This window comes from Hwangdonia seohaensis (assembly GCF_031932625.1).
GTDB lineage: Bacteria > Bacteroidota > Bacteroidia > Flavobacteriales > Flavobacteriaceae > Hwangdonia > Hwangdonia seohaensis.
On record NZ_JAVSCK010000003.1, the window covers coordinates 706,007 to 821,349 of the forward strand.

A 115,343-nucleotide genomic window follows, 5' to 3' on the forward strand; every position below is an offset into this window, starting at 1 on the left:
TTATTTGTTACTGGTATTAGTGTTTGCTACATGTAATATGTATGCAAATATTAATTTGTTGCCCGCTTTAGGAGATGGCGTTTCTGAAAATGTTTTTCAGGAGGTTATTATTACGGGTACAATTACCGACAAGAACGGAGCGCCACTACCAGGTGCTAACGTATTAGCCAAAGGAACTTCGGTTGGTGTGGTGTCCAATTTTGATGGAGACTACACAATAAAGGTGCCCGACGGTGTAACAGCCTTGGTAGTTTCTTTTATTGGTTTTGCGGAACAAGAAATAAACATTGATGGAAGAACAGAAATCAATATAACATTATTGGAATCTGCTGAAGGATTAAATGAAGTTGTCGTAACCGCTTTAGGGATTAAAAGGTCTAAAAGATCTTTGGCCTATTCCATTACAAAAATTGATGGTGATGATTTTACCGAAAATAGAGAAACCAACGTTGCTTATGGTTTAGCCGGTAAGGTAGCTGGTGTAAATGTAACAAAACCGGCATCGGGACCTGGTGGAACTGCACGTGTTTTAATTCGTGGTAACTCCTCATTAACAGGTAATAACCAACCATTATATGTTATTGATGGGATTCCTATTGATAATACCAATAGAGGTTCTGCCGGCGAATGGGGCGGATCTGATGGTGGTGATGGTATTGGTAATATCAATCCGGATGATATCGAAACCATGTCTGTGTTAAAAGGTAATTCTGCAGCAGCACTTTATGGATCTCAAGCATCCAATGGTGTTATTTTGATAACAACTAAAAAAGGTAAAACCAATCAGGGGCTTCAAGTAGAGGTTAATTCGAACTATGTTTTTGAAGAAGCGATTAATCATTTAGACCCTCAAACGGAATATGGCTCTGGGCTTTTAGGCCAGAAACCAGCAACACAGGCGGAGGCTTGGGATGCCGGCGAATTTTCGTGGGGAGCCAAATTAGATGGATCGAGTGTAATTCAATTTGATGGGGTAAGCAGACCGTATTCCTATTCAGGAAACAATTTTGATAAATTCTACAAAACCGGAAGCACATTTACAAATACCATTGCATTAAGTGGTGGTTCAGATAATATAGGTTATAGATTTTCTGCTTCTAATATGGAAAACGAAAGTATTATGCCCAATTCCGGGTTGAAAAGACAAACCTTAAGTGTTAATATGCATGGTAAAGCATTGAATGATAAATTATCATTTCAAACCAGTGCACAATACATTTTACAGGATGTAAGAAACAGACCTCAGTTAGCGGATTCCCCATGGAATGCGCACTATACCGTTTGGCAATTACCAGTTACAACAAACATTCTTGATTTAAGAGGAGATCCTAACAGGTTGGGAGCCAATGCCGAAGATGCAACTCATTTATATGGTTCTACCATGGGACAAAAAGGCTATGAGTTGTTGCCAACTAGCTCCATTTGGATGCAAAATCCTTATTGGGCAGCATATCAACAAACAAATAATATTTCCAAGAATCGTTTAATTGCAAGTTCTTCTTTTCAGTATGAAGTTAATGAGTGGGTGTATGTTAAAGCTAGAGGAGGAATTGATCAATCTGATCGTTTAACTGAAGATGTTTTTCCAACGGGAACCGGACATAATTTAAATGGCGGAATGAATCAAGGTCAATACAAATACAAACAAACAAATTTTGACATCATGGTAGGTTCAAATCATGAATTCGATAATGGTATTGCCTATGATTTCTTAGCAGGTGCTAATAAAATGAGATTGCAAGAAGATGGAACTTACGCTTACGGTAATAACTTTGCCTTACCATTTTTCTACTCTATAGCAAATGGAATTAATAACGGAGGTAGTAGCTCTTTTGCAAAATTAGGATCACATTCTGTTTACGGTCAAGCCGAAATTTCATATAATAATTGGCTGTTTTTAACAGGTTCAGCTAGAAATGATTGGTTCTCTGTATTGGATGGGAGAGATATTTTTTACCCATCGGTTGGATTAAGTGCTGTTTTATCAGATGTTCTTAATCTACCTGAAATATTCGATTATGCCAAAGTGAGAACTTCTTGGGCTCAAGTAGGTGGGGTAGGAGACATTAGTGCATATTCTTTAAATCAGAACTATGGTTTAGGAAGAGCACAATTGGGTATTCCTCGTGGCGCTTTAAGTGGTAGCTCTGTAAGAAATGCAAACCTTAACCCGCTACTTGTAACAGAGTTGGAATTAGGTTTTAACGTTCAGCTTTTAAACAATAGGTTAGGGGTAGATTTTTCATACTACGACAAAAAAACCGAGGACGATATTCTAAATGCTGGAATTTCTTATACTTCTGGATATAATTCAACGGTAGTAAATATTGGTGAACTTTCTAATAAAGGAGTTGAGCTTTTACTAACAGGAACACCTGTTGTAACAGAAAACTTTAAGTGGGATGTTTCATTTAACATGAGCTATAATAAAAGTAAAGTGATTAGTTTGGTTGACCCTGAAAATGACGATGAGCGATTTAATATAGGGTTAAGTAGAGCCAGACATGCTTGGGTAACACATATTGAAGGCAAGCCTTTCGGGCAAATTACGGGAAGCCAATACCTCAGGGATTCTAATGGCGAAATAGCATTGGATGCCAACGGATTGCCGCAAGTAGATACTGATGCCGGTACGGTTGCTTTTGGTACGGGTGTACATCCATTTAATGCCGGTTTACAAAACAGTTTTAAATATAAAGATTGGCGTTTAAGTTTCTTAATCGATATGCGAGATGGAGCAGTAGGGCATAGTGGAACCAATCAGCAATTATACCGAAGAGGGGTACATAAAAACACCTTGGTTGGTCGTGAAACAGGCCTTGGCGGAAACCCAGCAAGTGAAATTAGAAATTATTACACTAAAATTTTCAACGATATTGCAGAAGAATTTATTTACGATGCAGGATTTGTAAAATTAAGAGAACTATCGATTGGCTATAATGTGCCTTCAAAATTCTTGGATAAAACCTTTATACGTAAGGCAAGTATTTCGGCAGTAGGACGAAACCTTTGGTTAATTCACTCAAACGTTGATAATATTGACCCGGAATCCAGCTATAACGCCAGCAATGCACAAGGATTGGATTTCTTCGCGATGCCACAGTCAACCACGTTTGGATTTAATGTGAATCTTACTTTTTAGTAATAAAAAAAATAAATATATAGTATTATGAAAATAAATAAAATTAGCATAAAAATTGCATATTTTTTCGTGGCAATTATGGCTTTTTCTATCACATCATGTGCAGACGAATTAGCGGAATTGAATGAAAATCCTAATGCAATTGAAGACCTGCCATATGGACTTCAACTCACAGAAGTACAATTAGATGCTCCCGGTGGGCGATACGAAATGCGTAGAGTCGCTCTAGGTTGGGGGTTATCATCCATTCAGCAACTAGCCGATGTTAACATCGCTACAAGTTTATTGCCAGGAGATAAATACATAGACTTTATTGATTATAGCTATGCTTTGTACGATAGATATTTTTTACAGGAATGTAAAGAAGTTGTCGATTTTGTAGCGCGTACAGCCGAAGATCCGGAAGCTGTAAACTACAACGCTATGGGACGTATTTTAAAGGTAATGTCTTTTCATAAGGTAACAGATATGTATGGCGACATTCCGTATTCTGAAGCAGGCCAAGGCTTTTTAAGCAATAATTGGTTTCCAGCTTACGATAGACAACAAGACATTTACCTAGACATGCTTAGTGAATTGGAGGCTGCTGCGGCACAATTAAGTGGTTCAGCCGAAAATCCGGGTTCACAAGATGTTATGTATGGTGGTGATATTACGCAATGGAGAAAATTAGCCTATTCAATGATGTTAAGATTAGGGCTTAGGTTATCAAAAGTAGACCCAGCCGCTTCGGAAGCATGGGTTAAAAAAGCGATTACAGGTGGTGTTATGACTAGCGTAAATGATGTGGCCAAAGTAGAGCACGAAATAGGAGGAGTTACAAGTCCTATTGGAGACTCGTTTGAAGCCGATAAATTTATGAGATTGAGCGATACCTTTGTCAGCTGGATGGAAGACCGTAACGATCCTAGATTGGATATACTATCTTGGGTAGAATCTGGCGGACCGCACCAAGGTTTACCAAACGGATTAGATCCTACCACACTGGCATCATCTGGACCAGCGGGAGGAGATCTTTTGGATTATTCGCAAGTCAATCCAGCGTTAGTGCTACAGGATTCACCTTCAATGTTTATAACCTATGCCGAAGTAGAATTTATGCTAGCCGAGGCGGCTGTTCGCGGATGGCACACAGGAGATGCCGAGACCCATTATAACAACGGTGTTCGCGCCGCTATGGCAAACTGGGGCTTTTATGGTGTAGCAGCACCTAGCACTGGTGATGTAGATGCGTATTTAGCAGCCAATCCATATGATGCAGGAAATGCTTTGGAAGTGATAGGTGAACAGTTTTGGGCTGCAACATTCTTAAATCCATGGGAAGGCTTTTCAAACTGGAGACGTACTGGATATCCTGTATTAACGCCAGTAAACTATCCTGGAAATGCTACAGGTGGAACTATTGCTAGACGAATGAAATATCCTATTGTTGAGTTTAGTGTAAATGGAGATAATGTAAATGCAGCCATTGCAAATCAAGGTCCAAATGAATATACTACCAGAATTTGGTGGGATAAAAATTAAATAATTTGGACCATAAAAATAAATCGCCTTTTTTCATACTTAAAGACCGATTTAGTTAGTTTTTTAGAGTTAGTTTAAAAAAGGTAGACCTTACCAATAGATCTGCCTTTTTTTTTAGAATTTTTTATGCTGAACAAATTAATTATTTACTAACTAGCTTTTTGAATAAATTGCCTTATGTTGTAGATTTATCAAACCGTATAAAATAATTATAGCTTGTATAAATGAATGTTATATTTAAAAATAAAACAGCCTATTTGATCGCGCTAATTGCGTTTACCAATACTATTTTAAATTCTCAGAATTTTAATGGTGATATTAAAAATAATACGCTTTTTGAATTAAAGGAATCATCGAGTACAGGGATATCTTTTAATAATGTAATTGAAGATACTCCAGAGGCAAATGTGTTGATCTATGAAGCCTTTTATAACGGTGGCGGTGTTGCTATTGGCGATTTTAATAATGATGGGTTACCAGATATTTATTTTGCCGGAAATCAGGTTGAAGATAAGCTTTATTTAAACCTAGGCGATTTTAAGTTTAAAGACATTACCCAATCCGCAGGAATTTTAAATCGAGGCGGATGGTCAACAGGCGTAAGTATTGTTGATATTAATGGCGATGGCTTCAAAGATATTTATCTATGTAAAAGTTTATACGACGACAAACCGCATTTAAGAATAAACGAATTGTACATTAATAACGGCGATTTAACTTTTACCGAATCGGCCGCAACTTATCGCGTAAATGATCCTTGGAGAAGCATGCACGCCAATTTTTTTGATTATGACAAAGATGGCGATTTCGACTTGTTTTTAATCAACCAAGCTCCAAACCCTTCCATGTTATCCAATTTAAAAGGAAAAAACTGGTTAGACCCAAAATTGACTTATCGGTTTTTAAAGAACAACAATGGGGTTTTTGAAGAGGTTACCAAAAGCGCCGGATTGGAAAATGTGGGATATGGCCTTAGTGCCGTTACCGCAGATTTTAATAATGATGGTTGGCCAGATTTATATGTAGCTAATGATTATGAAGCCCCTGACTTTTTATACATTAATAATCAAGACGGTACTTTTACCAATAAAATTAACGAGTATTTAAGTCATATTTCGTTTTTTAGTATGGGCTCCGATGTTGGCGATATTAATAACGATGGGCTTTTAGACCTCGCTGTTGTTGATATGGTTGCAGAAGACAATTTTAGGATAAAATCAAATATGTCGGGAATGAATCCCCAAGAATTTTTGAATATCGTTAATTTAAACGGCCACTATCAATATATGTACAACACCATACAATTAAACAGAGGCTTAACCAAAACCAACGATTTGCTATTTAGCGATGTGGGTCAAATTATGGGCGCTTCAAGTACCGATTGGAGTTGGTCGCCAATATTTGCCGATTTTGATAACAATGGTTTTAAAGACCTTTTTGTTACAAACGGAATAAAACGCGATGTTAGAAATACCGATGCTTTAAAAAAGATAGATGAGTATTTAAATGAACTATCAGAAAAACATCCATCAAAAAACCTTGTAAATAATGTGCCGGAATTAAAAAAGGTAGTTTCAATTGAAAAAATGCTAGGGTTTTTCCCGGTACAAAAACTACCAAACTACACCTTTAAAAATAACGGTGATTTAAAATTTGAAAAAGCGGGGGAAACATGGGGTTTAAATCAAAACTCTTTTTCATCTGGTGCCGCTTATGGCGATTTGGATAACGATGGCGATTTAGATTTGGTGGTTAATAATGTAGATGATATGGCGTTTGTTTATGAAAATAATTCAAATAAAATATCAAATAACAATTACCTCAATATAAAATTTAAGGAGGACAATAAACACAAAAGTTTCTTTGGCACTCGGGCAACCGTTTATTACAATGGCAACCAACAAGTAAGCGAATTAACCAGCGCCAGAGGGTTTTATTCCAGTAGCGAAGATATCATTCATTTTGGTTTAGGGGCTGTTAAAAAACTAGATAGTCTGGTTATACAATGGTACAATGGTGGTCGGTCGGTTATTAATAAAGTGAAAACCAACCAAACACTTGTTTTGGACAGATCGGACTTAAAATCGTTTCCCGATTTAACCGTAAAAGCGCCCTCAAACACGATTTTTGAAGATGTAACCGAAGCCTTGGATATGAATCACACACATAAAGAAAATATTTTTGATGATTATGAAAGGGAAGTGCTCATGCCGCACAAAATGTCGGTTCTCGGGCCTAGTTTAGCGGTTGGCGATATAAATAATGACGGAAGAGAAGACTTTTTCGTTGGCGGTTCTGTGGGAGAAAATGGCAGTTTTTTTATCCAGAATGAATCAGGGAAGTTTACGCAATTAAACGATGAGTTCTATAAAAGTTACGTGTACCACGAAGATATGGGCGCATGTTTGTTTGATGCCGATTTAGATGGCGATTTAGACTTGTATGTTTCAAGTGGAGGTAACGAATACGATGCAGGTAACGGTTTGTATCAAGATCGATTATACCTTAATGATGGCTCGGGAAAATTTACATTAGCTAAGAATACTTTGCCTGAATTAAGAGCTAGTGGCGGAAAAGTAATTCGAGCCGATTACGATGGCGATGGCGATATCGACCTCTTTGTTTGCGGCAGGCAAGTTCCCGGTAGATACCCCGAACCGGCAGATAGTTATTTGCTTAAAAATAATTTAAAAGAAACAGGAACCTTAACTTTTGAAAAAATAGTCAATGATGAATTTCAAAAATTAGGCATGGTAACAGATGCTAATTGGACAGATTATGACAACGACAATGATTTGGATTTGATTTTAGTTGGCGAATGGATGCCCGTTACAATTTTTGAAAACAACAAGGGGCATTTTAAAAATATCAATACCAATTCCAATCTTTCAAACACTACCGGATGGTGGTACAGTATAGCATCGGCGGATATAGATAACGATGGCGATGACGATTATATTATTGGAAACCTGGGCTTAAATTATAAGTATAAAGCGAGCACTGAAGAGCCCTTTACCGTTAACTATGGCGATTTTGACCAAAACGGTAAAAACGATATTGTTTTGGGCTATTATAATTATGGCGAACACTATCCGTTAAGAGGGCGCTCGTGCTCAACCCAACAAATACCTGAGTTAAAAAAGAAATTTAAAAGCTATAACGAATTTGCAGGAGCAAGTTTAATTGATGTTTATAGTTCCGATTTGTTAAATCAATCCTTAGAATACAAAGCCAGTACATTCAGCAGTATTTGCTTGGAAAATTTGGGCAATGGAAAATTTAAAATCCATGAATTACCAAGAATGGCTCAATTGTCATCTATAAACGGAATTATTATTGACGATGTTGACAACGATGGAAAAAAAGATGTTATCATAGCCGGTAACATGTACGGATCAGAAGTTGAAACCCCTCGAAACGATGCAAGCGTAGGCTTGTTTTTAAAAGGAAATGGAGACTGTACGTTTAGCGAGGTTGCCATGCAAGAGAGTGGATTAAGTTTGCCTTATGATGTTAAAAAACTAAAAACCATTCATATAAATGGAAAAAAACACATGGTTGTAGGAATTAATGATGGCCCAATAAAAATAATTAAGTACGAGTAAATCCTATAAAATGCATAAAAGTCGTTTAATCATATTAACTGTTTGTTTTTCAATATTGATTTTTGCCGGTTTTAAAGGCAATTCTCAAGAGAGCGAGCCACTGTTCACCCTACTTTCAAGTGAACACACCCATATTGATTTTAACAACACCATTGAAGATGAAATTGAGCACAATATCTTAATTTATTCCAACTATTACGGTGGTGCCGGCGTTGGGGTTGGCGATTTTAACAACGATGGTTTACAGGATGTTTTTTTCGCCGGAAACTTAGTTGGCGATCGTTTATATTTGAATAAAGGGGAATTTCGGTTTGAAGACATAACGCAATCTTCGGGCATTTTGGATAATGGTGGTTGGTCTTCCGGCGTTATTATTGGTGATATCAATAATGATGGTTGGCAGGATATTTACGTAACTAGGGAATTATACGATGGCAACCCAGAAATCCGAAGAAATAAATTATATATAAATACCTCTAAAGATAATCCAAATGGTAAAATTACTTTTAAGGAATTATCAAAAGCCTACGGTTTGGATAATTCTGAAAGAACAAGACACGCCACTTTTTTAGACTATAATAAAGATGGTTATTTGGATGTGTTTTTGCTAAATCAACCTCCAAATCCTGGGAATTATTCAAACATGTATTACGTTGATCGTAAACAAGAACGATTTGCTCCAAGGCTTTATAAAAATAATGGTAATGAAACGTTTTCAGATGTAACCTCAAAAGCAGGACTCTTAAAATTGGGCAATGCAAATAGCATTTCGGTTTTTGATGCCAATAATGATGGTTGGCAAGATATTTACATAGCACACGATTTTAAAGCACCAGATGCGCTTTATTTAAACAATACGGACGGCACGTTTAAAAATGTTGCCGATGAATCGCTGCGTCATATTTCCTATTTCAGTATGGGCGTTGATGCTGCAGATATCAATAACGATGGCAACCTCGATGTCATGGTTTTAGATATGGTCGCAGAAGACAATTACCGCATTAAATCGAATATGAGTGGCATGAATCCACAGTCGTTTTGGAATATTGTAAATAGCGGAGGCCATTACCAATACATGTTTAATACGTTACAGCTCAATCAAGGGGTTTTTTCAAACACACCACAGTTTAGTGATGTGGCACAACTGGCAGGTGTATCGAGTACAGACTGGAGTTGGTCCAATGTCATGGCCGATTTTGATAACGATGGCTTTAAGGATATTTACGTAACCAATGGGCTGTTTCGAGATATTAGAAATACAGATTCAGATAAAGAAGTTGGAAAATACATTACCAAAGTAGCCGACGATTTTGTGAAAAACAATCCAACAGCGGGCGATGTTACCCTTTGGGAAATTTTAGATTTAGATGAAGCCCTTAGTCTGGTGCCTTCAGTAAAAATTTCAAATTATGCCTTTAAAAATAAGGATGGACTAACTTTCGAAAAAGTTTCGGAAGCCTGGGGATTGGACCAAAAAACATTTTCGGCAGGTTGCGCTTATGCCGATTTTGATAATGATGGCGATTTAGATTTAGTGGTCAATAATGTAAATGATTTGGCCTCTATTTATAAAAACAACAGTAATGAAAATCCCAACAATCATTTTTTACGGGTGGTGCTTACAAATACCGAATCTAATCAATCATTGCTCGGATCAAGGGTTGAAATTACGCAAGGCAACACAACACAACTTTATGAATTTACAAGCGTACGGGGTATGTATTCCTCAAGTGAACAAGTTGCTCATTTTGGGTTAAAAGATAACAGTAATATTAGCACTATCTCCATTACTTGGCCAAACCAACAACAAAGCGTTTTAAGTAATATTAAACCAAATCAGCTGTTAACTGTCGATTTTGGTTCATCTAAAAAAGTCAACCCAACAATACCGCAACCCAAACAGACCTTATTTACCGAAACCCATAATTTTAATCACGTTCATAAAGAAAATATTTTTGACGACTTTGATAAACAGGTTTTATTGCCTCATAAACAATCTCAATTTGGTCCAGCATTGACAACAGGCGACATTAATGGCGATGGATTGGAAGACGTATTCGTTGGTGCTGCAACGGGTTTTCCCGCTGCGATATATGTTCAAAATAAAAAAGGCTTCTTTAAAAAAGCCGTTCAAAATTCATTTTTAGAGGATGCTAAATTTGAAGATATTGATGCATTGTTTTTAGACATGGATGGCGATGGTGATTTAGATTTATATGTGGTAAGCGGCGGCAACGCATGGGAAGCCAATTCTATACACTACCAAGATCGTATTTATGTAAATAACGGAAAAGGAAAATTCACCGTTTCAAAAAAGGCACTGCCAAAATTTACTGAAAGTGGTGCTTGTGTGCGTCCTTTTGATTATGATAACGACGGCGATTTGGATTTATTTATAGGTGGGCGCCATAACCCATGGGATTATCCCGCGCCAACAAATAGCCGCATTTTAAAAAACGAAAACGGCATTTTCAAAGATGTTACTAAATCAATCGCTAAAGACCTTTTAAAAATTGGATTGGTTACAGATGCGGTTTGGATGGATTATAACAACGACGGTCTTACAGATATAATTTTAACCGGCGAATGGATGCCCATTACATTTATTAAAAACACTGGTGAATCATTTGTAAAGGACGCTAGCAATAATGGTTTATCAAACTCTGAAGGCTGGTGGTATAGCATTGAGGCAAGCGATATGGATAACGATGGTGACCTCGATCTGGTTGCTGGAAACTTAGGGTTAAACTATAAATATCAAGCAGCAATTGAAGCACCTTTTGAAGTCCATTATGACGATTTTGATGACAACGGAAATAAAGATATTGTATTGAGTTACTATAATTTTGGCGAACAATTTCCGCTAAGGGGCAGGTCGTGTTCTTCACAACAGGTTCCCAAAATCGCCAAGGAAATTAAAACCTATAATTTATTTGCATCATTGAATCTTAAAGATGTGTATGGCGAATCTAATCTGGCAACGGCCTTACATTATCAGGCTAAAACCTTTGCTAGTGCGTACATTGAAAATCAAGGCGATGGTAGTTTTAAGTCCACACCACTTCCCAACGAAGCCCAATTTTCTAACATCGATGATTTTATTTTAGAAGATTTTGATGAAGATGGTCATAAAGATATTTTATTCGTGGGTAATATGTATCCTGTAGAAATTGAAACCACCAGAAACGATGCCGGTGTTGGCCTTTATTTAAAAGGGGACGGAAAGGGTAATTTTAAAGCAGTAAATTCAAGTGAAAGCGGCTTTTTTGTACCTGAGGATGCCCAAAGTATGGCAAAAATTAAAGTGAAGAATGGTGAATTAATAATCGTAGCTGTGAACAATGATGTATTAAAGAGTTTCAAATTAAAAGCAAATTAAAAAATGAAAATAATCTCAACAAACCCTTCTCGAAATTACGAGCCTATTGGAGAGGTGCAGATGACCTCAAATATAGAGATTGAAGCTTTGGTTAAAAGCGCCCATAGAGCTCAAAAAAAATGGGAAAAGGTTAGCTTGTCTAAACGAATTTCGTATTTGAATGAATTGCTAAATCGATTTAGTTTAGAGCGTGATAAGTTGTCCCAACTGTCCAGTAAAGAAATGGGAATGCCTATTTCCCAAGCAAGGGGAGATATGGAAAATGGGATAAACTATTTTTCATGGTATCTCGAAAATGCATCAAAATACTTGAGTCCCGAAATAACTTATCAAAAAAACGGGGAGATAAACGAGGTGCATTATATGCCAATAGGTGTTGTGGCTTCAGTTATTTCATGGAATTTTCCTTTTTCTATTTTTGTGTGGCAGGTCATCCAAAACTTGATTGTTGGTAATGTGGTAATTTTTAAACATTCAGAAGAAACGCCGTTATTTGGAAAAGAAATAGAAAGAATTTTTAAAGAATCCAATATCCCCGAAGGTGTTTTTACAGAAGTTTTTGGGGGAAAAGAAACGGGTGAGTTTTTAATGCAACAAGATGTTGACATGATTACGTTTACCGGAAGTTCAAAAGTCGGTAAAAAACTGTATCAAATTGGAGCAGAAAAATTCATTCCCGTATTGATGGAATTAGGAGGTTCTGCTCCGGGAATTGTTTTTGAAGATGCCGATTTAGATAATATAATAGAAAGTTTATACATTAAACGTTTTTTAAATTGTGGCCAATGTTGCGATGGATTAAAACGACTGATTGTACATGAAAGCAGATGGGATGAAACTATCGAAAAACTATCCGAAATAATAGGAAATAAAAAGTTCGGACTGTCTGAAGATGAAGCTACCCAAATAGGGCCGCTGACATCAAAAACACAAGTTGATACCATTGAGAAACAAGTTAATGATGCGATAAATAAAGGTGCTAAGGCAATTATTGGCGGGAAGCGACCCAAGCATTTAAAAGGGGCGTTTTTTGAGCCTACCATTTTGGTTAATGTAACAAAGGATATGGCCGTTTGGAACGAGGAAGTTTTCGGACCTGTATTACCCGTAGTGTCCTTTAAAAATTATGACGAGGCTATAGGCTTGGCGAATGATACAAAATATGGTTTGGGCGGATATGTTTTTACTGAAGATAAAGAGCTCTTTAATCAAACTGTTTTTGATGTTAAAACGGGAATGTTGGCCCATAACAGTACAAGTTATGTAAAACCTTGTAACCCCTTTGGAGGCATAAAAGACTCTGGTATGAGTAGGGAAAACGGAAAATTTGGATTTCACGATGTTTGTCAAATCAAAATAATTTAAAGAGATGAATAAAAACAATTTTCACTAAAAATTAAATTTATGGACAAATTTGTACTCTCTAACCTAGACCTAGGTATAATCATCGGGTATTTTATATTTATAATGATATTGGGTTTTTTCATTGGTAAAAAACTAAAATCCGCCGATGATTATTTCCTAGCCGGAAGATCCATGATTTGGCCATTTATAGGTGTTTCCTTATTCGCATCAAATATTTCAAATGCTAACCTACTGGGATTAGCAGGGGAAGCCTACGAATCTGGAATTGCTGTTTTTAATTATGATTGGATAGCGGTAGTTGTACTCGTACTGTTTGCAATCTTTATTTTACCGATATACTTAAAATCCAAAATGTTCACTTTACCTGAATATTTGGAAAAGCGGTTTGACCAGCGTTCGCGACTTTACTTTTCAGCCTTAACTTTAGTTGGTAACATTGTTATAGAAGCGGCTGCGGTTTTATTTGCCGGCGCTTTAGTCGTGCAATTAGTATTTCCAGACATTCCCGTTTGGCAAATTGTAACCGTATTAGCTGTGGTTGCCGGTGCTTATACAATATCAGGTGGTTTGAGTGCGGTAATTTATACCGATGCAATTCAAGCCTTGTTACTCGTTATGGGGTCTGTAATTATAACGGTTATCGCTTATAATTCTATTGGTGGTGTCGACGGTATTCGTGAAGTAGCAACCACGGGAACATTAAATCTTATAAAACCAGCGGATGACAAAGCGTTGCCGTGGCCTGCACTTATAGTGAGTTTGCCTTTGCTCGGTTTTTATTATTGGACAACAAATCAATTCATCACCCAAAGAATACTGAGCGCAAAAAGTATAGATCATGGTCGGTGGGGTGTTTTATTCGCAGGTTTTTTAAAACTGATAACCTTGTTCATTATGATATTACCAGGCGTTATGGCAAGAAAACTTTATCCCAATCTCGAAAACGCAGATTTGGTATTGCCTACCATGATATTCGATTTATTACCACAAGGTATTATAGGTTTAGTTGTGGCAGGCATAATAGCGGCATTAATGTCGAGTTTAGATTCTACTTTAAATTCTGCATCTACATTAGTCACAATGGATTTTGTACATAAATTTAAACCCAATCTCAACACAAAACAGTTAATGAATGTTGGCCGGATAACCACGGTTTTATTTATGGTTTTCGCAGTGCTTTGGGCACCTCAGATAGCAAAATTCGATTCATTATTTAGGTATTTGCAAACCATGTTATCTTATATAACCCCACCAATTGCAGCTGTGTTTTTATTCGGGTTATTTTGGAAAAAAACGACCTCTAATGCAGCATTCAACTCTTTATTGATAGGAATGGCAACAGGAATAATCATATTTTTAAATAATGTCATTTTCGAAAGTATTGATATCCATTTCTTATATGTGGTTCCGGTATTATTTACGGCAACGAGTCTCTCTTTGATAATAATTAGCCTGTACTCCAAGGAAACCAAAAAAGATGTAGAGGCATTCATGTGGAGTAGGGAGATTTTTAACCAAGAAACAATCGAATTAAAAAATAAAAAATGGTACTTGAATTATAGAATCTTATCCATTATTCTTTTAATAATAACCGCAATTTTAGTGTACATATTTAGATAAAAAAACATAATAAGATGATAGAAAGCAATAACAATAAAACCAAAAACAAATTGAATATTAATAGTCTTATCTCTAAAATGACACTGGCAGAAAAAGTGTCTATTATCCATGCATCGCAAAAATTTGAATCGGGAGGCGTAGAACGCCTAGGTATAGATAATTTGGTGGTTTCCGATGGACCTCATGGAATTCGTCCAGAATTAATTCCAGATATAGTCGCTTTTGTTCAGGCGGGAAGAGACGACGATTTTTCAGTTTATTTACCAACCGAATTGGCTTTAGCTTCAACATGGAATATTGATTTCGCTTACGAGTTTGGTAAAACTTTAGGTACAGAAGCTAGGTATAGAAAAAAAGAAGTCTTGTTGGGCCCAGGCATAAATATTATCAGAACACCTCTTAACGGGCGGAATTTCGAATACTTGAGCGAGGATCCGTATTTAACAAAAACATTTGCCGTAAAATACATTATCGGTGTTCAGGACCAAGGTGTGGCGGCGTGTGCCAAACATTTGGTGGCCAACAACCAAGAATGGGAAAGGTTTACCATAAGCTCGGAAATGGATGAAAGAACACTGCAGGAAATATATTTACCAGCTTTTAAAGCTGCGGTTTTAGAGGGCGATGTAAAATCCATTATGGGCGCTTACAATAAATTTAGAGGGCAATATTGCTGCCATAATGATTATATATTAAATCATATTTTAAAAGAAAAATGGGGGTTCGAAGGCTTGGTGATGTCCGATTGGAATGGCACCCACGATACCATTGAGGCCGGTAATAACGGGCTCGACCTCGAAATGGGAACCGAACAAGAATGGGACAATTACTATATGGCAAACCCGTTAATTGAAGCTGTTAACAACAACCAAGTGCCCATGTCTAAAATAGACGATAAGGTAAAACGGGTTCTTAAAGTAATGGCTTTTGTTAGGGATTTTGATACCAGTGGTTTGGAAGCTTTGGATACAGACAAGCACGACCATTTTGCGTTAAAAGTTGCCAGAGAGTCTATTGTTTTACTTAAAAACGAAAATCAACTTTTACCGCTAAATCCTTTGAGATTGAAAAAAGTATTAGTGGTTGGTTCAAATGCTACCAGAAAACACGCTATAGAAGGCGGAAGCTCACAAGTTAAAGCACGATATGAAGTAACGCCGTTAGAAGGGATTCAAAATCATTTTAAAGATGTAGAAATTACATATTGCCAAGGCTACTCAGAAGATGAGGATGCAAATGCTGATGCGTTAAGGGAAGAAGCTGTAAACGCAGCAAAAAACGCCGATGCTGTTATTGTTGTTGGTGGACTTAACCATACGGGACATGACAGGGAATATATTGACAGAGTGGACATGAATTTGCCTTATGGTCAAGACGATTTAATCGAGGCCTTGGTCGATGCAAATCCAAACACGATAGTCTCTTTGGTTGCAGGAACACCAAATAATATGAGCTGTTGGATTGATAAAACCCCTGCGGTAATTCAGGCTTGGTACAACGGTATGGAAGGCGGTAACGCTTTAGCGGAAGTGCTTATTGGAAAAACAAACCCATCTGGTAAACTTACCATTACTTTCCCTAAAAGACTCACCGATTCTCCGGCGCATTCAAGTCCAAAATCATATCCAGGAGTTGATGGGAAAGTGTTTTATGATGAAGGAATTATGGTGGGTTACAGACATTACGATACGCATAAAATAAAACCCCAATTTTGTTTTGGCCACGGGTTGTCGTACACTTCTTTTTCGTACAGTAACCTGAGTGTCTCAAATTCAAAGTTAACAGATGATAAAGAAACCATTCAAGTTAAATTTAACGTGGAAAATTCGGGGAGCTTAACGGGGTCAGAAATTAGTCAATTATACATTGCTCCAAAAAACAGTTTGGTAAAAAAGGCGGCAAAAGAATTAAAAGGATTTTCGAAAGTGAAATTGAATCCCAATGAAAATCAAAATATAGAACTGACTTTAACCAAAATCGAATTTCAACATTTTGATGAGAATACAAACGAATGGGCTGTCGAGGCTGGGAGTTACGATATTTTAATAGGAAGCTCTTCCGAAAATATACATCTCGCCACAACGATTGACGTCGAATAATAAATTGGACAAATAGCAAGCGGCATTAACAACTAAATTTTTTTTTTGAGCTTTTATGGAACAAATATTTCAGCATTTAAAAAGTAAAATTAAAGGCGAGGTTTTAACCGATGCTGCATCATTAGGGATGTATTCAACAGATGCTAGTATTTATCAAATTAAACCGATAGCCATTGTACTGCCAAAAGATGCTGATGATGTTGGTATCGCTATAAACACTGCTTTTGCCAATAATATTGCCATTTTACCTAGAGGTGCTGGTACAAGTTTAGCGGGACAAACCGTTGGGAAATCTATGATATTGGATTTTTCAAAATATATGAATGCCATCATTGAAATTAACGAAACCGAAAAATGGGTTCGTGTGCAACCGGGCATGGCAAGAGACGATTTAAACGCTGTTTTGGCGCCTTTAGGTTTGCATTTTGCACCCGATCCCGCAACCAGTAGTAGAGCCAATGTTGGTGGTATGGTGGGAAATAATTCATCGGGTACCAAAAGTGTTTTGTTCGGAAAAACGGTAGACCACGTCTTGGAAGCCCATGTTATTCTAGCCGAAGGAACACCCTTGCATTTAAAGAATTATTCACCGGAAGAATATCAAAAAAAAGCAGCACAAAACAATCGTGAAGGCGAAATTTATAAAACATTCAAAAATTTAGTACTTCAAAATCAAGAAGAAATAAAAGCCCGTTTTCCAAAGGTTATGCGGCGCGTTGGCGGTTATAATTTAGACGAGTTTGTCTATACTGATAATTGGAACTTAAGCAAACTTATTTGCGGCAGTGAAGGAACGCTTGCCACAACGGTGGAACTAAAATTGAATCTCGTTGATCTTCCCAAACATAAATCCGTTTGTGTGGTGCATTTTGCTGAATTGCTGGAAGCTATTTCCGCTGTCGAATCGATGTTGGAATTCAATCCTTCCGCAGTAGAAATTTTAGATAAAACGGTGGTTGGGTTGAGCAGAGAAAATTTATTGACAAAACACCACTGTCATTTTATCGAAGGTAATCCGGCTGCAATTCTTATAGTTGAATTTTATGGAGATACCAAAGCGGATGTGATGGACAGGCCTCAAAAAATGATAGCCTATTTAAAAGAGAATAACTTTGGATATGCCTATCCTTTATTCCCGGAAGGAAAATCCTATGATGATGTTTGGGTAGTGCGTAAAAAAGGATTGGGTTTGATGCTCGGTTTAAAAGGAAACAAAAAACCTTTACCGTTTATTGAAGATGCTGGGATACCCTCAGAATCATTACCCGAATACATAGACCAAGTATTAAAGGTTTGCGAAAAACACCAAACCAAGGCTGCAATGTACGCCCATGCAAGCGTTGGTGTTATTCATGTAAGACCTATTTTAGATTTAAGATTGGCAGAAGATATTGAACGACTAAAAAACATTACCGAGGATACTTTTGAGTTGGTCATGAAATACAAAGGGTCGTGGAGCGGAGAGCACGGAGATGGATTGGTAAGAAGCGCCTATAATAAACGGTTTTTTGGCGATACACTTTACAATGTCTTTATGGATATTAAAAAGCTAATGGATCCTAAAAACTTAATGAATCCGGGAAAAATCATTGAAGCTCAAACCATTGAGAAGAATTTAAGATATGGGGTTAACTATAAAGATGAAAAGGTAAAAACCGAATACAATTATAAAGCCGAAGAAGGATTTGAAGCCGCAGTACATATGTGTTCTGGTGTTGGTGAATGCCGAAAGGTTTTGGGCGGAACAATGTGCCCTAGTTTTAAGGCTACCAGAGATGAAGAACATTCTACACGCGGGCGAGCCAATGCGTTGCGCTTAGCCATGTCAAACCAATTGGGGGCAAATGCACTTTCCGGTAAAAGATTGCATGAGGTGATGGATTTATGTTTGTCCTGTAAAGCTTGCAAGTCCGAATGCCCAAGCAATGTGGATATGGCTAAAATGAAGGGTGACGTATTGCAAATGTATTACGACCAAAATAGGATATCTTTTAGGGATAAATTGATACGCGACTCTTCCAAGGTGGCAAATAAAATTTCTGGAGCCACGTCGGGCATTGTAAACGCCATTCAAAAATCGAGTATATTTAAGTATATTTTAGAAAAAGCTGCGGGTTTTGATAAACGTAGAACCCTACCGGATTTTGCGAAAGAACCTTTTTATAAATGGTTTGCTAAAAATGCGTTTAAAACAAACAAAGGGAGCAAAAAAGTTGTTTTGTTTGCTGATACCTATTTAAATTATCACGAGCCACAAGTTGGAATTTCAGCACTCGAATTATTGAATTCCTGTGGTTATGAAGTTGTTTTAGCAAATGTGGGCTGTTGCCAACGTCCAAAAATTTCCCATGGATTTTTAAGAGATGCGAAACGTGAAGGTGCAAAAACCATTGAGGGATTAAAACCTTTTTTGGACCAAGGATTAAAAATTGTGGTGTGCGAACCAAGTTGTGCTTCGGCATTAAACGATGATTTGCCGGATTTAATTAGCAACCAAGAAACAGCAGAACAATTAAAAAATGGTGTTATGATGATTGATGTTTTCCTATCGGATGAATATAATAACGGCAGGTTGGATGTGGATTTTGAACCCGTATCAGAACAAATTGTAATTCACGGACATTGCCATCAAAAGGCCCTTTACGGCACAAGTGCCATGAAATCATTGTTAAAAAATTCTAAGAAAGACGTGTCGGAGATTCCATCCGGTTGTTGCGGAATGGCAGGGTCTTTTGGTTATGAAAAAGAGCATTACGACTTGTCGAAAAAGATTGGTGAAGACATTTTATTTCCCGCGGTTAATAAACTAAAAAAAGATTCAGAATTGGTGGCTTGCGGATTTAGTTGTCGCCATCAAATCGAACATTTTACAGAAGCAAAACCAAAACATTTTGTTGAGGTTATTCGAGCTATAAAAAAATAAGATTTTTAAAATATAAATTATCATGAGACAGATAAACGAGCTAAACACGAGTAACAGAATTTTAATGGGACCAGGCCCAAGCGATGTGCACCCAAGGGTATTAAAGGCGATGTCTACCCCATTGGTCGGCCATTTGGATCCGGAGTTTTTAGAAGTCATGGACGATATTAAACAAATGACACAGCAAACCCTAAAAACCAAAAACCCATTAACGTTTGTGGTTTCTGCACCCGGAAGTGCCGGTATGGAAACCTGTTTGGTAAACCTGTTGGAACCGGGCGATGAAGCTGTAATTTGTATCCATGGAGTTTTTGGAACTAGACTAGTAGATATTGCTGAGCGTTGTGGTGCTAAAGTGATAAAAGTAGAATCAGAATGGGGCAAACCAATAAATCCAAACGAAGTTAAGAAAGCCTTAGCAAGGTGTAAACCTAAGTTGCTTGCCATAGTTCATGCGGAAACATCAACCGGTGTTTTGCAACCGTTGGAAGAAATTAGTAAACTCACAAAGGAGTCGGGTGCTTTATTGGTTGTAGATGCGGTTACCTCATATTGTGGTGTCGATTTAAGGGTTGATGAATGGGGCATTGATGCTTTGTATTCGGGAAGCCAAAAGTGCTTAAGTGCGCCTCCGGGATTATCGCCAGTTACTTTCAGTCAAGCTGCTATTGATGTTTTGGATCATAGAAAAACAAAGGTTCAAAGTTGGTTTTTAGACCTCACTATGGTCAAGAATTATTGGGAAGGCGCCAAAAGGGCTTATCATCACACAGCTCCTGTTTCCGCGATGTTTGCCATGAGGGAATCGCTCAGGTTGGTATTGGAAGAAGGATTGGAAAATCGGTTTAAAAGACATCAACAAAACCATGAATTGTTAAGAGATGGATTAGAAAATTTAGGATTTGAGTTTTTGGTAGAAAAAGAATATAGATTGCCCATGTTAAACGCCGTTAAAATCCCTAAAGGATTAGACGAACTCGCCATAAGAAAACAATTATTAAACGAATATAATATTGAAGTTGGAGGAGGCTTAGGGCCATTTGCCGGAATAATTTGGCGCGTTGGATTAATGGGCGAGAGTGCCACTATAAATCATGTAAATATGCTATTGGGAGCTTTAAAAACCATAATCAAATAGAAGATTTCAACATGAAATATGTACTGTTTAATCCTATAAATCAAACCAAAAATCATTTATACCACAATAACTTTTTAAGAATGAATTCATTGATGGCATGAAATGAATATTATTAAAATAAAACTTTGAATCATGGTTAGAAAACAAATAAACATTTTCATATTTTTTTTAATGCTTTTCCAATTTGTAGCAGCACAGGAAAAGTATGAACCTAATTGGGAATCAATTGATACAAGACCGGTAGCTCCTTGGTTTGAAGATGCTAAATTTGGTATTTTTATTCATTGGGGACCTTATTCCGTTCCGGCTTGGAGCCCTAAAGGAACCTATGCCGAATGGTATCAATATTGGATGCAAAACAAAACCCTTTCGGGCAATGGCAAATTTACGGGAAAGGAAGTTTACAATCACCATGTAGAAACCTACGGAGCGGATTTTAGTTATTACGACTTCGGAAAAATGTTTACCGCCAAAAGCTATAATGCCGATAAATGGGCGAAACTTTTTGAAGACGCCGGTGCAAAATACATGATTATTACCTCAAAACACCACGATGGTTTTACATTGTGGCCTAGCGAAACAGCAAATAAATCATGGGGTTTTAATTGGAATGCCAAGGACCTTGGTGCAAAAAGGGATTTATTAAAAGAACTAGAACTTGCGGTTAAGAAAACAGATGTAAAGTTTGGAACCTATTATTCTTTTTTGGAGTGGTTCAATCCAATTTATATCAAAGACAAAGAGAAGTTTGCCGTAGAACACGCGAAACCCCAATTTCAAGAACTTGTCGAAAATTATAAACCAGATTTAATATGGTCAGATGGTGATTGGGGCATGAGTCCTGAGCAATGGCGTTCTCCCCAATTGTTAACATGGCTGTTCAATGAATCTTCAATCGGTGACTCGGTAGTTATTAATGATAGATGGGGAGATGGCACAAGATTTAACCATGCCGGTTATTATACGAGCGAATACGGTTCGGAATTGGATGGAAGCAAGCCTTGGGAAGAATGTAGAGGTCTTGGTTTTTCTTTCGGATATAACAAAAATGAAGATGCTTGGGATTACGCTTCCGAAAGAACATTAATTTATTTATTGTTAAATGTGGTAAGCCACGGAGGAAATTTATTGTTGGATATAGGCCCTGATGCAGACGGTAATATCCCACCAATTATGCAAGATAGGTTATTGGCCATGGGAGAATGGTTGAATGTAAATGGCGATGCTATCTACGGAACAAGAAAGTGGAAGCATGCCAGCCAATGGTCAGAAAAAGGTATAAAAAACTGGAAACCGGAAGGTGTTCATTACATGCCCAATAACGTAATTATAAAACAAACCATCGACCCCGAACCAGGATATGCGGTACGTGAAATATTCTTCACAAAGAAAGGCGAAGATGTTTTTGCCATTGTGCCCAAGTGGCCAAAAGACACGTTAGAGATTCGCGATATAAAAGTTTCCAAAAACACTGAAATTACTTTGGTGGGTACCGATATTAAGATCGATTTCGAACAAAAAGGAAAAGATATCATTTTAAATATTCCTTGTTTGTCGCCAGAAGAACTGCCATGTAAATATGCTTATGCGTTTAAAATATCACAGTAGATAAAAAATCAAACACATCATTAAACGCGATAAGTTTTCGAAATTCAAAAAAATAAAAATATTAAGTATGAATAATAAGCAATTTGCAGTTCAACTATTCATTTTCATATTCAGTTTGAGTATGTTAGGGCAAAGTAATTCAGATTTCGAATCAAAATTTACCGTTGCGCATTTAAAATCGGCACCCGTTAAACTCATTCCCTTTCCGCAAGAGTATAAATGGCAAGATGGATATTTGAATTTATCAGAAGTTACCATTGATTCAAAAGAAATAAGCAATCAAAACACTGTTGTATTATCAGAATTAAAATCAATATTAAGTGCGAACAATATAAAAGTATTGGCAAACGCTTCCGCCTTCATAACTTTCAAAAAGGATAAAAAAATTAAAGATGAAGGGTATAAATTAAAAGTTGCAAAAAAAGGGATATCCATCGCTTCATCATCAGAAAGCGGTCGTTTTTATGCTTTGCAAACTTTACGACAATTAATCGATAATGCCCAAGTGCCTTTCGTGGATATTTCAGATTGGCCTCAACATGCTTTTCGGGGCTATATGATTGATGTTGGAAGAAATTACCAAAGTATGGAGAGCCTAAAAAAGCAGCTGGATATTATGGCAGCGTATAAGTTAAACAAGTTTCATTGGCATTTAACCGACAGGCCAGCTTGGAGAATAGAAAGCAAATTATATCCTGAACTTACATATAGCAACAACCATAGACAGACCAGAGACCCGGGAATCTATTATACCTATGATGAAATACGAGAAATTTTTAAATATGCCAAAGACAGACACATTCAAGTAATTCCTGAAATTGATATGCCGGGGCATAGCGATTCCTTTGTAACATCTACCGGAGTTAAGATGGAATCTGAAAAAGGCATGGAAATTTTAGAAGGTGTTTTAAATGAATTTTTCACTGAAATCCCTCAAGAAGACTGCCCCATAATCCATATTGGCTCTGATGAAGTAAAAATCCCCAACCCCAAAGGATTTATAGCCGCCATGGTAAAAATCTGTAAAGATGCCAACCGAGAAGTTGTCGTATGGCATCCCGGATTAGAGGTTGATGATGATGTTATTCACCAAACTTGGATTGCGGAAGATGTTAAACCCGGTAATTTTAGGGAAATAGATTCATGGCATAATTATGTGAACGGTGCAGAGCCCATGATGCAAATCCAAAGGCTGTTTTTCAGACCTATCGGGTTTCCTTCAGTGAATAACGTTATTGGCGGCACGCTCTGTTTTTGGCCCGATGTAAATTTAAAACACGAATCGGAGGCCTTTGAGCAAAACCCGGTTTATTCTTCCATGTTAACTTACGCTTGGACAACCTGGACAGCTGATTTAGCAAAAGGATACCCGGAATATTACACCAAAATGCCATCAAAAGACACAAAGGCATTAGATTATTACAGTGCTTTTGAAGATATTATATTGTATCATAAAGAGAAATACTTTTCAAATGAGCCGTTTCCGTATTTCCGACAAAATGATAAAGAATGGCAACTTATAGGGCCTTTTAATGGCGATGATGGCGATGTGATATTAAAGGAAATGAAAGAGACTTATAATTATGGCGATACGATTTTATCTTGGAAAAATGCCATTGGAAATACCATTGTAATGAAGGAGCGTTGGATGCTGACTGGACACTTTGAAGATGCTAAAGTAGTACAAACGGTTTATGCCATGACTTATATACATTCGGATGAAAACCGTGAAATTGAAGCTATGATTGGATTTGAAACCGCTTTAAGAGCAAATAAAATATATTTAGGAGTTCCTAAAATTGGTTCTTGGGATCCCGCAGGAGGAAATATTTGGGTAAACAACAATCCGGTTGCTCCACCTTTATGGGAAAATGCAGGTTGGAAACCCTCTAAGCAAACAGGTTGGGGCTCAAAAGTAGATCAAGAAATTCCTTGGGAAGAACAAGACTTCTATTGGACCAGAACACCGACTAAAATACAATTAAATAAAGGTTGGAATACCGTTTTTGTGAAAATTCCCCGTGCTACTACCTATCAAAATTGGATGTTTACTTTTATTCCAACAGATATGAGTGGGTTACGATTTAGCCCTGATAAAAACTAGGATGCAAAAGAATAGTTGGCAGCCTAAAAACTTGCAAACTTTTCTTTCATGTTCAGTTAATAGATTTGTAGAATTCGATAAGCTTGCTAAACTTTTTATAAAGCTTAAGTTTTTTGCTCTCGTTAGTAAGTCCAATTTTACAGTAAGTTTACATCTTTTAAAATATATTCTTTAAGCTTTGGATCGTCAGTATTAAGATCGGTAACCATGGTGCCAATATCTTTTAGGCTACAAACATCATAATTATGCCTTACGTTTAATTTATTTGAGGTAGCTAAATAAACAATCCTGTCAGAGGCATCAATCATGGCCTTTTTTATTATAGAAACCTCGTAGCCTTCATCTGTTATACCTTGCTCAATATCTACACCGCTTACACCTATAAAACAGATGTTTGCTCTTATGTTAGAGAGATATTGGATAACATCAATGCCTGTTGTAACCATTGAGTTTCTATGAATTTTACCTCCAATAAATATAGTTTCTATTAATGGATGTTCGGTTAATTGCATGGCTATAGGCAGGCTATAGGTGTAAATGGTTGCTTTTATGTTTTTTGGAAATAATTTAGCAAGCATTAGGTTTGTGGTGCCTCCGCTCATAATAATAACCAAACCATCTTCCAATAAAGTAATGGCTTTTTGAGCTATAAGAATTTTGCTTTCTCGATTGTATATAACATCTTCATTATAATGATAAAGTTTTTGGATAGTTGAGATGGCACCACCATGTATTTTAGTTAATAATCCGCGCTCATCCAATTGTTTAATATCTCTTCGTATGGTATCTTCAGAAACGTTTAGTTTTTCAGATAAACTAATAGAACTCACTTTTCTGCTAATATTTACTTCATCAATTATTTTTTGTTGACGTTCTTTTTTTTTCATTTAAATCTGTTTTAAATATAACAAAAATGCGAAATTGTGTATTAATATAAGTGTTTTTTTGCGTGTTTATGCTTGTAAACTTGCATGTTTGAAAAACAAATAATGGGTTTCGGCATCGCTATTGCTAACTTTTGCTAATGTATAAAATTATGGGTACTTCTAAAATAATAATTTTATTAAACGCTTAAATTAAAGGTAATTGTTTTTCGTGTTATGGAACAGGATTAATGATTAAATATAGCGTTTACAAGTCTTTTTTAACATGAATCGTGATAAATGTTATCCTTATAAATATTGTTTTTCTTATAAGCACAGAATTAGTTTTGTTATTAAAGCAGCGTTTAATTTATATCGGAGGTTTAAAAAAATACAATAATTAAGTATCGCTTCAACTAATAAATTTGCTTTTTTATGGTTAATCGCATTATCATTCTATTAAATTTTTGCTGTTTTTCTTTTTTTGTGATAAATAAGGTGTGATTTAATAGGATTATTGCATTAAAATAGTAGTTAATTACAGTTTATTTGTATTAAATACGCATATTTTTGCAAAAAAAGTGCTGTTTTGTAATTTGTTTTTATATTTTTACAGAAACTACAAATACTATAACTTATATGAAAAATTATTATTATCAAATGCTCACCTTGTTAATGGTGTTTTTTGTGCATAGTGCTTTTGCGCAATCTGCATCCATTTCTGGTGTTGTTACAGAAAAAGGAACAGGTATACCTTTAGTTGGCGTAAATGTTATTATTGATGGCACTTCAGAAGGAAGTGTTACGGATTTTGATGGTAAGTACGCTATTCAAGCAAACGATGTTGCAGGTAAATCGATTGTTTTTAGCTTTATCGGTTTTAAAACTGTTACTCAAGTTTTAACTGGCGAAAACCAAGTAATGAACATCGCGATGGAAGAAGATGCAACTAGCCTTGATCAGGTGGTTGTAACAGCTTTAGGGATTAAAAGAGAGGCAAAGGCCTTGGGTTACGCCCTGAGTAAGGTTGATGGCGATGAATTATCGCAAGTAAAAACCACAAGTGCTGTAAACTCATTGCAGGGTCGCGTTGCAGGGGTTAATATTTCAACTAGTAGCACTGGTGCTTCCGGTTCAAGTAGGGTAATTATCCGTGGTGCAAGTTCCTTAACAGGCAACAATCAACCATTGTATGTAGTTGATGGTATACCGGTTATAAACAACACAAATGGTTCGGTTGTAGGCCCTACGAATGATGGAACTGGTGATGGTGGCGACGATATATCATCACTTAATCCTGATGATATCGAATCTGTTTCCGTATTGAAAGGTAGTTCAGCTTCAGCACTTTACGGTTCGTTGGCCTCAAATGGTGTTATTATGATTACCACAAAATCAGGAAAAGGACAAAAGAACCTAGGTATAGAGTACTCTAGTTCGTATACGTTTGATAGGATAAATACAAGTCTTCAAGATATGCAAACCATATATGGGCAAGGAAACAATAGGCTGAAACCAGGATATGAATACGATGTAAATAATAATCCGGTAGAAATTTCAAATGTTGAAAATGCTATTGATGATTCTTTTGTAAGTTCATTACAATCTTGGGGTGCTATAATGGATGGTTCGCTGGTATATAATTGGGATGGCGTTAAAAGGCCGTACAGTTACAAAGGCAATAATTTAGATAAGTTTTATGATACGGGCACAACGGCAGTAAACACCTTGGCATTAACAAAAGGAGGTGATGGATACAACTACCGTTTTTCTTTTTCTAATTTAGAAAACAAAGATATTTTCCCAGGATCGACTTTAAACAGAAAATCATTATCGTTAAATGCATCGGCTGAGATTAATCCCAGATTAACTTCAATAATTAATGCTAAATATGTTATTGAAAAAGTACACAACCGTATTAATATTGGAGACACGCCAGGAAATGCAAATACAGTAGCGTTTGTGTTGCCTAGTAGTTTAGATATTTACGATTTAAAACCGGGGTCTAATACAGAAGGAACAGAGCTTCTATTTCAGCCAAGTCAATTTATTTCAAACCCATATTGGGCCGTCAATGATTTTAATAATGATGACAGGAAAAACAGACTAACCGCATCTACCAATTTACGTTACGATATAACAGATTGGTTGTATGCATCTGGTCGTGCTGGTATTGATACCTACGATTTGTCAAGAAGAAATGTAACACCTTACGGAACGGCTTATCGTCCTGCGGGTCAATTAGAGCAAAGAAAAGCTACGTATTCATCTTTTAATGCAGATGTTATGCTAGGGATAGATAAGGCTATTACTGGTAAAATATCAACTAATTCTATTATTGGTGCCAATACAAGAACGTCAACTTTTGACCAGTTAAGCGCGCTTGGGAGAGGTTTTATTGTAATTGGTTTAGAGGATTTAAACAATACAACTTTACCCGAACCAACCAATAGTTATTCTAAAACCAAAACCAATTCGTTGTACGGTTCTTTTGAATTTGATTACGATAAATTCTTTTACCTCACATTTACAGGAAGAAATGATTGGTTCTCAACCCTGTCTTTTCCTGGTAAACAAACTCCAAATAACGACTTTTACTGGTCTGTAAGTAGTAGTTTATTGTTAAACGAGGCTTTAAATCTGCCAGATGTTTTTACTTATACTAAGTTAAGGGCAAGTTATGCGCAAGTGGCCGGAGGTGCTAGAAATGCCTATGCCTTAAATTTAGACTACGCTATAACAGGGTCGTTCCAAGGACAATCATTTGGACAATTAAATGGAAACTCTATACCTAACCCTAATTTGGTGCCGTTTCAAAAAACAGAATACGAATTTGGTTTAGATGCGAGATTTTTTAATAATCGTTTAAATCTTGATGTCGCTTATTACCATAACCAAACCACTAATGACATTGTTAGGGCCGCGGCGTCGCAATCATCTGGTTTTACATCATCGATCCTAAATATTGGTGAATTGGAAAATAAAGGAGTTGAATTGTTAATTGGTGGTACGCCTATTAAAACCGAGAATTTTTCATGGAACACATCGTTTAACTTAGGTTTTAACGAAAGTAAAATTATTTCTACGGATGATGAAGATACACCCATAAATGTTGATGGCAGCCAAACCCGATCAAGAACAGCGATAATTTCCCATATCGTTGGCGAAAACTACGGTGTAATTTTTGGATCGTCTTATAAGAGAGATGAAGACGGAAACATTATGTACGATATTAGTGGTACAATTCCAAGACCCATTCAAGGAGAAAATAAAATATTAGGGCAAGGTGTTGCGCCTTATACATTAGGTTTTTCAAATACCTTTAGATACAAAAACGTATCATTAGGGTTTTTAATTGATGCCAAATTTGGTGGAAGCGTGCATTCAGGCACCAATAGAGAATTGATGTTAAGAGGATTACATAAAAAAACGCTCGAAGGTAGAGAAACAGGCTTAGTTGTTTCGGGAATCGACGATGCTACTGGTCAGCCATTTACAGCAACTGTAGCACCAGAAAATTTAAGAACGTATTATGGCCGAATTGGAGAAGAGAGCGCAGGTATATCTGAGGAGTTTGTTTACAGTACCGACTTCATTAAATTTAGAGAGCTAAGTTTGTCGTATAATTTGCCAAAAGATATTCTGAAAAATATTTTTATTAATGATTTAAGAGTTTCATTAATTGGTAGAAACCTTTTCTTTATTCATAAGGAAATTGACAATGTTGACCCGGAAGCAGCTTTAAACAACCTGAATTCCCAAGGCATTGAAAGATTCGGAATACCATCAACCAGAAGCTATGGTTTTTCTGTAAATGTTAAATTTTAAAAAGAAAAGAAAAATGAAAAAAATACTTATTTTACTAGCAATAGTTGTAACGTTTGGATCTTGCGATGAAGGCTTTGAGGAGCTTAACGTAAATCCTACAAAACCAACACAGCTCGACCCTTCAACAAAGTTAACCTATATTCAGTTACATACTGGAGGCAGTAACTACGTTGCTTATTTATTTTGGAACGTTATTCATTTAATGCAGAATGTTCAGCACCTAAACAACACCTCTTATGTTTCATTTTTATATAAAGAAGGAAATACACATTGGCTTTTTGAAGAGCAATTTAAAACTACGGTTAAAAATATAGTTGATCTAGAGGCTCAATTAGAAGCAAGTACAAGCCCTACAGCAACCACCGATTTGGCCATAGCGAAAGTGCAACGGGTTCTTATATTTAGTAGAATTACCGATGCTTACGGAGATATCCCTTATAGCGAAGCTGGTAGAGGCTTTTTAGAAGGTATTCGTTTTCCAAAGTACGATAAGCAAAGCGATATCTATGCCGATATGTTGGCAACGCTAGAAAGTGCTGCCGCTACATTAAGCTCTGGAGGCGATAGCTCTTTTGGATCTGCCGACTTGTTATTTGCCGGCGATACTGCAAAATGGCGAAAATTTGCAAATTCACTCATGTTGCGTTTAGCTATGCGCATGGTAAACGTCGATGAAGCTGGAGCTCAAGCTTGGGCTACCAAAGCCATTAACGGAGGTGTTATGACAAGCAATGATGATATTGCCTATACCCAATATGAAGACTCTGCTAATGATGGAGGTCCAAATGTTAACCCGCTTACAAAATGTTTTACGTCAAGAGGACCTACCCAAGTGAAAATCTCTAAGACCTTTATGGATTTTATGAAGGATAGAAACGATCCAAGAGTATCGGTATTATGCTCAACGGTTGATGGAAACACGGATTTTGCACTACAATTTGGTCAAGATATAAACGACCCAACTAGAGGCACAGCAAATTCGAAACCGAACATTAACATTTTTGGAGGCTCTGGAGTTATTGTTTATGATGCGCCTTTTTTCTTTCAAACTTATGCTGAAGTAGAATTTATGTTAGCTGAAGCAGCAGAACGTTGGGGATTAGCTGGAGGCGATGTTGAAGCGCATTACAACGCAGGTGTAACTGCCGCAATGAGTTATTTGTCTTTATATGGCAATGGTGTTAATATTACATCTACTCAAATTCACGATTATTTAGCAGCTAATCCATTTGTGCCTACGGATGCCTTAAAAATGATTAATGAGCAATATTGGGTAGCCACGTTTGGAAATGGCTTAGAAACCTTTTCAAATTGGAAAAGATCGGGGTATCCTGTTTTGGTTCCCGCAGATGTTGCAGACCTTGTTTCAGATGGCCAAATACCAAGAAGATTACCATATCCAGGTTCTGAAAAATTAAACAACCCAGAAAATGTTGCTGCCGCTATCGAGCAACAAGGTGGCGACTCCTTGTTAACCAGAATGTGGTGGGATGTAAATTAAATCAATAAAAAGAGATAGATTTAATATTTTGATGTAATTACAGTTTTAAGCCTCATTAATATAGTTAGTGTTTAGTTTTGAGTTAGTAATTGAGGTGAGGGAAATCAGTTTATTACTCTCACCTCTTTTTTTAATTGGTGTATTTAAGCTCAAAGAGTTTATTATGAAAAAAGTTAGAACAGGTCTTGATGTATTGATAAACAACGAAGGCTTGCAAAAAACTTTCAACGGGAATGTGGCATTGCTTTGCCATAACGCTTCTGTTGATGCTACCTGTGTGCACGCTGCATTTAGATTTAAAGAACTATTTGGGGCTAGGTTTGTAAAATTATTTGGACCACAGCATGGTTTTAATACCGATGCTCAAGATAATATGATTGAAACCGATCATTACATACATCCTTATTTCAATATACCTGTGTATTCGTTGTATTCTGAAACACTTATACCCACAGACGATATGCTAAAGGGTATCGATTATTTATTTGTTGATTTTCAAGATGTTGGGTGCTGCATGTACACATACATTTACACACTTACGCTTCTACTGGAAAAATGCAGTGATAAAGACATTCAAGTTGTTGTATTAGATCGCCCCAATCCAGTAAACGGAATAGACACGGAAGGCAATATTTTAGATTTAAAGTTCGAGTCTTTTATAGGAAGGCACCCTATACCTGTGCGCCACGGTATGACTATTGGCGAAGTGGCATTGATGCATCAAAAGTTTTGGACAAAAAAGAAAACCAACCTTAAAATAATAAAAATGCAATACTGGGAGCGTAATATGTATTTTGAAGATACTAAACTGCCATGGTTGTTGCCTTCTCCTAATATCCCGAGAATTGAAACTACATTCACCTTTCCGTCAACCGTTTTGTTTAAAGGTACCAACTTAAGCGAGGGACGCGGTACCACCCAATCTTTGGAAATAATGGGGCATCCAAAAATCAATTCATTTTCATTTTATAGCAATCATTTATCAAACAGGGTAAAACAGTCTAAACTAAAAGGGGTTGAACTTCGGCCTATAACATTTACACCTACTTTTGATAAAAAAGCGAATGAAGTTTGTGGTGGTTTTCAGGTTCATGTTTTAGATAGAACAACTTTTAGGCCTTGGCGTGTTGGTCAATTTATAATACGCGAATTATACCATTATTTAGGCAATGATTTTGAATGGAAAAACCCGCCTTTTGAATATAACTACAGGCAAATGCCCATAGATATTATTAACGGAACGGATAAATTACGGCATTGGGTAGAAAATAACGATTCTATGGATATGTTGGATGATTTTGAACATTTAAAAGATTACAGATTACAACTCAACGACATAAAAATTTATTAATAAAACAATATAAATGAACGCCACATTAATTCTAATAATTATTGCATCCTATTTTGGAGTGTTAATGTTAATATCGCATTTCGTTTCCAAAAAATCCAGTGACGAATCTTTTTATACGGGCGATAGGGAATCGCCGTGGCAGGTCGTTGCTTTTGGTATGATTGGTGCCGTATTATCGGGTGTTACATTCGTGTCAATTCCCGGTATGGTGGGCACCAATTACTTTTATTACTTACAGTTTGTTTTTGGTAACGTTGTGGGATATGTGTTTATAACCTACATCTTAATTCCTATTTATTACGATTTAAAATTGGTTTCAATATACACCTATTTAGAAACGCGATTCGGGATAAGAACCTATAAAACAGGCTCATTGTTTTTCTTGATATCACAATCTTTTGGAGCTGCTTTAAGATTGTTGCTTGCCGCAAAAATTTTACAATACGCGGTATTTGATGCCTTTAATATCCCATTTTATATAACCGTACTTTTAATACTGGTTTTAATATGGGTGTACACGCACAGATCGGGTATTAAAACCATTGTTTGGACAGATACGCTTCAAACATTTTTTTTGCTAATGGCAGCCATTGTAACTATTTATGTGACTAAAGATGCTTTAAACTTGAGTTTTTCAGAAACCATTTCAACAGTTACAAAACACGAGTATTTTAAGGTTTTCGATTGGGATTTCAATTCGGGAAACAACTTTTTTAAACAGTTTATTTCTGGGGTTTTAATTGCCATTGCCATGGTTGGTTTAGATCAAAATATGATGCAAAAAACATTAACCTGCAAAAACAAAAAAGAAGCCCAGCGTAACATTTTAACATTTAGTCTCATTTTAGCGGTTACCCAATTTTTGTTTTTGGGCTTGGGTGTGATGCTATATTTGTATGCTGAAAAGTTCGGTATTCAACTGGAAATTGAAAACGGAAAATTCATTAATACCGATGCTTTATTCCCGATGCTTTCATTAAATCATTTTGGAATCATAGCCAGTATCAGTTTTATTTTAGGAATTACCGCAGCGTCATTTTCAAGTGCAGATTCTGCGTTAACCGCTTTAACAACATCGTTTACCCACGATTTTTTAGATATTCAGCATAAAAGTTCCAAACAAAAAAAGCAGCTTAAAAATAGAGTGCTATTCGGTTTTTCAGCAATAATTTTTACCATTATAATGCTGTTTTCAGAAAGTAAAGGCGATGTTATTTCAACCATTTTTAAGGTCGCCGGTTACACGTATGGGCCATTATTGGGGCTTTATATGTTCGGGATTTTCACCAAAATAAAAATTAAAGATGCTGCGGTGCCTTTTATATGCATTGTAATGCCGTTGATAACCTACTTTTTAAACGATGTCTTTATTCGCTGGTATAATTTTGATTTTGGATTTATGAACGTTTTTGTAAATGCACTATTAACCGTTGTAGGTTTAATGATTATGAAAAGGAAGTAGTGAAACTTAAAATAATCAATATGAAAAATAAGCTTACCACAGAACAGGCTTCCGGTTATAACGATCTGGAAAAAATGAGTACCGTTGATTTGCTCTCAAACATGAATAAAGAAGACAAAACAGTGGCTTATACAGTTGAAAAAGTGCTTCCTTCAATTGAGAAATTGGTAGAGGATATTTACAGTAAAATGAAGTCTGGCGGCAGATTATTTTATATAGGCGCGGGAACAAGTGGTCGATTGGGTGTTCTCGATGCCTCTGAATGTCCACCAACGTATGGCGTACCAGATAATTTGGTAATCGGACTTATTGCAGGAGGCGATATGGCACTTAGAAAAGCGGTGGAAAACGCCGAAGACGATACCGAAATGGCATGGAAAGATTTACAAGAATACAACATTACAAAAAACGATGTGCTTATAGGAATCGCCGCATCGGGCACAACGCCCTATGTTATTGGCGGGGTTACAGCAGCAAAAAAACATGGCATCATCACGGGCTGTATTACCTGCAATAAAAACTCGCCGCTGTCTTTAGAAGTAGATCATCCAATCGAATTGGTTGTTGGCCCCGAGTTTGTTACGGGAAGCACCAGAATGAAAGCGGGAACGGCACAAAAACTGGTTTTAAACATGATCTCGACAACGGTTATGATTAAACTGGGAAGGGTAAGAGGCAACAAAATGGTAAACATGCAACTGTCAAACAAAAAACTTGTTAAAAGAGGGGTTGACATGATTATGAACGAACTTAAAGTTGACGAAGAAAAAGCAAACCAGCTATTATCTAAACACCAAAGCATTAGGGAAGCCATTGACACATTTAATTTAAATAACAAAAATGAATAAGTTTCTAGTTATATCCGTAATTTCTGTTTTTGGTTTTATCTCGTGTAATTCCAATAAAAAACAACCTAATAGCAACCCAACAAGTATCGATTTGAGCACGCAATGGGTAGATAGCTTGTATAATAACATGTCTCTTAAGGAAAAAGTAGGGCAATTATTTATGGTCGCTGCCTATTCAAATCGAGATAGTATCCATACGGGTTTTATCAAAAATCTTATTCAGGATTACCATATTGGAGGTCTAATATTTTTTCAAGGAAACCCCGTAAATCAAGCAAACCAAACCAACAAGTACCAAGCCATCTCTAAAGTGCCTTTGTTTATAGGTGTCGATGGCGAATGGGGTTTAAACATGAGGCTGGATAGCACCTCAAAATACCCATATAACATGACGCTTGGAGCTATAAAACAAAATCATGTTATTGAGCGTATTGGAAAACAAATAGGAAAGGACTGTAAAAGGTTAGGGATTCACATAAACTTTGCTCCCGTAGTCGATATCAATACAAACCCAAAAAATCCTATAATTGGTGTCCGTTCTTTTGGAGAGGATAAAATCAACGTAACAAAAAAAGCCATTGCGTTTACCGAGGGTTTACAAAGCGAAGGCGTATTGGCATGTGCGAAACATTTTCCTGGGCATGGCGATACTGATACAGACTCGCACAAAACATTGCCTACCGTTTCCTTTACAAAAGAACGGATTGATTCGGTTGAACTTTACCCGTACAAGCAATTGTTCAACAAAGGCATTGCGGGCGTTATGGTTGCCCATTTAAATGTGCCTGGTTTAGAGCAAGAAAACGGATTGCCTTCTTTTCTGTCGCATCAAATAGTTACAAATGTTTTAAAAGAAAGATTAGCATTTAAAGGACTCATTTTTACAGATGCCTTAAATATGAAGGGAGCCGCAAATTATAAAGAACCGGGAGATATAGATTTAGCGGCGTTTAAAGCAGGTAACGATGTATTGCTTTTTACTGAAGATGCTCCCAAAGCCATTTCTAAAATTATGGAGGCATACAATACCAACGAAATAACCGAGGAGCGCTTATCCCATTCCATAAAAAAGATTCTTACCGCTAAATTTAATGCAGACTTAAATCAATTTAAACCTATTGCGGTAAATAATCTTTTAAATGATTTGAATAAAGGTATCAATGATGCTTTGTATGAAGAGGCTATCAATAATGCGATTACGCTAATAAAAAATGACGATGCTGTTTTGCCATTACAAAAAAAATCAAATGAAAAAATAGCATTCTTAAAATTAGGAGATGGAGGAGACGAAACGTTTTTAAATGCCATAAAATTAAAAACCAATGTTACTGATGTTTCCAATTTATCACAAAAAAATCTATCAAACGAACTTAAAAAATACGATAAGATAATTGTTGGTTACCACCGTTTAAATAGTAGGATAACCAAAGCTATATCGAATAAAGATAGAATGTTAATTGAAAACCTGTCAAAAAACCATAAGGTAATTTTAACTGTATTTGCAAGCCAGTACAGTTTACAAAACCTGTCTCTTGAAAATGTTGAAGGTGTTATTGTTTCCTATGAAAATTCAGAATGGGCAAACAATATTTCTGCACAAATTATTTTTGGAGAAACCGAAGCCAAAGGAGAATTACCAGCCTCAATATCAAAAACTTTTCCTATGCATTATAGTATGTCAATGATACAAAACGATTAAACAAATTTTTGTTTAACTACAAACATATTAATAATCCTAAAACGTAGAAAAAATGAAAAAAAACTTACCACACAAATTATTATTTGTATTAATTTTTGCAATATTTCAAACGGTTTCAGCACAAGAGTTAATTACAAAAGGCGCGCACCAATTACAAAAAGAGGAATTTGGAAAAATAACCACAGATGTTAACAAATCTGATGTAAAAAATAAAACAGAGCCTATTATTGGTTTAAATCAATCAAAAGCAACCACCTTAAACAAAAAGGTATTTGGGTTTTTGCCTTATTGGGAACAGAGTGCTGGCGCGCACAGCAACATTCAATACGATTTATTAACCCATATTGCGTGTTTTGATTTTTTGGTGCAATTAGATGGGTCTATAAGCAAACCTGTTGGTTGGCCTTGGACTACCGAAATAAATGCTGCCCATGCGGCGGGCACCAAAGTAATTATGACCGTTGTTAACTTTGGTGGGGCAGACGGAGCTGATGCCGTTGCCTGGGAATTATTTACTAATACCGCTAAAAGAGATATTTTCTTTGCCAATGTTAAAAGTATAATTCAAACCTATAACTTAGATGGGGTTAATATAGATTTTGAAGGTATGACCTCAGCTCACAGAGGTGCAGAATTGAATACTTTTATGGCAGAATTAACGGCGTATATACATGCTGAATTACCGGGCAAAGAAGTGTCTTTTGATGGGCCTGCTGTAAATTGGGGAGGATGGATTATTGATGATTTGGTAAACAGTGTAGATTATTTGATTGTTATGGCATACGATTATACGGGATCTTTTAGCTCAAATTCCGGTCCGGTGGCACCATTAACACATCACACGTCTTGGAAACGCTTTGTTACAAGAACCATAGAAACGGGTACTTATGCGGTGCCAACCGCTAATAATCCAGAAAAGTTAATTTTGGCAGTGCCGTACTACGGCCAACATTGGAAAACGGCAACAAATGCTCCCGAGTCCACGGTAACCGACTATGTAGGTTCAACCAGATATAGAAATACTGTTACTGAGGCTGATAACTACGGTGGGTTTATTTGGAATTCGGATTTTCAATCGCCTTGGTACAGGTGGAACGACGGAACCGATTGGAATCAGGTTTGGGCAGATAATGAATTAAGCATTTCAAAAAAGTTCGATTTAGCTATTACTAATAATTTAGGAGGCGTAGGTATGTGGGCATTAAATTATGATGGCGGCCGACCAGAACTTTGGGATTTGATAAACACAAAATTTGGTGCAACAGCTTCATTAAGTGATGTTTATAGTGGGGAAATCAAAATTTATCCAAATCCAACCTCAGATTTTGTTCACATCTCAAATAATAAATCTATAATAGGTGTCAAAATGGAAATGTTTAGTATTTTAGGTGCATCTGTTTTAAAAGTATCCAAAGATTCTAAAACCATAAATATGAGTCATTTAGAAAACGGAATGTATTTTTTAAAGATTGAAGATGAAAACGGAAAGCAAGCAACTTTAAAAATTGTAAAATCAAATTAAAATTTAAGGCACACCTTAAAACCATAATTTAAAAACACACACATGTTATGAAATATATTGTATTACTCTTTTTAGCCTTAACAGCTTGTAATTCGACAACTAAAAAAAAGCAAGCTATAAATGACGCTGTCGTAAACCAACCCGTGGAAACTAAAGCAATTGTTACGGGAGCAAATCAAACCAGCAAATATTTGCATCTTTTACAAGGTAAAAACGTAGGCGTTGTGGCCAACCAAACCAGTGTTATTTTTAAGGACGAAAGCGGTGAGTCGCACACCCATATCGTCGATTCGCTTTTGGCGTTAAACGTAAATGTTACCAAGGTATTTGCACCAGAGCACGGTTTTAGAGGTGTTGCTGATGCTGGCGAATATATTGAGGATGGCGTAGATGAAAAAACGGGCTTACCTATTTTTTCACTTTATGGAAAAAACAGAAAACCACCTAAAGAATTTTTAGAAGGTATAGATGTTATGCTTTTTGATGTTCAGGATGTTGGGGTTCGGTTTTACACTTATATATCCACGCTTCATTACGTTATGGAAACTTCCGCAGAACTCAATATTCCGGTAATTGTGTTAGATCGTCCAAATCCTAACGGCCATTATATCGATGGGCCTATTTTAGAAGAAGACGTTACGAGTTTTGTGGGCATGCATCCCGTTCCCATTGTTTATGGGATGACCATTGGCGAGTACGGAAAGATGATAAATGGAGAAAAATGGTTGGATAACGAAATCCAATGCGACCTTACTGTCGTGCCATTACAACATTATACCCATGATTCGGAATATGATTTGCCCATAAAACCGTCGCCTAATCTGCCCAATGCGAAATCTATTAATTTATATCCGAGCGTGTGTTTTTTTGAAGGCACTACGGTGAGTTGCGGACGCGGAACCGAAATGCAATTCCAAATTTTCGGTGCACCTTTTTTACCTGAGGAGACATTTGATTTCAGTTTTACCCCTCAGCCAAATTTTGGGGCTAAAACACCCAAACACCAAGGAGAACTATGCTTCGGAAGGGATTTAAGAGATGTTGAACGACTGTCTGAGGTTAAACTCGATTGGTTAATTGAAGCTTATAAAGCCACAGCAGATAAAACCAAGTTTTTTAATAACTTCTTTCCTAAATTGGCAGGAACTCAAAAATTACGGGAACAAATAGAAAGTGGTCTTTCTGAAGAAGCGATTAAGGAAACATGGAAACCCGGATTGGAAGCATTTAGCAAAACCAGGGAAAAATACGTGTTGTATAAATAAAAGGATTGGATGAATATTGAAACCTCTACCGCAAAGGATTTTAATGCATTATCAACTATTTTGGAAGGCGAGTTGTTTACCGATGCACTCCACAAAACCATTTATGCCACCGATGCCTCTGTTTACAGAAAGTTGCCTTTAGGCGTTGCATATCCAAAAAGCAATCAGGATTTAAAAGCGCTGATTGAGTTTGCTACAATCAATAAAATCACGCTTATTCCAAGGGCTGCGGGTACCTCGTTAGCGGGTCAATGTGTGGGCGATGGTTTGGTGGTAGACCTATCAAAACACTTCACTAAAATTGTAAGTTTTGATGAGCAAAATAAAACCATAACCGTACAGCCAGGAGTAATACGGGATGAGCTTAATAATTTCCTAAAACCCTACGGACTTTTTTTTGGCCCCAATACATCCACAAGCAATCGGTGCATGATTGGTGGTATGGTAGGAAACAATTCTTCGGGGACAACCTCCATTAAATATGGCGTTACACGAGATAAAGTACTGCGGTTAAAAACCATTTTAAGTGATGGTTCCGAGGTGATTTTTGAGGATTTAAACACAGAAGAATTTCTTTTAAAAACGAAAGGGAAAAGTTTAGAGAGCAGCATTTATAAAACTTTACACCACGAGCTTTCCAATACCGATAACCAATTAGAGATAAAAAACGAATTTCCTAAGCCTTCCATCCATAGAAGAAATAATGGCTACGCCGTCGATGAGTTGTTAAAATCAAAAATATTTGGAGGCGATGAGTCTCAAATCAACCTGTCAAAATTAATGGCAGGTAGCGAGGGTACTTTGGCATTTACGACGGAAATCACCTTAAAATTAGACGACGTTCCACCATCCAAAAACATAATGGTGGCAGCGCATTTTCATTCCATTGAAGCCAGTATGAAAGCCGTGGTAATTGCCATGAAGCACAATTTATACACCTGCGAATTAATGGATAAAACCATTTTGGATTGTACCAAAAATAATAGGGAACAAATCAAAAACAGGTTTTTCGTTGAAGATGATCCGAAAGCAATTCTTATGTTGGAAATCTGTACCGATAACGATGCAGATTCCAATGCCTTGGCAGACGCTTTAATTTCTGATTTGCAAAAAAATAAATTAGGCTATGCTTTTCCAAAATTAATTGGGAATCAAATAAATCAAGCTTTAGAACTTAGAAAAGCCGGATTGGGTTTGCTCGGAAATATTATAGGCGACAATAAAGCCGTTGCCTGTATTGAAGATACCGCAGTCGATTTAAAGGATTTGCCAAATTATATTGCTGAGTTTTCAAAAATGATGGAAGATTTCGGACAAAATGCGGTGTACTATGCGCATGCTGGTGCTGGCGAATTGCACTTAAGGCCCATTCTTAATTTGAAAAAACAAGAAGATGTCGTGCTGTTCAGGGAAATAACGTCCAAAACCGCAGAATTGGTTAAAAAATATGGGGGCTCTTTTAGTGGCGAGCATGGAGATGGCATTGTGCGAGCAGAGTTTATACCTAAAATGATAGGCGAAAAAAACTATGCCCTTTTAAAACGAATCAAACAAACCTTCGACCCCAATAATGTATTCAACAAAGGAAAGATTATCGATGCCTTTTCAATGGACGAAAACCTGAGGTACGAGGTAGATCGGGTGGAGCCGGATATAAAAACCATTCAGGATTTTTCCGATAGTTTAGGCATTTTAAGAGCTGCCGAAAAATGTAATGGTTCTGGCGACTGCAGAAAGCTTCCGGATGCCGGTGGTACCATGTGCCCCAGTTACAGAGCAACAAAAAATGAAAAAGACACCACTCGGGCAAGGGCAAATGCATTACGGGAATTTTTAACGCATTCCGATAAAAAAAACAAGTTCAATCACAAAGAATTGTATGAGGTTTTCGATTTGTGTTTAAGCTGTAAAGCATGTGCCAGCGAGTGCCCGAGTAATGTGGATATAGCAACTTTAAAGGCAGAGTTTTTATATCAATATCACAAAGAAAACGGTCTGCCTTTAAGAAGTAAACTCTTTGGAAATAGCACGAACCTTAATAAGTTAGGCAGCATAACGCCACGGTTAACCAATTTTTTGTTGAATACCAAAATCACCAAAAACTTTTTGGGGATTGCATCACAACGAAGCATTCCAAAATTGGAAGCGATTACATTTTTCAATTGGTACAAAAAGAACAAAAAAAGGCTTGATACCGCGCCCTGCAAAAACGGTGAGGTTTATCTTTTTATAGATGAATTTGTGAATTATTACGATGTGCCTGTTGGTATTGACGCCATCGAACTTTTAACAACATTGGGTTACAAAGTAAATATCACTAATCATAAAGAAAGCGGTCGTGGTTTTATATCCAAAGGCATGTTGGGAAAAGCAAAAAAACTGGCTGATTTTAACGTTAGGTTTTTTAAGAATCGTATTTTTGAGGATGTTCCGTTAGTAGGTTTGGAACCTTCTGCAATTTTAACCTTTAGGGATGAATACGTAAGACTTGCAGACGATAAAGAAGCTGCAAAAAATATTGCCAAACACACCTTTACCGTTGAAGAGTTTATAACAGGTGAATTAAACGATGGACGAATAAATTCCAACCAGTTTACAGCAGAAAAACAGGTGGTTAAAATTCATGGGCATTGCCATCAAAAAGCTTTGAGTAGCATGGAATCAGCTTTTAAAATGCTTAGCATTCCTAAAAACTATACCGTTACAATCATTAATTCCGGTTGCTGCGGAATGGCAGGTTCCTTTGGTTATGAAAAAGAACATTATGCATTAAGTATGCAGGTGGGTGAGGACACCCTGTTTCCAAAAATAAGAAACATGGTCGACCAAACGATTATTGTCGCTTCGGGTACGAGTTGCCGCCATCAAATTAAAGACGGCACAGATAAAAACGCTAAACATGCCATAAGTGTGTTAAGGGCAGCACTTTTGCAACAAAATTGAGTGTTCGCTTTTAAAAAGAAAGAACGTTAAGTTTAATAATTTAAACCATAATATGGGTACAGCTATAACATATGTTGAAACCAAAAGAACGCAATCTATTGATGTTTTTAGGGCAGTAACCATGTTCTTGATGATTTTTGTAAACGATATTCCATCTTTAAAAGAAGTGCCAAATTGGTTAAAGCACACGGCGGCACAAGAAGATGGGATGGGGCTGTCGGATGTTGTATTTCCATTATTTTTATTTATCGTAGGCCTTTCAATTCCTCTGGCTATAAACACCAGAAGAAAAAAGGGATATAATGAAGTCTCCACAGCAATGCATATTGTTTCCAGGACCATTGCTTTATTGGTTATGGGCGTGTTAATGGTAAATATTGGTCGGATTAATCCCGATTTGATGCCTTTTGGAAAAAGTGTTTGGCAAATATTAATGACGGTGGGAATTATGCTAGTCTGGCTGTATTACAAACCTATTGCATACTTAACCAAAGCAGGGGTAATCGCGTTAAAATGTTTAGGCATAGGTATTTTATTGTATTTGGTTTTTGTGTTTAAAGGCGGAACAGCCGATAATCTCATAGGAATAAAGCCTTATTGGTGGGGGATTTTAGGATTGATTGGTTGGGCATACCTTTTAAATGCATTCTTTTTTATGTTTTTGGGCTCTAAAATAAGATATATCATTTTAGGGTGGTTGCTGTTGTTTTTGTTCAATATCCAAGAGTTTGGGTATTTCACAGACTTGCCATCTTTTAAAATTGTGGTTAGTGCTTCCAATCATTTATTGGTGATGCTAGGCGTGTTATGCACTGTTTTGCTGTTGCGTTATAAAGAGCAAAAAAATGAAAATAGATTTTTGTGGATTCTATTGGTTATTGGAGTAGCTCTAATTGCCCTTGGGTTTTTTATCAGACCATCATTTATAATTTCAAAAATATTGGCTACACCTTCATGGACCATTATTTGTGGCGGCATATCATTTTTGTTATTTGGCCTATTTTATATTGTTGTTGATAAATGGGGGCAATCTGCATGGGCCAACATTATAAAACCGGCGGGAACCAGCACCCTTACTTGTTATTTATTGCCATTTTTAATATATCCCTTAATGTCTTTATTGAATTTTAGATGGCCTGAATTTGCAACACATGGTTGGGCAGGTATTATAAAATCATTGCTTTTTGCCCTGGTTGTTATAATAATAACGGGAGGTTTAGAGAGAATAAAAATTAAACTGAAAGTGTAAACTTAATGCTTAATAAAGGTCGATTGATTTTAAGTTACATTCCGAAGGAATAAAGTCAATTTATAATTATTATTAATCCAGCATCGTGTTTAAAGACACAAATTGATATCCCTTATGCTTTAATGTTTTAATGAGGTTTTCCAATTCCAAATAAAATTTATCCGTACGATCGGGGTGTGTACCAATGTGGCTTAAAAGTAAAAAACCGTGGAGTGATTCCTCAGATTCATAATCTAAAATAGACTTGTAAATAGTTTTGGTACTTTTATAGTTTTTGTCTTTGGGCGTAGTGTAATCGGCATGTGAAAGTGTTCCTTTTGTAAAGTTAATAAGCGACAGGTTGTTCTTCTTGGTCCACGAGGTAATGGTGCTATCGTTCCATTCGTAAGGTGGCAAATAGTAGTTGGCATCGGTTTTGTTGATGCCGAATTTTTTCATTTCAGAATAATTCAATTTTAAATCTTCGTTAAACTCGCTTTCGGTTACCAACAGTTTTTTGTCTGCTGTCCAATCATTATACAACAAATGTTTGTTGGAATGCGCTCCCAAATAATGGCCATCTTTTTTTAAATCTGAAATAAGTGCGTGAAATTCTTTATTTCAATAAAAATCACCTGTAAAAAAGAATGAAGCTTTAATGTTTTCCTGCTTCAAAACTTGTAAAATATGAGTGCCACCGTCGGCATATTCGTGACCGGAAAACATCAAATGAATGTTCTTCTCTTTGAGGTTTCCCCGTACAATAGCACCCGTTAAATCTAATTCACGGTTTTCTTTTTTTACTTTTTTTTTACATCGGCTTCCAAAGAAGCTAAATAAAACACCAAACAAGCGGTACCGTCCATGGTGGGTTCGTTTGTAGAATAATCGCCAACATCGTCATGATAGACCACAAAATCCGATTGAAAATCGGCATAAGGGTCGGCGTTAAGTAGCTGTAACCCTTTAAGATTATTGTAAATAGACCCATAAACAGGACCATCGACCAATCCGCCATCGGTTTGGTAACCGTGTAAATGATTTAGTGAGGAATGCGGATAAATAGGGGAGTCGCCGTAACCTTCTGGCAGTCCAACTATCATGCTGGTTCCCCACGGGTTGCATCCAAACAGCCAATCCCTTAAGGCAGCTTCCATTTCCAAATAGGTGTCATCTCCTGTTAATTCTCTGTAAGCTTTGGCTTGAGTTAAAGTAGCTGTAACCAAATTATTGGAGCACCAAATAAATGGCACGCCGATAAGGAATGGATTGTCTTTACCACGTTGCGCAACAGCTTCTAAACCAAATTTATAATAGTCTGTTACGGTTTTTTTATCATCTGTATTAGCAATAAGAGCCAACTCGTTATGCCCCGCGTTGTAGAACGGATAATATTGATAGTGCTTTGCTGTGTCTTGTCCCATCCAAGGCGTTACTTTTTCAGAAGACGCATAATTTAAAGCTTCACTGTAATAGGTTTTGTCGTTTGTGAGTTTGTAAAGCGTGGCAGCGGCCAATTCCATGTCGTCGTACCAATTATCTTCCTCGTAAAAATACGGCGATGTGGCTGGAGCTGTTTGCATGGTACCTGGTTTCGTTTTTCCAAAGGCATAAGCGTCTTTGGCTTTTTGGGTTAACTTTTCGGTATACTCAGGAAAAAAAGGCGCTAATACCTCTGCACCAATTCCAAAGGAAGACGCAAATTTCCCGGCAGTCGATGATACACCGGTGGTTCGGTTTTTGTTTTTAAACAAACCTTGAATTTCTCCATTAACAAAATAAACCGGTCTGCCTTTAAATTCTGGGTGATAAACAACACTATCTTTGTTTGGTAATCTGTATCCGGCATGATCTCTGTCATCGGCAATTTGGTTGTAATATTCTGTTGACGACGGATTCATTTTAATAAGCCAATCCATGCCAAATTTAGCTTCGTCAATAACATCAGGAATACCGTTGGAACCTTCTAATCCATATGCTTGGTGAGTATCTCCAAAAGCTTCGGGATTTTCTCTGTAAGCGTATAGCAATTGATAAATAGCATTGGCAGAAGTTGCGGTATATTGGAGGTAATCTGTAGCATCATGCCAACCTCCTGCAACATCAATATAAGAGCCGTCGGGTTTTTCGGGATGGTAAATAATAAAACCATCATCTACGTGACAGGAGTCTTTAAGATACGGATTGAACCCACAACGTTGCTGTCTCATGTATTTTAAGAGAAAATCGGCAGTGCCATCATACACATTATCGTCAATTCTAAAAACAGGCGATTTGGTGTTTTTGGCCATGATGTAATAACTGCCAACTTCGTTGAAATCTGAAAAATCCAAGCGGTAAGATGTTTCAAACGGTCCAAACCAGCCTTTAGCTTCAACGCTGTTAAAAGACGCCACAATGGCATCGGTCTTTGAGTTGTGCAGGGTAAATTCCTTAACCGTTATATTATCTTTTGATCCGATAACAGCCACTTTAATGGTATTGGGTTGATATCCCATTTGGTTGATTCTAATCCAGGATTGATGTTCTTCTTCAGAACATCCCAAATTCAAAAAAGCTATAACAAAAAGAAGAGCTAAATGTCTCATAAAATGTAGTGTGTTTCGTAACAGTTGGTTAAAACTAATTAAATTTATACACTAATTAAAGGTTTTATGCTTTGTTTTTTGAAAGTGTGGCGCATCAATAAAAAGAATGTCGCTACTTAAGATGAAAATCGGGCCAAATGTAAAAAATGAAGCAGATTTAATTACATTTGTTTTTGTTAACACTAAATTTTTAAGTTGAATATATTTGAGATTATTGGTTGGTTTGGGGCCTTGTTATTTATTTTCGCTTATCTATTATTAAGCTTTAATAAGATTAAGGCAGACAAAACACCCTACCAATTAATGAATGTTTTGGGGGCGATATGCCTCATGATTAATTCGTACAAGATAGACGACGACCCTAATTTTATATTAAATTTTGTATGGATGTGTATTGGGGTAATTGCCATTATGAGTATTATCCGAGCTAAAAGTAAATAGTTTCTTTTAAGTGATTTCCACGGTCATGTCCATGTTTAAAATTTCGAAAGCCGCTTTTTTGTACTGCAGCAATTTTTCATTATAAACTTCTTCATCATCAAATAAGGATAGGTAATAATACACCCCTTCAACCATTATAAAAATAAGGTCTGACGTTTGTTTTGAATTTTCAATTTGTAAATGGCCATCTATTTTTGCCGCCTCTATAACTTCGGATAATAATTGCCTTAAATGATTGTGCAGTTCTTTAAATTCGGTTTTAATTCTTTGACTTCTAAAAATTAAGCTGAAACAACTGTAAAACACACCATCATCAAAAAGCGCATTCCACTCCCTGGAAAATAAGTTGTCCACTACTTTAATAAGTCGGTCTCTGCTATTTAGCTGTTCTTCTTCAGCAAGATAAATAAACCTGTAGCTTTCTAAAATAAAATTAATTAATCCAAAAATAAGCTCTTCTTTTGAAGTGAAATAGTGGATTATCAAACTAGGATTTACTCCCATTTCTTTTGCCACTTTGGCAATCGAGGCATTTTCTAAACCTTCTCTTTTGGCTACATTGTAAAACGCCGAAACAATCTCTTTTTGCCTGGTTTTCTTTAAGCTTTTTCTACCCATGCTACGAATATAAACATAATTTTTTTTTCAATAAAAATAAATTGATTGAACGTTTATTTAATTTAATTTTTATATTAGCCAAACGTTTATTGAGATTCTTTACGAAAAATGCAACAAACGTTGTTAATCATTACGAACTAAACAATTCAAATTATTATGAAACAAACTTTACTTAGTTTTTCCTTTCGGAAGAAAAAAAACCAAAAACTGCTATCGTTGCTGTTTTTTTTCGCTTTTACTATGATCTGTTGGGGGCAGGACATAGTTATTAATGGAAAAGTTACAGACTCGAATTCGAAGCAACCCATTCCAGGTGTAAATATTGTTGTTAAAGGAACAACAATTGGAGATGCAACCGATTTTGACGGAAACTTTTCGCTCACTGTTCCCTCTAAACAATCTGTTTTGGTTATTTCCTATATTGGGTTTATTACCCAGGAAATTACAGTTGGCGACACCAATTTTTTTACCATTGAGTTAATTGAGGATGCCGCTCAATTAGATGAGGTTGTAGTAACGGCCCTTGGTATTAAAAAAGAGACAAAATCATTGGGTTACGCTGTGCAGGAGGTAAAAGGCGAATCTATGGTAAAAGCGCGAGAGCCTAATGTAATTAACTCGTTAACAGGTAAGGTTGCTGGTTTAACCATTAGAAACAGTACCGATTTATTTGCCGACCCAAGCATTTCGTTAAGAGGTGGTACACCCTTAATTGTTATTGATGGAATTCCTAGTACCGACAACGATTATTGGAAATTAAATGCCGATGATATTGCCGAAATAAGTGTGCTAAAAGGTGCCACGGCATCTGCACTTTATGGATCGATTGGTAGAAGTGGTGCTTTAATGATTACCACAAAACGAGGAGAAAATGGCGTTACAAGAGTAGACTACAACACAAGTGCTATGTTTCAGCCTAGTTATATTCGTATTCCAAACGTTCAAACAACCTATGGCAACGGTGATAACGGGTCGTATGCTTACGTAAATGGCGGCGGCGGCGGTACCGAAGGTGGTGGTTGGATTTGGGGCCCAAAATTAGATCAGTTAGATCCGTCAACCCCAAGTGGTTTTAACGAAGTTGTTCAGTATAACAGCCCTATCGACCCCAATACAGGTAACCGTATTCCAATCCCATTTATTTCAAGAGGAAAGGACAATGTTAAAAATTTCTTCGATACCGGACTGATTTATACGAACAATATCTCTGTTAGTGGCGGAAACGATAAAGGTAACTTTAGGGTAACAACATCTCATATATATCAAAAAGGGGTTGCGCCAAATACGGGACTTAACAATTCATCATTTGGGGTTTCTGGTGGTTATAACCTTATGGAAAAACTAAAGGTTGATGCCTCATTAACGTATAATAAACAATACACTAAAAACTTCCCACAAACGGGATATGGTCCACACAACCAATTGTACAACTTGGTATTATGGACTGGCGTTGATGTAGATGTACGGGATTTAAGAGATTATTGGGCCGAAGGTCAAGAAGGCGTGCAACAAAAACACTTTAATACCTCTTGGTATAATAACCCCTATTTTATTGCCTACGAAGCCTTACAAGGTTACTATAAAGACAATACTTATGGGAACTTAAATATTAATTACGACCCAACTGAGGATTTTACAGTTAATTTTAGAACAGGATTTAACTCGTCTACAACCAATAGAGATTGGAAAGAACCGCAAAGTATTATAGGTTACGGTTCCTTATCTAAAGGTGACTATTTTTTAAATAGCTCGACCTCTTTTTCTTTAAACGCCGATCTTATCGCATCGTACACAAAAGAAATAAATGAAGACCTAAAATTAAATGCAAGTGTAGGTGCTTCAACGCGGTATTGGGATAATAGAAACCTATCCTTACGTACCGATGGTTTAACTATTCCCGATTATTACAATACAGCAAATTCAATAAACCCATTAAAGGGCTCAAATTGGTATGGTAAAGAGTTGGTGAATAGTATTTACACTACTTTGGATGTTGAGTTTTTACAAGCGCTTTACTTAGGTATTACTGGCAGACAAGATTGGGTATCCACCTTACCGGTAAAAAACAATAATTTCTTTTATCCATCGGTTTCTTTTTCTGCCGTACTTTCAGATTTAGTTGATTTTGGAGACCCAATTTCATTTGTAAAACTTAGAGGATCTTGGGCTAATGTGTCAGACGGTAGAACAGGGTCAACCTATTCTCACTTAACGGCGTACAACAATGGGATAAGTTGGAACAATAACTCTTCATTAAACTACCCGAGCACCTTATTAAATGATAATATTAATCCTGAAACTTCCGATACTTATGAAGTAGGTTTGGATATCAGGTTTTTTAAGAGCAGATTAAAGCTTGATGCCACTTATTACAGCATCAAAGAAACCAATAACATTGTTACCGTGCCCATTTCAATAACCTCTGGATTTGGTTCTCGATTAATTAACGGAAACGAATACGCCAGAAAAGGCGTTGAATTTATAGTAGCGGGAACCCCGATAAAATCTGATGATTTTAGATGGGATATTGCCACCAACTGGAGCAGTAGCCACAGAACATTAGAAAGTGTTTACGATGGTTCCGATCGTATTGGAAACATCAAAGTTGGTTCTAGAACGGATCAAATATATTCTACACCGTACTTAAAAACACCGGGCGGACAGTTAATATATGGCTCTAATGGATTTCCGTTAAACGATACTTTTTCAAGAAGAAGAGGCTATTCGGATGCTAATTGGGTGTATGGTTTCCAAAACACTTTTACCTATAAAGATTTTAGCTTAAATGTTGCTTTTGATGGCAGACTTGGAGGTATTATTTACTCTACAACAAATCAAAAAATGTGGTGGAGTGGCACGCACCCAGGAACCGTAAACGAGCACAGGGAAGCGGCCAACAATGGCGTAGATTCTTTTATTGGTCCAGGTGTTGTGGTTGTTGGCGGTGATGTGGAATACGATATTTTTGGAAACATAACCAATGATACACGTGTTTATGCACCAAACACAACCAAAATAAATTACATCTCTTGGAACAAAAACACGAGCAATGCCGTTTTTGATCATTATTACAGTCAATCGTTCTTAAAGTTAAGAGAGGTAATGCTTACTTATAACATTCCGGAAAAGTATACAAGTGCGCTAAATATTGACAAAGCATCTATTTCATTTGTGGGAAGAAATTTGGCCTTATGGTCCGATTTACCAAATGTTGATCCAGATTCAGGTTTTGATAATCTTCAAACACCTTCAACAAGAAACATAGGATTTAACTTGAACGTGTCATTCTAAAAAAAAAAAACAAAAGATGAAAAATATAAAACTCTTATACAGCTTAATATTACTTTTTACATTGGGAAGCTGTACGAATTTTGACGATTTTCAAATCGATCCCAATAGAACCACAAAAGGCGACCCTAGTTTGCTTTTAACAGGAATTCAAATCAGTGCATTCAATATTGTATCAACAGATGCCGCCTTTGCAAGTAGGCAAATGGTAAATGTAGAGCACAATAACACGTATCAATTATATGGTTGGCAGCGTAGTGGATTTGGCACGTACAACAATTTAAGACAGGTTTTGAAAATGGAAGAGGAAGCTACATTGGCTGGTAAAACAGCTTACGCGGCCTTGGGTAAATTTTTCAGGTCTTATTTTATTATGGACCTCACCCGAACCTTTGGCGATGTACCGTACAGCGAAGCGCTTAAAGGAAGTACCGATGAGCCCATTTTTACAGCAAAGTACGATAAGCAGGAAGATATTTATATTGGTATTCTTGATGAATTGGACGAAGCAAATTCTATGTTAGCTACTGAAACCGGCACGATTAGCGGCGACCTTATTTACGACGGTGATTTATCAAAATGGCGCAAAGCGATAAACGCATTGAGCTTACGAATTCTGATTACATTGTCTAAAAAAGAAGGCAATTCTAACGTAGGTGTGGTTAGCAGATTTAATGCCATTGTGAATAATCCGAGTCAATATCCCATATTTACATCAAATGATGATAATACTGCATTGCCTTATTATGATTTAGACGGTAACGAATACCCATATTTTAATTCCAATCAAATTAAAACGAATTATTACATGGACGAATCGTTTATAAATCATCTTAAAGACAGAGAAGATCCAAGGCTGTTTGCTTTTGCTCAACGCGAAGAAAATGGTGCAAATCTCCCCGAAGATGATTTTAATGCTTATGGCGGTTTACCCGGAAGCGATTTGGCCTCGGCAAATTCTGCTAGAGTATCTCAAGGCGAAGGCTCACTGATTGCAGAAAGATACTATAACGATCCCGTAAACGAGCCAAGTATTGCCATAGGTTATGCCGAGGTGCAGTTTATATTAGCAGAAGCAGCAGCCAGAGGATGGACCAGCGGAGATGCCAGTGAGCATTACCAAAATGGTATTCGTGCTTCAATGGAATTTTACAATATAGACAGCGCTGCCATTAATATGTACTTATCAAACCCGCAAATAGTTTACAATGCATCGCAAGGCATTGAAATGATAATAACACAGAAATATTTATCATTTTTTATGAACTCAGGTTGGGAAGCATTTTACAACCAAAGAAGAACCGGATTTCCAGAATTTTCTACCGATGGACCGGGCATTCTAAATGACGGCATGATCCCAAAACGATGGATGTATCCAGAAAGTGAAATTCAGTCAAACAGAGAAAACCTTGAAGCCGCCATTAGCAGTCAATATCCTAATGGAGACACTGTAAACGGTGACATGTGGTTACTTAAAAATGAATAAAAAAATAAATACCTAAACAATGAAAAATATTAAATCATTCATCTTATTACTATCCTTGGTTGCAGTTGTTTCTTGTAGCAGCGACGATAGTATTACAGATCCCGTATATGAGTTTATTGCGTTTCAAGCCGAATCGGTAACAATAAACGAATTTGATGCCAGCACATCACCAGAACCCATTGTTATTGATTTATTGGGCTATGAACCCAAAGAAGATATTACCATTAATCTTTCAGTTGTAGAAAACAATGCTACGGAGGGTGTGGATTATACCTTGTCTACCAGAACCTTGTTGATAGAAAAAGGGAATTACACCTCTGAGCCTTTGTTAGTAAGCACTATCGACAATGTAACCGGTAGTTTGGAGGATAGAAGTATCGATATCTATATAGAAAGTACCAGCAACCCTAACCTTAATATCGGGTTGGGATTGGACAGTCCAACAAAAGCATTTATAAGAGTGAACATCGCCGACGATGAGTGTAGCTCAACCACCGATGTTTTTAATACTACAAATGTGCAAAACGAAACGCCGTGGGGCACCTTCCCAGTCGTGGGAAGTGTTAATGGAGACGTCGTGACCTTTCATGGCGATTTAATTGCCTATGGCCCTTTCCCTAATGCAAAAGTTGATATTACCTTAACGCCGGTGGCACAAGGTGCTACAAAGGGGAGCGCAACCTTCGATCAACAAGTTGCCGGAACCGATAACGATGGGTATGTTTATGCCTTTAGTCAAGTTGGAGAAGGTACTTACGATGTGTGCTCAGGAACAGTTAGCGTCGAGTACGATGTGGTTTACGAGTCAGGAGGTGACTGGGTGTATTGGTACACCATCACCAATAAATTTAAGCTTCCATAAGAATTGAGTTTTTTAAATAGTGTTATGTTTTGGGGAAGAAGATTGTTAGTTTTTCTTCTTCCCCTTTTTTGTTTGCTCATTGCACAACACTCATAAAGTAGAGATGAATTCATTTTTCAATCAGTTTAAAGAAATAAAAAAATGTATTACTTAGGTCTGGACGTCGGAAATTCAACAATAAAAGTTGCATTAACCAACGGGCATTCAGGCGAAAAAGTAAATACGTTTCAAGTGCCTATAAATGAAATAAAATCATTTCAAAGTGAAGGGACTGGTTCTGATTATGAAAGTTTTTGGCTCTTGGTTTGTTCGGCAATTAAGAATTTGATAACCGATTCAAAAATTGATGCGAAAAAGATTTCAGGGATTGGAATTTCCTATCAAATGCAAGAACTGGCTCTTATAAATGCAGACCCTCAACAAACAAAAGAAACGGTAACTTTTAAAAATTTATCGGTTTCGGATTTGAAGTGGTTATCGGAAAATGACCGAAATAAATATAATCAAATTGATAAATTTATTTTGCTTGGAGATTTTATAACGTTTAAATTAACCCATACTATTTCTACCACAAAAGACGGACTTTCAGAACTGGGTTTATGGCATTGTGAAACCGATGCGTTGGATGAAGATGCCTTGCACCGTTATCAGATTAAAAAAAGCATGATACCCACAATAGTCGAAAATTTTAGAAACCAAGGGCTAGTTACCCCGGATGCTTCCCAAGACACAGGCATACCGGTTGGAACGCCCATACTGTTCAGGGCAGCACATCAAGCGAGTACGGCACTGGCCACAAATATTTTTAACCCCGGCGAAGTAGCCATATCAACACAATCGCCAACACGAATTTATGCCTTAACCAATTCGTCTAACCCGAATCAAAATATAAGTATTGGCTATAATGTACCAATCGGGAAATCGGTAGTTTTCAAAGGCGGTTATTTGCAGTACGAGTGGTTAAAAAAACAATTTAAGGAAAGCTCTTATGACATCATGGATCGCAAAGCCTCCGAAATTCCAATTGGGGCAGAAGGCGTTAACGTTTTTCCTTTTGGAAATGGTGCTGAATGCATGTTGAAAAATGCAAATATTGGCACCATTATTAAAGGTGTAAATTTAAAAAATCATTCAAAAGGACACGTATTTCGAGCAACTTTAGAAGGGATTGCATTTGCTATGGTTTATGCCATGGAAAATTTAAAAACCAACGGAATTGAGGTACATACCATTAACGCGGTAAACGATATGTTATTTCAATCAGAGGTATTTGTAAATACCTTAACTTCGTTAGTCGAGTTGAAAATTGAAACTTATAACACCGATTTGGCAGTTAATGCTGCTCGAGCTTGTTGTTTGCACCTTGGTGATTTTAAACAATACCAAGACATCATTTATAAAAATGATCATGCCCAAACCTTTGAGTTGTTAAAAAACAGAGAACCCTATATAGAAGCCTATCAACATTGGAAAAACGAATTGGAAATTATTTTAAAAAATCATTTATGAGTCGATACATACTATTATTATTTACTGTTCTTGTTTGTTCATCTTGCCATAACACGCAAAATGAAAAGAAGGAAAAAGAAGATACAACACCAAAACCTACAGCGCTTAAAGTAATGACCTTTAATATTTGGCAAGAAGGCACCATGGTAGCCAATGGATTAGATAAAATAAGAGACATTATTTTGTCCACCGATCCAGATATTGTAAGCTTTACCGAAGTTAGAAATTACAATGATGAAGACTGGACGGCAAAAATTTTAAAAAAACTAAAAGATAAAGGCGTTGATTATTTTGGCAAGTTTGCCGGTGGCGATGTGTCGTTAATAAGTAAATATCCCATTACGGCATCCAAAGTTGTTTATAATGGTGAAGGCTCTGTGGTAAAGTACGATATAAAACTAAATTCCGGAACTATTGTAGTGGCAGCAGCGCATTTAGATTATACGGGTTACGCCTGTTATTTACCTCGCGGATACTATGGCGGTACTCCAAATTGGAATCTTATTAAAGATGAAAATGGCAACAAATCACCAGTTACCAATGTTGATGAAATTTTAGCTTATAACAAAAAATCGACACGGGACGAACAAATCGCGGCATTCTTAAATTCAGTAAAAAGCGAAACAAATCCTGTCATTTTAATGGGCGATTTCAACGAACCGTCACATTTAGATTGGACCGAAAAAGCCGCAAATCGTTTTGACCATAATGGTGTGGTTATTAACTGGCCAAGTACTTATACACTTTTTCTAAAAGGATTTATCGATGCTTATAGAAATTTTCACCCAAACGAACTTACCCATCCGGGAATCACTTGGCCATCATTAGTACACGGCAAAGATTCAACAAGTTGGACACCACTTTCGGATGAACGCGACAGAATTGATTTTATTTTCTATAAGGGCCATAATATAAAAACCACATCGGCAGCTATGGTGGGGCCAAAAGCATCCTATGCCTATAATGAATTGGTATCAACGTACACCTCCGAAGAAAATTTTGTTGCAGATACTTTGGAATGGCCCTCAGACCATAAAGCGGTCATGGTTACCTTAATGTTTGAATAAAGACCAAAAAATTAAAAATAAATGATAATGTTGAATGCGAATGGGTGTAAAAAACGAAATATGAAAAGCCACTTTCTTATTATATACTTATTTTTAATTGCAGTATCGGCAAGTGCAAAAACATCGACAATTGAACAAAAAATGCCTGCACTCAAAATACAGAGAACAATTATTAAGGCAGAAAAATTTGGGGTTATTCCAAACACCTCAAAGGATATGGCACCATTTCTTAATGATTTGATTAAAGAGGCTTCTAAATATGCGAATGTAACCATCGAGTTTCAAAAGGGCAGATACGACGTTTGGCCAGAGCATTCACCAAAACGCGACTATTTTATATCGAACACTTCAAGTGAAATTGAATGCCCTTCCAAAACTAAAACCATAGCGTTGTTATTGGAAGGTTTTGAGAATATCACTATTGAGGGCAATGGGGCACTTTTTATAATCCATGAGAAGATGACCAATTTTGCTTTTGTGAATTGTAACGGCGTAAAAATGCAAAACATCAGTTTTGACTATAAGCGAGCTACCATGTCTGAGCTGAAACTCGAATCGGTATCGAGCAATAGCATTACCGCAAGTGTCAATTCAGGCTCTAATTTTTTAATTACAAATAATGGTCATATTGAATTTTACGGTGATAATTGGAAGCTTAAAAACCATCACACCATTGCCGTAAATCCAGAGCTTTCCGCTTGGTATTATAGCGATTTTGGTCCTCTATTAAAAAGCCAAGCAAAACATGTCGCTCCTGATAAAGTGGTTTTTGACGGCGATTTTTCTAACACCAATTACAAACAGGGACAGGTACTAACTGTACGTGACCCGATTAGGGATCAAGTGGGTGGTTTTATTGGATATAGCAAGAATATTGGATTAAAAAATGTCAATATGCATTATATGCATGGCATGGGGATTGTAAGCCAGTTTTCAGAAAATATTACATATGATGGCGTTAAGGTTCAGCCTCGAAAAGAAACAGGTAGGATTATTGCGGCGTTTGCTGATAGTTTTCATTTTTCGGGTTGTAAAGGGCAGATTACTATTAAAAACTGTACGACTTCCGGTGCCCATGACGACGCTGTAAATATTCATGGAACTCATTTAAAAGTTATGGAAAAAGTAGCTAACAATAAAATTAATTTAAAGTTTATGCATCATCAAACTTATGGTTTTGATGCTTTTTTTAAAGGCGATACTTTAAGTTTTATAAAACCTAAAAGTTTACAAAATTACGGTAACGGAATTGTAAAGACGGTATCAAAAATAAGTGACCGAATGGTGCAAATAACCTTGGATAATGATTTGCCTGAAGGTTTTAAAATTGGCGATGTGGTTGAAAATATAACATGGACACCATCAGTATTAATTAAAAATAATTATTTTTCAGGAACAAACACGCGAGGCGTATTATTGACGACAAGAAGAAAAAGCATCATAGAGGATAATGTTTTTTACAGAACGGGAATGCATGCCATTTTAATAGCGAATGATGCTTCTAGTTGGTACGAATCGGGTGTTGTACGAGATGTTACCATTAAGGGAAATCAATTTATAGAATGTGGTTATAATCAGGTTCCGAACAATTATATTATTAATATTTGGCCAGAAAATCATGAAGAAGTCCCCAACTATTTTGTTCATGAAAATATAGTTGTGGAAAACAACCTGTTTAAGGTGTTTGATACTCCTATTCTAAAGGCAAAAAGCACAAAAGGATTGGTGTTCAAAAATAACCAAATTGTGTCTTCAGACATTTTTAGTCGTCTAAAAGGCAATAAGCCTTCATTTTATTTTCAACAGTGTCAAGATGTATTTGTAGAATTGAATAAAACAAACCTTGGTACATTTGATTCGATAGAAACAAAAAATATGTTGAATAGTGACATATCAATAAAAAATACGAAGTAGCACCAAACTAATTTTAAACAGGTAAATGAAAAAATTAATAAAACTATCAATAAGCACCTATCTCATTTTAATAACGGTATCTTCCTTTGCTCAGGAAAACAATGCGTTAGAACTTTGGTATAACGAGCCAGCGAGCAATTGGATGACCGAGGCATTGCCCATAGGAAATGGTTACGTGGGTGCCATGTTTTTTGGAGGGATACACGAAGAACATATTCAATTTTCTGAAGGAATGCTTTGGTCTGGTGGCCCCGATTCCAATCCGGATTACAATATTGGCATCAGAAAAAATGCCCATAGTTTTTTGCCAGAAGTTAGAAAACTTTTAAAACAAGGAAAATCGGATGAGGCAGATAGAATTACAAAGTCCGAATTTACAGGAATCATTAATACAGGAAAACAATACAATGCTGATTTTGGCGACTACGGCGCCCAACAAACCATGGGCGATATCTATGTGAAAGTTGGGCAATCGGGAGAAGTTTCAAACTATAAGCGAAGCCTTGATATTAGTAAAGCGTTGGGGGAAGTTGAATATAATATTGGTAATAAAAATTACCGGCGCACTTATTTTGGAAATTATCCCAGCAAGGTTATGGTCTATCGTTTTGAAAGCTCGGTTAAAACCGATTACGAAATTCGCTTTAAGAGTCCGCATACAAAAATCATTCAAAATTTTAACGATGGGGTGTATGCCTTTGAAGGGAAAGTTGCCGATAACGGAATGCCATTCGAAACCAAAATAGCCTTAAAATTATCCGACGGAAAAATAACGTATAAAGATGGCGTCATTTATATAAAGGACGCTAAAGATGTTGTACTGTTAAATACATCTTCTACGGCTTATACCTTAACCTATCCCACCTATAAAGGGAACGATTATAAAGCTGATAACGAAAAAGTATTGCAAGAATTGGCAAGTAAATCTTTTGATGATTTAAAAAGAGAACATGTTCAAGATTATTCAAATTTATTCAATCGTGTTAGTTTAAATTTGGGACAAAGTACTCAGGTTGCTGTCCCCACAAATGAAAGATTGCAGGCTTATTTTAACGGTTCGGAAGACGCTGGCTTAGAAAGTCTATACTTTCAATACGCACGTTATTTAATGATTTCGGCAAGTCGCCCAAGCAGTATGTCTATGCATTTGCAAGGTAAATGGAATAACTCCACAAATCCGCCTTGGGCAGCCGATTACCACAGCAACATCAATTTAGAAATGATTTATTGGCCGGCAGAATTAACCAATCTGTCAGAATGCCACGTGCCATTTTTGGATTATATTGAAAGTTTGGTTGAACCCGGTAAACTTACAGCTAAAGAATTTTTCAATACCCGAGGATGGATGACAAATACCATGACCAATGCCTATGGTTACACATCGCCAGGGTGGGGCATTCCTTGGGGGTTCTTTCCCGGTGGTGCTGCATGGTTTTCCCAACACCTTTGGGATCATTATGATTTTACACAAGACGAAGAGTTTTTAAGAAAACAGGCTTACCCCGTAATGAAAGAAGCCGCATGGTTTTGGATCGATTATCTTACGAAGGACGAAAACGGTAAATTGGTTTCGATGCCATCGTATTCACCCGAGCATGGAGGCATTTCAAAGGGTGCTTCAATGGATCATCAAATCGCTTGGGACATACTGAACAACTGTATAAAAGCCGCTGAGGTTTTAGAAATTGATGATGCATTCACAACAAAAGCAATACAAACCAGAGATGCTATTTTGCCGCCTCAAATTGGGTCTTGGGGACAACTACAGGAATGGGCCGAAGATGTTGATGACCCCAACAATAAGCACCGCCACATTTCACATTTATTTGCACTGCATCCCGGAAATCAAATATCAACCACCCACACGCCCAAATTGGCCGAAGCAGCGAGAATAACCTTAAATGCCCGAGGTGATAGCGGTACGGGTTGGTCGCGAGCGTGGAAACTTAACTTTTGGGCACGTTTAAATGATGGCAATCGAGCGCATAAAATGCTGAAAAACTTATTAAAGCCGGTGTCCAGCACCAATGTTGAAATGTCCACATCCGGTGGAACGTATGCCAATTTACTATGTGCGCACCCGCCATTTCAACTCGATGGAAATATGGGCGGTGCCGCAGGAATGGTGGAAATGTTGCTGCAGTCGCAATCGGGAATTATCGAATTGCTGCCCGCATTACCCGATGCATGGCAAAATGGAGAGGTAAAAGGATTAAAGGCCCGTGGGGGTTTTGAGGTAGATATCCTCTGGAAAGACGGTCGCGTTACAAAAGCTACAATTAAGGGCAAGCCCAATCAATCATCTAAACTTAAAGTAAATAATAAAACCATAGCGTTTCAATTAAATGCCGATGGTGTTTACGGATTTTCAGATAGAAACTAGAACAATAAACCACAAAGAATATGAAATTTAAATACTGCATTTTATTATCGTTAAGCATAGCATTTTCGTTCACCGAAATCAAAGCTCAAAACAAAGTACTTATTTTAGGAATCGACGGTTGCCGACCCGATGCTTTGTTGGCTGCCAAAACACCTCATTTAGATAATTTGTGGAAAAACGGAGCCTATTCATTTAAAGCAAAAACCGATGACTTAAGTTGGAGCGGTGTTTGTTGGACCGGTATGCTTACGGGGGTTTGGAAGGATAAACATAAAGTAATGGGCAACCAATATTTAAATCCGAACATTGCAGAATACCCTCATTTTTTTAACTTGGCAAAACAGCAACAACCGGATTTACGTACCTATTCCATAGCCAACTGGTCACCAGTTCATAAAATTCTTCAAGACAATGATGCCACGGTTGTAAAACATAAACTAACCGATGGATTGGTTACCAGAAGTGTCGTAAAAACACTTAAAAAAGAAGATGTTGATGTGATGTTTGTCCATTTGGATAATGTAGATCATGCGGGTCATAAATATGGGTATGCGATTGACAATTCGAAATATATTGAGTCTATTGAAAAAACCGATAAAAAAATAGGTAGAATAGTCAAAGCACTTCAAAAACGAAAAAATTATGATAACGAAAACTGGCTTATTTTAGTGTCAACCGATCATGGTGGAAGTGGCACAAATCACGGAAAGGCCATTCCGGAGCACACTACCATATTTTATATAGCATCGGGAAAAGATGTTGAGAAAGGGGAAATTAAAAAACAGGTTTATGTCATTGATGTGGCGGTAACGGCCCTTAAACATTTAAACATTGATTTAATGGAAGCATGGAATTTGGACGGCAGCGTTTCTGGGTTGAAACAGTAATTCTTATATTTAAATAGTTTAATAAAAAAGACATGTTGCATATAAAAACTAAATTTCAATTTTTAACTGGACTCTTGTTTTTATTAACTTTTGTTTCCTGTAATTTGGGAAAAAATGGTGCAGCTGTCTCCAATTCTATATTTATTTCACCACAAGGGAATGATGCCAATAAGGGCTCAAAAGATAACCCTTTTAAAACTTTGGATAAGGCTAAAGATGTCATCAGAAAATCAAATGGTAAAAAAAACACTGTTTATTTGCGAGCGGGCACTTACAATCTATCGACTTCTTTTATCTTAGAAAAAGAAGATTCCGGAAGTAAAGAATCTCCTGTGGTTTATAAAGCTTACGAAAACGAAAAGGTTTCTATTTCTGGGGGTATTCAATTACCACTATCTCAAATAAAAGACATAAAGGACCCTACCATAATAAAAAGGTTGCTACCGCACATAGCGCAAAACGTAGTTGTTATTGACCTAAAAGAACTTAACATCAGCCAGTACGGGGAATTCGGACCACGAGGATTTAACCGACCATATATTGCTGCTCCCAACGAATTGATTATAAATGGAAAAGCACTTGATATTGCCCGATGGCCAAATAAAGGAGAAGAAGCCATTCCAATTGGTGAAATACTTTTTAAAGGATCTATTCCCAGAAATGGAGACTACACCAACAAAGGGGCGGTATTTAAATGGAATACTTCAAGGCCTAAAAGGTGGCTAAATGCTCAAGATGTTTACATAACGGGATTATTTAATTATGGATATGCGGGTGATGCCATTAAATTAAAAGAAATTAATCAGGAAGACGAAACCTTTACTACATTACAACCGCACTTATATGGTTTTGAAAATAAACACCCATGGAACAATTGGGTAGCTTTGAATGTGTTGGAAGAAATAGATGTGCCCGGGGAATATTTTATCGATAAAAAAAATGAGAAAGTCTATTTTTATCCACCAAAAGAACAGCCATTATCTACCATCCAACTTTCGGTAATAGAGCAACCATTGGTGCAATTAATTAATGCTTCACACATTATTTTGGACGGCATTACATTTGAGTGTTCTCGTGGCATGGGGGTTTATATTGAAGGCGGTAATAGTTGTTTGATAACCAATAGCGTTTTTAAAAATTTAGGTTTGGTAGCTATCAATATTGGCATGGGAGTCGAGCCGGATACAAAAATGCAGCATGAATTTACGGGCAAACCCATTTCAGGAGCTATTGGTAGTTTGTATTCCCATTTGTACAAAAACCCTACCTTCAACAGAAATGCTGGTACAAATCATGGCATTACAAATTGTGAAATTTTAAATATGGGTGCCGGTGGTATTATATTGGGAGGCGGGAACCGCATTACACTCGAACCTGGAAATAATTATGTAAAAAACTGCCAAATTTATAATTTTAACAGGCTCGATAAAACCTATAAATCGGGAATAAATATTGACGGCGTTGGAAATAAAATACAAAATTGTATAATCCGTGATGCGCCGGGTACGGCCATATATTTACATGGCAATGATCATATTATAGAGTACAATGAAGTGCATCATGTAATGATGGACGGGGACGATCAAGGCGCCTATTATTTAGGTAGAGACCCAAGCGAATTTAACAATATTGTCCGTTACAATTATTTTCACCACATCGGTATTTCACCAACTGCACATTCCACTTTTTGCCTGTATTACGATGATGGTTCTTGTGGCAATCAAGCTTATGGCAATGTGTTTTATAAAGCTGGTAACCACTCTACGATTATTATTGGAGGCGGAAAGTATAATAAAATATTTAATAATGTATTTATAGATTGCAATCGGGGCATTCAAACTGGCGATAGGTTAAAGCATTGGTCCAAGGCATTGCTGGACAAGGGCGGTTTGTTCGAAGAACGTTTAAACCTAGTTAAATACAATCAAGGGATATACGCTAAAAAGTATCCCGAATTGGCAAATTATTGGGAGGATTCACCTGCCGACCCATCCAATGCTATTTACAACAATGTGTTTGTTCATACTAAAGAACTCATTAATAAAAGATTTGAAAAAACAAGTTTCTCCAACAATTGGGAAACCGATGCGGACCCTGGGTTTGTAGATATGAAAAACCAACAATTTGGATTTAAAAAGGATGCTAAAGTTTTTGATACAATTCCCGATTTTAAAAATATACCTTTTGAAAAAATGGGACTTTATCACAAGCTCTGAATGAAAAGAGTTGCATGAATTATGAATCGAATAACATGAAAATCACAATATCAACCAATCCGAAGTTTAACGGAGAATCTTTTAAGGAGCCTAGTTTTTTAAGAATTATTTTGAAAGTTTAACAACATTAAATAAAGTAATATTAACACGACAATAACTCAATATGAATAGAATAACCAAAAAACATATTAACGTTTTAATTACATTTTTTATATCCATCGTAATGACTAATCTTAATAGCAATGCACAAAGTAAAGTTGAAATAAACTCCGACTGGAAATTTAGACAGACCAATATTGGCGAATGGCTTTCGGCTACTGTTCCGGGTACGGTTCACACCGATTTGTTACATAATAAAATTATTGAAGACCCTTATTATCGCACCAATGAAAAGGATTTGCAATGGATTGATAAGGTTAACTGGGAGTACAAAACCACTTTTAATCTAAACCAATCCGTGTTAAGCAAAGAAAATATAGAAATCATCTTCAATGGTTTGGATACCTATGCCGATGTTTACTTAAACGATTCAAAAATTCTATCGGCAGATAATATGTTTAGAACCTGGAAAATCGATGCTAAACCATGGCTTAAAAGCGGTGAAAACGAATTGCATATTGTTTTTCAATCGCCAATTAACAAAGGATTGGAACTTTACGAAAAATTCGGATTGCCACTACCGGCCAATAACGATCAATCTGAAAATGGAGGATTAGGTGAAAACAGAGTGAGTGTGCACACCAGAAAAGCGGGCTATCACTACGGTTGGGATTGGGGCCCACGATTTGCCACTTCTGGGATATGGAGACCCATTGAAATCAATGCGTGGAACACCGCGCAAATAGATAATAGTTATATCGTAACACAAAACATAAAAAACAATACTGCTCAAATAGCAGCAACGGCAACCATCAATTCATCAACCGGTGGTAATTACAAACTAATCACAAAATTAGATGGTAAAAAAGTAGCTGAAAATAGCGCTTTACTTGATAAGGGCATACAAGAAATAAAATCCAATTTCAAGATTAAAAACCCAAAATTATGGTGGCCAGTGGGCTTGGGCGATGCACATTTATATACCGTAACGCAAGAACTCTATTTAAACAACACCTTAATTGATACAAAAGAAACCAAAACTGGAGTTAGAACCGCTAAACTAATTCAAAAAGAAGATGCCGATAAAAGCGGACGAAGTTTCTATTTTGAAGTGAATGGCATTCCTGTTTTTGGTAAAGGCGCCAATTATATTCCAAACGATCTTTTCTTGCCAAGGGTAACTTTAGAAGATTACAAAACCGTTATAAATTCGGCAGTTGAAGCCAATATGAATATGCTTCGCATTTGGGGCGGTGGTATTTATGAAAACGATGAGTTTTATGAATTATGTGATGAAAAAGGCATTATGGTTTGGCAAGATTTTATGTTTGCATGCAGCATGTATCCCGATACGCCAGAACTGCAGGAAAGCATAAAGCAAGAAGCCATTGATAATGTACAGCGATTAAGAAATCACCCGTCCATTGTTTTGTGGTGTGGTAATAATGAAATTGAAGTGGCTTGGTCTGAATACGACCATTCCCGTGGTTGGGGCGGTTGGCGAAAATCGTACCCAAGAGCACAACAAAACAAGATTTGGGCTGCTTACGAAACCATTTTTCACGATATTCTTCCAAAAGTCGTTGCTTCTGAAACTGAAGCCATAGATTATTGGAAGTCATCGCCTTCGGCAGGCCCGGAACAGGTGGCGACTTATAATACAACTTCCGGAGACATTCATTATTGGGGCGTTTGGCATGGGCTGCATCCTTTTTCCGATTTCAATAACCACGTAGGGCGCTTTATGAGCGAGTACGGATTTCAGTCGTTTCCTGAATTTTCAACGGTAAAAAAATATACCATTCCTTCAGATTGGGACATCGAATCGGAAGTTATGGCAGCACATCAGCGTAGTGGTATTGGCAATTTACGCATTAAGCAATATATGGAAAGCCATTACAAAACACCAAAAGATTTTGAGTCCTTTTTATATGTAAGTCAGCTGTTACAGGCTAAAGCCATAAAGGAAGCCCTTGAAGTCCACAGAAGGCGCATGCCATACTGTATGGGGTCTTTATATTGGCAGTTAAACGATTGTTGGCCGGTAGCGAGTTGGTCGAGTATGGATTACTATAAAAATTGGAAAGCGCAACAATATATGGCGAAAAAAGCTTTTGAACCCATTCACGTTTCTCCAAAAATATCCGATAGTAAAGTGGAATTTTATGTGGTATCCGATAAGTTAAAAAGCCAAAAAGCCGTATTGAAAATAACTGCAATGGATTTTAATGGAAACATTATAAGTTCAACAAAAAATAATATTAACATTCAGCCCAATACCAGTACTATGTATCACACCGCTGAAATGGCCTCATTGATAAATGAATACGAAAAGCAAGACCTTGTGGTGCTTTCTGAAGTAATAATTAAAAATAAAATAGTGTCGGAAAACATCACCTATTTTGCCGAACCTAAAGATTTAAAACTTTTAAAACCGGAAATAATTAAAACATTCAGTATTTCTAAAGACGGAAAAACACATCTTACTTTGAGTTCGAAAACATTGGTGAAAGATGTCTTTATAACGGTAAGTGGCACGTCTTTAAAGTTATCGGATAATTATTTCGACCTCATACCAAATACTAAAAAAGAAATAGAAATTGGAAACCAATCGATAGATATAACTGCCGTGGAGATTACAACATTGTTCGATTCCTATAGCAATTAGAAAAATAAATTAAATATGAAGATGAAAAAAATCATGCTTTTCAGGTATGTGTTTATAACTATTTTAACCATGGGTTTATTTGTGTCTTGTGAAGAAAACGCAACACCCAAAAACATATTACCAGAAACCATAACCATTAAAGGCGATAAGTTTGTTGATGAAGGGGGAAGAGAAATTATTCTTAATGGAATAAACATCGTCAGTAAGAATAAGGAAGAAGGCTATATTTTTCAAAGTGGTCCGGAGTTGTATGAAAACTTAAAGAAATGGGGTGTTAATTGCATTCGGTTCATCATAATTTGGGATGGCTTAGAGCCCGAACCCGGTGTTTACAACGAAGCCTATCTAAAAGAAATTGATAAACGGATCCAATGGGCAGAACAAAACAATATTTTTGTGGTGCTGGATATGCACCAAGATCTTTTCAGTGTAAAATATAGCGATGGCGCTCCGGAATGGGCCACTTTAGATGAAGGCAAACCACATACGGAAGGTGCCATTTGGAGCGATGCCTATATGCTAAGTGAAGCCGTTCAAACCGCATTTGATAATTTTTGGCAAAACAAACCAGCCTCAGACGGTATTGGAATTCAAGACCGTTATGCCGCCCTTTGGCAGCACATTGCCAAACGGTATGCCGATAACAGCACGGTAATTGGTTACGACATTATGAATGAGCCTTTTCCGGGTTCATCCGGAGTGCAATCTACTATGGTTTTGCTTTCGGCCTACGGGCAACTGCACTATAAATTAACAGGTGAAGTACTCACCGAAAAGCAATTGGGAGACATGTGGAGCGATGAAAAAGGTAGAATGGAGGCTTTAAAAATCCTATCGAACAGGGAAAATTATCATTTTGTGTTTAGCCAATTGTTTGAGCTTAACCGACAATTTGAGGTTAATCACTTGCAGAACATGTATCAAAAGGTAAGTGCGGCAATACGGGAAGTCGATACAAAACACATCCTGTTTTTAGAGCACAGTTACTATAGCAATACAGGTGTGGCAAGTAGTATTGAAAGAACAACCTTGGCTGATGGCGAGCCCGATCCCTTGGTGGCGTATGCGCCACATGGTTATGATTTGGTAACCGATACCGATGCCGTGGCAAACGCCTCTAACGAGCGGGTGGCTTATATTTACGATCAAATAAAAAGTAAGGGTGAACAACTGAAAATGCCCGTGTGGCTTGGTGAGTGGGGCGCGTTTTACGGCAATTCGGAAAGTGTGATTCCTGCGGCAAAAAACGCCATTTCGCTTATTGAAAAGCACCTTTTTGGAAATGCGTATTGGTCCTATGACCCCGGAACTGGAAATTTGCGATATTTTAATGAGGTTTTGGTGCGATCTTATCCGGTTGCCGTTAACGGTACATTACTTAATTATAAAAACAATTTCGATGAAAAATCCTTTGAAATGCATTGGGAAGAAGATGTAAACAATCAAAATTCCACAATAATTTTTGTGCCCCAGCTTTCAAAATTATCGCAAACATCAAAAGAGCAAATTCCAAATTTGGATATAAAAACAATACCTAATGGCGATTCGGGATGGCTTCTCGTTCCGCCATTGGAAAACCCTTCACAACGAACCATCAATATTCAGTTTGATTGATGTAGCGTAACTAGATTAACTTTTGCTATTACGGGTTAAACGAATTTATGCTTTTCTAAAAAGTCAAAAAAAGCTGCTAAATAAAAAAGCCATTTTGCAATTGCAAAATGGCTTTAAAATAAAAACTATTTTTAGTTTAAGACTTTGTAGCCTTAACTGTAATTTTTAATTCAATATCATCATTGATAAATTTATCGCCTAAATCGTCAAAAAATGATTTTGAGCCATATTTTACATTCCATTTAGAACGATCAATGGTAAAGGTTTCACTCGTTAAAGTTACCGCACCATCAGTGTTTGTAACCGTTACAGGAAATGTAACATTGTTTTTGGTGTCTTTAAGGGTTAAGTTTCCAGATAACATTGTTTTTCCTTCAACTTCATTTAAACCTGTAATTTCAAAAGCGGCGCTCGGGTGTTTTTCAACATGAAAAAAATCATCACTTTTTAGATGGCCGGTAAGTTTTCCGTGGTTCTTATCATCTTTCGGCATATCCAAAACTTCAATAGAGTTCATATCGATTAAAAACGTTCCGCTGTTAATTTGTCCGTCTTTTAGGTTAAGCACACCGTTTTCTATACTTATAGTTCCGAAGTGTGTTCCTGTTGGCTTAAATCCTTTCCACTCAATTGTAGATTCAGAAACGTTAGCCGTATATTTTTCAGCTGTAGCTTCGGTTGTTGCTACGGCTTCGGCTTCTTTTGTGTCGGCCTCTTTGGCTTTGTTTTTACAACTATTTAAACTTACAACCAATGTTGCGATAGTAAATATTGCAGCAATACTTTTTTTCATGTTATTTCGATTTTAGTGTTAATTTGCGAAATTAATCAAATTATTGCTCTTTTTTGTGAAAAAAATATTAAAATATTTTAATGACATTTTGACATTTTCACAATAATGGCAGTACTTTTGCCAACTCAAATTAGCATGTACATAAATTTTAAATACAATGTCGAAAAAAGATAAGAAAAATATAGAAAGCGAACAAACAGAAAACGTACATACCGAAACTGTTGATGTAGAAGAAACGATTGAAGAACAAACTGTTGAAGAAAAACTTCAAGACGAAATAAAACAAGAAAAAGATAAGTTTTTGCGCTTATTCGCGGAATTTGAAAACTACAAAAGAAGAACCTCTAAAGAGCGTATTGACTTGTTTTCAACAGCCAGCGAAGATGTGATGCTAAGCTTATTGCCGATACTTGATGATTTTGAGCGCGCTTTAACGCACATTGAGGAGGATAAAGAAGCTGAAGAACTGCGCAAGGGCGTATTGTTAATATACCAAAAACTGGTGAACACATTAGAGCAAAAAGGCCTAAAGGCTATGGTGATTAAAAAAGGTGACGATTTTAATGCCGACAATCATGAAGCCATTACGCAAATAGCAGCACCAACCAACGATTTAAAAGGAAAAATTATTGATGTTGTTGAGAAAGGCTATAAACTGGGAGAAAAAATAATTCGTTTTCCTAAAGTTGTAATTGGGCAATAAATAATATTAATTTAAAAAAGTTTTTTCTTTAAGAAAGAATTTAAAAAAAAATATGGCTAAAAGAGACTATTACGAAATATTAGGAGTTAGCAAAAGCGCAAGTACTGCCGAAATTAAAAAGGCATACCGTAAAAAAGCGATAGAATTTCACCCCGATAAAAATCCAGATGATAAAGGAGCCGAGGCAAAATTTAAAGAAGCAGCCGAAGCTTACGAGGTATTAAGTAACGCCGATAAAAAAGCACGTTACGACCAATTTGGGCATCAGGCCTTCGAGAATGGCGGTGGCGGATTTAACGGCGGCGGCATGAATATGGAAGATATATTCAGTCAGTTTGGTGATATATTCGGCGGTGGTTTTGGCGGCGGATTTTCCGGTTTTGGCGGTGGCGGTGGCCAGCGTAGGGTAAAAGGCAGCAACCTTCGTATTCGTGTAAAACTAACACTTGAGGAAATTGCCAACGGCGTTGAGAAAAAAATAAAGGTTAAACGTAAAGTACAAGCTCCGGGAACCACTTATAAAACCTGTCCTACCTGTAATGGTAGCGGGCAAGTTACCCGTATTACAAACACCATTTTAGGGCGTATGCAAACCTCTGCACCGTGTAATGTTTGTGGTGGTGCAGGACAAACTTTGGATAAAAAACCTGCCGATGCCGATGCACAAGGCTTAAAGGTTGCCGAAGAAACCGTATCAATAAAAATACCCGCTGGTGTTGTAGATGGCATGCAGCTTAAAGTATCCGGAAAAGGAAACGATGCACCAGGAAATGGAATTTCTGGCGATTTATTGGTGGCCATCGAAGAGGAAAACCACGCTACTTTACAACGCGAAGGCGATAACTTGCATTACGATTTATATGTGAGTTATCCGGATGCCGTATTAGGCACTTCAAAAGAAATTGATACCGTTACCGGAAAAGTGCGCATTAAGGTTGAAGCTGGTGTGCAATCGGGTAAAATTTTACGCTTACGCGGAAAAGGTATCCCAAGTATTAATGGTTACGGCAAAGGCGATCTCTTGGTACATGTAAACGTTTGGACCCCTAAAACATTAAACAAACAGCAAAAAGAATTTTTTGAAAGCATGAGAGATGACGAGCATTTTTCACCTAAACCAGAAAGTTCGGATAAATCATTTTTTGAAAAGGTAAAAGATATGTTTTCCTAGTTATTGGAAAATATAAAGTTCTCTTGTAGTTTTAGCTTTAATTGCAAAAAAAAACCTATATTTGAACTATCACTAATTAATTTTAGTGATAATTTTTCTTTTTCATAGCAATTTTTTTCCCATCCTTAATTTTTTTAAGGGTGGGTTTTGTTTTTAGTGAGGTTCCGTATTTTAAAATCGCAAAGCGATGAATAAAATATAGTAAACCGAACTAATCCTGATGCATATCGGGATCTCATGATCCATTTTTTTCACCCGATTTAAAAAAGTTTAACCATCTTCTCTCAGTTACTCTGTAACATTTAATATATTTACCAGACTTATTTTAAACACTAAAAATTTTTAAATGAATAATCTGTTAGTGGCTCATTCGGTCTCTAAGAATTTTGGCGATTTTAAAGCTTTAAACAACGTTTCCATTGAAGTACCCAAAGGCAGTATTTTTGGTTTGCTGGGGCCAAATGGCGCGGGAAAAACAACGCTCATCCGAATTATAAACCAAATAACCATGCCAGATACCGGTACGGTACATTTAGATGGCGAATTGCTAAATCAACAGCATATAAGGGATATAGGCTATTTGCCGGAAGAGCGCGGTTTGTACAAATCGATGAAAGTAGGCGAGCAGGCCCTGTATTTGGCACAATTAAAAGGCTTGAGTAAAGCCGAGGCTAAAACCCGATTAAAATATTGGTTTGAACGTTTGGAAATTGGTGATTGGTGGAATAAAAAAATCCAAGAACTATCAAAAGGCATGGCGCAAAAAATACAGTTTGTGATAACCGTTTTGCACGAACCGAAACTGTTGATTTTCGATGAACCCTTTTCGGGCTTCGACCCCATAAACGCCAACTTAATTAAAGACGAAATTTTGCGCTTACGCGAAAATGGTGCCACCATTATTTTTTCAACACACCGTATGGAATCTGTTGAGGAGTTGTGCGATGATATTGCACTGTTGCATCAGTCAAATAAAATATTGGATGGTAAATTGATTGATGTTAAGCGTCAATACAAAACCAACACCTACGAGGTTGGTGTTAAAACCGCAGACAACAGCAGTTTACAACAAGAATTATCCGAAAAATTCAGGGTTTCAAAAGCTAATTTTAAAACTTTGGATGATGAGCTGAAACTGAATGTTAAGCTTAACAACGGCGAAAAACCAAACGATTTTTTATCCTATTTAACCACAAAGGGAGAAGTGTCCCATTTTGTTGAATTAATCCCAAGTGTTAACGATATATTTATTCAAACCGTACAGAATAATTAATCGAAAAAGAATGCTTTGGGATTTTGTCTCAGAGTTGCCGTTAAAATTTTCATTCCCGAGAAGACGGGAATCTAAAATACAGAATTTTTAGAATTAAAAATTATTTATTTAATGAATCATTTACCACTTATAATAAAGCGCGAATATTTAACGAAAGTTAAAAATAAATCATTTATAATTATGACTATTTTAAGTCCTATTATTATGATAGCGCTTATCTCGGTTGTTGCCTATTTGTCGCAGTTAAACAATAACAAAACCCGTATTATTTCTGTTTTAGATGAATCTGAAATGCTGAAAGATGTATTTAAAAACACAGAAAATACGACCTATCATATTTTAGAAAACATGTCTTTAACCGATGCTAAAACCATCGTTAAGGAAACCTCTAATTACGGTTTGTTGCATATTGAAAAGTTTGATGATTTTGATGTGCTTTCAGAGCATATTAAATTTTATTCGGAAGAATCGCCATCGTTGTCGTTAATTTCTGGGTTAGAATCGAAAATCGAAAAAAAACTGACCAATTTAAAACTTCAGCAAAAAGGGGTAGATATTGAAATGATTAAGGCCTCAAAAATAAACGTGAATTTGGCGCAAGAAAGTTTTGAAGGTGAAAAAACATCTAAAATAGATAGTGTGGTTAAACTCATTTTTGGTGGGCTTGCGGGCTATTTATTATTCATGTTTATCATCATTTATGGCAATATGATCATGCGTAGCGTTATTGAAGAGAAAACCAGCCGAATTATTGAGGTTATCATTTCATCTGTAAAACCAGTGCAACTCATGCTTGGTAAAATTATTGGCACATCGTTGGCAGGTATCACGCAGTTTGTAATTTGGTTGATTTTGGGCGGTGTTTTAATGGCTATCGTATCTGCTATTTTTGGAATAGATATGGTACAATCGCCACAACAAGACATGATGCAGCAAGCCATGGAAAACCCGGAAGTAAATATGAAAGTTCAAGATGTTTTAACGGCATTTTATAATTTGCCAATTATAAATTTAATTGTGGCGTTCATCTTGTTTTTTATTAGCGGCTATTTATTGTACAGTTCGCTATACGCCGCTATTGGAGCTGCCGTAGATAACGAAACCGATACCCAACAGTTTATGTTGCCTATTTTAATGCCATTAATATTGGCGGTTTATATTGGTATTTTTACGGTTATTGAAGACCCTCACGGAACGGTTTCAACGGTGTTTTCGTTTATACCATTTACCTCCCCCGTGGTTATGTTAATGCGTATTCCTTTTGGCGTGCCTTTATGGCAGCAGTTGGTATCTTTATTGCTGTTAATTGCTACCTTTATGTTTACCGTTTGGTTTGCGGCAAAAATTTATAGGGTTGGGATTTTAATGTATGGCAAAAAACCAAGTTATAAAGAATTAATAAAATGGATTAGGTATTAAATGCAAGATAACGTAAAAGATAAAATAGAAGACGAGGTAGAATCGTTAGGTGATGCCATTACCGAAAGCACGGTGTGGGAGAAATTCGTAGAGTTTCTTGAATTTAGAATTATAAATTTCACGTATGGCACCGGGGAAAATGCATACGATGTGGTACTGAGAGTGAAGTATATTTTGCTCGTAATTATAGTGATTGTGGCAACCACGTATATATTACGATGGATAAAAAACTTGGTTACCAAAAACATGCCCAAGGAAGATAAAGCAAAATTTACCACTGTTTTTTCTTTTGCAAGATGGGTAATTTATCTTATAGTAGTTTTAATAATTTTCGACTCAATAGGTATTAAGGTTACGGCAATTTTTGCGGCTTCTGCGGCCTTGTTAATAGGTGTTGGTTTAGCGTTGCAAACCTTATTTCAAGATATTATTTCGGGCATTTTCATACTCGTAGACCAGTCCGTTCACGTTGGAGATATTATAGAACTTGAAGGGAAGGTTGGGCGCGTTGAGGAAATTAAACTACGTACAACACGTGCTGTAACCATTGATAATAAAGTCCTTATTATTCCAAATCACCTTTACTTGACAAACAGTCTTTATAATTGGACACAAAATGATATATCAACCAGAGAATCGGTTAGTATTGGTGTGGCCTACGGTAGCGATGTACAGCTGGTAAAAAAATTATTGATTCAAGCCGCCAGTACACATCCAGATGTAATAAGCGAACCAGAACCAACCGTTTTGTTCACTGATTTTGGAGATAGCTCATTAAATTTCAAGCTAGTTTTTACTATTAACGATAGCTTTAAGGCACAGTATCCTAAAAGTGATATTCGATTTGAAATAGACAGATTATTCAGGGAAAACAATATCAGCATTCCTTTTCCGCAGCGCGATATACATATTGTTCAAAAGAAAGAATAGACTAATTTAAAAATACAAATATTAAACATGATTAAGCAAAAATTGAGAAATGTATATGTGTTGTTTCTAATTTTTGCATGTCCATTTTTAAATGCCCAACTCACAGATTTGGCACGATTGGAATACTCTTTTATTCCCAAAAACAAATCAGAGGACCAATACACCAGATTACGGGCACTTGTGAATTATCCCATTGAAACCAAAAACAAATCCTATTTAATATTGGGCGCAGAGTATAATCGCGTTATTCTAAATCTTGAAGATAATTACCCTTTTGATACCGCGGGTTTAAATGTGATTCATATTATAGATTTGAATATTGGCTATACTTTTAAATGGAACGAATCATGGCGTGTTGGCGCAAAATTTAATCCTAGAATTGCTTCAACCTTAACCAAAAGTCTGGTATCCGATGATTATTTTATGAATGGTGGGCTATATTTTATAAATGATAGAACAAAGGACGAAAGTTTAAAACGCCCATATCGATTAATTTTAGGACTAACCTATAACGCCACAACCGGGATACCGTTCCCTTTACCATTTGTAAGCTATTACAGGGAAATTAGCGAAAAATGGAGTTTTAATGCTGGCGTGCCCAAATCCAATTTAAAATATACCTTTAACGAAAAAAATAATTTACAGGCCTTTATAGGTTTGGACGGATATATGGCTCATTTGCAGGAGCCATCTATTGTAAACGGTAAAAATGTAGATCATATTTCACTATCTGTCGCAATTGGCGGATTTGGGTACGAATATTGCTTTACTAAACATTTTGTCGCTTATGTGTACACCGGCTATACATTCAGATTAAATAATGTATTACGAAATGAAAATAGAAAAGAAGTTTATAAATTGAGCGACGTAAACACGTTTTATTTAAGAACAGGATTAAAATTTAAAATATAATTATGTCTAAAATATTAATAATAGAAGACGAAGCAGCCATCAGAAGGGTTTTGGTTAAAATTCTTTCTGAAGAAAGCGATACCTATCAAGTTGAAGAGGCCGAGGACGGATTAAGTGGCATTGAAAAAATAAAAAACGACGATTTCGACTTGGTGTTATGCGATATAAAAATGCCAAAAATGGATGGTGTTGAAGTATTGGAAGCTGTTAAAAAAATAAAACCGGAAACCCCAATGGTTATGATTTCTGGCCACGGCGATTTAGATACCGCAGTAAACACGATGCGTTTAGGAGCTTTCGATTACATATCGAAACCACCAGATTTAAACCGATTGTTAAATACGGTTAGAAATGCATTGGACAGAAAAGAGCTTGTGGTTGAAAACAAACTGCTTAAAAAGAAAGTGGGCAAGAATTTCCAAATGATAGGCGAGAGCAAACCCATTTCCAACATAAAAGCTATTATTGAAAAAGTAGCCCCAACCGATGCCCGTGTGCTTATTACAGGACCAAACGGAACCGGAAAAGAGCTCGTTGCACATTGGTTGCATCAAAAAAGTGAGCGCTCAAAAGGCCCGATGATTGAGGTAAATTGTGCAGCCATACCAAGCGAACTTATTGAAAGCGAATTGTTTGGTCACGTAAAAGGCGCCTTTACCAGTGCCAATAAAGACCGCGCCGGAAAATTTGAAGCGGCCAATGGTGGTACTATTTTTTTAGATGAAATAGGGGATATGAGTTTGTCGGCGCAAGCAAAAGTATTGCGTGCCTTACAAGAAAGCCGCATCCAACGAGTTGGTAGCGATAAAGACATAAAAGTTAATGTGCGCGTAGTAGCGGCAACCAATAAGGATTTAAAAAAGGAAATTGAAGAAGGTAAATTCCGTGAAGATTTGTACCACCGATTGGCGGTTATTTTAATACAAGTCCCAGCCTTAAATGATAGGCGCGACGATATTCCTTTGCTTATCGATTATTTTTCCGATAAGATTGCCGGCGAACAAGGCACCGTTAAAAAAGCATTTTCAGATAAAGCCGTTAAGTTGTTACAGGATTACGACTGGACTGGTAATATTCGAGAACTTCGTAACGTAGTTGAACGCTTAATTATTTTAGGCGGAACTGAAGTTAGTGAAAGTGATGTAAAGATGTTTGCGAGCAAATAGAACAATTTATAAATAAGACCTGTCAAGTTTTTTTAAACCTGACAGGTTTATTAATTCAATCTATTTTTCGCATAATTTAAGCTGCGATAAATAATTTGAAGCCAAAGTTTTAAGATTGTTTATATAATGGCTTTTTATGGCTTCAATATTTTTTGTAGATATATCAATTGGTGCATCAACTTCTTTTAATGCAACATGATTGCAATCGCAAACCGCTAAAGCTTCGTTATAAGATTTAATGTTTGATGCTATAGCTGTTTTATAAGATACAATTAATTGCTCTTTTTCAAGCAGTAACGCTTTTTCTTCTTGCTGCGCTAATTTGTTTTTTATTTCGGCTGCTTTAAGTTTTAAAGCTTCCTGTTGCTTTTTTAATGCCAATTGCTCATTTTGTAAATCGGAAAGCTCCGAGCTTTCATCCGCTTCAACAACAGTTGGTGTATTGGAATAGGCGCATTTATCAATTTCAATAACACTTTCTTTACTTAAATCCCTGGCGCGTTTTACAAAAAAACGACCATCTTCATACGTTTCGGTATCCTCGACTTTGGCTAATAAATCTATGCTTTTGTTGCTTAGTTTTAATGCGGTTTCGCAACCGCAATCTTTTAAGGTCTTTTTTGATAGCTTAAAAGCTTCCAACGAGCGGTTCGCATAATATTTTAAATGGCTTATATTGTTTGATTCGTAAGCGTCTTTTACGTGCGAATAGGCATTTACAAGATAGGAGTTCGCCTCGTCGCAGTCAGCGGTTTGCGCGTTAAGGTTTAAAGTAGTTACCAAAACTAAAAGGAAGTAAAAGTATTTCATAAATTTGGGGTTAATATTAAGTAGGTGCGACGAATATATTAAAAACAAAGCGGTTTGCCGTGTAGTTCGTCGAAATTATACCGCTAACTTGTTTTCAACAAAGCCATTTATATTGCTTTTTACTTCATTTGGAATGTTGCCATCTTCAACCCAAGTGTGTAAATCGCCCAAATAATTCATACCTAAATAATTGGCTGATGCCACGAAAGGGCCATTAAATCCTTCAATTAAATCGTTGCTGTTGCTGGTACTTATCATGGCCATGTTTTTGCCTCGCAATTGTCTGCCAAGGGGTTTGTGTATGCGTATTAAATCGGAAATCCTATCGAAAAACACTTTCATATGCCCGCTCATCGTGTACCAATAAACGGGTGTTGCAAAAATTATGGTGTCGTAATTCGCTATAATATTTGTAATTAAAGCTATAAAATCATCATCTGCATTTTTATAGTCATAATCATAATGCCCTATGTTTTTAGCGTGCAAATCAATAACATCAAAATGGTATTCTAAAGCTAAATAATTTACAATGCGTTCTGTATCGCCCTTGGGTCTTGCGCTTCCTTGTATAATTACGGTTTTATTCATTTTATAATTTCAGTAAAACGAAGTAACGCAATTATTAAGATTTAAAAACGAATTCGTTATAGAAACAAATAATGTCAATAGAGATAAAATTGATATCATTTTTATATATTTAAAAACCATAACAAATACGATACATTTTGAAAAAAATTGATACCAACGATTTTAAAATCACCTCTAAAATTAAATTAAGCGAACAACCTTCCAATTATGCTTTAAACGCTTCAAAAGACGAGATAAAAGATGCCTTGCAATTTGTAAGTAAAAAACTCGGGAAGCTACAAAACACCATGTACGCCCACGATAAATATGCGGTTTTGGTGTGTATACAAGGCATGGATACTTCCGGGAAAGACAGTTTAATTCGCGAGGTTTTTAAAAATTTCAATGCACGGGGTGTCGTGTCGCATAGTTTTAAAGTACCCACCGACTTAGAGTTGGGGCACGACTATTTATGGCGCCATTACATCGCATTGCCAGAGCGTGGAAAATTTGCTATTTTTAACCGAACACATTACGAAAACGTGCTGGTAACACGCGTGCACCCCAATTATATATTAAATGAAAGGATTCCTTCGGTAAATTCTGTTGATGATATCGATGATGCTTTTTGGGACAAACGCTTCGAGCAAATCAATAATTTTGAAAAGCATATTGCCGAAAATGGCACCATTATATTTAAGTTTTATTTAAACCTTTCAAAAGACGAACAAAAAAACAGGTTGCTTCGCCGTTTGAATAAAAAGGAAAAACATTGGAAATTTTCACCAGACGATTTAAAGGAGCGTGCCCTTTGGGACAAATACCAAAACTGTTACGAAGATGCCATTAACCGCACCTCAAAACCACATGCGCCTTGGTACAATATTCCTGCAAACGACAAGCCCACAGCCCGCTACATTGTCGCCAAAATCATGTTCGACACCCTGAGCCAATACACCGATATTAAAGAGCCAGAGCTAGATGATGAAGTAAAAGCAAACCTAGTGGAATACATAAATTTACTAAACAACGAGTAGTATTATTTGGGCGTTTTAACACGCTTTCCGCTATATCTTTTTAAAACGTCATTGCGAAGGCGGAACAAATGGTGCAATCTGTCTAATTTTAGTTTTAAGCTGTTTTAGTGCTATTAATTTTTAAAAAGGATGCCGCATCAATCGTTAACGCACTTGCCGCGGGTAATTAAAACAAATTTATGTTTCAAGTTAGCACTCAACTTTCAATAAATAGTATATTTAAACTTTAAAATAATTTAAGTTTGTCATTTCTGCGACTTGTGCTGTACTTGTTTCAGTAAAGCAGGAATCCACTTAATAGCAATTCATATGAAACGAATCTTTTTATTAATAACATTATCAAGTTCCATAATTAGTTTTTCCCAAACCGACGAACAGGTTATAAGAGAAATTTATACCCAATCCCTAACAAACGGTAAAAGTTACGATTGGTTAAATCATTTGTCAAACCAAATAGGAGGGCGGTTGTCAGGTTCTTTAAATGCCGAAAAAGCGGTGGCGTACACCAAGGCAGAACTTGAAAAATTAGGATTAGATAAAGTGTGGTTGCAACCCGTTATGGTTCCAAAATGGGTGCGTGGCGCCAAAGAATTTGCCTATATCGAAACGGCTCCCAGTGGTTTTGGCACCAAAAAAACCACGAACGTAAACATTTGTGCATTGGGCGGCTCCATAGCAACTCCAGCAATGGGGCTTAAAGCAAATATTGTTGAAGTTAAAAACTTTGATGAGCTAGGGATTTTAGGAAAAGAACATATTGAAGGTAAAATCGTGTTTTACAATCGGCCGATGCAACCCGATGTTATTAGTACTTTCGAGGCCTACGGAGGTTGCGTAAACCAACGCTATATGGGTGCCGTTGAAGCTGCCAAATACGGTGCTGTGGGTGTTATTGTGCGCTCCATGAATTTACGATTGGACGATTTGCCACATACGGGCAGCATGACTTATGGCAACCTGCCTGTTAATAAACGCATTCCGTCTGCGGCTATAAGCACTAATGATGCGGAATTGTTGAGCTCGATGTTAAAGCTGGACAAATCGCTAAAATTCTATTTTAAGCAAAATTGCAAACAGTTGGACGATGTGTTGTCGCATAACGTGATTGGCGAAATTACCGGAAGCGAATTCCCTAATGAATACATTATAGTTGGCGGCCATTTAGATTCATGGGATTTAGGTGATGGCTCGCACGACGATGGTGCCGGAGTGGTACAGTCTATGGACGTTTTAAGGCTATTAAAGGAGTCTGGAATTAAGCCAAAACGCAGTATCAGAGTCGTATTGTTTATGAATGAGGAAAACGGATTGCGGGGCGGCAATAAATACGCCGAGGTTGCCAAACAGAAAGGTGAAAACCACATATTTGCATTGGAAAGTGATGCGGGCGGATTTACACCGAGAGGTTTTAGTTTCGATTGTAACGATGCCAGTTTCAATCAAATATTAAGTTGGAAGCCTTTATTTAAACCGTATTTTATCCATTATTTTGAAAGGGGCGGAAGCGGTGCCGATGTTGGCCCGTTAAAAAGCAACACCAATGTATTGGCAGGTTTACGTCCGGATTCCCAACGGTATTTCGATCACCATCATGCCGCCAACGACACCTTTGAGCACGTTAATAAACGCGAGCTGGAATTGGGCGCGGCAACCATGACCGCATTGGTGTATTTGTATGATAAATATGGGGTGAATCCAATATTGAATGACGACCAAATAAAGGATTGATTTAAACTTTTTTATATGTGGGAAGAAAAACTGAAAATTTACGACGAACTCGTTAATAAATGCCCGAGATTTGAGCGAAAAGGAAAATCGATGATTTATACTTCGGCAAATGGGTATATGTTTTCATTGCTGAATAAGGCCGGTGAAATAGGCATTCGATTTTCAAAAGAGGTACAAGAAGAATACATAAAAGCATTCAGTTCCTCAACATATAAATCTTACGGTGCGGTCATGAAAGGTTATGTGTTAATTCCAGACCACATGCTTGAAGATTTAGATAACGTCGCAAATTATTTAAACGAAAGTTACGATTATGTTATGACTTTAAATCCTAAATAAAATGAAGAAATTCACTCTAATAATAGCCTTAATATTAACAACAGTTGTTATGGCACAATCTGAAGAAAAATTACCGTACTACGAAATTCCGGAATATCCGGAAACTTATACCGCAGGAACCGTAGCCGCTAGAATGGTTGATGGTTTGGGCTTTAGATATTATTGGGCAACCGAAGGCTTACGACAAGAAGACCTGAATTATAAACCCAGTGAAAGCGGACGAACGAGTGCTGAAACCATCGATCATTTATTGGGATTATCTAATTTTCTACTGAATGCTTTATCCGAAGAAAAAAGAGATGAAAACCAAAAGGAATTTACCTTTGAACAAAAACGAAAACAAACCCTGTTAAACATTAAGGAGGCTTCGGAAATTTTAAAAGCAACCGAAGATATTTCTAAATTTGATAACGATAGATTTCCGTTTTGGAATCTTATTAACGGGCCAATTGCAGATGCGCTTTGGCATTGCGGACAAGTGGTGATGCTTCGGCGTGCCTCGGGAAATCCATTCAATTCAAAAGTGAGTGTTTTCAGTGGGAAGCTAAGAGAGTAATTACAGTGTTTTTCAACTTAGCAATGAATAAATAATCAGCATTTTGCCATCTTTTTTCCATCGAATCCAACCATGGCCTTTCATATTAAAATTGTAATCCAGCAACGCCACGTACATCCATTCGTCCTTAATTTTTAGTGGCCGCATAAAACTGTACGGCGTGTTTATGGTGCCCGCTTCTTCAAAGGGTCTTGTAAAGATATTATGAATTTCGGGATTGGGAAACTCCACGCTATTAATGCCCAAAAGAAACTCGGGCCAATACATTAATTTCCCAGCATAGCGGTCAACAAAACCGGTTTGGTTGTTAGTGGTGTTAACGGTGACTTCAATAAAATCATGGGATATGGATTGAACTTTAAAATACAGCATATCGTAATCTAATTTTAAATGATCGGGCACTAACCAAGGCGGTGCGGTAGCAATATCAAAACCACCGTATTCCAATTGTTTAAAGGTGATACTGTCTATTGGCGTATGCTCTTGAACCGATTTTCCTTGGGTTAAATTACCGTAAAAATAGAGGGTTTTGTTCTCGTGGAAATTTGGGGTAAACATGCCCAAACCCATATGACTTTTGGGTTTAATAGCTGAATTGTTTTTAGCAACCATCGCTATGGTTTTTGCTGTTTTATTTTCAACCGGAGCGGTCGGTCTTTTTGTTTTTTGTTGCTCCATTTTTTGTTGTTCTTTTTCTTTTTGGCGTTTTTGATATTTAATAGTAAAATATGCAAACGAAGTGGCAATAATTAAAGCCAACAAAACATTGATTTTTATAATAAAATGCCTTTTTAAATTATAGGCTAAAACAAGTGCTAAACACAAGCCAATAAAAGCGCCAATAACACCGTAGCCAAAAACAATAGCGCCGCCTGCTAACATTTGCCCTTTTCCGGCTTCGGTGATTCCTGCGTAAATCAGCCCTAAAAAGAAAAAGGCGATTAGTGCTAAAAAGTACATTAAAAAACTAAAGGGTTTAAACAGTTGATGTGCCATAATTAAAAATGAATTATTTTGGTAGCGGTTTCTCCTTGTTTAACTTCAATGGTAAAGGTTTCTTTTTTGCCAGCGTATTCTTTTTTTACAGCACTAACTTTGACTTCGTAAATTCCAGGGTTTAATATAAATTCTCTGGGGTTGCTGCTATTTGATGTGTAGGTTCTACTGCCTGCTACATTTTTACCAGATATTTTTTCCTTAATGCTTACTACGGCATCTACTAGTGTTTCTCCACTTTTCACACCAATCATAGCAATGCCTGTTTTAAAATTATGCGAAACTTCAATGGTTTTACCGGGTTCAACTATAACATCTTCAATTGTGTATTTGGTTTCTAAACCTTTCATGCGTAAACCCATAACTTCAATATCGTAAGTACCGGGGTTTACTTCAATGGTTTGCGTTCTTCCATAAGTTCTACTGCCACCAACAACTTCTCCATCTTGAGTTTTTACTTTACTTGTGGCATCCCAACCTTCATTATTATTAAGTGTTAAAAGATTGATTTTTCCGCCATCAAAACTTACCGTTTTATGTCCGATTTTGTCTTTAATACTTTCAATATTTATTGTAGTTCCTTTAATTTTGGTGTTTTCTAAAGGGTTGACAATCATTTTATATTTTCCAGGAGGCAGATACACCCAACCCGTATCGCGATAGGTTCTTGTGCCATCAACTTCTTTATTTGTATCCGCCTTTACTATTTTAACCCAAGCATCAACAGGTTTGCCGTTTTTTGCGGCAAAAATGGAAAAATTGCCTTTTGGATCATCAATGGTTTGCGATGTAGCTTCGGTAAGCCCTTCACTTAAACCACTGGCGTTTGAAGCATCGTAATACGTTCCACCACCAGCATCGGTAGCACACTTCAATTGTTCAGTTTCACTTTCTTTAAGTCCGAAGCCTACAATATGAAGTTTAAAGTCGATACCTTCGGTTTTTGCCGTTGAAACCACATCGCAAATATCACCATCGCAAGATTCAATGCCATCGGTAATTAAAATAATGGTCGCTTTGGTGTTACTGTTTTTTAATGAATTTATGGCCAGTGCAGCCGAACGTGCCAAAGGCGTTTTTCCTAAAGCGTTCATACCGCTTACCGCATTTGTAATTTGACTTTTGGATGCGTTTTGTAAATCGACCAAAAACTCAATGTCGCTGCAATCGCCTTTTTTGTTATGTCCGTAAGCCATTAACCCAATATTTTGGTTATCCGGTAGATTGTTTACGGCTGTTGCCAATACTTCCGAAGCAATTTCCTTTTTTGTTTTACCATCAAGTTGACCCCACATGGAGCCACTGGCATCGTAGATAAATAAGATTGGAGATGGTGCTTTTTGTTCTTGTGCCGAAGTTTGAAAGATTAAACCTAAAGCACAAAAGAGAGGGATTAATAGCTTCATAATTAATGATTTTATTAAAAATAATAAAAATTTAAGTAAGTTTGGGCTATATGCTTAAAAAACAGGCGGTTAATGGTGTGTCTTGTCGTCCTAAAATTTACAAAAATCGTTATCGTTATTTGTAGTGGTTTTTTTATATTTATAAACTAACCTAACCGACAATGAATAAACTTATTATAATTTTTTTTTTAACATCTTTTGTTGCGATATCGCAAAACCAGACGGACTTATCGTATTATCTTTCACAAGACATAAGTTATAACAAAAATATCCCAACGCCAGAAAACATTATTGAACATCAAGTTGGCGAATGGCACGTAACACACGACAAACTCGTGCAATATATGTACGCCCTTGCTGAGGCATCGGATAGAATTACTTTAGAAGATAGAGGCAAAACCTTTGAAAACCGGCCGCTTTTATTGCTAACAATCACTTCACCTAAAAACCATCAAAATATCGATGCTATTCGTAAAAAGCATATCGATGCAACCAATAATGACGGCGTAAATACAGCCGATATGCCCATTGTGGTTTATCAAGGGTTTTCCATTCATGGAAACGAACCCAGTGGTTCCAATTCGAGTTTGCTGCTAGCATATCATTTAGCTGCTGCAGAAGATGATTACATAAACGCATTGTTGGATAATACGGTTGTTTTGTTAGACCCATGTTTAAATCCTGATGGTTTACAGCGTTTTGCCTATTGGGCAAATACCAATAAAAACATCAATTTAAACCCAGATCCAAACGATAGGGAATATAGTGAGGTTTGGCCCGGTGGAAGAACCAATCATTATTGGTTTGATATGAACCGCGATTGGTTGCCCGTGCAATTGCCGGAATCTCGTGCAAGAATAGAATCCTTTCATAAATGGTTGCCAAATATTCTAACCGACCACCATGAAATGGGAACGAACACCACGTTTTTTTTTCAACCAGGTATTCCTTCAAGAACACATCCTTTAACACCTAAATTGAATCAGGAACTGACAAAAAAAATCGGGAATTTCCATGCGGAAGCATTAAACAAAATAGGCTCTTTATACTATTCGGAAGAAAGCTATGATGATTTTTATTACGGCAAAGGCTCTACATTTCCGGATATAAACGGCGGTATTGGAATTTTATTTGAGCAAGCCAGCTCTAGAGGGCATATGCAGGAAAGCGAAAACGGTGTTTTAACTTTTCCGTTTACCATCAGGAATCAACTCACCACCGCATTATCCACATTGAAAGCCGCAACAAATATGCGCGAAGCTATTTTAAGCTACCAACACGATTTTTATAAAAATGCCAGACAAGAAGCCGCGAAACAAGCAACCAAGGCGATTGTTTTTGGTGATGAAAAAGATGCTGCAAAAACCTATCATTTGGCAGAAATATTAAATCGGCATAACATTAAATTCCACGATATAAAACAAGATTTTACCGCAAACGGAAAACGTTTTAAAAAAGGGTATAGTTACATCGTTCCTAAAAACCAGAAAAACACTCGATTAATCAATGCTATGTTTGAAAAACGCACCACGTTTCAAGATAGTTTGTTTTACGATATTTCTGCATGGACCTTGCCTTTGGCATTTAATTTGGACTATGCCGAAAATGTTTCAACAAATAATTTGGGTGAGCGAATAATCGATTTTCAGCCCAAAGACGGTAAGGTTTCAAAGCGAAGTAATTACGCTTATTTGTTGGAATGGCACGAATATTATGCGCCAAAACTGTTGAATCAGCTTCTAAAAAAGGGTGTTCGTACCAAAGTGGCCTTGAAGCCTTTTAGCATGAATAATAAAGATTATGACTATGGAACGCTTTTAATTCCTGTTCAAAATCAAAAATTAAATGGCGAAGATTTGTACGCGCTTTTAAACAAATTAGCCAAAGAGAACCATGTGCAAATTGATGGGGTACATACAGGGTTAACAGATGGGATAGATTTAGGAAGCCGGAAATTTAAAACTTTGGAAAAACCAAAAATCGCTTTGTTGGTTGGCGATGGCATAACCTCTTACGACGCTGGCGAAATTTGGCATTTATTTGATACGCGTTTTAATATTACGGCAACAAAACTAGACACCAAAACCATTAACCGTGCAGATTTAAATCGCTACAACACCATCGTTGTCCCAAATATGAGGTCTTTAAATGTATCGAACACCAAAAAACTTAAGGCTTGGATAGAAAACGGAGGCACCCTCATTGGATTTAGAAATACCGTAAAATGGCTTAAAGAAAAAGAATTTGTTAAGTTGGAATTTAAGAAAACCAATGTGCAGGCCAAAAACATAAGCTTTGACGAAAAAAGCGATTTTAATGGCGCTCAGGTTATTGGTGGTGCTATTTTTGAAGCAAAACAAGACCGATCGCATCCTATAAATTTCGGGTATAAAAATGATAAAATAGCGTTGTTTAGAAACACCACCGTTTTTATAAAAGCAGATTCTTTAAGCTATAACAACCCCATACAATACACAAAAAATCCGCTTTTAAGCGGTTACATTTCCAAACCTAATTTAGATGTTTTGGCAGAAACCGTTCCTGTTCAAATTAAAAAATTAGGAAAAGGCAAAGTGGTTGCCTTTACGGATAACACCAATTTTAGAGCGTTTTGGTATGGCACAAACAAACTGTTTTTAAATGCTATTTTCTTTAGAAAGGAATTATAATTTTACAGCTAAAAGTGAAATTATCAAAACTGAAACCACATAGATTAATGCGATTTTAATACCGAATAAAAAAGTTAAAAACAACCAAACAATTAAAAGATAAAAAGGCACTAAAGTGATGGCGATGGCAAATCTAAAAGTAGATAGAAACTCAATCTCGTCTATTTTTGGTTGTACCACAAACTTCCAGATTAAATAGGGTATAAGGAGGTTTAAAATCAGTAATGCTTTAAATATCAATCGGATTCCTTTTATTTTTGGTTTCCGATTCGTTTCACAGTTTTCAAAATGATTTGCAATGCAGGAATTTACTGCTTTCGGGTTTAAATAATCAACTTGCAAACGGTTTAATGTCGCTGCAGTTTCATCATAATTATCCGATGGTATGTGCGTGGTTAACTGTGCTATTTCAGATTGGATTCTGGCCTTTAATTTCAGCACATCCTCGTTTCTGTTTTCTGAAATAAAATTTTTGGCGGATAATGGTTTTCCAAAATATATGGATGTACTATCCGGGAATTTTTCAGCATTTTCAAAATTTAAACCCACGGGAATTATTTGTAAATCCGTATCAGGATATTTTTCCAAAGTATCAAATACAATTCTTGTAAAACCTTTGCTTAATGGCCTTACGGCGCGTTTTAAATTATGGCTACCTTCAGGAAAAATAACAATAGCTTCATTTTTGTTTAGCAGTTCGGTGCAGGTTTCAAATATGGCATTATTATTTGTTATGTTGCTCCAGCCATCGCGAACTCTATAAACGGGAAGCATTTGTAAACTCATCAAAAGCTTGCTTACCAATGTCTTTTTAAAAACTGCGGCCCGTGTTAAAAAGTACGAAAACCTACCACTTTTTGTTGCAATTAATAAGGCATCCAACAAGGCGTTTTGATGATTGCTCAACAATAAAATGGGTTTGTTTTTTGATACGTTTTCAACATGGTAAATTTTTATTCTTCTGAAATAAAAAAACATGCCAATACTTAAATATAATCGAACGCTATATAACCAGATAAATTTCAATATGCTAAACTTCTTTTTTTATGAGACCAAAACCAAGCCAATAACAAGCCGGAAACAATATGCCAAATGCCCCAAAAGGCTGCTAAAATAGCCATACCGCCAATACCGTCAAAAAATGTGAAAATGAGCAATAACCCTAAACCTGAATTTTGGATTCCTGTTTCTATCGCTAGTGTTTTTTGATTTTTAAATGACAATTTAAATAGGCGAGCCACTAAAAACCCAACCATAATGGCCAATATATTATGACTGATTCCTATGAATAAAACATGGTGGATATAGTTGTTAAAAACTTCTAGATTTTTTGAGAATGCCAAAATTACTATGGCTATAAATATAACAATGGATAAAGGCTTTAAGATTTTGGAAAGTTTATCGGCTAACAATTCATTTTTATATCTTAACAACATCCCTAAAATTAATGGCATACCGAGAATAAGAACAACAAGTTTTACCAACTCAAAAGGTTCTAATTGTACGGTTATTAAAATTTCCGCTGTGGGTTGGTATAAATTTCCGTAAAGTTGAAAATTAAAAGGCGTCATAACCATGGCCAAAAACGTAGCAAATGCCGTTAAACTAACTGATAGCGCAGTGTTTCCTTTAGCCAAACTCGTCATGAAATTAGACACGTTTCCCCCGGGGCACGCTGCTACCATCATCATTCCCAAGGCAATACTTGGTTGGGGTTTTATAAGCAGTATAAACAAAAACGTTACAAAAGGCAGCAAGACAAATTGCGATACAATGCCCAATAAAACCAGCTTGGGTTGTTTGATTAAATTCTTGAAATCACTTAGCGAAATCCCCAATGCAACCCCGAACATAACCAATGCGAGCGCAACATTTAAAACCCAAAGGGCGTTGGTGTCAAAATTTATCTGAACGTTGTCTAATTGCTGCATACACTAAGAAACGGGCGTTCCGTTTTTTACCCTGTTTTCTGGGTTTAAAAGAATAACATCTTCACCATTTACAGCACCTAAAACCAAACATTCGCTCATAAATTTGGCAATCTGTTTTTTAGGAAAATTTACAATAGCTACAATTTGCTTATTTAACAAGGCGTCATTGGTATACAAGGTGGTTATTTGTGCAGAAGATTTTTTAATGCCTAAATCCCCAAAATCGATAGTGAGCTGGTAAGCGGGTTGTCGCGCTTCGGGAAAATCGTTTACCTCTATAATGGTGCCCACTCGCAAATCTACTTTCGTAAAATCTTCAAAAGTTATCGTGTTATTCATTTTTTAAAAATACAATTTACCAAATGAATTTTAAAATGGTTCCTGGAAATTTTAAATTATATTTTATTTAAATGAACTAGAAACAAATTTCACACGCTCTTTTAAAGTTTTTTAGTAGAAAATGACGAACTTTGAATAAACTGAAAATTATGGCACGTACACCTTCAAATATGGTTCCTTTGGGAACACAGGCTCCAGATTTCAACTTGTTCGACACGGTTTCCGGAAAAAAATTAACGCTTCAAAATTTAAAGGGAAACAAGGCAACGGTGATTATGTTTATTTGCAACCACTGTCCGTTTGTCATTCATGTAAACGCAGAACTGGTTGCTATAGCAAACGCTTACGCTGAAAAAGGTGTGTCTTTTATTGGCATTTCCAGTAACGATGTGGTAAATTATCCGCAAGATTCTCCAGAAAAAATGACCGTTCAAGCTAAAAAAGAAGGGTATCCATTTCCTTATTTATATGATGAAACCCAAGATATCGCTAAAGCTTACGATGCGGCTTGCACACCAGATATTTATGTTTTTAACGCCGATTTAAAACTGGATTATAGGGGACAAATAGACGATTCGCGCCCTGCCAACGGATTGCCAGTTACCGGAAAAGATTTGCGGCATGCCTTAGATTGTCTATTGGCAAACAAAGAAAACACCCAATTGCAAAAGCCAAGTATTGGGTGTAATATTAAATGGAAAACATCAGATTAAAGCGACTTTACAAATGGTGAGGCTGTCTGAAAAATCTAATTCTATTTCAGGTTAAGCTTGTCGAAATATTTTAGCTTATTAAATAATCAATTTCGCTTTTCGATAAGCTCAACCTGACAACTTAAATTCAAAAAACTCTTTAGGTCGTCACTTCGTTCTTTGGAAACATAGAATAAAGGTTAATTGGTAATACTGCCAGAACCGGAAACCTTAGTGTCTTTTTTAGGGTTTCCTTTGTAAACAATGTCGCCAGAACCTGCTACTCTTGCTTTTAAATTATCAGTGCTTACCACTTCGGCATCACCTGAACCCGCTACGGAAACCTCGGTATTGTTGGCTTGTAAATCGAATCCGTGAAAATCGCCAGAGCCGGCAACTTTGGCTTTTAAATAATTAGTGCTGCCTTTTAATGTGAGATCGCCCGAACCCGCTATGGAGCCTTCAACAGATGTGGTTTTAACATCTAAAACTATATCGCCCGAACCTGCTAAAGCAACAACTAAATTGGTTGCATTTATCACGTCTTTATTCCATAAATCGCCGGAACCCGCAAGCGCTACTTTGTTGATGTCCTTAAACGGAATCGTGATTTTTATGGTTTTGTTTTTACTTGATTTAAGGTTTTTACCTTTTTTCACCTTTACTTTTAAAACATTGTCTTTTACTTCGGTAACAATGTACTCAAGCAAATTGTCCTCCCCTTCAATGGTAATGTTTCCTTCGTTTCCGCTTACTAATATAAAATCCATGTGGCCGGCACATTTAATGGCGTCGTAGCTATCTGTAGTTCTGGTAACCGTGGTCAGGTTGCCATTGCCTTTAATGGATTTTGATTGTGCGTAAGCCGTTGTTGCCAAAAGCAAGCTTGCAAAAACCAATAAGGTTTGTTTTTTGATTAATGTTTTCATCTGTTCGTTTTTTGATTAATGATTGTTAGTTTTTTGATAATGATACACTGCCGTAATCGGATTCTATTTTAATGGTATTGCCTGAATTGGCATTTCCGTAGTGTCCGTTATAATATTTCCCTGTTCCGTTTTCTTTTTTTGTTGAAAATTGCAAACCATCGCTACTTTTAAGAGATGCGTAATCTAAATCAATTTCAAAATTGAAATGGTAGTTGGGTGCAAAGCCTATTTTAATGCCAGTGTACTCCGAGTCAATGCTTATGTTTCCAGCATTTTGCGTCATGTTGCCTATTTTTATAGCTCCGTAATCTGCTTTAAGCGAAACGCTTTTATAAACATCTCCAATTATAGTGGTTAAATAGTCGCCGTTTCCTGTTATATTATTCGCTTTTTCAATTTTCATGCTGCCGTAATCACAATTATATGTGACATCTTCGGCGGTTTCAATTTTTGAATTTGTATAGTCGGCGTTTATGTCTATACTATTGGTTTTCGAGACTGTAAACTCACTGTAATCCGCATTGATTTTTCCGCTTTTTATGTATTCAAAATAGCAGCCTTTACTGTAATCAAAGTTTATTGAATTATTATCGGCAAGCAATTCCTTGGTGGTTATTTTTCCGTAATCGCAGTTTAGTTTGGCATGACCTTCAAGTTTATCAACATTTATATTTCCGTAGTCATTATTTAAGGCTACGCTATTGGTAATAGGAATTTTAACAATGTAGTTTATTTTCATGCTTACTTTGTTTTTGCCATTCCAATTCCACCACGATTTTGATTTGCTTTTATTGAATTTTGTTTTTGCCGACACACTTTTAGATGATGCTTCGAAATCCACAGTAATATCATTGAGTTTTTCTTGAACCTTTTCTTCGTCGTTTCCAGTAGTGGTAATGGTAATTTCGAAAACGATTCTGTTATCGTTCCAAGTTACGACATCAATGTTTCCATAGCTGTTATCAACGCTTAACAAGGCATTTGATGCGACTGAATACTCTTTATTAATGGTTTTTTTCTTGGTGTATTTCCCCCCTTTATCTGTTGCTGCAGTAACAAAAAACGGCAACATAAATAACATTATTAGTGTTTTAAATGGTAATGTTAGTTTCATGGCTTAAGTTTTTAAATTGTTTGATTGTATTGATTTGTTGTAATGTGTTTTGTAATAAATCTATCCTATTCTGAAAATTTGAAATCATGGCATATATAACCCGATTATCGTCGCCACTTTCAGCTAAATCGTCTTTTAACGATTCGTATTCAGTCTCTAAAGCTTTCATTCTTCGCATGGTATCTTCAATTAAAATTTTGGTTTCTGGCGAAGATTCATTTTCAATTTTACTTAATTCCTCGGCAATTGTTGAGGCAAAAAAGTTCTGGGTTTCGGCCATTTTAGGCGATACGCTTGCCAAATCGTTAGGCACTTCATTTTTATTCAACCCAATAAAAAACGTAATCAATAAAGCTAAAGAGGCGGCTACACCAATTAAGGGTTTTAATAAACGACGCCTTTGTTTATCAGCTTTAACCAGTGGTAGCGCGCCATTTTTATTCAATTTATCTAAAAACCGTTGCTCGTGATCTGCTGAAGGTGCTTCAACATCAAAATCGTTTTCCAGTCTTTTAAATAGTTTATCTAAAGTATCGTGACTCATCTTTTTTTATTTTAATTGTGTATTACCACTTGTAATTTTTGCCTTAAACTTGCTTTGGCCCGCGATATGGTTGTTCGGCAATTGGCGTTTGAGATATTCATAATCTCGCTTATTTCCTCGTAATCGTAACCTTCAATCAGGTTTAAGGTTAAAGCAATTCTGTATGTATCCTTTAAGGTTTTCATGGTGCTTAAAACATGTTGCGCTTTAAGGTTTGTAAACTCATAATGGCTATCGATACCCGCGTTGTTGTCTTCAACTTTATACAGAACATCATCTAAAGGAACCTCGTTGTTTTTACAGTTTTTTTTATAGTGATAAATACTGTTGTTTATTACAATTCGTTTTAACCATGCGCCAAATATTTTTACGTCTTTTAGACTCTCTAGTTTTGTAAACGCCAACAAAAAAGAGTCTTGCATAACATCTTCCGCCTCAAAATTGTTTTTTACAATTCGGAGGGCTGTGTTGTACATGGCCTTGTAATAGCGGTTGTAAATTTCCAATTGCGCAGATTGGTTTTTGGCTATACAAAGCTTTACAAGTTGTTCAGTATTTAAATTAGTTGGCGTCAAAAAAAAACAAATTGTTATAGTATAGATTAAGAAGGTTTTGGTTTGTTACAGTTTGAGGAAAAAAAATTAAATCGTAACATAAGGTAGGATTTAATTTTGCGAGTGGAATGTGAAAAAAGCTTATTCGGATGTAACAATAGATTCCGCCCACGCTATAGCGTCATCTAAATTGCTAAATACAGCGAAAGGTTTTTTTAAGAAAGTTTTTTCAATTTCAGCATTGCTCAATGCGACGTTGTTTTTTGAAACAACTGCAAATCCTGCTAGGTTTTCTATTTTAGAAGTACGGGTGTAATTAACAGGATCCACCGAGTACGAATTTACACGATGCGTTATGTACACAAATTTTTTATTTGGAAAATAAGTTTCGGCGATATCTTCCAAAATTTTATTGGATTCCATGGTTACGGTAACCCCCTCATTAATTACAGAAACAACATAATTATCATAGACATCTATGGTCGCAATTGAAAAGGTTAATGTTGTTTTCATAAATCTAATATAGACAATTTTCACAAAAAAAAAGCTCAAAAGATTAATTTTGAGCTTTTTTAATAAGTTGAAAAATGAAGCACTACGACTCTGTCGGTTTTTCTGATTTTTCAATAGTGATTTTAAGTTCTTGCGATTTTTTATCCAAATCGATTTTAATCTTATCGCCTTCTTGAACGTGCGAAGTAATGATTTCTTCGGCCAACGCATCTTCAATGTATTTTTGAATAGCTCGTTTAAGTGGCCTTGCGCCATATTGCTTATCGAAACCTTTGTCTGCTATATAATCTTTTGCGCTTTTGGTAAGCTTTAAAACATAGCCTAAATCTTCAATTCGTAATAACAGTTTGTCCAATTCGATATCAATAATTTTGTTGATATCTTCTTTTTCCAAAGGATTGAAAACAACAACGTCATCAATTCTATTTAAAAACTCCGGTGCGAACGATTTTTTTAGTGCATTCTCAATAATCTTGACTGCATTGGCATCTTCCTGCGCTTTTTGCGACGCGGTTCCAAAACCAATACCTGTTCCGAAATCCTTAAGTTTTCGGGCACCAATATTAGAAGTCATGATAATTATGGTGTTTCTAAAATCAATTTTTCGGCCTAAACTATCGGTTAAATAACCATCGTCAAGTACTTGCAATAGCATGTTAAACACATCTGGATGTGCTTTTTCAATTTCATCTAAAAGAATAACGGCATACGGCTTGCGTCTTACTTTCTCGGTTAATTGTCCGCCTTCTTCATAACCTACGTATCCTGGAGGCGCACCAATTAATCTTGAAATGGCAAATTTTTCCATGTATTCGCTCATATCTATTCTTACCAAAGAGTCTTCGCTATCAAATAATTCGCGCGATAGCACTTTGGCCAACTGCGTTTTACCAACACCGGTTTGCCCTAAAAATATAAATGAACCAATTGGTTTGTTTGGGTCTTTAAGCCCCGCACGATTACGCTGTATAGCTTTAACCACCTTGGCAACCGCTTCGTCTTGTCCAATAACTTTTCCTTTAATAAGGTTTGGCAATTCGGCAAGTTTATTGATTTCGGTTTGTGCAATCCTGTTTACGGGAATGCCCGTCATCATCGATACCACATCGGCTACATTGTCCTCGGTAACAATTTCGCGGTGTTGTTTGGTTTCTTCTTCCCATTTTTCTTGAGCTGTAGCCAATTCTTTTTCAATGCGTTTTTCATCATCTCGAAGTTTGGCGGCTTCCTCATATTTTTGCTTTTTAACAACCGAATTCTTGGTTTCCTTAACCGTTTCAAGCTGTTTTTCCAGTTCAAGAATTTGCTTCGGAACATCAATATTTGTAATGTGAACACGCGACCCAGCTTCGTCTAAAGCGTCAATGGCTTTGTCTGGTAAAAAGCGTTCGGTCATATACCTATTGGTTAATTTCACACAAGCTTCAATAGCCTCTTGTGTATAATCTACGTTATGATGCTCTTCGTATTTGCCCTTAATGTTATTGAGGATTTCAATGGTTTCCGCAACCGTAGTGGGTTCTACTATAACTTTTTGGAAACGACGCTCTAAAGCACCATCTTTTTCAATGTACTGTCTGTATTCATCAAGTGTTGTGGCGCCAATACATTGTATTTCTCCGCGTGCCAACGCCGGTTTAAACATGTTTGAAGCATCTAAACTTCCTGTGGCGCCACCGGCACCAACAATGGTGTGGATTTCGTCAATAAACAAAATCACATCGTCGTTTTTTTCAAGCTCGTTCATTACTGCTTTCATGCGTTCTTCAAACTGTCCGCGGTATTTAGTACCGGCAACCAAACTTGCCAAATCCAAGGTTACCACGCGTTTGTTAAACAAAATACGCGACACTTTTCGTTTTACAATGCGCAGCGCCAAACCTTCGGCAATGGCAGATTTACCAACTCCGGGTTCGCCAATTAAAAGCGGATTGTTTTTCTTTCGTCTACTTAAAACCTGCGACACGCGCTGGATTTCTTTTTCGCGGCCAACAACCGGGTCTAATTTTCCTTCATCGGCCATAGCGGTTAAATCGCGCCCAAAATTATCTAAAACAGGGGTTTTGGATTTTTTGTTTGCCTTACCCGATGGCGCATTAAATATATTGTCCTTTGCGGCATCGCCTTGCGCGCCGGTATCGTCATCTTGAAAAGATTCAGATTTTGGCTCTATATAATCGTTATCGTTCGTAATCATAAGTTTAAATTGTTCTTTTACATTGTCGTAATCGACTTTCAGCTTATTTAAAAGCTTGGTAGTGGGGTCGTTCTCATTTCTTAAAATACATAAAAGTAAATGAGCGGTATTTATTGACGTACTTTGAAATAATTTAGCCTCTAAAAATGTTGTTTTTAAAGCTCGTTCTGCTTGCCTTGTAAGGTGTAGGTTCTTTTTTTGGTTTGAAGCTACAGTTATATTGGGGTTTGCAGGACTTAAAATTTCTACTTTTCGCCTTAAGTGATTCAAATCAATTTCTAAGGCATTTAAAATGTTGATGGCTTTACCGTCGCCATCGCGCAATAGCCCAAGCATTAAGTGTTCGGTGCCAATAAAATCGTGCCCCAATCTTAGCGCTTCTTCTTTGCTAAATGCAATTACATCTTTTACTCTTGGTGAAAAATTATCATCCATAACTTGTTCCTTTCTGCATTAAAAATAATAATAATAGTTTATTAAAGGCAAAAACTGTTCCTTAAATTGCTAATTGACGAAAAAATCTTTATAAAATCAAAATTTTTACCCGCATACTTATTAACTAAAAAAGGATGTGAAATTGTTAATAAAAAACATGAAAAAATATGATTGAAAGTCTTACTATGACTAATGAAAGTTATATATTAGCATGTTTTGAAAAATTCATAAAAACTTAATTAAAATATTTATGGAAGAAGGAGAAAAATTGATCCCTATTAATATTGAAGATGAGATGAAATCGGCTTACATTGATTATTCAATGTCGGTCATTGTGTCACGTGCCTTACCCGATGTAAGAGATGGCTTAAAGCCAGTACACAGACGTGTGCTTTACGGGATGCACGAATTAGGTGTTAGGGCAAACTCAGCACATAAAAAATCTGCAAGAATTGTAGGGGAGGTTTTAGGTAAGTATCACCCGCACGGAGATACTTCGGTTTACGACGCTATGGTGCGTATGGCGCAAGAATGGAGTTTGCGCTATATGTTGGTTGATGGCCAAGGAAACTTTGGCTCTATTGACGGCGATAGTCCTGCAGCAATGCGTTATACCGAAGCGCGTATGCGTAAAATATCTGAGGATATGCTGGCGGATATTGACAAGGAAACCGTAGATCATAAATTAAATTTTGATGATACGCTGCAAGAGCCAACCGTTTTGCCAACCCGTATTCCTGGGCTTTTGGTAAATGGCGCTTCGGGTATTGCCGTGGGTATGGCAACCAATATGCCACCGCACAATTTAACCGAAGTGGTAAACGGAACCATTGCATATATTGAAAATAACGATATTGAAATTGACGAACTTATACAGCACATTAAAGCACCCGATTTTCCAACAGGTGGAACCATTTATGGCTACGATGGCGTAAAGGAAGCATTTCACACCGGTCGCGGACGTATTGTTATGCGTGCCAAAGCCAATATTGAAGAGGTAAACGGGCGCGAATGTATTGTCGTGGAAGAGATTCCGTATCAGGTGAATAAAGCAGATATGATTAAAAAAACTGCAGACTTGGTAAACGATAAAAAAATGGATGGTATTGCAACCATTCGCGATGAATCCGATAGAAACGGTATGCGCATTGTTTACGTTTTAAAACGTGATGCCATTCCAAATATCGTTCTAAATAAATTATTCAAATACACCGCATTACAATCATCTTTTAGTGTTAATAATATTGCGCTGGTAAATGGACGTCCGCAATTATTGAATTTAAAAGAGCTCATTCATTATTTTGTTGAGCACAGACACGAGGTTGTGGTGCGCCGTACAACTTACGAGTTGCGCAAAGCGGAAGAACGCGCCCATATTTTAGAAGGATTGATTATAGCTTCGGATAACATTGACGAGGTTATTAAAATTATAAGAGCATCATCAAATGCCGATGAAGCCCGCGAGAAATTAATCGAACGTTTTAAACTTTCAGAAATTCAAGCGAAAGCCATTGTCGAAATGCGTTTACGTCAGCTTACAGGTTTAGAGCAGGACAAACTGCGTTCGGAGTACGATGATTTAATGCTTACCATTGAAGATTTAAAAGATATTCTTGATAAAAAAGAACGTCGCATGGACATCATTAAAAGCGAATTGGAAGTTGTAAGGGATAAATATGGTGATGAGCGTCGTTCAACTATTGAATATGCAGGTGGCGATTTAAGTATCGAAGATATGATTCCGGATGAAAAAGTGGTCATCACAATTTCGCATGCCGGTTATATCAAGCGTACCTCATTAACCGAATACAAAACACAAAATAGAGGTGGCGTTGGTCAAAAAGCATCAACAACACGTAACGAAGATTTCTTAGAGCATCTATTTGTGGGTACCAACCATCAATATATGCTGTTCTTCACCCAAAAAGGAAAGTGTTTCTGGATGCGCGTTTACGAGATTCCAGAAGGCAGTAAAACCTCAAAAGGTCGAGCTATTCAAAATCTTATAAATATTGAGCAAGACGATAAAGTAATGGCTTTCATTTGTACTCAAGATTTAAAGGACGAAGCGTATATAAACAGCCATTATGTCATTATGGCAACTAAAAAAGGTCAAGTTAAAAAGACCTCTTTAGAGCAATATTCGCGTCCGCGTACCAACGGAATCAATGCGATAACCATTAAAGAAGATGATGTATTATTAGAAGCGAAGCTAACTACTGGCGAAAGCCAAGTAATGCTAGCCTTAAAATCTGGTAAGGCCATCCGTTTTGAAGAAGCCAAAACCAGACCAATGGGTCGTGGTGCCTCTGGTGTTCGCGGTATTCGTTTGCAAGACGAAAAAACCGATGAGGTTGTTGGAATGATTGCGGTTGATGATATGGAGAGTGATATCCTTGTCGTTTCAGAAAATGGTTATGGAAAACGCTCAAGTTTAGAGGACTACAGAATTACCAATAGAGGCGGAAAAGGTGTAAAAACTATTTCTATTACAGAAAAAACAGGTAACTTAGTGTCGATTAAGAACGTAACCGATGACGATGATTTAATGATTATCAACAAATCGGGAATTGCTATTCGAATGGCCGTTCAAGATTTAAGGGTTATGGGAAGAGCCACCCAAGGGGTTAAATTAATTAACCTAAAAGGAAACGACTCTATTGCGGCTGTTGCCAAAGTAATGCATGATGAAGATGAGGTTGAATTAGATGAAAATGGTAATACGATAAATCCAGAAACCATTGAAAATACTGATGCTTCAGAAGATGGCACAACTCTTGATAATAATAACAACGAAAACAAAAATGACAATTAACTAAATATTATTAATAAAATGAAAAAACAATTAATTATAGCTTTAGCCATCTCAATAAGTGCATTTTCATTTGCACAAAAAAAAGAATTGAGATCTGCAGAAAAAGCTATTAAAGGAAACAATTTTGCAGAAGCAAAAGCAGCACTTAATCAAGCTGAGGCTTTAATGACTTCTATGGACGACAAAAACAAAGCCAAATATTATTACTTGTTAGGGCAAGCGCTTTACGCAAATGGGGCAGGCTCAAGTCAAGATATTGATAAGGCTTTAGAGAGCTTAGAAAATGTTAATGGCGCTTATGGTGATGAGGTTACTGCGTTAAAGCAAACCATGACTAACGACATTTTAACAAAAGGAAATCAGGCCTACGAAGACAAAGATTTTTCAACTGCTTCAAAACACTTTGAGCATGCTTACCGAACGTCTACAAAAGACACCTTGTTTCTTTATTACGCTGCCGCTACAGCTGTGAATGTTCAAGAATATGATAGAGCTTTAAAGCTATACGAAGAGCTTAAACAGTTAGATTATACCGGCATTCAAAAAGAATACTTTGCTACTAATGTTGAAACTGGTGAAGAAGAGGTGCTAGATAAAACAAATCGCGATCTTTTTGTAAAAGCTAAAAGCCATATTAAACCAGGTGAACGATTAACGGAATCTAAAAAAGCCGAAATCGTTAAAAATGTAGCTCTTATTTACGTAAGCCAAGGCAATAACGAAAAGGCATTAGAGGCTATGAAAGATGCTAGGGCAGAAAGTCCTGACGATATTAACTTGTTACTTTCTGAAGCCAACGTGCATTTTAAAATGGGTAACAAGGAAGAGTTTAAAAAGCTATTGGAAATAGCAACTCAAAAAGACCCTGAAAATGCCGAGTTGCAATATAACTTGGGTGTAATTGCCGCAGAATCTGAAGATACTGAAGGTGCAAAAAAATATTACGATAAGGCTATCGAATTAGACCCAAACTATATAAATGCTTATATAAATATGGCGGCCTTAATTTTAAATGGTGAGCAAGCTATTATTGAGGAAATGAACGGTTTGGGAACTTCTAAAAAAGATGATTTACGCTATGACGAGTTAAGAGAAGAGCGTCAAAATATATACAAAAGCGCCATACCTTATTTAGATAAAGCCATAGCTATTGATTCAAAAAACATAAATGCTGCTAAAACATTAATGAATATTTACAGTGTTATTGGCGAAACAGCTAAATATAAAGCAATGAAAGAAAGAGTTGAAGCTATTGAAGCTGGAAACTAATTTTTGATTGTATTTTAAAATTGTGCTTTAAAAAGCCATAAAAAAACTGCCCCCGAAATTTAAAAATTTCGGGGGCAGTTTTTTTATGCGCTAATATGGTTGGGAAATTAATAGAACGCTAAAGTTGTTTATTCGGTGGTTTCTTCCATGGTGTGGTAAACGTTTTGCACATCATCATCTTCTTCAAGTTTTTCCAATAGCTTTTCAACATCTTCAGCTTGTTCTGTTGTTAATTGCTTAGTCACCTGCGGTATGCGTTCAAATCCCGAAGATAATATTTCAATGTCACGGTTTTCCAATTCGGCCTGAATGGCTCCAAAACTTTCAAAAGGCGCGTAAATTAAAATGCCATCGTCATCGGCAAATACTTCTTCGGCACCAAAATCAATAAACTCCAATTCTATTTCCTCTGGGTCTAAACCTTCGGCATTAATTCTAAAATTACAAGTGTGGTCGAACATAAAAACCACCGATCCCGATGTGCCTAAACTACCTTCACATTTATTAAAATAACTGCGAACGTTGGCTACGGTACGTGTGTTGTTATCGGTTGCCGTTTCCACCAAAACGGCAATACCGTGTGGTGCGTAGCCTTCAAAAATCACTTCTTTATAGTCGCCTTGGTTTTTATCGCTGGCACGTTTTATAGCGCGCTCAATGTTATCTTTAGGCATGTTCACGGCCTTCGCATTTTGTATAACAGCACGCAAACGCGAATTGCTATCTGGGTCTGGACCACCTTCTTTAACCGCCATTACAATATCTTTACCAATGCGTGTAAAGGCTTTGCTCATTGCAGACCAACGCTTCATTTTCCTTGCTTTTCTAAACTCGAAAGCTCTTCCCATAATATGTTGAGTTGTTTGTTGTTAATTTGTTAAACTGAATTAAAACGTAAAAATAAAAAAAGTAAGCAGAACTGAAAGTTTCTATTATTGTTAATGGTTTTTGTGACCAAAAACAAATACTGAAAACTACCGCTGCCCACTGAATACGCTATTCGTCGTCCGGCTCTACAATATGCTCTATGGCTTTTGCCAATTTAAAATCTTTATTGGTTACCCCATTGGCATCGTGCGTTGATAAAGATATGGTAAGCACATTGTACACGTTGCTCCAATTTGGGTGGTGGTTTAAGGCTTCGCATTCAAAAGCAATTCTGCTCATGGCGCTAAAGCAATCTTTAAAATTTTCGAATTCAAATTCGGCGTGAATCGCATCATCATAATACTCCCAATCTGGTAAATGCAATAATTTTTTTTCTATGTCGTCTTTTGATAGTTTACTCATAATTTATGTTTTAAATTTATAGTTACACTGCTCTTATTTCAAGCATTAAGATCCATTAAATTTTTAATTCCGTTAATATATCTTGACTTAATAACTGCAGGTTTCTTGGTAATAGATTATATTTTGGCAATACCGCTAAATACCTGTCGTCGTTAGTCGTGTAAACCTGTTTAAATAAGGCTTTAGGGTTGCCCAATGATTTAACCATTTCCTTAATAAAATCGTCGTGGTGCACCAAATCGGTACTTCCTAAATGGAAGATACCCGATTTATTTCTGTTGATTATATAATGTGTTTGTTGTGTTACTTTAGTGTCGGTTGTTACATTCATAATTAAATTTGGAAATACCTCGATAGCCGTTTTGTTTTTTATGTGCTGAAGTATTTCCAACACACGGGGCGACTGATTTCCAAAAACCATGGGCAAGCGTAAAATGGCGACTTGTTTTTTAGGTAATCGCAATAACATGTTTTCAATTTTTATTTTAAAATGCCCATAAATACTATTACTGTATGTTTTATCGGTTTCGTAGCTTGGATACTTGCTGTAGGCGTCAAAAACATTTGCAGACGATAGAAATATTAGTTTTATCTTATTTAGAAACACATATTCCGCAAGATGTTGATGCACTAAAACTTGCTTTGAAAAATCGCCACGAAGCGCCGAAATAATTATAGTTGGCTTTACAATATCCAGAATTTCGTAAACATCATCTTCTTCAATATTATACTGAAAAAAGTGATGGTTTTTTTCCAGCGTTTTGTTTGTTATGTTATACGTGCCAAAAGTTCTAAAATAGGAGCAGAGCTCCTTGTAAATGGCACCGCCTAAAAATCCGCTTGCTCCTAAAATTAAAATAATATGCTTGTTTTCTTGCCTTTTCATAATTCAACCACAACATAGAAGCTATTCTAAAAAATGGATAGTTTGGTTTTTGTAGTAAATTTTGCCAAAGCCAACATACCTAATTTTGAATTTCCTTTTTTATTAAGTCCAGGCGACCACGTTGAAATTACAAATTTATCTGGAAGTAATGCAACAATGCCACCACCAACACCACTTTTTCCTGGAAGCCCAACTTCAAAGGCAAATTCCCCTGCTTCATCATAAAAACCACATGTTAGCATTAAGGCATTTACACGTTTTACTTGTCCGTCTGTAATGTGTAATTTATCTTGTAAACACCTGCCATTATTTGCAAACAAATAAAAGGCGTTTGATAGTTGACTACACGACATTTCAATAGAACATTGGTGAAAGTAGAAATCTAAAACTTCATCAACTGGGTTTTGTAAATTTTTAAAAGATTTTAAAAGATTAGCTGCCGCATAATTTTTAAAACCAGTTAGTTTTTCTGAAAGTGCCACATCTTTATTAAAGCAAATCGTATTATCGCCTGTAAGATCTCTTAAATAGCTTAAGAAATCCTCTTTTGGATTTTTTAAGTTTGAAACCAAAATATCAGCAATTACAATAGCTCCAGAATTTATTAATGGGTTTCTAGGAATTCCATTTTCAATTTCTAATAATGCCAATTGATTAAATTTATGTCCAGATGGTTCTACGTCAATACGTTCCCAAATAGCTTCGCCAATAAGTTCCATTGCTTTAGATAAAGCTAGAACTTTAGATATACTTTGTATTGAAAAACGCTTTTTATAATCACCAATGCCATAACTTTTCCCATCAGAAGTTCTTAAATGAATACCAAAATTATTTTTGTCAATATGTTCTAATTCAGGAATATATGAAGCCACTATGCCTTTATCAGAAGCATTAATAGCATCTTGGTAAATACTTTCTAAAATGACTTGAAAATCTGGCATAAATTATTTATAAAACGGCAATTTTATAACCGTTGCAGGAATTGCATTTTTACGTATTTGGATGTTTATTTTACTGTCTACCGCGGCAAAAACATTTGGCACATAGCCTAAGCCAATTCCAATACCTAAACTGGGGCTCATTGTACCCGAGGTAACGGTGCCTATTTTTTGTCCGTTGCCATCAACAATATCGTAACCTTGGCGCGGAATGCCACGATCATCCAATTTAAAAGCTACTAATTTGCGTTCTGTTCCACGTTCTTTTTCCGCTTTAAGTGCTTCGGAATTTGTAAAATCCTTTGTGAATTTTAATATCCATCCTAAACCTGCTTCAAGCGGCGAGGTAGTATCGTCAATATCATTTCCGTAAAGGCAATAACCCATTTCTAAACGCAAAGTATCGCGTGCCGCTAAACCAATAGGTTTGATGCCGTAATCTGCACCGGCTTCGAAAACCTTGTCCCAAATTTGCTTAACCTCGGCATTTTTGCAATAAATTTCAAAACCACCGCTGCCCGTATAACCGGTTGCCGAAATAATAACATGCTCGATACCGGCAAAATCACCGACCACAAAATTGTAGAATTTTATAGCGGATAAGTCATGGCTTGTTAAAGCTTGCATCGCTTCAATGGCTTTTGGGCCTTGAATGGCGAGTAATGCGTAGTCTTCGCTTAAATTGCGCATGGTGGCACCAACATCGTTTTTAGACTGAATCCAGTTCCAATCTTTTTCAATATTACTGGCGTTAACAACCAATAAATAGGATTGTTCTTTAAGTTTATAAATAATTAAATCGTCAATAATACCACCGTCATCATTTGGTAAACAACTGTATTGGGCTTTTCCAATAGTTAATTTACTGGCATCGTTACTGCTTACTTTTTGGATTAAATCCAGCGCGTGTTCGCCTTCAATTAAAAACTCGCCCATGTGCGATACATCAAACACGCCAACAGATTTTCTAACGGTTTCGTGTTCTGCATTTACACCTTCGTACTGCACGGGCATATTGTAACCGGCAAAAGGTACCATTTTTGCTCCGAGAGCTATGTGTGTTTGATTTAAAGCTGTGTTTTTCATTGAGAATAATTATTTTATCATTCCCGCGAAGGAGGGAATCTCATTAATTTATATCTAAAACAAATGTATTGAATTTTTATAGATTTCGCTTTCGCGGAAAGGAAAATATTGCGCGAAAACCCATTGAATTTAATGAAGTTTTAAAAGATGTTTAATCTGTTTTATTTTAAAGGAAAAAAAATAAAAAAAACCTGAACAAGAATTTTGTTGTCCAGGTTTTAAATTTAATATAAAATGGATGGGTTTTAAAGCACAAGCGATAAACCTAAAATAAGTTGATCGGGGCGCGTGTCTAACCTATTATCCACATTAATGCCGTTGTTGTCTAAAAAAGTAGCTTCGTTGTTGCTTAAACCTCTTTCGTATCGCACATCAATACCGAGCTTGTTAAAATTAAGTCCGATACCAAAATTAAGTCCAACCGAAAAATCATTTTCTATTTTGTTAATGGACAGGTTGGATGCTTTAAAATCGGTATCTAAAATATATTGAAATGAGGGGCCACCAAAAACACTAATGGGACCTAGCACTTTTAAACCGACAAGCATAGGCGCATCAATTTTTTGCATGTTAAAGCTATTGTTGTTGTAATCGCTTTTTGTGCTTGTGTAAACCAACTCGGGTTTAAAAAAAACTTGCTTTCCAATTTTACCGAACACGCCAAAGTGATACCCTATATTTCTGTCGGGATGTTCGGCATTGCTACTTATAGATTCAAAATAATTGCCATTGGCATTGTAGTTTAAACCAGCCTTAAAACCAAAGCCAGTAGCGGTTTGTGCGTAAGTGGCCGTTGATATCGATACTAAAAATAATAAGGTAATAAAAAATGAATTCTTCATAATTGTTCGTTTTTTGTGATTTTGAGGTATAGTATCAAAAACGTTGCCAAACGAAAATTATTTCTTTAGTACGGACTTATTTAAAAATAAAAAAGGTCCTTTTAAATGAATAAAAGAACCTTTTTTTATAAAATTTATCTGTTATTTTCTACCGATAACAGTCTGTACTTTTTCAATAATCGACGCACTGTTTAAACCGTATTTTTCCATGAGTTGGGCCGGTGTTCCAGATTCTCCAAAGGTATCGTTGGTTGCCACAAATTCTTGCGGCGTAGGGTTGTGTAACGCTAATGTTCTGGCAACACTTTCGCCTAAACCACCTAAAAAGTTATGCTCTTCGGCCGTAACAACACATCTGGTTTTTGCAACCGATTCCAAAATTGCCTTTTCATCCAAGGGCTTAATGGTGTGGATGTTTATCACTTCAGCAGAAATTCCTTTTTCGTGCAACACTTTTGAGGCTTCCAAAGCTTCCCAAACCAAATGGCCTGTAGCTACAATGGTAACATCGGTGCCTTCGGTAAGCTTTAAGGCTTTACCGATTTCGAATTTTTGATTTTCCGGCGTAAACACAGGGACTGCAGGTCTTCCAAAACGTAAATAAACAGGACCTTCGTGGTCTGCAATAGCAATGGTGGCTGCTTTGGTTTGGTTGTAATCGCAGGTATTGATTACCGTCATGCCCGGAAGCATTTTCATCAATCCAATATCTTCAAGAATTTGGTGTGTGGCACCATCTTCACCTAAAGTCAAGCCCGCATGCGAAGCACATATTTTCACATTTTTACCCGAATAGGCGATAGATTGACGAATTTGGTCGTAAACCCTTCCCGTTGAAAAATTGGCAAAAGTACCCGTAAACGGAATTTTTCCGCCAATGGTTAAACCAGCAGCAATGCCCATCATGTTGGCTTCGGCAATTCCCACTTGGAAGAAACGCTCAGGGTTTTCTTTAATAAATTGATCCATTTTCAACGACCCAATTAAATCGGCACAAAGTGCTACAACATTGGGGTTGGTTCTACCTAATTCGGTTAGTCCCGCTCCAAAACCGCTTCGTGTATCTTTTTTTTCTGTGTATGTGTATGTTTTCATTTTTCTTTTTAATTGGGAATTAATAATCGCCTAAAGTTTCTGCATTTTGAGCTAAAGCACTTTCCAATTGCTTGTCGTTTGGTGCTTTTCCGTGCCACGCGTGTGTGTGCATCATAAAATCAACACCGTTACCCATCATGGTTTTTAACAAAACACAAACCGGTTTTCCTTTTCCTGTTTCCGCCTTTGCTTCTGCCATACCTTTTAAAATGGCTTCAATATTGTTGCCTTCTTCAATGTCTATAACCGTCCAGCCAAAAGCTTCAAATTTAGCTTTAATGCTTCCCATGGGCAAAACATCGTCTGTAGCACCATCAATTTGCTTTCCGTTTAAATCTATGGTAGAAATTAAGTTGTCTACTTTTTTAGCCGAAGCGTACATAATGGCTTCCCAATTTTGACCTTCCTGCAACTCGCCATCGCCGTGTAAGGAGTACACCAAATGCTTGTCGCCATTCAGTTTTTTAGCTTGAGCAGCACCTAAAGCAACACTCATGCCTTGACCTAAGGAACCAGAAGCGATTCTTATTCCCGGTAAGCCTTCGTGTGTTGTTGGATGCCCTTGTAAACGCGAATTAATCAATCTGAAGGTATTTAATTCATCTACCGAAAAATAACCCGTTCTCGCCAACACACTGTAATAAACCGGGGAAATGTGCCCGTTTGATAAAAAGAAAAGGTCTTCACCAATACCATCCATATCAAAATGGTCTTTTCTATCCATAATTTCACTATAAAGTGCTACAAAAAATTCAGCGCATCCTAATGAACCTCCAGGGTGACCAGAATTTACTTTATGCACCATTCGTAAAATATCCCTACGAACCTGCGTTGTTAAATCTTCTAATTGTTGTGTGTTTGGCATGTTTAAATTATTAGTTTTTTTGCGCGACAAAAATAATCTTTTAAATACCCTTAACAAAATAGATATGATGCATTTATTAACTAATTATGAAGATTTGCTAACAATTGAAAATTTTATTTTAAGATTCGTTGTTAATTAATTTTATTGCAATTGGTTAAAGGCGTTTTTACATCCATAAATTTTATTAAATGTTTAAGAGCAAAAGCCGTTTTGTTATTTATCTTTACTCAGGCATTCTAATTTTTATTAAATAAGACTTCGTGAACCTTTATGCAACTTGAAAATAAAATAAAATAAAAAAATTATGTAGGTTTGCCAGCGACAGATTTTAAATTTATGACATTCGAATTAAAAGCGAAAGACACCCAAAGTAATGCCAGGGCAGGAAAAATAACAACAGACCACGGGGTTATTGAAACCCCAATTTTTATGCCCGTTGGTACGGTAGCAACTGTAAAAGGCGTGCATCAGCGTGAGTTAAAAGACGATATAAACCCCGATATTATTTTGGGGAATACCTATCATTTATACTTACGTCCGCAAACCCATATTTTGGAAAAAGCGGGCGGATTGCATAAGTTTATGAATTGGGATAGGAATATTTTAACCGATTCGGGTGGCTATCAAGTGTATTCGTTGTCTGCAAATAGAAAAATAAAAGAAGAGGGCGTTAAGTTTAAATCTCATATTGACGGAAGTTACCATACATTTACCCCTGAAAATGTAATGGAAATACAACGTACCATTGGAGCCGATATTATTATGGCTTTTGATGAGTGCACACCATATCCGTGCGATTATAATTATGCGAAACGTTCGATGCACATGACCCATCGTTGGTTGGACCGTTGCATCAATCATTTAGAAAAAACACCATTAAAATACGATTACAATCAGGCTTTTTTTCCAATCGTTCAAGGCAGTACGTATAAAGATTTACGAAAACAATCGGCCGAATATATTGCAAATGCAGGTGCTGTGGGTAATGCCATTGGCGGATTATCGGTGGGCGAACCCGCCGAAGAAATGTACGCGATGACCGAGGTTGTAACCGATATTCTTCCCCAAGATAAACCGCGATATTTAATGGGTGTTGGGACGCCAATCAATATTTTAGAAAATATAGCGTTAGGTGTAGATATGTTTGATTGCGTTATGCCAACGCGTAATGCCCGAAACGGCATGCTGTTTACGGCACATGGTTCAATCAACATTAAAAATTTAAAATGGGCCGATGATTTTTCGCCAGTTGACGAGATGGGCATCACTTTTGTAGATACCGAATACAGCAAAGCTTATTTAAGACATTTATTTACGGTTAACGAGCTGTTGGGTAAACAAATTGCAACCATTCACAACTTAGGTTTTTATATGTGGTTGGTTCGCGAAGCGAGAAAACATATATTAGCGGGAGATTTTAGAGTTTGGAAAGACAAAATGGTAAAACAAATGGATAACCGCCTTTAATATTAAGATTATAGAGATTAGAATATAAAATAGAGATAAAATTGATAATATTTAATGAGTCTTTTCTCTAGCATCTTTTTTCTTACCTCTAAAAAATAAATATGAAATTGAATTGAAAATACTAGACTGGTACATATTAAAACGCTATTTGTTTACATTTTTTATGATGCTGCTATTGTTTATTCCTATTGGGATAACCGTACATCTTGCAGAAAAAATTGGTAAAATTCTTGAAAACGAAGTGCCTTTTGATGCCGTTATGCTGTATCTGCTTGATTTCACCATCTATTTTGCCCATTTATTATTTCCGTTGTTTTTATTCCTATCGGTTATTTGGTTTACTTCGAAACTGGCCAACAATACCGAAATTATTGCTTTTTTAAGTTCCGGGGTATCGTTCTCAAGATTTTTAAAACCGTATTTAATCGGCGCCTTTTTTGTCGCTATTTTAGCACTTATATTGGGTTTGTATTTGGCACCAAAAGCAAGTCAGGGGTTTAACGATTTTAGCTATAAATATTTTAAAAAAGGTAGAAAAGTTGCCGAAAACCAGAATGTTTTTAGGCAAATTAACGACAATGATTTTATTTACGTGAGCAGTTTCGATCTTAAAAACAAACAAGGCAGTAACTTTACTTTAGAGCATATAGAGGACAATAAGCTCGTTTACAAAATAAAAGCGAGCACCATAAAATTTATTGATAAAGACAGCACGTATCAACTGCGGAATTACACTAAACGCACCGTTGGTGAATTTGATGATATTCTTGAAAGCGCAACAAAGAAAGACACCGTTTTTAGTTTTGATATTGAAGATTTAACACCGGTTATTTATATTGCCGAAACGCTTTCTTATGGCGATTTAACCGATTTTATTGCCAAAGAAGAAAAACGTGGGTCTTCCAATATTGGGCGCTATAAATTGGTGCTTTACAGAAAATGGAGTTTACCGGTTTCGGTATTCATATTAACCATTATTGCGGTAGCCGTATCGTCTATAAAAAGGCGCGGAGGCATGGGTGTTAATTTAGCTGTGGGCATTTGTATTGCCATGGTTTTTGTGTTTTTCGATAAAATATTTGGTGTTATGGCAGAACAGTCAAATTTCCCGCCGGTTATTGCGGTATGGTTTCCTAATGTCATTTTTGGTATTTTAGCCATATATCTTTTACGTAATGCCAAACGCTAAACTCAAAAACTACTTACATCTTCATTTTCTAGTTTTTATTGCAGGCTTTACTGCTATTTTAGGCGAGTTAATTACAATTAGTGCGGTTTCTTTGGTTTGGTTTAGAATGGTTATGGCTTCCGTTTTAATGTTAGCCTATATTAAAATTGCCAAAGTAAAATTAAAAGTGTCACCCAAAGCCATTATTAAGTTTTCGCTGGCAGGCATCATTATCGCCTTGCATTGGATTACCTTTTTCGGCGCTATTGATGCATCCAATATTTCAATCACATTGGCCATGTTTTCAACGGGTGCTTTTTTCGCCTCTTTTATCGAGCCTGTTATTTATAAACGTGCCATAATTTGGTATGAAATTATTTTCGGAATCATCGTAATTATCGGTGTTTTTGTCATAACCCAAAGTGAATTCAAATATATTAATGGGATTATTTTGGGCATTTCATCGGCTTTCTTTTCGTCGTTATTCGCCGTGCTAAACGGTAGTTTTTTAAAACAACATACCGCCACCGTTATTTCATTTTATGAATTTTTAAGCGGCGTATTGTTTATATCGATTTATATATTCTTTTTTGGGGGCGGATTTTCTGCGGAATTTTTCAATTTAAGCACTTCAGATTTCGGCTATCTTTTTATTTTGGCTTCCATTTGTACGGCTTATGCCTTTATTGCCTCGGTGTACGTTATGAAACTTATAAGCCCCTATACCGTTGTGTTAACCTATAATTTAGAACCTATTTACGGTATTTTATTGGCCATTGTTCTTTTCCCTGAAAAGGAAAAAATGACTCCGGAATTTTATTATGGCGCTATTGTAATTATTGCAACGGTTATGCTAAATGGCGTTATAAAAAACATAAGAACGTTAAAAAGAAACCCTTCTTAACAGAATAACAAAATTAAAGTTTTTATATTTACTCAAATCATACCAATTTGATAATTAAGGTTTCGTGATATTAAAATTTTATTTCGTTTCGTTTGTAATTTTAAAACAAAATAAAATATGTAATTTTGTACCCTAACCAAGATTAATAGTCCAAACAAAAAATTCTTATGGAATATTTAGAATTTGAATTACCAATTAAAGACCTAGAAGACCAATTGCTAAAATGCAAGGTAATCGGAGAAGAAAGTGAAGTTGATGTTACCGAAACTTGTTCGCAAATTGAAAAGAAACTAAAAGCGACCCAAAAAGATATTTATAAAAACCTAACGCCATGGCAGCGTGTGCAATTATCGCGTCACCCTAACAGACCATATACTATGGACTATATTAAGGCCATTTGCGGGAATTCGTTTTTAGAACTCCACGGCGATAGAAGCTTTAAGGATGATAAAGCCATGATTGGTGGCTTGGGAAAAATTGGCGACCAAAGTTTTATGTTTATTGGTCAGCAAAAAGGCTACAATACTAAAACGCGCCAATACCGTAATTTTGGTATGGCCAACCCTGAAGGATACCGTAAAGCCTTGCGTTTAATGAAATCTGCCGAAAAATTCGGAATTCCAGTGGTTACCCTATTAGATACGCCTGGAGCTTACCCTGGTTTAGAAGCTGAAGAACGCGGACAAGGAGAAGCAATTGCTAGAAATATTTTAGAAATGACACGTTTAAAAGTACCTATTATCACCATAGTTGTAGGCGAAGGAGCCTCTGGCGGTGCTTTGGGCATTGGCGTAGGCGATAGGGTGCTTATGTTGGAAAATACATGGTATTCGGTAATCTCACCGGAATCCTGCTCTTCTATACTTTGGCGCAGTTGGGAGCATAAGGAAGAAGCGGCAAAAGCTTTAAAACTGACTGCTACCGATATGAAAAAACTAAAGTTGGTAGACGAAATTATAAAAGAACCACTTGGTGGCGCACATCGAGATAGGGAAAAAACATTTACCTCTGTGAGCAACACAATTTTAAAAACTTTTGACGCACTTAAAAACTTATCACCAAAAGATTTGGTGTCTCAGCGTATGGATAAATATATGCAAATGGGAGTTTTTAAGGGGTAAGCCTTTTAAAATAGCAACAATGCAAAATCTGAAGTTAACAACTTCAGATTTTTTTATGGTTATTGACAATATTTATAAGTTATTAACAGTTAAATTGTTAACTAAAGGTTAACAATCAAGATTCACTTTTCATACTAAAACACATACAAATTAATTACTTTCGTAGTTATGAAACAACCTAACCAAATCCAAGGATATAAAGTAGATAAAAGCACTATCATTAGTCTTGAAAAAGGAAAGATTCCACCACAAGCTATTGATTTAGAGGAAGTTGTGTTGGGTGCGATGATGATTGATAAAAAGGGGGTTGACGAGGTTATCGATATTTTAAGTCCAGAAGCATTTTACAAAGAAGCGCATCAGCATATTTTTGAAGCTATTTTTCATTTGTTCGAAAACAGCGAACCTGTAGACTTATTAACCGTTTCTACGCAGTTAAAGAAGAATTCTAAGCTGGAATTGTCGGGTGGCGATTTTTATTTGATTTCGCTTACACAAAAAGTGTCATCTTCGGCGCATATCGAGTTTCATGCACGTATCATATTACAGAAATTCATCCAACGCAGTTTAATAAAAATTTCAAGTGAGATCATTGAAGATTCTTATGATGAAACCAAAGACGTTTTCGATTTATTGGATAAAGCCGAGGCTAAACTTTACGAAGTTACCCAAGGAAACATAAAAAAATCGAGTGAAACCGCACAGGATTTAGTTATTCAAGCCAAAAAGAAAATTGAGGAAATTTCAAATAAAGAAGGCTTAAGTGGTATTCCAACAGGATTTAACAAACTCGATAAATTAACATCGGGTTGGCAGCCATCCGATTTAATTATTGTGGCGGCACGTCCGGGTATGGGTAAAACGGCCTTAACCTTGTCTATGGCTCGAAATATTGCCGTTGATCAAAATATACCCGTTGCTTTCTTTTCTTTGGAAATGGCATCGGTACAATTGATTACCCGTTTAATTTCTAGTGAAACGGGATTGTCGTCCGAAAAATTACGAACCGGAAAACTGGAAAAACACGAGTGGGAACAGCTTAACGTAAAAGTAAAAGGCTTGGAAAAAGCACCGCTATTTATTGATGATACACCGTCACTTTCCATTTTCGATTTACGTGCCAAAGCACGCCGATTATCATCACAACACGGTATAAAATTGATTATGATTGATTACTTGCAATTAATGACCGGTGGCAGTAGCCATGGCGGAAATCGTGAGCAAGAAATCTCGATGATTTCAAGAAACCTGAAAGCTTTGGCAAAAGAGTTGAACGTGCCTGTAATAGCCTTATCGCAGTTATCGCGAGCTGTGGAAACCCGTGGTGGCAGCAAGCGTCCCTTATTATCGGATTTACGTGAATCGGGTGCGATTGAGCAAGATGCCGATATTGTATCGTTTATTTACAGACCCGAATATTATAAAATTGACGAATGGGACGATGATGAGCGTTCGCCAACCGAAGGTCAAGCAGAATTTATCGTGGCAAAACACCGTAATGGTGGTTTGGAAAACATACGTTTAAAGTTTATCGGGCATTTAGGTAAGTTTGATAATTTAGATGATTTTGATTCGCCTTTCGAGTTTCATTCTAAAATGAATGCCGCCGCCAATGATGACACGTTTAAAACGGATAATTTTAAAGCAAGTCCGGACCAAGCCTTTGGTAGCTCGTTTAATGAGGATGATGAAAGTGATGTACCGTTTTAAAGCTACTTTGTCATTCCTGCGGAGGCAGGAATCCACTTTTATTTAAGCTTTTAAAAACAAAATGCAATTAACTTTTAGTTTCTAATGTTATTAGAACAAAACGTTAAATCATTTTTAAAGGCATATTTTTTAAGTATCTTTCGGTATAAATAATTAATTGTCATTTCGAGCGCAGCGAGAAATCCTATTAAAGTTATTTCCCAATTTTGAAAAAGATATTTTTCACATTATTATTGATTGTTATAGGGTTTAAATCCTATGCGTCCTACATCCTCATTCCTATGGATGCAGAGAGTCAAAAAAATCATTTGAAGGCTTACGGTATAACCTATTGGACGCTAAATAAGCAGCTAAAAATAAAATGGCTGCTCAATTATCGTGGCGGTTCGTTTTTATTGCCCGATACCGAAGAAATTCAACGCGAATGCCAAATACGGGGAGTTTCGTTTGAAGTGATTTCCAATTCAAAAGCAGAAACTATTTTAGAAGATATTAGCAGTCCGAGTAAAAACATGGAAGCCGTAGTTTTAGAAAAAGCACCTAAAATTGCCGTTTACACGCCTTATGGCAAACAACCTTGGGACGATGCCGTAACCATGGTGTTGCAGTATGCTGAAATTCCTTATGAAACCGTTTACGACGAAGAGGTTTTAAACGACGGTTTGTTGCTGTTCGATTGGCTGCATTTACACCACGAAGATTTTACGGGACAGTTTGGTAAATTTTACGGAGCTTACAGGTCTGCAAATTGGTATATTCAAGAAAAAAAGGATGCCGAAGCATTGGCTGCAAAATTGGGTTACAGTAAGGTTTCTGATGCGAAACTTGATGTGGCCTTAAAAATCAGGGACTATGTTATTGGTGGTGGTTTTATGTTTGCCATGTGTAGCGCGACCGATAGTTTTGATATCGCATTATCGGCCGAAGGCATCGATATTTGCGAACCCATGTTTGATGGCGATGGCAGCACTCCCGGATATCAAAATAAAATAGATTACAACAAAACCTTTGCTTTTACAGATTTTACTTTAGAAACAAATCCTAGTATTTATGAGTTTTCGTCAATAGATATGACCAGAAAGCGCATGATTCGTAAAACGGTGGACTATTTTTCCTTAATGGAATTTTCGGCTAAATGGGATCCCATTCCAACCATGCTATGCCAAAACCACACCGCTTTGGTAAAAGGATTTATGGGACAAACCACGGCCTTTACGAGAGATGAAATAAAATCGAATGTATTGGTAATGGGCGAAAACAAATCTAATGGAGAAGCCAAATATATTCATGGCATAAAAGGAAAAGGGTTTTTTACGTTTTATGGCGGGCACGACCCCGAAGATTATCAGCATAGGGTAGGCGATGCCAAAACCGAATTGGATTTACACCCAACCTCTCCAGGGTATCGATTGATTTTGAATAATGTGCTGTTTCCGGCGGCAAGAAAGAAAAAGCAGAAAACTTAATTTAATCTTGCCCCGATTTTATTACTGTTAAAGCATTATTAGTAATAACCCTTTGTGCATTTTGAATGAAAATAATTTCAATATGTCAGTTCGAGTGATTTTGAGGAACGAAAAATTGTATCGAGAACCCATTCATGGTTCAAAAATTCTTATTCTCGATACAAATTTTACTCATTTCAATCGTAAAATTCACTCGAATTGACAGAATTTTGCCAAAATGCACCAAGGCTTAGTAATACCTTATTTTCACCCAAACCTCGGCATCATTTTTTTTGACTTCGGAAACAAATGCCTTTGAACTTGGTCGCCAACCTTCTTTGTTTTTTGTGGAATTGAAATTAGCCCTTCTGTACGTAATTCTGTTAGTAGACTTTACCATCTTAATAATATCGTTTTCTTTTGGTTTTGAATCCTCTATTGATGCTATTTGACCTACCTTTTCCAATCCGCGTCTCCAAATAATTTTCGCTATTTGACCTTTGGTTGGTTGTACATAAGGCCCATTTTCGGTTTCGTTGCCAACATACAACCATCCTGTTTCACCAATAGAACCGGACTTTTTAATATTTGATATGGCAGAATTCATATCAAGCGAATCACGTTTGATTCCCCAAATATTTGTCAGGTATTCTATATAGTCTTCAACGGAATTTGCCTTTTCAATATGATTCCAATATTGTTCTGGTTGTAAACTGTTTTTTAAATCATCATAAAGCTTCTTATTTATTGAGTCTGATTTTTTAAGGTCTTTATAAGTTTCAGTCGCTTTTATTGTTAAAACATCAATTTGATCTGCTTGTAAATCCATTTGCTTTCTGGTAGTGCTAACATAATACAAAAACCCTACGAGCATGGCAACTATAATATAATAAGCCCATTGATAGCGCTTGTCCTTTTTTTCAATTTCCTTAATTTTATCATCGATACGTTTCATTCTTTTCTAATTTAAATTTTTATATAATTATAAAACTCGGTGTTAAATTTTTCAATTTCAGTATCCGATAATTTATTCATAACACGTGTTAAACGCTCACGTTTTAGTTTTAATAGCTCCATTAAATCTATATTTCGTTCTCGTTTTTTAATAGCTCCAAAGGGATTAATGGATAATAAATTCAAAGCCAAACTTCCTGTTGCGGCAATCCAAAAAGGTACTGTAATAAAATTTGTAAAGCCTAAAAAAGCAAATGTAATAAGGCTTAAAACGCCAACAATAACAATCATCTTCCAGCTTTTTTTAATGCCTTTTTCGTGCATTTTAGAGGCCCGATTTATTTCATCTTCTGAAACTAATAAATCTTCAAGATCAACCTCCGTTTGAATGGCTTTTCCTGTAGATTCCTCAGTTGTATTTGCAATAACCTTTTTTGGCGCTTCAGACACACCAATAAGTTTGAGTACTTTTTTTAGGTTGGCCGAGGCTTTTTCTTTTAACCCGAGAAAAGACAAAATATCATGTATCGCTTTATCCGGGTTGTTGGTTAAATCTGCATATTGCCTACGTTGCCAACGCATAGGTAATTTACATTCTTCAATAAGGATAGGGACCATTTTCTTTTTGGTGTTAATGGCAATGGAAACCTCGTCCTGAACATTGGGCGACTCGACGGAAGTTGGTGATAAAATAAGCATTAAAGTTCCTGATTTTTCCAAGGCTTCCTCGATGGCATCGTCCCAGTTTTCACCGAGACCAATACCTAGTTGGTCTATCCAAACGTTTACGCCCAAGCTTTGCAATTCTTTAACAAGTCCGATAGCGAAGGGTCTATCTTTACTTGAGTAGCTTACAAAAATAGTTTCTGCACTCATGTTATTCGTTTTTAGTTGGTTAGGATTAATTAAGGAGATGTCAATATAGTCATTTTTTGATTAGATTATTAATTTTTTTTTAATAAAGATTCATTTTATTACAATGGTAACCAGTTGTTTATACTGCTAATTGATTCTGAAAGTTATCTTGTAAAAAGTTGAGATTAACTTAATAATTGCGCTTTTAAAAACTGTGTAAATTCATCATCATCTATATTTGTTAAGGCAACAT

83 protein-coding genes (2 of these 83 running past the window's edge) are annotated in these 115,343 nt (G+C 36.6%); 54 read left to right on the forward strand and 29 right to left on the reverse strand.

Annotated features, from left to right (window positions below):
- From RNZ47_RS12190 to RNZ47_RS12240, 11 genes are all read left to right on the forward strand, one after another.
- A protein-coding gene (locus tag RNZ47_RS12190) for a SusC/RagA family TonB-linked outer membrane protein (RefSeq protein WP_311940379.1) crosses the window boundary here: on the forward strand, positions 1-3,142 show its 3' portion. Its footprint begins 65 nt before the window's first position; 3,142 of the gene's 3,207 nt are visible here — the last part of the coding sequence; the start codon falls outside the window, past its left edge; its stop codon occupies positions 3,140-3,142.
- A gap of 27 nt (positions 3,143-3,169) precedes the next feature.
- On the forward strand, positions 3,170-4,666 hold the full coding sequence (locus RNZ47_RS12195) for a SusD/RagB family nutrient-binding outer membrane lipoprotein (RefSeq protein ID WP_311940381.1): 1,497 nt from the start codon (positions 3,170-3,172) through the stop codon (positions 4,664-4,666).
- Positions 4,667-4,890: 224 nt separating this feature from the next.
- Positions 4,891-8,271 carry a VCBS repeat-containing protein gene (locus RNZ47_RS12200; RefSeq protein WP_311940383.1) on the forward strand — a complete coding sequence of 1,127 codons (3,381 nt, stop codon included), beginning with the start codon at positions 4,891-4,893 and terminating at the stop codon, positions 8,269-8,271.
- 10 nt (positions 8,272-8,281) lie between these two features.
- Positions 8,282-11,650: a CRTAC1 family protein gene (locus RNZ47_RS12205; protein ID WP_311940385.1), complete on the forward strand. Its 3,369-nt coding sequence runs from the start codon at positions 8,282-8,284 to the stop codon at positions 11,648-11,650.
- 3 nt (positions 11,651-11,653) lie between these two features.
- Positions 11,654-13,015: an aldehyde dehydrogenase family protein gene (locus tag RNZ47_RS12210; protein WP_311940386.1), complete on the forward strand. Its 1,362-nt coding sequence runs from the start codon at positions 11,654-11,656 to the stop codon at positions 13,013-13,015.
- 39 nt (positions 13,016-13,054) lie between these two features.
- On the forward strand, positions 13,055-14,635 hold the full coding sequence (locus RNZ47_RS12215; protein ID WP_311940387.1) for a sodium:solute symporter: 1,581 nt from the start codon (positions 13,055-13,057) through the stop codon (positions 14,633-14,635).
- A gap of 14 nt (positions 14,636-14,649) precedes the next feature.
- Positions 14,650-16,734, forward strand: a complete 2,085-nt coding sequence (locus tag RNZ47_RS12220; RefSeq protein WP_311940389.1) for a beta-glucosidase family protein — start codon at positions 14,650-14,652, stop codon at positions 16,732-16,734.
- A gap of 55 nt (positions 16,735-16,789) precedes the next feature.
- Positions 16,790-19,657, forward strand: coding sequence for an FAD-binding and (Fe-S)-binding domain-containing protein (locus RNZ47_RS12225; RefSeq protein WP_311940391.1), 2,868 nt, complete (start codon positions 16,790-16,792; stop codon positions 19,655-19,657).
- A 22-nt stretch (positions 19,658-19,679) separates the two neighbouring features.
- The gene (locus RNZ47_RS12230; protein ID WP_311940393.1) at positions 19,680-20,795 is read left to right on the forward strand and encodes a pyridoxal-phosphate-dependent aminotransferase family protein; all 1,116 of its coding nucleotides are present in this window, start codon (positions 19,680-19,682) and stop codon (positions 20,793-20,795) included.
- A gap of 171 nt (positions 20,796-20,966) precedes the next feature.
- A complete protein-coding gene (locus RNZ47_RS12235; protein WP_311940395.1) occupies positions 20,967-22,403 on the forward strand; it encodes an alpha-L-fucosidase in 1,437 nt (478 codons plus the stop codon).
- 67 nt (positions 22,404-22,470) lie between these two features.
- Positions 22,471-24,507: a family 20 glycosylhydrolase gene (locus RNZ47_RS12240; RefSeq protein ID WP_311940396.1), complete on the forward strand. Its 2,037-nt coding sequence runs from the start codon at positions 22,471-22,473 to the stop codon at positions 24,505-24,507.
- A 137-nt stretch (positions 24,508-24,644) separates the two neighbouring features.
- On the opposite strand, the gene RNZ47_RS12245 is transcribed toward RNZ47_RS12240, so the two are convergent.
- A complete protein-coding gene (locus RNZ47_RS12245; RefSeq protein ID WP_311940397.1) occupies positions 24,645-25,394 on the reverse strand; it encodes a DeoR/GlpR family DNA-binding transcription regulator in 750 nt (249 codons plus the stop codon).
- A 615-nt stretch (positions 25,395-26,009) separates the two neighbouring features.
- Here RNZ47_RS12245 and RNZ47_RS12250 point away from each other — a divergent pair.
- The 10 genes from RNZ47_RS12250 to RNZ47_RS12295 all read left to right on the forward strand — a co-directional run bounded on the left by RNZ47_RS12250 (position 26,010) and on the right by RNZ47_RS12295 (position 43,038).
- Entirely contained in the window at positions 26,010-29,198 is a 3,189-nt protein-coding gene (locus tag RNZ47_RS12250) for a SusC/RagA family TonB-linked outer membrane protein (RefSeq protein ID WP_311940399.1), read from the forward strand.
- 13 nt (positions 29,199-29,211) lie between these two features.
- On the forward strand, positions 29,212-30,699 hold the full coding sequence (locus RNZ47_RS12255; RefSeq protein ID WP_311940401.1) for a SusD/RagB family nutrient-binding outer membrane lipoprotein: 1,488 nt from the start codon (positions 29,212-29,214) through the stop codon (positions 30,697-30,699).
- 163 nt (positions 30,700-30,862) lie between these two features.
- Entirely contained in the window at positions 30,863-32,050 is a 1,188-nt protein-coding gene (locus RNZ47_RS12260; protein ID WP_311940403.1) for an exo-beta-N-acetylmuramidase NamZ family protein, read from the forward strand.
- A 13-nt stretch (positions 32,051-32,063) separates the two neighbouring features.
- Positions 32,064-33,512, forward strand: coding sequence for a sodium:solute symporter (locus RNZ47_RS12265; protein WP_311940405.1), 1,449 nt, complete (start codon positions 32,064-32,066; stop codon positions 33,510-33,512).
- Between the two features lie 20 nt (positions 33,513-33,532).
- Entirely contained in the window at positions 33,533-34,360 is an 828-nt protein-coding gene (gene murQ, locus RNZ47_RS12270) for an N-acetylmuramic acid 6-phosphate etherase (RefSeq protein WP_311940407.1), read from the forward strand.
- On the forward strand, positions 34,353-36,059 hold the full coding sequence (locus RNZ47_RS12275) for a glycoside hydrolase family 3 protein (RefSeq protein ID WP_311940409.1): 1,707 nt from the start codon (positions 34,353-34,355) through the stop codon (positions 36,057-36,059). Before murQ ends, RNZ47_RS12275 begins: the two co-directional genes overlap by 8 nt.
- Positions 36,060-36,111: 52 nt before the next feature.
- On the forward strand, positions 36,112-37,581 hold the full coding sequence (locus RNZ47_RS12280; RefSeq protein ID WP_311940411.1) for a glycosyl hydrolase family 18 protein: 1,470 nt from the start codon (positions 36,112-36,114) through the stop codon (positions 37,579-37,581).
- A gap of 47 nt (positions 37,582-37,628) precedes the next feature.
- The gene (locus RNZ47_RS12285) at positions 37,629-38,846 is read left to right on the forward strand and encodes an exo-beta-N-acetylmuramidase NamZ family protein (RefSeq protein WP_311940413.1); all 1,218 of its coding nucleotides are present in this window, start codon (positions 37,629-37,631) and stop codon (positions 38,844-38,846) included.
- A 9-nt stretch (positions 38,847-38,855) separates the two neighbouring features.
- Entirely contained in the window at positions 38,856-41,789 is a 2,934-nt protein-coding gene (locus RNZ47_RS12290; RefSeq protein ID WP_311940415.1) for an FAD-binding and (Fe-S)-binding domain-containing protein, read from the forward strand.
- Between the two features lie 52 nt (positions 41,790-41,841).
- A complete protein-coding gene (locus RNZ47_RS12295) occupies positions 41,842-43,038 on the forward strand; it encodes a DUF5009 domain-containing protein (RefSeq protein WP_311940417.1) in 1,197 nt (398 codons plus the stop codon).
- A 72-nt stretch (positions 43,039-43,110) separates the two neighbouring features.
- On the opposite strand, the gene RNZ47_RS12300 is transcribed toward RNZ47_RS12295, so the two are convergent.
- Together RNZ47_RS12300 and RNZ47_RS12305 are read right to left on the reverse strand one after the other, a co-directional pair.
- A complete protein-coding gene (locus RNZ47_RS12300; RefSeq protein ID WP_311940419.1) occupies positions 43,111-43,587 on the reverse strand; it encodes a hypothetical protein in 477 nt (158 codons plus the stop codon).
- 230 nt (positions 43,588-43,817) lie between these two features.
- The gene (locus tag RNZ47_RS12305; protein ID WP_311940420.1) at positions 43,818-45,605 is read right to left on the reverse strand and encodes a glycoside hydrolase family 9 protein; all 1,788 of its coding nucleotides are present in this window, start codon (positions 45,603-45,605) and stop codon (positions 43,818-43,820) included.
- 195 nt (positions 45,606-45,800) lie between these two features.
- Between RNZ47_RS12305 and RNZ47_RS16280 the strand changes: the two genes are divergently transcribed.
- Complete coding sequence (locus tag RNZ47_RS16280; protein WP_446497229.1) at positions 45,801-46,046, forward strand: CBU_0592 family membrane protein; 246 nt, start codon at positions 45,801-45,803, stop codon at positions 46,044-46,046.
- 6 nt (positions 46,047-46,052) lie between these two features.
- Here RNZ47_RS16280 and RNZ47_RS12310 read toward each other — a convergent pair whose 3' ends face one another.
- Positions 46,053-46,664, reverse strand: coding sequence for a TetR family transcriptional regulator (locus RNZ47_RS12310; RefSeq protein WP_311940421.1), 612 nt, complete (start codon positions 46,662-46,664; stop codon positions 46,053-46,055).
- Between the two features lie 156 nt (positions 46,665-46,820).
- On the opposite strand from RNZ47_RS12310, the gene RNZ47_RS12315 reads away from it, so the two are divergent.
- From RNZ47_RS12315 to RNZ47_RS12365, 11 genes are all read left to right on the forward strand, one after another.
- Positions 46,821-49,955, forward strand: coding sequence for a SusC/RagA family TonB-linked outer membrane protein (locus RNZ47_RS12315; protein WP_311940422.1), 3,135 nt, complete (start codon positions 46,821-46,823; stop codon positions 49,953-49,955).
- Between the two features lie 16 nt (positions 49,956-49,971).
- Entirely contained in the window at positions 49,972-51,438 is a 1,467-nt protein-coding gene (locus tag RNZ47_RS12320; RefSeq protein WP_311940424.1) for a SusD/RagB family nutrient-binding outer membrane lipoprotein, read from the forward strand.
- 19 nt (positions 51,439-51,457) lie between these two features.
- Positions 51,458-52,300: a hypothetical protein gene (locus tag RNZ47_RS12325; RefSeq protein ID WP_311940426.1), complete on the forward strand. Its 843-nt coding sequence runs from the start codon at positions 51,458-51,460 to the stop codon at positions 52,298-52,300.
- A gap of 141 nt (positions 52,301-52,441) precedes the next feature.
- Entirely contained in the window at positions 52,442-53,809 is a 1,368-nt protein-coding gene (locus tag RNZ47_RS12330) for a xylulokinase (protein WP_311940428.1), read from the forward strand.
- Positions 53,806-54,876, forward strand: coding sequence for an endonuclease/exonuclease/phosphatase family protein (locus RNZ47_RS12335; RefSeq protein WP_311940431.1), 1,071 nt, complete (start codon positions 53,806-53,808; stop codon positions 54,874-54,876). The genes RNZ47_RS12330 and RNZ47_RS12335 overlap by 4 nt, the downstream gene beginning before the upstream one ends.
- Before the next feature lie 141 nt (positions 54,877-55,017).
- Positions 55,018-56,790, forward strand: coding sequence for an alpha-1,3-galactosidase-related protein (locus RNZ47_RS12340; protein ID WP_311940433.1), 1,773 nt, complete (start codon positions 55,018-55,020; stop codon positions 56,788-56,790).
- A gap of 25 nt (positions 56,791-56,815) precedes the next feature.
- Positions 56,816-59,173 (forward strand): glycoside hydrolase family 95 protein, encoded by a 2,358-nt coding sequence (locus tag RNZ47_RS12345; protein ID WP_311940435.1) that lies wholly within the window; start codon positions 56,816-56,818, stop codon positions 59,171-59,173.
- 20 nt (positions 59,174-59,193) lie between these two features.
- Positions 59,194-60,060, forward strand: coding sequence for an alkaline phosphatase family protein (locus tag RNZ47_RS12350; protein ID WP_311940437.1), 867 nt, complete (start codon positions 59,194-59,196; stop codon positions 60,058-60,060).
- Positions 60,061-60,092: 32 nt separating this feature from the next.
- Positions 60,093-62,276, forward strand: a complete 2,184-nt coding sequence (locus RNZ47_RS12355; RefSeq protein WP_311940439.1) for a right-handed parallel beta-helix repeat-containing protein — start codon at positions 60,093-60,095, stop codon at positions 62,274-62,276.
- A gap of 223 nt (positions 62,277-62,499) precedes the next feature.
- Positions 62,500-65,043 carry a beta-mannosidase gene (locus RNZ47_RS12360; protein WP_311940441.1) on the forward strand — a complete coding sequence of 848 codons (2,544 nt, stop codon included), beginning with the start codon at positions 62,500-62,502 and terminating at the stop codon, positions 65,041-65,043.
- Positions 65,044-65,058: 15 nt separating this feature from the next.
- Positions 65,059-66,657: a cellulase family glycosylhydrolase gene (locus RNZ47_RS12365; RefSeq protein ID WP_311940443.1), complete on the forward strand. Its 1,599-nt coding sequence runs from the start codon at positions 65,059-65,061 to the stop codon at positions 66,655-66,657.
- A 136-nt stretch (positions 66,658-66,793) separates the two neighbouring features.
- Here the strand turns inward: RNZ47_RS12365 and RNZ47_RS12370 are convergent, their stop codons facing one another.
- Positions 66,794-67,450: a YceI family protein gene (locus RNZ47_RS12370; RefSeq protein ID WP_311940445.1), complete on the reverse strand. Its 657-nt coding sequence runs from the start codon at positions 67,448-67,450 to the stop codon at positions 66,794-66,796.
- Positions 67,451-67,607: 157 nt separating this feature from the next.
- Here RNZ47_RS12370 and RNZ47_RS12375 point away from each other — a divergent pair, with 157 nt between their 5' ends.
- The 7 genes from RNZ47_RS12375 to RNZ47_RS12405 all read left to right on the forward strand — a co-directional run bounded on the left by RNZ47_RS12375 (position 67,608) and on the right by RNZ47_RS12405 (position 75,024).
- A complete protein-coding gene (locus RNZ47_RS12375; protein ID WP_311940447.1) occupies positions 67,608-68,153 on the forward strand; it encodes a nucleotide exchange factor GrpE in 546 nt (181 codons plus the stop codon).
- 52 nt (positions 68,154-68,205) lie between these two features.
- The gene (gene dnaJ, locus RNZ47_RS12380; protein WP_311940449.1) at positions 68,206-69,324 is read left to right on the forward strand and encodes a molecular chaperone DnaJ; all 1,119 of its coding nucleotides are present in this window, start codon (positions 68,206-68,208) and stop codon (positions 69,322-69,324) included.
- Positions 69,325-69,670: 346 nt separating this feature from the next.
- Positions 69,671-70,597 carry an ABC transporter ATP-binding protein gene (locus tag RNZ47_RS12385; protein WP_311940451.1) on the forward strand — a complete coding sequence of 309 codons (927 nt, stop codon included), beginning with the start codon at positions 69,671-69,673 and terminating at the stop codon, positions 70,595-70,597.
- A gap of 111 nt (positions 70,598-70,708) precedes the next feature.
- Entirely contained in the window at positions 70,709-72,016 is a 1,308-nt protein-coding gene (locus RNZ47_RS12390) for an ABC transporter permease (protein ID WP_311940453.1), read from the forward strand.
- Positions 72,017-72,946, forward strand: a complete 930-nt coding sequence (locus tag RNZ47_RS12395; RefSeq protein ID WP_311940455.1) for a mechanosensitive ion channel family protein — start codon at positions 72,017-72,019, stop codon at positions 72,944-72,946. It abuts the gene before it with no gap.
- A 27-nt stretch (positions 72,947-72,973) separates the two neighbouring features.
- Positions 72,974-73,858, forward strand: a complete 885-nt coding sequence (locus RNZ47_RS12400; RefSeq protein WP_311940457.1) for a DUF6268 family outer membrane beta-barrel protein — start codon at positions 72,974-72,976, stop codon at positions 73,856-73,858.
- 2 nt (positions 73,859-73,860) lie between these two features.
- Positions 73,861-75,024, forward strand: a complete 1,164-nt coding sequence (locus RNZ47_RS12405; protein WP_311940460.1) for a sigma-54-dependent transcriptional regulator — start codon at positions 73,861-73,863, stop codon at positions 75,022-75,024.
- Positions 75,025-75,084: 60 nt separating this feature from the next.
- Here the strand turns inward: RNZ47_RS12405 and RNZ47_RS12410 are convergent, their stop codons facing one another.
- Both RNZ47_RS12410 and RNZ47_RS12415 read right to left on the reverse strand, forming a co-directional pair.
- Complete coding sequence (locus RNZ47_RS12410) at positions 75,085-75,834, reverse strand: hypothetical protein (RefSeq protein ID WP_311940462.1); 750 nt, start codon at positions 75,832-75,834, stop codon at positions 75,085-75,087.
- 75 nt (positions 75,835-75,909) lie between these two features.
- Positions 75,910-76,422: a flavodoxin family protein gene (locus tag RNZ47_RS12415; RefSeq protein ID WP_311940464.1), complete on the reverse strand. Its 513-nt coding sequence runs from the start codon at positions 76,420-76,422 to the stop codon at positions 75,910-75,912.
- 137 nt (positions 76,423-76,559) lie between these two features.
- On the opposite strand from RNZ47_RS12415, the gene RNZ47_RS12420 reads away from it, so the two are divergent.
- From RNZ47_RS12420 to RNZ47_RS12435, 4 genes are all read left to right on the forward strand, one after another.
- Positions 76,560-77,438, forward strand: coding sequence for a PPK2 family polyphosphate kinase (locus RNZ47_RS12420; RefSeq protein WP_311940466.1), 879 nt, complete (start codon positions 76,560-76,562; stop codon positions 77,436-77,438).
- 309 nt (positions 77,439-77,747) lie between these two features.
- A complete protein-coding gene (locus tag RNZ47_RS12425; protein ID WP_311940468.1) occupies positions 77,748-79,166 on the forward strand; it encodes a M20/M25/M40 family metallo-hydrolase in 1,419 nt (472 codons plus the stop codon).
- A 15-nt stretch (positions 79,167-79,181) separates the two neighbouring features.
- The gene (locus tag RNZ47_RS12430) at positions 79,182-79,505 is read left to right on the forward strand and encodes a hypothetical protein (protein WP_311940470.1); all 324 of its coding nucleotides are present in this window, start codon (positions 79,182-79,184) and stop codon (positions 79,503-79,505) included.
- Position 79,506: 1 nt separating this feature from the next.
- On the forward strand, positions 79,507-80,061 hold the full coding sequence (locus tag RNZ47_RS12435) for a DinB family protein (protein WP_311940472.1): 555 nt from the start codon (positions 79,507-79,509) through the stop codon (positions 80,059-80,061).
- 12 nt (positions 80,062-80,073) lie between these two features.
- On the opposite strand, the gene RNZ47_RS12440 is transcribed toward RNZ47_RS12435, so the two are convergent.
- Entirely contained in the window at positions 80,074-81,057 is a 984-nt protein-coding gene (locus RNZ47_RS12440) for an ABC transporter permease family protein (protein ID WP_311940474.1), read from the reverse strand.
- Positions 81,058-81,059: 2 nt separating this feature from the next.
- Positions 81,060-82,463, reverse strand: a complete 1,404-nt coding sequence (locus RNZ47_RS12445) for a vWA domain-containing protein (RefSeq protein ID WP_311940476.1) — start codon at positions 82,461-82,463, stop codon at positions 81,060-81,062.
- A gap of 161 nt (positions 82,464-82,624) precedes the next feature.
- Here RNZ47_RS12445 and RNZ47_RS12450 point away from each other — a divergent pair, with 161 nt between their 5' ends.
- Positions 82,625-85,132, forward strand: a complete 2,508-nt coding sequence (locus RNZ47_RS12450) for a M14 family metallopeptidase (RefSeq protein WP_311940478.1) — start codon at positions 82,625-82,627, stop codon at positions 85,130-85,132.
- Here RNZ47_RS12450 and RNZ47_RS12455 read toward each other — a convergent pair.
- From RNZ47_RS12455 to RNZ47_RS12465, 3 genes are read right to left on the reverse strand one after another with little or no spacing between them, the layout of a single operon-like run.
- Positions 85,127-86,110, reverse strand: a complete 984-nt coding sequence (locus RNZ47_RS12455) for a lysophospholipid acyltransferase family protein (protein ID WP_311940479.1) — start codon at positions 86,108-86,110, stop codon at positions 85,127-85,129. The two genes, RNZ47_RS12450 and RNZ47_RS12455, sit on opposite strands and share 6 nt — an antisense overlap.
- 44 nt (positions 86,111-86,154) lie before the next feature.
- Complete coding sequence (locus RNZ47_RS12460; RefSeq protein ID WP_311940480.1) at positions 86,155-87,063, reverse strand: bile acid:sodium symporter family protein; 909 nt, start codon at positions 87,061-87,063, stop codon at positions 86,155-86,157.
- A gap of 3 nt (positions 87,064-87,066) precedes the next feature.
- Positions 87,067-87,402 carry a tRNA-binding protein gene (locus RNZ47_RS12465; RefSeq protein ID WP_311940482.1) on the reverse strand — a complete coding sequence of 112 codons (336 nt, stop codon included), beginning with the start codon at positions 87,400-87,402 and terminating at the stop codon, positions 87,067-87,069.
- A 149-nt stretch (positions 87,403-87,551) separates the two neighbouring features.
- On the opposite strand from RNZ47_RS12465, the gene RNZ47_RS12470 reads away from it, so the two are divergent.
- Positions 87,552-88,115, forward strand: a complete 564-nt coding sequence (locus RNZ47_RS12470; protein WP_311940484.1) for a thioredoxin family protein — start codon at positions 87,552-87,554, stop codon at positions 88,113-88,115.
- 179 nt (positions 88,116-88,294) lie between these two features.
- Here RNZ47_RS12470 and RNZ47_RS12475 read toward each other — a convergent pair whose 3' ends face one another.
- The 6 genes from RNZ47_RS12475 to RNZ47_RS12500 form a co-directional block, all read right to left on the reverse strand.
- The gene (locus RNZ47_RS12475; RefSeq protein ID WP_311940486.1) at positions 88,295-89,023 is read right to left on the reverse strand and encodes a head GIN domain-containing protein; all 729 of its coding nucleotides are present in this window, start codon (positions 89,021-89,023) and stop codon (positions 88,295-88,297) included.
- 25 nt (positions 89,024-89,048) lie between these two features.
- Positions 89,049-90,137 carry a DUF4097 family beta strand repeat-containing protein gene (locus RNZ47_RS12480; protein WP_311940488.1) on the reverse strand — a complete coding sequence of 363 codons (1,089 nt, stop codon included), beginning with the start codon at positions 90,135-90,137 and terminating at the stop codon, positions 89,049-89,051.
- On the reverse strand, positions 90,115-90,681 hold the full coding sequence (locus RNZ47_RS12485) for a hypothetical protein (protein ID WP_311940489.1): 567 nt from the start codon (positions 90,679-90,681) through the stop codon (positions 90,115-90,117). The genes RNZ47_RS12480 and RNZ47_RS12485 overlap by 23 nt, the downstream gene beginning before the upstream one ends.
- Positions 90,682-90,692: 11 nt before the next feature.
- The gene (locus tag RNZ47_RS12490) at positions 90,693-91,256 is read right to left on the reverse strand and encodes an RNA polymerase sigma factor (RefSeq protein ID WP_311940491.1); all 564 of its coding nucleotides are present in this window, start codon (positions 91,254-91,256) and stop codon (positions 90,693-90,695) included.
- A gap of 120 nt (positions 91,257-91,376) precedes the next feature.
- Positions 91,377-91,748, reverse strand: coding sequence for a hypothetical protein (locus RNZ47_RS12495; protein WP_311940493.1), 372 nt, complete (start codon positions 91,746-91,748; stop codon positions 91,377-91,379).
- Between the two features lie 82 nt (positions 91,749-91,830).
- Positions 91,831-94,380 (reverse strand): ATP-dependent Clp protease ATP-binding subunit, encoded by a 2,550-nt coding sequence (locus RNZ47_RS12500; protein ID WP_311940495.1) that lies wholly within the window; start codon positions 94,378-94,380, stop codon positions 91,831-91,833.
- A gap of 250 nt (positions 94,381-94,630) precedes the next feature.
- On the opposite strand from RNZ47_RS12500, the gene gyrA reads away from it, so the two are divergent.
- Positions 94,631-97,195 carry a DNA gyrase subunit A gene (gene gyrA, locus RNZ47_RS12505; protein ID WP_311940498.1) on the forward strand — a complete coding sequence of 855 codons (2,565 nt, stop codon included), beginning with the start codon at positions 94,631-94,633 and terminating at the stop codon, positions 97,193-97,195.
- Between the two features lie 18 nt (positions 97,196-97,213).
- The gene (locus tag RNZ47_RS12510; RefSeq protein ID WP_311940500.1) at positions 97,214-98,464 is read left to right on the forward strand and encodes a tetratricopeptide repeat protein; all 1,251 of its coding nucleotides are present in this window, start codon (positions 97,214-97,216) and stop codon (positions 98,462-98,464) included.
- A 128-nt stretch (positions 98,465-98,592) separates the two neighbouring features.
- Here the strand turns inward: RNZ47_RS12510 and RNZ47_RS12515 are convergent, their stop codons facing one another.
- The 8 genes from RNZ47_RS12515 to RNZ47_RS12550 all read right to left on the reverse strand — a co-directional run bounded on the left by RNZ47_RS12515 (position 98,593) and on the right by RNZ47_RS12550 (position 105,496).
- Positions 98,593-99,312: a YebC/PmpR family DNA-binding transcriptional regulator gene (locus RNZ47_RS12515; protein ID WP_311940502.1), complete on the reverse strand. Its 720-nt coding sequence runs from the start codon at positions 99,310-99,312 to the stop codon at positions 98,593-98,595.
- Positions 99,313-99,460: 148 nt separating this feature from the next.
- A complete protein-coding gene (locus RNZ47_RS12520; protein ID WP_311940505.1) occupies positions 99,461-99,754 on the reverse strand; it encodes a 4a-hydroxytetrahydrobiopterin dehydratase in 294 nt (97 codons plus the stop codon).
- Positions 99,755-99,809: 55 nt separating this feature from the next.
- A complete protein-coding gene (locus RNZ47_RS12525) occupies positions 99,810-100,640 on the reverse strand; it encodes a sugar nucleotide-binding protein (RefSeq protein ID WP_311940507.1) in 831 nt (276 codons plus the stop codon).
- A 26-nt stretch (positions 100,641-100,666) separates the two neighbouring features.
- Positions 100,667-101,581 (reverse strand): glutaminase, encoded by a 915-nt coding sequence (locus tag RNZ47_RS12530; RefSeq protein WP_311940510.1) that lies wholly within the window; start codon positions 101,579-101,581, stop codon positions 100,667-100,669.
- Between the two features lie 3 nt (positions 101,582-101,584).
- Positions 101,585-102,664: a glycine cleavage system aminomethyltransferase GcvT gene (gene gcvT, locus RNZ47_RS12535; protein ID WP_311940512.1), complete on the reverse strand. Its 1,080-nt coding sequence runs from the start codon at positions 102,662-102,664 to the stop codon at positions 101,585-101,587.
- Between the two features lie 245 nt (positions 102,665-102,909).
- A complete protein-coding gene (locus RNZ47_RS12540) occupies positions 102,910-103,506 on the reverse strand; it encodes an outer membrane beta-barrel protein (protein WP_311940514.1) in 597 nt (198 codons plus the stop codon).
- A 141-nt stretch (positions 103,507-103,647) separates the two neighbouring features.
- Positions 103,648-104,601, reverse strand: a complete 954-nt coding sequence (locus tag RNZ47_RS12545) for a transketolase family protein (protein WP_311940516.1) — start codon at positions 104,599-104,601, stop codon at positions 103,648-103,650.
- Between the two features lie 19 nt (positions 104,602-104,620).
- Positions 104,621-105,496, reverse strand: coding sequence for a transketolase (locus tag RNZ47_RS12550; protein ID WP_311940519.1), 876 nt, complete (start codon positions 105,494-105,496; stop codon positions 104,621-104,623).
- Between the two features lie 306 nt (positions 105,497-105,802).
- Here RNZ47_RS12550 and tgt point away from each other — a divergent pair, with 306 nt between their 5' ends.
- The 6 genes from tgt (at position 105,803) to RNZ47_RS12580 (ending at position 113,302) form a co-directional block, all read left to right on the forward strand.
- Positions 105,803-106,933, forward strand: a complete 1,131-nt coding sequence (tgt, locus tag RNZ47_RS12555; RefSeq protein WP_311940521.1) for a tRNA guanosine(34) transglycosylase Tgt — start codon at positions 105,803-105,805, stop codon at positions 106,931-106,933.
- A gap of 112 nt (positions 106,934-107,045) precedes the next feature.
- On the forward strand, positions 107,046-108,122 hold the full coding sequence (locus RNZ47_RS12560) for an LptF/LptG family permease (RefSeq protein ID WP_311940524.1): 1,077 nt from the start codon (positions 107,046-107,048) through the stop codon (positions 108,120-108,122).
- Positions 108,109-109,005, forward strand: a complete 897-nt coding sequence (locus RNZ47_RS12565) for a DMT family transporter (protein WP_311940527.1) — start codon at positions 108,109-108,111, stop codon at positions 109,003-109,005. The genes RNZ47_RS12560 and RNZ47_RS12565 overlap by 14 nt, the downstream gene beginning before the upstream one ends.
- 167 nt (positions 109,006-109,172) lie before the next feature.
- On the forward strand, positions 109,173-110,126 hold the full coding sequence (locus RNZ47_RS12570) for an acetyl-CoA carboxylase carboxyltransferase subunit alpha (RefSeq protein WP_311940529.1): 954 nt from the start codon (positions 109,173-109,175) through the stop codon (positions 110,124-110,126).
- 168 nt (positions 110,127-110,294) lie between these two features.
- Positions 110,295-111,836 carry a replicative DNA helicase gene (gene dnaB, locus RNZ47_RS12575; RefSeq protein ID WP_311940531.1) on the forward strand — a complete coding sequence of 514 codons (1,542 nt, stop codon included), beginning with the start codon at positions 110,295-110,297 and terminating at the stop codon, positions 111,834-111,836.
- Between the two features lie 281 nt (positions 111,837-112,117).
- A complete protein-coding gene (locus tag RNZ47_RS12580; RefSeq protein ID WP_311940585.1) occupies positions 112,118-113,302 on the forward strand; it encodes an asparagine synthetase B in 1,185 nt (394 codons plus the stop codon).
- A gap of 229 nt (positions 113,303-113,531) precedes the next feature.
- Here the strand turns inward: RNZ47_RS12580 and RNZ47_RS12585 are convergent, their stop codons facing one another.
- The 3 genes from RNZ47_RS12585 to RNZ47_RS12595 all read right to left on the reverse strand — a co-directional run.
- Positions 113,532-114,236, reverse strand: a complete 705-nt coding sequence (locus RNZ47_RS12585) for a hypothetical protein (protein WP_311940533.1) — start codon at positions 114,234-114,236, stop codon at positions 113,532-113,534.
- A gap of 11 nt (positions 114,237-114,247) precedes the next feature.
- Positions 114,248-115,111, reverse strand: a complete 864-nt coding sequence (locus RNZ47_RS12590; RefSeq protein WP_311940535.1) for a toll/interleukin-1 receptor domain-containing protein — start codon at positions 115,109-115,111, stop codon at positions 114,248-114,250.
- 164 nt (positions 115,112-115,275) lie between these two features.
- Positions 115,276-115,343: the 3' end of a caspase family protein gene (locus RNZ47_RS12595; protein WP_311940537.1), read on the reverse strand. Its footprint extends 2,167 nt past the window's final position; only the last 68 of its 2,235 coding nucleotides appear in the window; its start codon lies beyond the right edge, outside the window; it ends in the stop codon at positions 115,276-115,278.

Bases quoted from the DNA above. Each gene is read 5' to 3' on its own strand.
- RNZ47_RS12195 (WP_311940381.1), top strand. From the start codon at position 3,170: ATGAAAATAAATAAAATTAGCATAAAAATTGCATATTTTTTCGTGGCA.
- RNZ47_RS12200 (WP_311940383.1), top strand. From the start codon at position 4,891: ATGAATGTTATATTTAAAAATAAAACAGCCTATTTGATCGCGCTAATT.
- RNZ47_RS12205 (WP_311940385.1), top strand. From the start codon at position 8,282: ATGCATAAAAGTCGTTTAATCATATTAACTGTTTGTTTTTCAATATTG.
- RNZ47_RS12210 (WP_311940386.1), top strand. From the start codon at position 11,654: ATGAAAATAATCTCAACAAACCCTTCTCGAAATTACGAGCCTATTGGA.
- RNZ47_RS12215 (WP_311940387.1), top strand. From the start codon at position 13,055: ATGGACAAATTTGTACTCTCTAACCTAGACCTAGGTATAATCATCGGG.
- RNZ47_RS12220 (WP_311940389.1), top strand. From the start codon at position 14,650: ATGATAGAAAGCAATAACAATAAAACCAAAAACAAATTGAATATTAAT.
- RNZ47_RS12225 (WP_311940391.1), top strand. From the start codon at position 16,790: ATGGAACAAATATTTCAGCATTTAAAAAGTAAAATTAAAGGCGAGGTT.
- RNZ47_RS12230 (WP_311940393.1), top strand. From the start codon at position 19,680: ATGAGACAGATAAACGAGCTAAACACGAGTAACAGAATTTTAATGGGA.
- RNZ47_RS12235 (WP_311940395.1), top strand. From the start codon at position 20,967: ATGCTTTTCCAATTTGTAGCAGCACAGGAAAAGTATGAACCTAATTGG.
- RNZ47_RS12240 (WP_311940396.1), top strand. From the start codon at position 22,471: ATGAATAATAAGCAATTTGCAGTTCAACTATTCATTTTCATATTCAGT.
- RNZ47_RS12245 (WP_311940397.1), bottom strand. From the start codon at position 25,394: ATGAAAAAAAAAGAACGTCAACAAAAAATAATTGATGAAGTAAATATT.
- RNZ47_RS12250 (WP_311940399.1), top strand. From the start codon at position 26,010: ATGAAAAATTATTATTATCAAATGCTCACCTTGTTAATGGTGTTTTTT.
- RNZ47_RS12255 (WP_311940401.1), top strand. From the start codon at position 29,212: ATGAAAAAAATACTTATTTTACTAGCAATAGTTGTAACGTTTGGATCT.
- RNZ47_RS12260 (WP_311940403.1), top strand. From the start codon at position 30,863: ATGAAAAAAGTTAGAACAGGTCTTGATGTATTGATAAACAACGAAGGC.
- RNZ47_RS12265 (WP_311940405.1), top strand. From the start codon at position 32,064: ATGAACGCCACATTAATTCTAATAATTATTGCATCCTATTTTGGAGTG.
- murQ (WP_311940407.1), top strand. From the start codon at position 33,533: ATGAAAAATAAGCTTACCACAGAACAGGCTTCCGGTTATAACGATCTG.
- RNZ47_RS12275 (WP_311940409.1), top strand. From the start codon at position 34,353: ATGAATAAGTTTCTAGTTATATCCGTAATTTCTGTTTTTGGTTTTATC.
- RNZ47_RS12280 (WP_311940411.1), top strand. From the start codon at position 36,112: ATGAAAAAAAACTTACCACACAAATTATTATTTGTATTAATTTTTGCA.
- RNZ47_RS12285 (WP_311940413.1), top strand. From the start codon at position 37,629: ATGAAATATATTGTATTACTCTTTTTAGCCTTAACAGCTTGTAATTCG.
- RNZ47_RS12290 (WP_311940415.1), top strand. From the start codon at position 38,856: ATGAATATTGAAACCTCTACCGCAAAGGATTTTAATGCATTATCAACT.
- RNZ47_RS12295 (WP_311940417.1), top strand. From the start codon at position 41,842: ATGGGTACAGCTATAACATATGTTGAAACCAAAAGAACGCAATCTATT.
- RNZ47_RS12305 (WP_311940420.1), bottom strand. From the start codon at position 45,605: ATGAGACATTTAGCTCTTCTTTTTGTTATAGCTTTTTTGAATTTGGGA.
- RNZ47_RS12310 (WP_311940421.1), bottom strand. From the start codon at position 46,664: ATGGGTAGAAAAAGCTTAAAGAAAACCAGGCAAAAAGAGATTGTTTCG.
- RNZ47_RS12315 (WP_311940422.1), top strand. From the start codon at position 46,821: ATGAAACAAACTTTACTTAGTTTTTCCTTTCGGAAGAAAAAAAACCAA.
- RNZ47_RS12320 (WP_311940424.1), top strand. From the start codon at position 49,972: ATGAAAAATATAAAACTCTTATACAGCTTAATATTACTTTTTACATTG.
- RNZ47_RS12325 (WP_311940426.1), top strand. From the start codon at position 51,458: ATGAAAAATATTAAATCATTCATCTTATTACTATCCTTGGTTGCAGTT.
- RNZ47_RS12330 (WP_311940428.1), top strand. From the start codon at position 52,442: ATGTATTACTTAGGTCTGGACGTCGGAAATTCAACAATAAAAGTTGCA.
- RNZ47_RS12335 (WP_311940431.1), top strand. From the start codon at position 53,806: ATGAGTCGATACATACTATTATTATTTACTGTTCTTGTTTGTTCATCT.
- RNZ47_RS12340 (WP_311940433.1), top strand. From the start codon at position 55,018: ATGCCTGCACTCAAAATACAGAGAACAATTATTAAGGCAGAAAAATTT.
- RNZ47_RS12345 (WP_311940435.1), top strand. From the start codon at position 56,816: ATGAAAAAATTAATAAAACTATCAATAAGCACCTATCTCATTTTAATA.
- RNZ47_RS12350 (WP_311940437.1), top strand. From the start codon at position 59,194: ATGAAATTTAAATACTGCATTTTATTATCGTTAAGCATAGCATTTTCG.
- RNZ47_RS12355 (WP_311940439.1), top strand. From the start codon at position 60,093: ATGTTGCATATAAAAACTAAATTTCAATTTTTAACTGGACTCTTGTTT.
- RNZ47_RS12360 (WP_311940441.1), top strand. From the start codon at position 62,500: ATGACTAATCTTAATAGCAATGCACAAAGTAAAGTTGAAATAAACTCC.
- RNZ47_RS12365 (WP_311940443.1), top strand. From the start codon at position 65,059: ATGAAGATGAAAAAAATCATGCTTTTCAGGTATGTGTTTATAACTATT.
- RNZ47_RS12370 (WP_311940445.1), bottom strand. From the start codon at position 67,450: ATGAAAAAAAGTATTGCTGCAATATTTACTATCGCAACATTGGTTGTA.
- RNZ47_RS12375 (WP_311940447.1), top strand. From the start codon at position 67,608: ATGTCGAAAAAAGATAAGAAAAATATAGAAAGCGAACAAACAGAAAAC.
- dnaJ (WP_311940449.1), top strand. From the start codon at position 68,206: ATGGCTAAAAGAGACTATTACGAAATATTAGGAGTTAGCAAAAGCGCA.
- RNZ47_RS12385 (WP_311940451.1), top strand. From the start codon at position 69,671: ATGAATAATCTGTTAGTGGCTCATTCGGTCTCTAAGAATTTTGGCGAT.
- RNZ47_RS12390 (WP_311940453.1), top strand. From the start codon at position 70,709: ATGAATCATTTACCACTTATAATAAAGCGCGAATATTTAACGAAAGTT.
- RNZ47_RS12395 (WP_311940455.1), top strand. From the start codon at position 72,017: ATGCAAGATAACGTAAAAGATAAAATAGAAGACGAGGTAGAATCGTTA.
- RNZ47_RS12400 (WP_311940457.1), top strand. From the start codon at position 72,974: ATGATTAAGCAAAAATTGAGAAATGTATATGTGTTGTTTCTAATTTTT.
- RNZ47_RS12405 (WP_311940460.1), top strand. From the start codon at position 73,861: ATGTCTAAAATATTAATAATAGAAGACGAAGCAGCCATCAGAAGGGTT.
- RNZ47_RS12410 (WP_311940462.1), bottom strand. From the start codon at position 75,834: ATGAAATACTTTTACTTCCTTTTAGTTTTGGTAACTACTTTAAACCTT.
- RNZ47_RS12415 (WP_311940464.1), bottom strand. From the start codon at position 76,422: ATGAATAAAACCGTAATTATACAAGGAAGCGCAAGACCCAAGGGCGAT.
- RNZ47_RS12425 (WP_311940468.1), top strand. From the start codon at position 77,748: ATGAAACGAATCTTTTTATTAATAACATTATCAAGTTCCATAATTAGT.
- RNZ47_RS12430 (WP_311940470.1), top strand. From the start codon at position 79,182: ATGTGGGAAGAAAAACTGAAAATTTACGACGAACTCGTTAATAAATGC.
- RNZ47_RS12435 (WP_311940472.1), top strand. From the start codon at position 79,507: ATGAAGAAATTCACTCTAATAATAGCCTTAATATTAACAACAGTTGTT.
- RNZ47_RS12440 (WP_311940474.1), bottom strand. From the start codon at position 81,057: ATGGCACATCAACTGTTTAAACCCTTTAGTTTTTTAATGTACTTTTTA.
- RNZ47_RS12445 (WP_311940476.1), bottom strand. From the start codon at position 82,463: ATGAAGCTATTAATCCCTCTCTTTTGTGCTTTAGGTTTAATCTTTCAA.
- RNZ47_RS12450 (WP_311940478.1), top strand. From the start codon at position 82,625: ATGAATAAACTTATTATAATTTTTTTTTTAACATCTTTTGTTGCGATA.
- RNZ47_RS12455 (WP_311940479.1), bottom strand. From the start codon at position 86,110: ATGTTTTTTTATTTCAGAAGAATAAAAATTTACCATGTTGAAAACGTA.
- RNZ47_RS12460 (WP_311940480.1), bottom strand. From the start codon at position 87,063: ATGCAGCAATTAGACAACGTTCAGATAAATTTTGACACCAACGCCCTT.
- RNZ47_RS12465 (WP_311940482.1), bottom strand. From the start codon at position 87,402: ATGAATAACACGATAACTTTTGAAGATTTTACGAAAGTAGATTTGCGA.
- RNZ47_RS12470 (WP_311940484.1), top strand. From the start codon at position 87,552: ATGGCACGTACACCTTCAAATATGGTTCCTTTGGGAACACAGGCTCCA.
- RNZ47_RS12475 (WP_311940486.1), bottom strand. From the start codon at position 89,023: ATGAAAACATTAATCAAAAAACAAACCTTATTGGTTTTTGCAAGCTTG.
- RNZ47_RS12480 (WP_311940488.1), bottom strand. From the start codon at position 90,137: ATGAAACTAACATTACCATTTAAAACACTAATAATGTTATTTATGTTG.
- RNZ47_RS12485 (WP_311940489.1), bottom strand. From the start codon at position 90,681: ATGAGTCACGATACTTTAGATAAACTATTTAAAAGACTGGAAAACGAT.
- RNZ47_RS12495 (WP_311940493.1), bottom strand. From the start codon at position 91,748: ATGAAAACAACATTAACCTTTTCAATTGCGACCATAGATGTCTATGAT.
- RNZ47_RS12500 (WP_311940495.1), bottom strand. From the start codon at position 94,380: ATGGATGATAATTTTTCACCAAGAGTAAAAGATGTAATTGCATTTAGC.
- gyrA (WP_311940498.1), top strand. From the start codon at position 94,631: ATGGAAGAAGGAGAAAAATTGATCCCTATTAATATTGAAGATGAGATG.
- RNZ47_RS12510 (WP_311940500.1), top strand. From the start codon at position 97,214: ATGAAAAAACAATTAATTATAGCTTTAGCCATCTCAATAAGTGCATTT.
- RNZ47_RS12515 (WP_311940502.1), bottom strand. From the start codon at position 99,312: ATGGGAAGAGCTTTCGAGTTTAGAAAAGCAAGGAAAATGAAGCGTTGG.
- RNZ47_RS12520 (WP_311940505.1), bottom strand. From the start codon at position 99,754: ATGAGTAAACTATCAAAAGACGACATAGAAAAAAAATTATTGCATTTA.
- RNZ47_RS12525 (WP_311940507.1), bottom strand. From the start codon at position 100,640: ATGAAAAGGCAAGAAAACAAGCATATTATTTTAATTTTAGGAGCAAGC.
- RNZ47_RS12530 (WP_311940510.1), bottom strand. From the start codon at position 101,581: ATGCCAGATTTTCAAGTCATTTTAGAAAGTATTTACCAAGATGCTATT.
- gcvT (WP_311940512.1), bottom strand. From the start codon at position 102,664: ATGAAAAACACAGCTTTAAATCAAACACACATAGCTCTCGGAGCAAAA.
- RNZ47_RS12540 (WP_311940514.1), bottom strand. From the start codon at position 103,506: ATGAAGAATTCATTTTTTATTACCTTATTATTTTTAGTATCGATATCA.
- RNZ47_RS12545 (WP_311940516.1), bottom strand. From the start codon at position 104,601: ATGAAAACATACACATACACAGAAAAAAAAGATACACGAAGCGGTTTT.
- tgt (WP_311940521.1), top strand. From the start codon at position 105,803: ATGACATTCGAATTAAAAGCGAAAGACACCCAAAGTAATGCCAGGGCA.
- RNZ47_RS12565 (WP_311940527.1), top strand. From the start codon at position 108,109: ATGCCAAACGCTAAACTCAAAAACTACTTACATCTTCATTTTCTAGTT.
- RNZ47_RS12570 (WP_311940529.1), top strand. From the start codon at position 109,173: ATGGAATATTTAGAATTTGAATTACCAATTAAAGACCTAGAAGACCAA.
- dnaB (WP_311940531.1), top strand. From the start codon at position 110,295: ATGAAACAACCTAACCAAATCCAAGGATATAAAGTAGATAAAAGCACT.
- RNZ47_RS12580 (WP_311940585.1), top strand. From the start codon at position 112,118: ATGGATGCAGAGAGTCAAAAAAATCATTTGAAGGCTTACGGTATAACC.
- RNZ47_RS12585 (WP_311940533.1), bottom strand. From the start codon at position 114,236: ATGAAACGTATCGATGATAAAATTAAGGAAATTGAAAAAAAGGACAAG.
- RNZ47_RS12590 (WP_311940535.1), bottom strand. From the start codon at position 115,111: ATGAGTGCAGAAACTATTTTTGTAAGCTACTCAAGTAAAGATAGACCC.